General features: G+C 54.3%; 107 protein-coding genes (2 of these 107 only partly in view). 58 read left to right on the forward strand and 49 right to left on the reverse strand.

The window, feature by feature from the left end:
• The 7 genes from ACCW76_RS08730 to ACCW76_RS08760 all read right to left on the reverse strand — a co-directional run.
• Window positions 1-844, reverse strand: the 5' portion of a protein-coding gene (locus ACCW76_RS08730; protein WP_038646453.1) for a hypothetical protein. Its footprint begins 107 nt before the window's first position; only the first 844 of its 951 coding nucleotides appear in the window; it begins with the start codon at window positions 842-844; its stop codon lies off the left edge, out of view.
• Between the two features lie 14 nt (window positions 845-858).
• A complete protein-coding gene (locus ACCW76_RS08735) occupies window positions 859-1,635 on the reverse strand; it encodes a PP2C family protein-serine/threonine phosphatase (protein WP_045832936.1) in 777 nt (258 codons plus the stop codon).
• Window positions 1,632-2,747: a type VI secretion system-associated FHA domain protein TagH gene (tagH, locus tag ACCW76_RS08740; protein WP_436338343.1), complete on the reverse strand. Its 1,116-nt coding sequence runs from the start codon at window positions 2,745-2,747 to the stop codon at window positions 1,632-1,634. Before tagH ends, ACCW76_RS08735 begins: the two co-directional genes overlap by 4 nt.
• 33 nt (window positions 2,748-2,780) lie before the next feature.
• Entirely contained in the window at window positions 2,781-3,479 is a 699-nt protein-coding gene (gene tagF / locus ACCW76_RS08745; RefSeq protein WP_034828605.1) for a type VI secretion system-associated protein TagF, read from the reverse strand.
• Between the two features lie 13 nt (window positions 3,480-3,492).
• Window positions 3,493-5,607 carry a type VI secretion system membrane subunit TssM gene (tssM, locus tag ACCW76_RS08750; protein ID WP_436338344.1) on the reverse strand — a complete coding sequence of 705 codons (2,115 nt, stop codon included), beginning with the start codon at window positions 5,605-5,607 and terminating at the stop codon, window positions 3,493-3,495.
• Window positions 5,607-6,821: a type IVB secretion system protein IcmH/DotU gene (icmH, locus tag ACCW76_RS08755; protein WP_436338345.1), complete on the reverse strand. Its 1,215-nt coding sequence runs from the start codon at window positions 6,819-6,821 to the stop codon at window positions 5,607-5,609. Before icmH ends, tssM begins: the two co-directional genes overlap by 1 nt.
• Before the next feature lie 85 nt (window positions 6,822-6,906).
• Complete coding sequence (locus tag ACCW76_RS08760; RefSeq protein ID WP_197080211.1) at window positions 6,907-7,398, reverse strand: SH3 domain-containing protein; 492 nt, start codon at window positions 7,396-7,398, stop codon at window positions 6,907-6,909.
• A gap of 480 nt (window positions 7,399-7,878) precedes the next feature.
• On the opposite strand from ACCW76_RS08760, the gene ACCW76_RS08765 reads away from it, so the two are divergent.
• From ACCW76_RS08765 to flhE, 10 genes are all read left to right on the forward strand, one after another.
• Complete coding sequence (locus ACCW76_RS08765; protein ID WP_436338346.1) at window positions 7,879-9,099, forward strand: nitrate- and nitrite sensing domain-containing protein; 1,221 nt, start codon at window positions 7,879-7,881, stop codon at window positions 9,097-9,099.
• Window positions 9,100-9,362: 263 nt separating this feature from the next.
• Window positions 9,363-10,619 (forward strand): CmpA/NrtA family ABC transporter substrate-binding protein, encoded by a 1,257-nt coding sequence (locus ACCW76_RS08770; RefSeq protein ID WP_436338347.1) that lies wholly within the window; start codon window positions 9,363-9,365, stop codon window positions 10,617-10,619.
• Between the two features lie 11 nt (window positions 10,620-10,630).
• Window positions 10,631-11,506 carry a nitrate ABC transporter permease gene (gene ntrB, locus ACCW76_RS08775; RefSeq protein WP_038646472.1) on the forward strand — a complete coding sequence of 292 codons (876 nt, stop codon included), beginning with the start codon at window positions 10,631-10,633 and terminating at the stop codon, window positions 11,504-11,506.
• A 10-nt stretch (window positions 11,507-11,516) separates the two neighbouring features.
• Window positions 11,517-12,305, forward strand: coding sequence for an ABC transporter ATP-binding protein (locus ACCW76_RS08780; RefSeq protein ID WP_436338390.1), 789 nt, complete (start codon window positions 11,517-11,519; stop codon window positions 12,303-12,305).
• 10 nt (window positions 12,306-12,315) lie between these two features.
• Complete coding sequence (gene nirB, locus ACCW76_RS08785; protein ID WP_436338348.1) at window positions 12,316-16,383, forward strand: nitrite reductase large subunit NirB; 4,068 nt, start codon at window positions 12,316-12,318, stop codon at window positions 16,381-16,383.
• Entirely contained in the window at window positions 16,380-18,983 is a 2,604-nt protein-coding gene (locus ACCW76_RS08790) for a nitrate reductase (RefSeq protein ID WP_436338349.1), read from the forward strand. The genes nirB and ACCW76_RS08790 overlap by 4 nt, the downstream gene beginning before the upstream one ends.
• Before the next feature lie 11 nt (window positions 18,984-18,994).
• On the forward strand, window positions 18,995-19,816 hold the full coding sequence (gene cobA / locus ACCW76_RS08795) for a uroporphyrinogen-III C-methyltransferase (RefSeq protein ID WP_436338350.1): 822 nt from the start codon (window positions 18,995-18,997) through the stop codon (window positions 19,814-19,816).
• A gap of 87 nt (window positions 19,817-19,903) precedes the next feature.
• Complete coding sequence (gene flhB, locus ACCW76_RS08800) at window positions 19,904-21,055, forward strand: flagellar biosynthesis protein FlhB (protein ID WP_034828621.1); 1,152 nt, start codon at window positions 19,904-19,906, stop codon at window positions 21,053-21,055.
• Window positions 21,048-23,135 (forward strand): flagellar biosynthesis protein FlhA, encoded by a 2,088-nt coding sequence (gene flhA, locus ACCW76_RS08805; RefSeq protein WP_045816039.1) that lies wholly within the window; start codon window positions 21,048-21,050, stop codon window positions 23,133-23,135. Before flhB ends, flhA begins: the two co-directional genes overlap by 8 nt.
• 2 nt (window positions 23,136-23,137) lie before the next feature.
• A complete protein-coding gene (gene flhE / locus ACCW76_RS08810; RefSeq protein ID WP_045816040.1) occupies window positions 23,138-23,542 on the forward strand; it encodes a flagellar protein FlhE in 405 nt (134 codons plus the stop codon).
• Window positions 23,543-23,577: 35 nt separating this feature from the next.
• On the opposite strand, the gene argS is transcribed toward flhE, so the two are convergent.
• Both argS and ACCW76_RS08820 read right to left on the reverse strand, forming a co-directional pair.
• Entirely contained in the window at window positions 23,578-25,308 is a 1,731-nt protein-coding gene (argS, locus tag ACCW76_RS08815) for an arginine--tRNA ligase (RefSeq protein WP_436338351.1), read from the reverse strand.
• A 168-nt stretch (window positions 25,309-25,476) separates the two neighbouring features.
• Window positions 25,477-25,599, reverse strand: coding sequence for a hypothetical protein (locus ACCW76_RS08820; protein WP_007889544.1), 123 nt, complete (start codon window positions 25,597-25,599; stop codon window positions 25,477-25,479).
• 319 nt (window positions 25,600-25,918) lie between these two features.
• On the opposite strand from ACCW76_RS08820, the gene ACCW76_RS08825 reads away from it, so the two are divergent.
• The gene (locus ACCW76_RS08825; protein ID WP_045832924.1) at window positions 25,919-26,473 is read left to right on the forward strand and encodes a VOC family protein; all 555 of its coding nucleotides are present in this window, start codon (window positions 25,919-25,921) and stop codon (window positions 26,471-26,473) included.
• On the opposite strand, the gene ACCW76_RS08830 is transcribed toward ACCW76_RS08825, so the two are convergent.
• Window positions 26,470-27,609 (reverse strand): MalY/PatB family protein, encoded by a 1,140-nt coding sequence (locus tag ACCW76_RS08830; protein ID WP_436338352.1) that lies wholly within the window; start codon window positions 27,607-27,609, stop codon window positions 26,470-26,472. The two genes, ACCW76_RS08825 and ACCW76_RS08830, sit on opposite strands and share 4 nt — an antisense overlap.
• 85 nt (window positions 27,610-27,694) lie before the next feature.
• Here ACCW76_RS08830 and cutC point away from each other — a divergent pair, with 85 nt between their 5' ends.
• A complete protein-coding gene (cutC, locus tag ACCW76_RS08835; protein WP_038646489.1) occupies window positions 27,695-28,447 on the forward strand; it encodes a copper homeostasis protein CutC in 753 nt (250 codons plus the stop codon).
• A 168-nt stretch (window positions 28,448-28,615) separates the two neighbouring features.
• Window positions 28,616-29,476 (forward strand): hypothetical protein, encoded by an 861-nt coding sequence (locus ACCW76_RS08840; RefSeq protein WP_038646491.1) that lies wholly within the window; start codon window positions 28,616-28,618, stop codon window positions 29,474-29,476.
• A gap of 41 nt (window positions 29,477-29,517) precedes the next feature.
• Here the strand turns inward: ACCW76_RS08840 and ACCW76_RS08845 are convergent, their stop codons facing one another.
• Window positions 29,518-30,615, reverse strand: a complete 1,098-nt coding sequence (locus ACCW76_RS08845; protein WP_436338353.1) for a glycerol dehydrogenase — start codon at window positions 30,613-30,615, stop codon at window positions 29,518-29,520.
• A 175-nt stretch (window positions 30,616-30,790) separates the two neighbouring features.
• On the opposite strand from ACCW76_RS08845, the gene ACCW76_RS08850 reads away from it, so the two are divergent.
• Entirely contained in the window at window positions 30,791-31,411 is a 621-nt protein-coding gene (locus tag ACCW76_RS08850; protein ID WP_034828637.1) for a LysE family translocator, read from the forward strand.
• A gap of 3 nt (window positions 31,412-31,414) precedes the next feature.
• On the opposite strand, the gene cmoB is transcribed toward ACCW76_RS08850, so the two are convergent.
• From cmoB to ACCW76_RS08865, 3 genes are all read right to left on the reverse strand, one after another.
• Window positions 31,415-32,383, reverse strand: coding sequence for a tRNA 5-methoxyuridine(34)/uridine 5-oxyacetic acid(34) synthase CmoB (gene cmoB, locus ACCW76_RS08855; RefSeq protein ID WP_038646493.1), 969 nt, complete (start codon window positions 32,381-32,383; stop codon window positions 31,415-31,417).
• On the reverse strand, window positions 32,380-33,108 hold the full coding sequence (gene cmoA / locus ACCW76_RS08860; protein ID WP_038646496.1) for a carboxy-S-adenosyl-L-methionine synthase CmoA: 729 nt from the start codon (window positions 33,106-33,108) through the stop codon (window positions 32,380-32,382). Before cmoA ends, cmoB begins: the two co-directional genes overlap by 4 nt.
• A gap of 77 nt (window positions 33,109-33,185) precedes the next feature.
• The gene (locus ACCW76_RS08865) at window positions 33,186-34,007 is read right to left on the reverse strand and encodes a DUF72 domain-containing protein (protein WP_436338354.1); all 822 of its coding nucleotides are present in this window, start codon (window positions 34,005-34,007) and stop codon (window positions 33,186-33,188) included.
• Between the two features lie 233 nt (window positions 34,008-34,240).
• On the opposite strand from ACCW76_RS08865, the gene aspS reads away from it, so the two are divergent.
• The 6 genes from aspS to ruvB all read left to right on the forward strand — a co-directional run bounded on the left by aspS (window position 34,241) and on the right by ruvB (window position 39,922).
• Window positions 34,241-36,022 carry an aspartate--tRNA ligase gene (gene aspS, locus ACCW76_RS08870; protein ID WP_045832918.1) on the forward strand — a complete coding sequence of 594 codons (1,782 nt, stop codon included), beginning with the start codon at window positions 34,241-34,243 and terminating at the stop codon, window positions 36,020-36,022.
• On the forward strand, window positions 36,022-36,453 hold the full coding sequence (nudB, locus tag ACCW76_RS08875) for a dihydroneopterin triphosphate diphosphatase (protein ID WP_045816048.1): 432 nt from the start codon (window positions 36,022-36,024) through the stop codon (window positions 36,451-36,453). The genes aspS and nudB overlap by 1 nt, the downstream gene beginning before the upstream one ends.
• A gap of 325 nt (window positions 36,454-36,778) precedes the next feature.
• Window positions 36,779-37,522 carry a YebC/PmpR family DNA-binding transcriptional regulator gene (locus ACCW76_RS08880; protein WP_038646507.1) on the forward strand — a complete coding sequence of 248 codons (744 nt, stop codon included), beginning with the start codon at window positions 36,779-36,781 and terminating at the stop codon, window positions 37,520-37,522.
• Between the two features lie 37 nt (window positions 37,523-37,559).
• Window positions 37,560-38,087, forward strand: a complete 528-nt coding sequence (gene ruvC / locus ACCW76_RS08885; protein ID WP_436338355.1) for a crossover junction endodeoxyribonuclease RuvC — start codon at window positions 37,560-37,562, stop codon at window positions 38,085-38,087.
• A 207-nt stretch (window positions 38,088-38,294) separates the two neighbouring features.
• On the forward strand, window positions 38,295-38,909 hold the full coding sequence (ruvA, locus tag ACCW76_RS08890) for a Holliday junction branch migration protein RuvA (protein WP_034828652.1): 615 nt from the start codon (window positions 38,295-38,297) through the stop codon (window positions 38,907-38,909).
• Window positions 38,910-38,917: 8 nt separating this feature from the next.
• A complete protein-coding gene (gene ruvB, locus ACCW76_RS08895) occupies window positions 38,918-39,922 on the forward strand; it encodes a Holliday junction branch migration DNA helicase RuvB (RefSeq protein ID WP_436338356.1) in 1,005 nt (334 codons plus the stop codon).
• A 70-nt stretch (window positions 39,923-39,992) separates the two neighbouring features.
• On the opposite strand, the gene znuB is transcribed toward ruvB, so the two are convergent.
• Window positions 39,993-40,778, reverse strand: coding sequence for a zinc ABC transporter permease subunit ZnuB (znuB, locus tag ACCW76_RS08900; RefSeq protein WP_038646513.1), 786 nt, complete (start codon window positions 40,776-40,778; stop codon window positions 39,993-39,995).
• On the reverse strand, window positions 40,775-41,530 hold the full coding sequence (znuC, locus tag ACCW76_RS08905; protein WP_038650045.1) for a zinc ABC transporter ATP-binding protein ZnuC: 756 nt from the start codon (window positions 41,528-41,530) through the stop codon (window positions 40,775-40,777). Before znuC ends, znuB begins: the two co-directional genes overlap by 4 nt.
• Window positions 41,531-41,607: 77 nt before the next feature.
• Here znuC and znuA point away from each other — a divergent pair, with 77 nt between their 5' ends.
• The 3 genes from znuA to lpxM all read left to right on the forward strand — a co-directional run bounded on the left by znuA (window position 41,608) and on the right by lpxM (window position 45,027).
• Entirely contained in the window at window positions 41,608-42,579 is a 972-nt protein-coding gene (gene znuA / locus ACCW76_RS08910; RefSeq protein WP_200680801.1) for a zinc ABC transporter substrate-binding protein ZnuA, read from the forward strand.
• Window positions 42,580-42,593: 14 nt separating this feature from the next.
• Window positions 42,594-43,922 (forward strand): murein DD-endopeptidase MepM, encoded by a 1,329-nt coding sequence (mepM, locus tag ACCW76_RS08915; RefSeq protein WP_045816051.1) that lies wholly within the window; start codon window positions 42,594-42,596, stop codon window positions 43,920-43,922.
• A 127-nt stretch (window positions 43,923-44,049) separates the two neighbouring features.
• On the forward strand, window positions 44,050-45,027 hold the full coding sequence (gene lpxM / locus ACCW76_RS08920) for a lauroyl-Kdo(2)-lipid IV(A) myristoyltransferase (RefSeq protein WP_038646521.1): 978 nt from the start codon (window positions 44,050-44,052) through the stop codon (window positions 45,025-45,027).
• A gap of 25 nt (window positions 45,028-45,052) precedes the next feature.
• Here lpxM and ACCW76_RS08925 read toward each other — a convergent pair whose 3' ends face one another.
• The 3 genes from ACCW76_RS08925 to ACCW76_RS08935 all read right to left on the reverse strand — a co-directional run bounded on the left by ACCW76_RS08925 (window position 45,053) and on the right by ACCW76_RS08935 (window position 48,786).
• A complete protein-coding gene (locus ACCW76_RS08925; RefSeq protein ID WP_436338357.1) occupies window positions 45,053-46,288 on the reverse strand; it encodes an MFS transporter in 1,236 nt (411 codons plus the stop codon).
• Window positions 46,289-46,380: 92 nt separating this feature from the next.
• Window positions 46,381-47,823, reverse strand: a complete 1,443-nt coding sequence (gene pyk / locus ACCW76_RS08930; RefSeq protein ID WP_038646525.1) for a pyruvate kinase — start codon at window positions 47,821-47,823, stop codon at window positions 46,381-46,383.
• A gap of 117 nt (window positions 47,824-47,940) precedes the next feature.
• Window positions 47,941-48,786: a MurR/RpiR family transcriptional regulator gene (locus ACCW76_RS08935; protein WP_436338391.1), complete on the reverse strand. Its 846-nt coding sequence runs from the start codon at window positions 48,784-48,786 to the stop codon at window positions 47,941-47,943.
• 373 nt (window positions 48,787-49,159) lie between these two features.
• Between ACCW76_RS08935 and zwf the strand changes: the two genes are divergently transcribed.
• From zwf to ACCW76_RS08950, 3 genes are all read left to right on the forward strand, one after another.
• The gene (gene zwf / locus ACCW76_RS08940) at window positions 49,160-50,635 is read left to right on the forward strand and encodes a glucose-6-phosphate dehydrogenase (RefSeq protein WP_034828667.1); all 1,476 of its coding nucleotides are present in this window, start codon (window positions 49,160-49,162) and stop codon (window positions 50,633-50,635) included.
• 182 nt (window positions 50,636-50,817) lie between these two features.
• On the forward strand, window positions 50,818-51,261 hold the full coding sequence (locus ACCW76_RS08945) for a hypothetical protein (RefSeq protein WP_436338358.1): 444 nt from the start codon (window positions 50,818-50,820) through the stop codon (window positions 51,259-51,261).
• A 196-nt stretch (window positions 51,262-51,457) separates the two neighbouring features.
• The gene (locus tag ACCW76_RS08950; protein WP_034828669.1) at window positions 51,458-52,096 is read left to right on the forward strand and encodes a bifunctional 4-hydroxy-2-oxoglutarate aldolase/2-dehydro-3-deoxy-phosphogluconate aldolase; all 639 of its coding nucleotides are present in this window, start codon (window positions 51,458-51,460) and stop codon (window positions 52,094-52,096) included.
• 102 nt (window positions 52,097-52,198) lie between these two features.
• Here ACCW76_RS08950 and purT read toward each other — a convergent pair whose 3' ends face one another.
• Complete coding sequence (purT, locus tag ACCW76_RS08955) at window positions 52,199-53,377, reverse strand: formate-dependent phosphoribosylglycinamide formyltransferase (RefSeq protein ID WP_436338359.1); 1,179 nt, start codon at window positions 53,375-53,377, stop codon at window positions 52,199-52,201.
• Window positions 53,378-53,538: 161 nt separating this feature from the next.
• Here purT and ACCW76_RS08960 point away from each other — a divergent pair, with 161 nt between their 5' ends.
• Window positions 53,539-54,180 carry a tellurite resistance TerB family protein gene (locus ACCW76_RS08960; protein WP_436338360.1) on the forward strand — a complete coding sequence of 214 codons (642 nt, stop codon included), beginning with the start codon at window positions 53,539-53,541 and terminating at the stop codon, window positions 54,178-54,180.
• 118 nt (window positions 54,181-54,298) lie between these two features.
• The gene (locus ACCW76_RS08965) at window positions 54,299-56,362 is read left to right on the forward strand and encodes a prolyl oligopeptidase family serine peptidase (protein ID WP_038646531.1); all 2,064 of its coding nucleotides are present in this window, start codon (window positions 54,299-54,301) and stop codon (window positions 56,360-56,362) included.
• On the opposite strand, the gene exoX is transcribed toward ACCW76_RS08965, so the two are convergent.
• The gene (gene exoX / locus ACCW76_RS08970) at window positions 56,356-57,024 is read right to left on the reverse strand and encodes an exodeoxyribonuclease X (protein WP_436338361.1); all 669 of its coding nucleotides are present in this window, start codon (window positions 57,022-57,024) and stop codon (window positions 56,356-56,358) included. The two genes, ACCW76_RS08965 and exoX, sit on opposite strands and share 7 nt — an antisense overlap.
• A 7-nt stretch (window positions 57,025-57,031) precedes the next feature.
• Entirely contained in the window at window positions 57,032-57,262 is a 231-nt protein-coding gene (locus ACCW76_RS08975) for a DNA polymerase III subunit theta (protein WP_038646535.1), read from the reverse strand.
• 153 nt (window positions 57,263-57,415) lie between these two features.
• Here ACCW76_RS08975 and copC point away from each other — a divergent pair, with 153 nt between their 5' ends.
• From copC to ACCW76_RS09000, 5 genes are all read left to right on the forward strand, one after another.
• On the forward strand, window positions 57,416-57,793 hold the full coding sequence (copC, locus tag ACCW76_RS08980; protein WP_038646537.1) for a copper homeostasis periplasmic binding protein CopC: 378 nt from the start codon (window positions 57,416-57,418) through the stop codon (window positions 57,791-57,793).
• Window positions 57,794-57,796: 3 nt separating this feature from the next.
• Window positions 57,797-58,678 carry a copper homeostasis membrane protein CopD gene (gene copD / locus ACCW76_RS08985; RefSeq protein ID WP_436338362.1) on the forward strand — a complete coding sequence of 294 codons (882 nt, stop codon included), beginning with the start codon at window positions 57,797-57,799 and terminating at the stop codon, window positions 58,676-58,678.
• Window positions 58,679-58,706: 28 nt separating this feature from the next.
• Window positions 58,707-59,054 carry a YebY family protein gene (locus ACCW76_RS08990; RefSeq protein WP_045833103.1) on the forward strand — a complete coding sequence of 116 codons (348 nt, stop codon included), beginning with the start codon at window positions 58,707-58,709 and terminating at the stop codon, window positions 59,052-59,054.
• A gap of 467 nt (window positions 59,055-59,521) precedes the next feature.
• The gene (locus ACCW76_RS08995) at window positions 59,522-59,848 is read left to right on the forward strand and encodes a hypothetical protein (RefSeq protein ID WP_436338363.1); all 327 of its coding nucleotides are present in this window, start codon (window positions 59,522-59,524) and stop codon (window positions 59,846-59,848) included.
• 108 nt (window positions 59,849-59,956) lie between these two features.
• Window positions 59,957-60,124, forward strand: coding sequence for a hypothetical protein (locus ACCW76_RS09000; protein WP_167540447.1), 168 nt, complete (start codon window positions 59,957-59,959; stop codon window positions 60,122-60,124).
• Between the two features lie 42 nt (window positions 60,125-60,166).
• On the opposite strand, the gene ACCW76_RS09005 is transcribed toward ACCW76_RS09000, so the two are convergent.
• Both ACCW76_RS09005 and ACCW76_RS09010 read right to left on the reverse strand, forming a co-directional pair.
• Window positions 60,167-60,445 (reverse strand): hypothetical protein, encoded by a 279-nt coding sequence (locus ACCW76_RS09005; RefSeq protein WP_436338364.1) that lies wholly within the window; start codon window positions 60,443-60,445, stop codon window positions 60,167-60,169.
• A 62-nt stretch (window positions 60,446-60,507) separates the two neighbouring features.
• Complete coding sequence (locus tag ACCW76_RS09010; RefSeq protein ID WP_052696604.1) at window positions 60,508-60,768, reverse strand: DUF3761 domain-containing protein; 261 nt, start codon at window positions 60,766-60,768, stop codon at window positions 60,508-60,510.
• A 465-nt stretch (window positions 60,769-61,233) separates the two neighbouring features.
• On the opposite strand from ACCW76_RS09010, the gene ACCW76_RS09015 reads away from it, so the two are divergent.
• On the forward strand, window positions 61,234-61,881 hold the full coding sequence (locus tag ACCW76_RS09015) for a metallophosphoesterase (protein ID WP_034828689.1): 648 nt from the start codon (window positions 61,234-61,236) through the stop codon (window positions 61,879-61,881).
• A 2-nt stretch (window positions 61,882-61,883) separates the two neighbouring features.
• Here ACCW76_RS09015 and rsmF read toward each other — a convergent pair whose 3' ends face one another.
• The 3 genes from rsmF to yebS all read right to left on the reverse strand — a co-directional run bounded on the left by rsmF (window position 61,884) and on the right by yebS (window position 67,230).
• Entirely contained in the window at window positions 61,884-63,308 is a 1,425-nt protein-coding gene (gene rsmF, locus ACCW76_RS09020; protein WP_436338365.1) for a 16S rRNA (cytosine(1407)-C(5))-methyltransferase RsmF, read from the reverse strand.
• Window positions 63,309-63,383: 75 nt separating this feature from the next.
• Window positions 63,384-66,017, reverse strand: a complete 2,634-nt coding sequence (locus ACCW76_RS09025; protein WP_436338366.1) for an MlaD family protein — start codon at window positions 66,015-66,017, stop codon at window positions 63,384-63,386.
• Entirely contained in the window at window positions 65,986-67,230 is a 1,245-nt protein-coding gene (gene yebS / locus ACCW76_RS09030; RefSeq protein ID WP_436338367.1) for a membrane integrity lipid transport subunit YebS, read from the reverse strand. Before yebS ends, ACCW76_RS09025 begins: the two co-directional genes overlap by 32 nt.
• Window positions 67,231-67,447: 217 nt before the next feature.
• Between yebS and ACCW76_RS09035 the strand changes: the two genes are divergently transcribed.
• From ACCW76_RS09035 to htpX, 4 genes are all read left to right on the forward strand, one after another.
• Entirely contained in the window at window positions 67,448-67,948 is a 501-nt protein-coding gene (locus ACCW76_RS09035) for a GAF domain-containing protein (RefSeq protein ID WP_436338368.1), read from the forward strand.
• A gap of 96 nt (window positions 67,949-68,044) precedes the next feature.
• On the forward strand, window positions 68,045-68,725 hold the full coding sequence (gene proQ / locus ACCW76_RS09040) for an RNA chaperone ProQ (protein WP_038646559.1): 681 nt from the start codon (window positions 68,045-68,047) through the stop codon (window positions 68,723-68,725).
• Window positions 68,726-68,744: 19 nt separating this feature from the next.
• Window positions 68,745-70,784: a carboxy terminal-processing peptidase gene (gene prc, locus ACCW76_RS09045; RefSeq protein ID WP_034828701.1), complete on the forward strand. Its 2,040-nt coding sequence runs from the start codon at window positions 68,745-68,747 to the stop codon at window positions 70,782-70,784.
• A 218-nt stretch (window positions 70,785-71,002) separates the two neighbouring features.
• A complete protein-coding gene (gene htpX, locus ACCW76_RS09050) occupies window positions 71,003-71,884 on the forward strand; it encodes a protease HtpX (protein ID WP_038646563.1) in 882 nt (293 codons plus the stop codon).
• Window positions 71,885-71,936: 52 nt separating this feature from the next.
• On the opposite strand, the gene ACCW76_RS09055 is transcribed toward htpX, so the two are convergent.
• Window positions 71,937-73,319 carry an MFS transporter gene (locus ACCW76_RS09055; RefSeq protein WP_045833089.1) on the reverse strand — a complete coding sequence of 461 codons (1,383 nt, stop codon included), beginning with the start codon at window positions 73,317-73,319 and terminating at the stop codon, window positions 71,937-71,939.
• A gap of 193 nt (window positions 73,320-73,512) precedes the next feature.
• Between ACCW76_RS09055 and kdgR the strand changes: the two genes are divergently transcribed.
• Window positions 73,513-74,304, forward strand: coding sequence for a DNA-binding transcriptional regulator KdgR (gene kdgR / locus ACCW76_RS09060; RefSeq protein WP_045816061.1), 792 nt, complete (start codon window positions 73,513-73,515; stop codon window positions 74,302-74,304).
• A gap of 36 nt (window positions 74,305-74,340) precedes the next feature.
• Here the strand turns inward: kdgR and ACCW76_RS09065 are convergent, their stop codons facing one another.
• On the reverse strand, window positions 74,341-74,577 hold the full coding sequence (locus ACCW76_RS09065; protein ID WP_034828706.1) for a YobH family protein: 237 nt from the start codon (window positions 74,575-74,577) through the stop codon (window positions 74,341-74,343).
• A 218-nt stretch (window positions 74,578-74,795) separates the two neighbouring features.
• On the opposite strand from ACCW76_RS09065, the gene ACCW76_RS09070 reads away from it, so the two are divergent.
• The 5 genes from ACCW76_RS09070 to rlmA all read left to right on the forward strand — a co-directional run bounded on the left by ACCW76_RS09070 (window position 74,796) and on the right by rlmA (window position 77,941).
• Window positions 74,796-75,071 (forward strand): YebO family protein, encoded by a 276-nt coding sequence (locus ACCW76_RS09070; protein ID WP_034828707.1) that lies wholly within the window; start codon window positions 74,796-74,798, stop codon window positions 75,069-75,071.
• 18 nt (window positions 75,072-75,089) lie between these two features.
• The gene (locus tag ACCW76_RS09075; RefSeq protein WP_436338369.1) at window positions 75,090-76,100 is read left to right on the forward strand and encodes an MBL fold metallo-hydrolase; all 1,011 of its coding nucleotides are present in this window, start codon (window positions 75,090-75,092) and stop codon (window positions 76,098-76,100) included.
• 527 nt (window positions 76,101-76,627) lie between these two features.
• Window positions 76,628-76,702, forward strand: coding sequence for a DUF2627 domain-containing protein (locus ACCW76_RS09080; protein ID WP_128599124.1), 75 nt, complete (start codon window positions 76,628-76,630; stop codon window positions 76,700-76,702).
• Window positions 76,703-76,785: 83 nt separating this feature from the next.
• A complete protein-coding gene (gene cspE / locus ACCW76_RS09085) occupies window positions 76,786-76,995 on the forward strand; it encodes a transcription antiterminator/RNA stability regulator CspE (protein WP_034828712.1) in 210 nt (69 codons plus the stop codon).
• Window positions 76,996-77,134: 139 nt separating this feature from the next.
• A complete protein-coding gene (gene rlmA, locus ACCW76_RS09090) occupies window positions 77,135-77,941 on the forward strand; it encodes a 23S rRNA (guanine(745)-N(1))-methyltransferase (protein WP_436338370.1) in 807 nt (268 codons plus the stop codon).
• Here rlmA and ACCW76_RS09095 read toward each other — a convergent pair.
• The 4 genes from ACCW76_RS09095 to manX form a co-directional block, all read right to left on the reverse strand.
• Complete coding sequence (locus tag ACCW76_RS09095) at window positions 77,938-78,396, reverse strand: DUF986 family protein (RefSeq protein WP_045816065.1); 459 nt, start codon at window positions 78,394-78,396, stop codon at window positions 77,938-77,940. The two genes, rlmA and ACCW76_RS09095, sit on opposite strands and share 4 nt — an antisense overlap.
• Window positions 78,397-78,488: 92 nt before the next feature.
• Complete coding sequence (locus ACCW76_RS09100) at window positions 78,489-79,334, reverse strand: PTS mannose transporter subunit IID (RefSeq protein ID WP_038646579.1); 846 nt, start codon at window positions 79,332-79,334, stop codon at window positions 78,489-78,491.
• A 14-nt stretch (window positions 79,335-79,348) separates the two neighbouring features.
• On the reverse strand, window positions 79,349-80,149 hold the full coding sequence (locus ACCW76_RS09105; protein ID WP_436338371.1) for a PTS mannose/fructose/sorbose transporter subunit IIC: 801 nt from the start codon (window positions 80,147-80,149) through the stop codon (window positions 79,349-79,351).
• Between the two features lie 57 nt (window positions 80,150-80,206).
• Window positions 80,207-81,172 (reverse strand): PTS mannose transporter subunit IIAB, encoded by a 966-nt coding sequence (gene manX / locus ACCW76_RS09110; protein ID WP_436338372.1) that lies wholly within the window; start codon window positions 81,170-81,172, stop codon window positions 80,207-80,209.
• A 511-nt stretch (window positions 81,173-81,683) separates the two neighbouring features.
• Between manX and ACCW76_RS09115 the strand changes: the two genes are divergently transcribed.
• The gene (locus tag ACCW76_RS09115; protein ID WP_034828721.1) at window positions 81,684-83,249 is read left to right on the forward strand and encodes a TerC family protein; all 1,566 of its coding nucleotides are present in this window, start codon (window positions 81,684-81,686) and stop codon (window positions 83,247-83,249) included.
• 389 nt (window positions 83,250-83,638) lie between these two features.
• On the opposite strand, the gene ACCW76_RS09120 is transcribed toward ACCW76_RS09115, so the two are convergent.
• The 4 genes from ACCW76_RS09120 to pabB form a co-directional block, all read right to left on the reverse strand.
• Entirely contained in the window at window positions 83,639-85,201 is a 1,563-nt protein-coding gene (locus ACCW76_RS09120) for an EAL domain-containing protein (RefSeq protein WP_160833634.1), read from the reverse strand.
• 219 nt (window positions 85,202-85,420) lie between these two features.
• Window positions 85,421-86,785, reverse strand: coding sequence for an L-serine ammonia-lyase (locus tag ACCW76_RS09125; RefSeq protein ID WP_045816068.1), 1,365 nt, complete (start codon window positions 86,783-86,785; stop codon window positions 85,421-85,423).
• A 191-nt stretch (window positions 86,786-86,976) separates the two neighbouring features.
• Window positions 86,977-87,546 (reverse strand): CoA pyrophosphatase, encoded by a 570-nt coding sequence (locus ACCW76_RS09130; protein WP_200536809.1) that lies wholly within the window; start codon window positions 87,544-87,546, stop codon window positions 86,977-86,979.
• A complete protein-coding gene (gene pabB, locus ACCW76_RS09135) occupies window positions 87,547-88,905 on the reverse strand; it encodes an aminodeoxychorismate synthase component 1 (protein WP_436338373.1) in 1,359 nt (452 codons plus the stop codon).
• A gap of 110 nt (window positions 88,906-89,015) precedes the next feature.
• Here pabB and ACCW76_RS09140 point away from each other — a divergent pair, with 110 nt between their 5' ends.
• Window positions 89,016-89,201 (forward strand): YoaH family protein, encoded by a 186-nt coding sequence (locus ACCW76_RS09140; protein ID WP_034828730.1) that lies wholly within the window; start codon window positions 89,016-89,018, stop codon window positions 89,199-89,201.
• Between the two features lie 12 nt (window positions 89,202-89,213).
• On the opposite strand, the gene ACCW76_RS09145 is transcribed toward ACCW76_RS09140, so the two are convergent.
• A complete protein-coding gene (locus ACCW76_RS09145) occupies window positions 89,214-89,558 on the reverse strand; it encodes a RidA family protein (protein WP_045816070.1) in 345 nt (114 codons plus the stop codon).
• 123 nt (window positions 89,559-89,681) lie between these two features.
• On the opposite strand from ACCW76_RS09145, the gene ACCW76_RS09150 reads away from it, so the two are divergent.
• The 5 genes from ACCW76_RS09150 (at window position 89,682) to rnd (ending at window position 96,103) form a co-directional block, all read left to right on the forward strand.
• Window positions 89,682-91,592, forward strand: coding sequence for an ATP-dependent DNA helicase (locus ACCW76_RS09150; protein WP_436338374.1), 1,911 nt, complete (start codon window positions 89,682-89,684; stop codon window positions 91,590-91,592).
• A 52-nt stretch (window positions 91,593-91,644) separates the two neighbouring features.
• On the forward strand, window positions 91,645-92,343 hold the full coding sequence (tsaB, locus tag ACCW76_RS09155) for a tRNA (adenosine(37)-N6)-threonylcarbamoyltransferase complex dimerization subunit type 1 TsaB (protein ID WP_200536812.1): 699 nt from the start codon (window positions 91,645-91,647) through the stop codon (window positions 92,341-92,343).
• Window positions 92,344-92,402: 59 nt separating this feature from the next.
• On the forward strand, window positions 92,403-92,999 hold the full coding sequence (locus ACCW76_RS09160; RefSeq protein ID WP_038646597.1) for a Slp family lipoprotein: 597 nt from the start codon (window positions 92,403-92,405) through the stop codon (window positions 92,997-92,999).
• Between the two features lie 207 nt (window positions 93,000-93,206).
• Window positions 93,207-94,883, forward strand: a complete 1,677-nt coding sequence (fadD, locus tag ACCW76_RS09165) for a long-chain-fatty-acid--CoA ligase FadD (protein ID WP_436338375.1) — start codon at window positions 93,207-93,209, stop codon at window positions 94,881-94,883.
• Window positions 94,884-94,981: 98 nt separating this feature from the next.
• Window positions 94,982-96,103 (forward strand): ribonuclease D, encoded by a 1,122-nt coding sequence (gene rnd / locus ACCW76_RS09170; RefSeq protein WP_038650065.1) that lies wholly within the window; start codon window positions 94,982-94,984, stop codon window positions 96,101-96,103.
• Between the two features lie 54 nt (window positions 96,104-96,157).
• Here the strand turns inward: rnd and minE are convergent, their stop codons facing one another.
• The 3 genes from minE to minC are packed head-to-tail and all read right to left on the reverse strand — an operon-like array spanning window position 96,158 to window position 97,993.
• Entirely contained in the window at window positions 96,158-96,433 is a 276-nt protein-coding gene (gene minE, locus ACCW76_RS09175; protein WP_034828741.1) for a cell division topological specificity factor MinE, read from the reverse strand.
• Window positions 96,434-96,436: 3 nt separating this feature from the next.
• Window positions 96,437-97,249, reverse strand: coding sequence for a septum site-determining protein MinD (minD, locus tag ACCW76_RS09180; RefSeq protein ID WP_034828743.1), 813 nt, complete (start codon window positions 97,247-97,249; stop codon window positions 96,437-96,439).
• A 33-nt stretch (window positions 97,250-97,282) separates the two neighbouring features.
• Complete coding sequence (gene minC / locus ACCW76_RS09185) at window positions 97,283-97,993, reverse strand: septum site-determining protein MinC (RefSeq protein WP_436338376.1); 711 nt, start codon at window positions 97,991-97,993, stop codon at window positions 97,283-97,285.
• A 153-nt stretch (window positions 97,994-98,146) separates the two neighbouring features.
• On the opposite strand from minC, the gene ACCW76_RS09190 reads away from it, so the two are divergent.
• The 3 genes from ACCW76_RS09190 to ACCW76_RS09200 all read left to right on the forward strand — a co-directional run bounded on the left by ACCW76_RS09190 (window position 98,147) and on the right by ACCW76_RS09200 (window position 99,861).
• Window positions 98,147-98,422, forward strand: coding sequence for a YcgL domain-containing protein (locus ACCW76_RS09190; RefSeq protein WP_058959843.1), 276 nt, complete (start codon window positions 98,147-98,149; stop codon window positions 98,420-98,422).
• A 267-nt stretch (window positions 98,423-98,689) separates the two neighbouring features.
• Window positions 98,690-99,349 carry a fumarylacetoacetate hydrolase family protein gene (locus ACCW76_RS09195; protein WP_038646607.1) on the forward strand — a complete coding sequence of 220 codons (660 nt, stop codon included), beginning with the start codon at window positions 98,690-98,692 and terminating at the stop codon, window positions 99,347-99,349.
• 65 nt (window positions 99,350-99,414) lie between these two features.
• The gene (locus tag ACCW76_RS09200; protein WP_038646609.1) at window positions 99,415-99,861 is read left to right on the forward strand and encodes a YcgN family cysteine cluster protein; all 447 of its coding nucleotides are present in this window, start codon (window positions 99,415-99,417) and stop codon (window positions 99,859-99,861) included.
• A gap of 39 nt (window positions 99,862-99,900) precedes the next feature.
• On the opposite strand, the gene dsbB is transcribed toward ACCW76_RS09200, so the two are convergent.
• Window positions 99,901-100,434: a disulfide bond formation protein DsbB gene (gene dsbB, locus ACCW76_RS09205; RefSeq protein ID WP_436338377.1), complete on the reverse strand. Its 534-nt coding sequence runs from the start codon at window positions 100,432-100,434 to the stop codon at window positions 99,901-99,903.
• A gap of 316 nt (window positions 100,435-100,750) precedes the next feature.
• Here dsbB and fadR point away from each other — a divergent pair, with 316 nt between their 5' ends.
• The gene (gene fadR, locus ACCW76_RS09210) at window positions 100,751-101,470 is read left to right on the forward strand and encodes a fatty acid metabolism transcriptional regulator FadR (protein WP_034828755.1); all 720 of its coding nucleotides are present in this window, start codon (window positions 100,751-100,753) and stop codon (window positions 101,468-101,470) included.
• A 37-nt stretch (window positions 101,471-101,507) separates the two neighbouring features.
• Here fadR and ACCW76_RS09215 read toward each other — a convergent pair whose 3' ends face one another.
• Entirely contained in the window at window positions 101,508-103,043 is a 1,536-nt protein-coding gene (locus tag ACCW76_RS09215) for a SpoVR family protein (RefSeq protein ID WP_034828757.1), read from the reverse strand.
• A gap of 501 nt (window positions 103,044-103,544) precedes the next feature.
• Between ACCW76_RS09215 and ACCW76_RS09220 the strand changes: the two genes are divergently transcribed.
• A complete protein-coding gene (locus tag ACCW76_RS09220; RefSeq protein ID WP_045816078.1) occupies window positions 103,545-104,846 on the forward strand; it encodes a D-amino acid dehydrogenase in 1,302 nt (433 codons plus the stop codon).
• Between the two features lie 21 nt (window positions 104,847-104,867).
• On the forward strand, window positions 104,868-105,938 hold the full coding sequence (dadX, locus tag ACCW76_RS09225; protein ID WP_034828760.1) for a catabolic alanine racemase DadX: 1,071 nt from the start codon (window positions 104,868-104,870) through the stop codon (window positions 105,936-105,938).
• On the opposite strand, the gene ACCW76_RS09230 is transcribed toward dadX, so the two are convergent.
• From ACCW76_RS09230 to yeaG, 6 genes are all read right to left on the reverse strand, one after another.
• Window positions 105,931-107,124: a multidrug effflux MFS transporter gene (locus ACCW76_RS09230; RefSeq protein WP_436338378.1), complete on the reverse strand. Its 1,194-nt coding sequence runs from the start codon at window positions 107,122-107,124 to the stop codon at window positions 105,931-105,933. The two genes, dadX and ACCW76_RS09230, sit on opposite strands and share 8 nt — an antisense overlap.
• A 118-nt stretch (window positions 107,125-107,242) precedes the next feature.
• Complete coding sequence (gene wbaP / locus ACCW76_RS09235) at window positions 107,243-108,709, reverse strand: undecaprenyl-phosphate galactose phosphotransferase WbaP (protein WP_045832177.1); 1,467 nt, start codon at window positions 108,707-108,709, stop codon at window positions 107,243-107,245.
• A gap of 377 nt (window positions 108,710-109,086) precedes the next feature.
• Entirely contained in the window at window positions 109,087-109,320 is a 234-nt protein-coding gene (locus ACCW76_RS09240) for a DUF1480 family protein (protein ID WP_034828766.1), read from the reverse strand.
• 77 nt (window positions 109,321-109,397) lie between these two features.
• Complete coding sequence (locus ACCW76_RS09245) at window positions 109,398-111,125, reverse strand: potassium/proton antiporter (RefSeq protein WP_038646621.1); 1,728 nt, start codon at window positions 111,123-111,125, stop codon at window positions 109,398-109,400.
• 230 nt (window positions 111,126-111,355) lie between these two features.
• Window positions 111,356-112,633, reverse strand: coding sequence for a YeaH/YhbH family protein (locus ACCW76_RS09250; RefSeq protein ID WP_034828771.1), 1,278 nt, complete (start codon window positions 112,631-112,633; stop codon window positions 111,356-111,358).
• 91 nt (window positions 112,634-112,724) lie between these two features.
• The gene (yeaG, locus tag ACCW76_RS09255) at window positions 112,725-114,659 is read right to left on the reverse strand and encodes a protein kinase YeaG (protein ID WP_034828773.1); all 1,935 of its coding nucleotides are present in this window, start codon (window positions 114,657-114,659) and stop codon (window positions 112,725-112,727) included.
• A gap of 407 nt (window positions 114,660-115,066) precedes the next feature.
• On the opposite strand from yeaG, the gene ACCW76_RS09260 reads away from it, so the two are divergent.
• A protein-coding gene (locus ACCW76_RS09260) for a MipA/OmpV family protein (RefSeq protein ID WP_045816082.1) crosses the window boundary here: on the forward strand, window positions 115,067-115,343 show its 5' end (the start). It continues 473 nt past the right edge of the window; only the first 277 of its 750 coding nucleotides appear in the window; its start codon is at window positions 115,067-115,069; its stop codon lies off the right edge, out of view.

Consider the following 115,343-nt stretch of genomic DNA (forward strand, 5'->3'; position numbering starts at 1 on the left):
AGGCGCCGCGTAAAGTTTCAACCCGACTCTTCACCGCATCACTGTCCTGTCCTGCTGTCTTATCCATTTTAATCAGCAGGTTGCCAGTGAATCGCCATACATGTTGCTGGCTGTCGAACGGCAGCACCAGCCAGCTGTCTTCGGCATCCGGACGCGCCACAATCATGCGCTGTTTGTTCACTGCCACCACTTCCAGTGCCGGGCCGCTGAGTTTCAGATTGGCAATGGGATAGCCCTGATAGAAATTCACCGCCAGCGAGCGCGTTTTGTCTCCGCTCATCAGTGTTAACTCACTGGGGCCTTCCAGCCAGCCTTCCGTGGAGCAGTGCTGTTGTGGGTTATCCGGAATAAATAGTGAGTCGCCGTTTTCGTCCCAGGAGGTGCGGAAATGGCAACCTGCGGGTAAAGCGAAGTGTTGCAAAGGGCTGTTATCTGCCGGTCGCGAGAGATCCAGCGGGGCGGCATTGCTGGCACTGGCGCTGGCGGTGGCATCGTTGATCACGATTGGCCGCCAGTTCTGCAGTTTTGCTGCGCTGCCGTTGGCCAGTACGCTGCCGTCTTTGTTCGTCATCTGCCATGGGATTTCGTCCAGCGTGCCGCATTGATTCGCCAGCAGTGTGCCAACGCGTGGCAGGAAGCTGGTCAGAATGCTGGAATCGGTGCTTTTGCCGGAAACAATACGCAACGGCAAGGTCTCTTTGCACCAGTCGTTGGGTGAATTGCTGGCCACATTATCGATATAGACTTCAAGCGACAGACTCGGCGAATAGACCACGCGATAATCATCAGCTTGTGCATTTAGAGCCAGCAACAGGGTCGCTAAGCCCGGCAACCACACTTTCATAAGGGTCCTTGGGATCAATAACGTGTCGGCAGAAAACGTGCCGCATCAGCCTGAGAATAAAGCAGCGTCGCTTCCTGCGGTTCGCCAATCCAGATGGCCAGAGCGCTGAGATTGTCGCTTTTTACACTGCGGTTAACGGCTTGTTCCATCAAAGTCAGCCACTCTTCGCAGGCATTGACCATGCGCAGGGCTTGTTCCATCTCGTGAGTGGTCAGATTGAGCCAGAACCCGTCCGTGCAGACGAGAAACGCATCACCATCCGTTAAGGGAATCACTTCACTAAAGGTGGCGGGACGTGCAGGCTCAACGCCGAGCGCATTATAGAGTAAATTACTGTTAATTCCGGTATTTTCATAGCCTGCTTCGCGCAGCTGCTGGGCCAGACTATGGTCACGTGTCACCTGACTCAACACCCCATGACGGAAGTGATAAACCCGGCTGTCACCTGCATGCGCCCACCATGCGCGCTGTGTCTCGCGGTCAATAAACAGCGCGGCCAGCGTGGTGCTCATGCGTGCATATTTCGGATTTTTTCCCTGCGCCTCAAGCAACACCTGCTGACAGTGCTCAATCGCTGCGCGTGTGCTTTCGGGCGTGAACGTCGGGCTGTTGTGTAACTGTGTCAGCAGCGTATCGCGCACGATTTGCGCCGCTTTATCACCGCCAGGCAAACCGGCCACGCCATCGCAAACCAGAAAGCAGGCTTTGTGCTCATCCAGCTCGGCCCCGGTGCGATCCTGATTTTCATCGCGCATTCCCTGCTGGCAACGGCTGGCAAACATCATTTTCATGCGTCTTCGGTCCGAGTCTGGGAATCTTTATATTGATTCACTTCCATGTCATACGCGTGCAGGAAGGCTTCACCAAACAGGGTATGGAAGTCATCTTCAATTTCACCGGCAGTGCGTTGGTAGTGGCGTGAAAAGTAATCCCACAAGGCCGCTTTACGCCCGCCGTTAAACGGTAGCTTAGGCAACACGCCATCTTTACGTGCTTCCTCTTCCAGCCGTTGCGGACTGAAGGATTGCAGCATCGCCGCGATGATCGCGCGAATGCCAGCGATCATACCCAGTTGATGCGCCTGCAAATCCACCAGTGCATCACGCACCGCCGCTTCTGGCGGCATAAAACCGGGCATTTGACTCTGATAAATCTGCATCAATACCGTTTTGCCTGAAGGCAAAATTTTAAACGGATTGTTGGCTTCATTGAGGATCATCGTCATATCGGCTTTCACGCCGCGTTTGAGGATCGAACGGGAAGAGAGCAGGGCAACAGTGCCTTGCGAGAACAGGCTCAGCATGCGGCCCGTTACGCGCATCTGCTCTTCGGTGATCGTCGTGAGATGGCCATTATTCAACCCCATGCCTTCCAGCAGCGCGGCCATCAGCTTGTCCTGATCCGCATGCGGCAACGTGGCGGGAGCCGAAGGAGCATCACTTTGCGGATCAATACCCAGGCGTGGGTCATTACGGCGCTCCGGACGCGCCGCAGTGGGTTCCGGCACCACGTCGAATGCCTGCTGCATACCGAGTGGATCGGCCGCACTGTCTGCGAAGAACGTGAGCGGGTCATCCTGCTGGGGGCTCTGGCAGGCAGGATCGCGCACTTCAAGGCCATAATCGCCGATTTGCAGTGCATCACCATGCTGTAATTGCACTTGTGAACCGCGCTGTAGCGCCACGCCGTTCAATACCACCGAGGTCACACTGCCCTGATTGGTCAGGCGGCACTCACCTTCCGGGGAGATATGCACCAACGCCTGCAAGCGTGAAATGGCGCGCGATTCGTCAGGCAGTACCAGATCGTTATCCTGACTGCGGCCAATGGTTCCCCCAGGCGGTTTAAAAGCAACCGTCTTTGCTGGCACATCCGTATTGCACTGCACAATGGTAAATTGCATGAGTCATCCTGTTAACAAGGCAAACGCTGCGGCTCATTCAAACATGGGTGGATAGAGGCCGTTGCGTCCCGGCTGTGCACCTGCCGCCGGGTTAAACAGTAACGCAAAAAGTTGCGCGGTGAGCGGCCCACTGTGTTTATGTGTGGCGTGGGCAAAACCGTCACTGCGATTACTCCACCAGTAGCTAATGTGCTGCTGGGGATCAAATTTATCCGCCACTTCACGCCAGCTCAGCGTACAGGGCAGATCATCAAAACCAATCACATCCATAATATCGCTGCGCTGATTATCCGGGACCATCAGCGGCGTCACGCGTTGCATCTGCTGCTCCAGCGCATCGGGGTTCAGCCGGTCACGCACGCCGCGCAGTAGCAGCGTGCCCAGCTCCTGAAACCAGTCGCCTGACATGGCCAGCTGAGCGCTGTGCCAGTGGCTGAGCGGAAAACTTCGCAAAGCCAGCAGCGGCCAGCTGCGCCCTACGCGATCGCACGAGGGCAGCAGGCAGCCCATCTGTACCTGCTGACGCAGCGGCGACAGCGGCAGAACAAAATTCCAGACAGGTGCGCGCAGAAACAGCTGAGTGGAGGCATCGGGTTGCTGATGCCAGTGCATGAGCCCCTGTTGAAACCAATGGCTCCAGGGCGTCACGGTATTCTCACTCAGGCGCTGGCGCAGGAAATCGCCGGTGGCCGGCAATTTGCCGTACCAACCCGGCGCGGTGTGCGTCGCCATGGTTACCTCACCATTACTCACTGTGTCCGGTCAATCGCTGCGAAGCCCGCTGTGGTGCAATCGCCAGCGAACTGCCATTCGCACCAGCAATTTTCAGATTTTCTGCAAGCTTGCGCATCATTAGTGCGTTATCCCGCGCATAAGGTGACGACTGAATCTGCTGATCCAGAAGCTGGCTAAGATGCCAGTCAAGCTGCTGCAAATCCCGGGCGCTGACATCATCTGGCAGATTGCGTTGAAGATTCTGCATCAGCCAGGCACGCAGGAATTCGCCGTCATAATTGCGCGGCTGATACAACATCTGATAGGCACGCAGCGCATTGCGGCTGTATTCATTGTCGTTACCGGGATCATCACGCAGCAAATTGGTGATTTGCTGGGCCACGCGCGGTAACAGCAGAGACTTAAGCGCATTTTGATAAAGCACCCATGCCGCATCGCTTACCTGGTTGCCACGATACAGACCCACACGCATGCTAAGCGGTGGATTGTCGAGGGAAAAGCGCTCCGACAAAGGCAACTTCACCAGGTTATTTAAGAAGGGTAGCAGATCAAAGATATTATCGGCTGGCTGATGAATCACCTGCTGACTCTGACGAGTCATCGGCTCAATACGCGCGGCGACCTGGTTAAGATATTGCTGGTTCTGGAAATAGCTGGCCAGCCATAAACCGGAGAGCAAGAGCAGTGCACCGGTCAGCGCACCGTAGCCAATCCAGTGAAACAGGCGGTTGCGATATTCCCAGTGGCGGTTGCTGCCCGCCAGGCCACTTTCTCGGAACACCAGATCGCTTAGCAGGTCACGGATAAAGAAGCTCTGGCCTTTGTTGCCAGGGATGGGATTATTACGAGTCACGCTATCCCAGGTTGCGAAGCTACTCTCACCGGTGTGCGGCAACTGCAGCTTACGGTTGAGTTCGCCCATGATGCGGTCAAACGGTAAGCCTTCCTGCGTGCCGCTGGTAAAGAATAAGCCGCGCGCTGACCAGGCAATCTCATCCTCATGGCGCGAGAACACCACATCAAGGTACTCATTCAGCAGCGGGCGCAGGGAGCTGAACTCCTGGGGAAACAGGAAACAGTCTGCACGCAGGGTGAGATCGCGTTCGTTTGCCATCACCATCGGCAGTTGCTGCTTCAGGCGCTGTTCTAAACGCTGATATTGCAGGCTAAAGCTGTTATGCCAGTCATCTTTGTGCGGTTTGCCGGGTTCCCATGGGAAAGTGAATCCCCATATGGCGTCGCGCTGTGGTTTGCTCAAGCCTTCGTTGAAGCTTAAAAAACCTTTCAGCAGATCGGTCTTGGTCACCATCACATACACCGGGAAATGAATACCGGTTTGCTGATACAACTCCTGCATGCGGCTACGTAACGCGCTGGCCTGCGCATGACGCGCTTCCGCGGAATCGGTGAGCAGATCAGCCACGCTGATAGTCATGATCACGCCGTTGATTGGCTGGCGTGTGCGATAGCGTTTCAGCAGGTTAATGAAACTCTGCCACTCGGCGCCGTCGCGCGCACGCTGGCTCTCCTGCAGGGCATATCGCCCTGCGGTATCGATCATCACTGCGCTGTCGGTAAACCACCAGTCGCAATGACGCGTGCCGCCGACGCCGCGAATCGCCGCTTTGCCAAGGCTATCGGTCAGCGGAAACTCCAGTCCGGCATTGAGCAGGGCGGTAGTTTTGCCCGCGCCGGGCGCCCCAATCATGACATACCAGGGCAGCTGGTAGAGATAGTGGCTCTGAAAGCGTGCCAGCCAGTTTTTTTGATGACGGCGACCAAACTGTGTGCGTTTCAGGCGCAGCGCTGCTTCGCTGAAGCGCTGAGCCAGCAGCGTATCAGTGGCCTGACGATCGGACAGCTCTTCGTGACTCATCTCCTGCAGGCGGTTGAGGAGTTTACTGTTAAACCAGCCACGCCAGATCGCCGGGATAAACTGGAACAGCACCCAGCAAAAGAACAGCAAACCGACCAGCAGTTGACGAGGAAACACCGGCTCAAGCGGACGGGTGTCTCCCCAACTCCACAGCGGGCCTAGCATCCACAGCACACAGCTTAAGGCGGTGACACCAATCAGGCTCCACAGCAGGCGGTGGGTTAACAGATGTTGCAGCGATGCGCGCATCACTCACCTCCTGGATGATTGCCGAGAGTTTCCGGTGCGGCAAACAGGGTGATCTCCACACGCCGGTTGCGGGCGCGGTTTTCATTGCTGTCATTGGGCAGCAACGGATTACTGTCGCCGCGGCCTTCCGCTTTCACACTGTGCCCTTCAGCCAGTTGCGGATTCAGCAATTGGGTCACCGCGCGTGCGCGCGCAAAGGAAAATTCATAGCTTGAGGCAAAACGCCCATCCACCGGGCTGTTATCGGTATACACCGACACCAGTACCGTGCCTTTAACGGTTTTCATGGCGCTGGCAACGTGCGCCAGCAACGCGCGACCGACCTGATTGACTACGGTACCGTCCGGGGAGAAGAGTTTATCGGCAGGTATGATCACTTTACTGCCAAATGCGCCATCGCTGACTTCCAGTTGACCGGCGGCGATCACATCATTCAAACGCTGATGCAAATCCAGCAAAGCCTGCGGTGAGGTAGGTCGACGGCCAGGCATAATTTGTGGCAGCGGGGTTTGATAGATGGCGCGCAGCAGCGGCTCGGCCGCATTGCCCAGCCGCCAGTTCAGGCCGCTGTAAATCAGGCAGGCAATCAGGGCCGCTAGCATCGCGCAGGCCCATAGCGGTACCATCGGACGGGTTAAGCGACTAACCAGAGGATGCACCTCCACCAGTGGCGCGGCCGGGTTAGCGGTCGACGGGCGTGTTTCCTGGATCAGTTGAGCGAGACGTTTACGAATCCCTTCACACTGTGAACGGCCAGCATCGCTGCCGCGATAACGGCCTTCATAACCCAGCAGCAGACAGTAATGAATCAGCTCCAGCAACCACAGGTGTTGCTGCGGGCTTTGCGAGACGCGGGAAAGCAGCTGAAATACTTTTTCGCCGCCCCAGCTTTCATTATGGAAAGTGACCAGCATGCCGTTCCCTGACCACACACCACGCGTACCCCATGGGGTTTGCGCGGCGGCTTCATCCAGTACGCTGCATAAGCAGTAGCGTGCACCAATAATCATCTCAAACGGCAAACCGGCTTGCTTGCAGCGATGTTCGAATTGGCGGATCTCTTCAATCAGTAACTGACGTAAACCGGCGGGATCGTCATGCGTAGCAGCCTGCCGTATACGGACAACGGCATTCAATATCGGTGCTGCGGCATTAAGCAAAAGGTTATCGTTGCCCGCGACAATGCCATCGCGGACAACAGAATCCTGGGTCATTAAATATCTTTTTTCCTGGCAATGGCGCTAGGGAGCGTCCACAGAGTGCGACCTTGCTGTGGACAATCTGCGCCATATTGCATTATCAGTCTAGGATCCAGGTCGCGGTATCGTTGGTGCGGCAAGCCTTGCTGGCACCGCCAACGGCCACGCAGACCTGTTTAGTACGGCGGGGACGTGGACGGTCGCTACGCACGGTGGCGTCATAACGGCTACTTTCAACCCCGGCTTTCGGCGGGATGTAACCAATCAGCTGTCCATTGGGTTCATCGGCAACGGCTAACCAACTGTGGTCGACACGTCCTAGTACTTCAAACGGTTTCGCGTTATCGAGATAACGAACAACCTTGCCGCCATAATCAGGCGTGGTCATCACCGACGCCGCATAGAGTGCGCGGAAACTCTCATTAACCGGCGTGAATTCGCCTGGCGCTGCCACCGCATGACGGTGGACCAGCTTGACGCCATTGACCTCACTGGTGACCAGGGTGTCATCAGTCATCGGCGGTGGTGGCGCTTTACAACCCGCCAACGTCAATACTGCCAGCAGAGTGAGCAACAGACTCTTATTCACCATGAACCTCAAATTTCATCAGATTAGCTGCAGATTAATATGTGGCACACGCATCTAAGGCGGGCAGAGTATGCAGCGGGAAAGCCATCAAAAAACAGTCAGATTACAGAAAGATAGTGCTGTACTCAGTCTACCTAAGACTTTTGAGAATTCAATCCATTGCATAGCGAGAAAACCCGTGCTAACGGGCGAAAATAGCGCGTATCAGGGTGATAAAAAACCTGTGCCTTTAGTGATAGATAAGCTGAGTTTACTTATTTAGTCGTGTAAGCGTGTGACGCAGGCGATAAAGCCGAAGAGCCGCAGAAAGATGTCTCATCATTGGTAAGTAATCTTAATCTTTCCTTAAGGTTAAAAAAAGATTGCGCAGGTAAACAATTTTCTTACTTTCGGAATTTCCGCGCGTATTTCCGCCAGTGCTAAAGCCAGTCCGGCACGGCTTTTGCTTAAAATCGTTATGTCTATTTTGCGCGAGAAAACGTGATGAGCCGGGCCCTAGAGTATTTGCATGCCAGCCGCGCCAGCGAAATTGCCAGCTTGCGACGGCTAATGCGCACAGGCGAACAGATTCTCGCCATCAGTGAGTTAATTCACGTGCTGCAACGTGAACGCGGTGCCAGCAACATCTGGATCTGTTCAGCCGGCCGGCTGTTTGGTGATGAGCTGGACGCGCGCGCGCGTGAGGTAGAGCAGCGGCAGAAAATTGCCTTAAAAGTCCTGCCGGAAGCGGTGGCACAGCCGGGTTACAGCCGTTTCTGTATGCTGATTGCGGCAGCACTGCAGTCGTTAGAGAGCCTGCCATCACTACGTCAGCATATTCGGGAGGGGCAATACAGCCATGCAGAGGCGATGGAGGGCTTTAATCACATTATTCGTACCTTACTGAATCTGGTCTTCGAGGCCACGGATACCGCCAGTGAGCCCGCAATTTCCCGTGCGCTGATTGCGCTCTTTAGCTTTATGCAGGGAAAGGAGCTGGCGGGGCAGGAGCGCGCCACGGGGTCTGCCGGTTTTGCTGCCGGGCAGTTTACTCCCGAACAGCGTCAGCGGATTCAAATGTTGATCGCCGCTCAGGAGCAAAGCTTCGCAACCTTTAGTCAGTTCGCGGATGCGCAAAATCAGCAGCAATGGCTGTTGATGGCGGATGCGGACAGCCAGATTGAGCGTCTGCGTCGCATTGCCTGCACCGGCGCGCAGTGCGGTGAAAATGGTGTGTTGCAATGGTTCACGCTGCTGAGCCAACGTCTCGATCAAATGAAACAGATCGAGGATGGGTTATGCAGCACATTAATGGCGTGTTGCCAGCGTGCCATTGCCAACAGCGAACAAGCTGAACCGCAACACCTGGCGACCAATCAGGACGCGAGCTTCTCCTTGTATGTCGCAGGCGCCAGCTGGCTGGGTGAGCAGGAAGCAACGCTGGACAGTAACGGCCTTGCCCCCCAACTCGGCCGCTCGGTGTTGTCACTGATCCGTGAGCAGGCGCAACGTTTACAGGCGCAGGCGGATGAACTTGCCACCATGCGTGCTTCTCTGGATGAACGCAAAATCATCGATCAGGCCAAAGCATGGCTTATGCAGCAGCACGGTTTTAGCGAGCAAGATGCCTGGCAAGCGCTGCGTAAAAGCGCCATGAATCAGAACAAACGCATGCTGGATATTGCGCAGGCGATCCTCGCTGTGGCGGCGACGCTGAAGCCATAACCCAAAGGAGGTGGCTGCACAAACCTTGTGCGTATTGTGCGTCAGGGTAGTGCAAAGCGTGGTCAGATTCCTGCGTCATACCCGCGGTAATATTGATTTTTCAGTGAAAAATTTTCTGGCACAGGCTTTGCAATATTTCATAGACATTGCGCATTTGTTTCGCCAACGGCGGTGAAGCGAGTGCTTTGGATAAAGGCGTCCGGCCCCATGTTTTAACGACATGCGGGAGGACGCCTTTTTTTATTTCTTTTTTCAGGAAGCGCATGATGAGTAAAACGCGGTTTGCAGTCTCACGTCGTCAGTTCCTGCTGGGTAGCGCGGTGGTGGGGAGCAGTTATTTACTGCCAGGTTTACGTAATGCGGTGTGGGCCGCCGGTTCAGATGCGCCCGAAAAGAGCAGCGTTCGCGTCGGCTTTATTCCACTCACTGACTGTGCTCCGGTGGTGATGGCGTCGGTAAAAGGTTTCGACAAAAAATACGGGCTGACGCTACAACCGAGTAAAGAAGCCAGCTGGGCGGCGGTGCGTGACAAACTCACGGCCGGTGAACTGGATGCCGCGCACGCGCTTTACGGCATGATCTACGGCTTACAGTTGGGTGTGGCAGGGCCACAACACGACATGGCCAACCTGATGACGCTGAATAACAACGGTCAGGCCATCACGCTCGCTAATCAATTGAAAGAGCAGAAGGTCACAGATGCTGCCAGCTTGCAAAAGCTGATCGCCAGCCAGGCCAAAGGCACTTACACCTTTGCGCACACTTTCCCCACCAGCACCCACGCGATGTGGCTCTATTACTGGCTGGCAAATGCCGGCATCGATCCGTTTGAAGATGTGCGCACCGTTGTGGTGCCACCGCCGCAGATGGTGATGAACATGAAGATGGGCAACATGAGCGGATTCTGCGTGGGCGAGCCATGGAATCAGCGTGCCATCAGCGACAACATCGGTTTTACCGCCGCCACCACCCAGCAAATCTGGCCCGATCATCCGGAAAAAATCCTCGCCACCCGTGCGCAATGGGTCAAAGAAAACCCCAATACCGCGCGTGCGATGACGGCAGCGGTACTGGAAGCGGCGCGCTGGATCGATGCTTCTGATGAAAACCGTAAAGAGACCGCTGCTGTGTTAGCCGGGCGGGCATGGATCAACACCAAAGTAGAAACCTTAGAAGGGCGCATGCTCGGCCAGTACGAAAACGGACTGGGCCAGCAATGGCAGGATGCTCATGCCATGCGTTTCTTCCACGATGGCGAAGTGAGCTACCCGTGGCTGTCCGACGGCATGTGGTTCCTGACGCAAATGAAGCGCTGGGGCATGGTGAAAACCGCACCGGACTACGCTGCTGTTGCCCGTCAAATCAACCGTATCGATATCTATAAGCAGGCTGCCACGGCAGTTGGCGGTATTTCTATTCCCGCCAGCGAAATGCGCAGCAGCACGCTTATCGACGGCAAAGTGTGGGATGGCAGCAACCCTGCCGCCTATGCCGACAGTTTCACCATCAAACGTAGTTAAGTGAGGTCAGCATGAAATCTGAAGCCCGAACGCTGAACGCCGCGACGCCCGTCGTCGCTCAACCGGCGCAGGTGATTGCGCTTAACGTGCCACAGAAACCGCGCGCACGTCAGCGCTGGCTGCGGCCGCTGCTACAGCGACTGATCCCGGCGAGTTGCGGCGTCATTCTGCTGCTGTTTGTCTGGCAACTGGCATCAATGTCGAGCAAAGGCTTCCCAACGCCTTTTGCCACCTGGCAGGCGGCCGTGACGTTGTTCGCCGATCCCTTCTATAACAACGGCCCTAACGATCAGGGTATTGGCTGGAACGTGGTGGCCTCACTACAACGCGTGGCGGTGGGCTTTGGTTTGGCAGCGCTGGTGGGCATCCCAGCCGGTTTCCTGATTGGCCGCTTCACCTTTGTGGCGCGCATGTTTAATCCAATCATCGCGCTGCTGCGTCCGGTCAGCCCGCTTGCGTGGTTGCCGATTGGTCTGCTGCTGTTCCAGCGTGCGGAACCCGCTTCCAGCTGGACCATTTTCATCTGCTCGATCTGGCCGATGGTGATCAACACCGCCGAGGGCGTGCAGCGTATTCCGCAGGATTACCTCAACGTCGCCCGCGTGCTGCAACTCAACGAATGGACGGTGATGCGGCGCATCCTGTTCCCGGCGGTATTGCCCGCCGTGCTCACCGGCATGCGCCTGTCGATGGGCATCGCCTGGCTGGTGATCGTCGCCGCCGAGATGCTGACCGGTGGGCTCGGCATTGGTTTCTGGATCTGGAACGAGTGGAACAACCTCAATGTGGAAAACATCCTGATCGCCATTGTGGTGATTGGCGTGATCGGGCTGTTGCTGGAGCAGGCACTGATGCTGCTGGCACGTCGTTTTAGCTGGGATAAATAGGGAGCCGATGATGAATCCGATTATTCGCGTACAACAGGTGAGTCAGCGTTTTAACACCGCCAGCGGTGAATTTCTGGCTCTCGATAACGTGAGCTTTGATATCCACGCGGGCGAAACATTGAGCCTGATTGGTCACTCCGGCTGCGGTAAATCCACCTTGCTCAACCTGATTGCTGGCTTAACCCAACCCAGCAGCGGTGTGCTGCTGTGTGAAAACCGTGAAATCAGCGGCCCCGGCCCCGAGCGTGCGGTGGTGTTCCAGAACCATTCACTGCTGCCATGGCTGACCGCTTATCAAAACGTCGAGCTGGCGGTGCAGCAGGTGTTTAAAGGGCAAATGAGCAAGGGCGAGATGAATGAGTGGATCGAACACAACCTCAATCGTGTGCAGATGGGCCATGCCATGCACAAGCGCCCCTCGGAAATCTCCGGCGGCATGAAACAGCGCGTGGGTATTGCACGTGCGCTGGCGATGAAACCGCGCGTGCTGCTTTTAGATGAACCCTTTGGGGCTCTCGACGCCTTAACGCGCGCCCACCTGCAAGACAGCGTGATGCGCATCCAGCAGGAGCTGAAAACCACCATTGTGCTGATCACCCATGACGTGGATGAAGCGGTGTTGCTGTCGGATCGCGTGCTGATGATGACCAACGGCCCGGCGGCGCAGGTTGGCGAGATCCTCACGATTGATCTGCCGCGCCCACGTTCCCGTGTGGCGCTGGCGGATGAGCCGCGCTACCACCAGCTACGCCAGCAGGTTCTGCATTTCCTTTACGAAAAACAGACGGCAGTGGCGTAAGGAGCGGGCGATGTTACAGCAGCTGGTGGTGATTGGTAACGGGATGGCGGCGATGCGCATGGTGGAAACCTTGTTGCAACGGGCGCCAGGCTGCTATGCCATCACGGTGATTGGCCGTGAAGCACAGGGTAATTACAACCGTGTGCTGCTGTCACCGGTGCTGTCTGGGGAAAAAGACTTCGCTGACACGCTGATCCACACGCCGGAATGGTATGTCGCACACGACGTGCAACTGCTGATGGGTGAAGAAGCGCTGCAGGTGGATCTCATTGCACGGACGGTGTTTACCGACCAACGCACGCTGCACTGGGACAAGCTGGTGTTCGCCTGTGGTTCACAACCCCGAATGCCGGATCTGCCGGGTGTTGAGCGCCCGCAGGTGTTGGGATTTCGCACCTTGCGCGATGTCGACACCATGCTGGCGCAGGATGGACCTGTGGTGGTGCTGGGTGGCGGATTGATTGGCGTGGAAGCCGCAGCGGCGCTGCGCCTGCGCGGGCGCGACGTCACGCTGCTGCATCACCGTCTATGGCTGCTAGATCGCCAACTGGATCAACAGGCAGGCGTGCTGTTGACCCAGCATCTCACCCAACGCGGGATCCACTGCCGCCTTGGCGTGTCGCTGCAATCGATCCATCGCGATCACGTTACGCTCACCGATGGCACGTCACTGCCTGCTCAGCAGGTGGTGATGGCGATTGGCGTCGTGCCTGAAATCGCACTGGCACAGCAGGCTGGCGTAGCGTGCCAGCGTGGGATTCTGGTCAACCGCCAGCTGCAAACCTCGGTCGCTAACGTCTATGCACTGGGCGAATGCTGTGAAATCGACGGTGAAACTTTTGGTCTGGTGGCACCTTGCCTCGCTCAGGCTGAGGTGCTGGCGGCACAGCTGGCCGGCGAGCCAGTGGCGGATTTTTACCATCAGGAGAGCGGGACGCGGCTCAAAGTCACTGGCATTGAGATGTTCAGTGCGGGCGACATCCGCGAAGGTGAATCCATCATCAGTTTTGATCCTTTCGACGGCCACTATCGCCGTCTGTTCTTACGCGATGGCGCACTGCGCGGCGTTCTGCTGTTTGGTGACAGTCAGGGCGCCAGCATGCTGCTAACCCAATTACAACAGGCGGAACACGTAGGTATTCACGCGCTGTTCGGTCTGGATAATCCCTTAACGCAGCCTGGTGCTGCAGGAAGCAATGTGATGAGCAAACCTCTTCTCGCCGTGGTGGGCCACGGCATGGTCAGCCACCATTTTCTTGAGCAGCTGGTGAGTCGCGAACTGCATCACCACTACCATGTCGTGGTGTATGGCGACGAACCTCAAATGGCGTATGACCGTGTGCACCTGACGGAATACTTCACCGGAAAAAGCGCCGACGATCTGTCACTGGTCAGCGAGAACTTCTTCGCGCAACACGGAATAGAACTGCGCACGGGGTGCGAAGTGCTGGCGATTGATACCGACAAGCGCAGTCTGCGTGATGCCAGCGGAGCAGAACTGGCGTGGGACAAACTGGTGCTGGCCACGGGTTCCGTACCCTTTGTGCCACCGGTGCCGGGACGAGAGAGTCCACGCTGTTTTGTTTATCGCACGTTGGCCGATCTGGATGCCATCGCGGCCTGCGCCAACCAGGCCACGCGCGGTGTGGTGATCGGCGGTGGTTTACTCGGGCTGGAAGCGGCTAACGCGCTCAAGCAACTGGGACTGGAAACCCACGTGGTGGAGTTCGCTCCGCGTCTGATGGCGGTGCAGCTGGATGACGGTGGCGCGCAGATGCTGCGCGGCAAAATTAGCGCACTGGGCGTGCAGATCCACACCAGCAAACAGACCGAAGCGATTGAAAGCCAGCCGGACGGCAGCGTGCAGCTGCGCTTTGCCGATGGCAGTGTGTTAGAAACCGATCTGATTGTGTTCTCAGCGGGTATCCGACCCCGTGATGCACTGGCACGGGCGGCGGGTATTCAGCTCGGCGAACGGGGCGGCATTGCCATTAATGACGGCTGTGAAACCAGCGTCGCAGGCGTCTATGCGATAGGCGAGTGTGCGCTGTGGCAAGGACAGATTTTTGGGCTGGTCGCGCCGGGCTATCAGATGGCGCGGGTGCTGGCAGCACAGCTGGCGCAGGAGGAGCTGGCGTTCAACGGCGCGGACATGAGCACCAAACTCAAACTGCTTGGTGTAGAAGTGGCATCGTTCGGTGATGCGCATGGCCGAACTGCAGACAGCCAGAGCTATCACTGGACCGACAATCCCAAAGGTATCTACAAAAAGCTGGTGGTGTGCAAAGACAGCAAAACATTGCTCGGCGGGGTACTGGTCGGTGACAGCGGTGATTACAGCAACCTGTTACAGATGATGCTCAACAAGATGCCACTGCCGAGTGAACCAGAAAGCCTGATTCTGCCGCAGCTGGCAGGCGCGCCCTCTAGAGCACTGGGCGTGGCCGCGTTACCGGAAACCGCACAAATCTGCTCCTGTCATAACGTCAGCAAAGGCGATATTTGTGCAGCGGTGCAGGGTGGTTACGGCGATATGGCCGCGATCAAAAGCTGCACCAAAGCCGCTACCGGCTGTGGCGGCTGCAGCGCACTGGTGAAACAGGTTATGGAACTGGAGCTGGCGAATCAGGGCGTGGTGGTCAAAAAGGATATCTGCGAGCACTTTGCCTACTCAAGGCAGGAGTTGTATCACCTGATTCGCGTCGGCAAAATCACCACCTTTGATCATCTGATTCAGCAACATGGTCGTGGCCATGGCTGTGAAGTGTGCAAGCCGCTGGTAGGCTCGCTGCTGGCTTCGTGCTGGAACGAGTATCTGCTTAAGCCGCAGCATTTGCCGTTGCAGGACACCAATGACCGCTACTTTGCCAACATCCAGAAAGATGGCACTTACTCGGTGGTACCACGTGTGCCTGCCGGGGAAATTACACCCAAGGGGCTGATTGCGATTGGTGAAGTGGCGGCACGCTACGATCTCTATACCAAGATTACTGGCGGACAGCGCATCGATCTGTTTGGTGCGCGACTCGAACAGTTGCCGGACATTTGGGAAACCCTTATTGCCGCGGGCTTTGAAACCGGCCATGCCTATGGCAAATCATTGCGCACCGTGAAGTCCTGTGTGGGGTCGACCTGGTGCCGTTATGGCGTACAGGACTCCACCGCGTTCGCTATCGCGCTGGAGAACCGCTACAAAGGGCTGCGTGCCCCGCACAAGATTAAAATGGCGGTGTCGGGCTGCACGCGTGAGTGTGCGGAGGCACAGAGCAAGGACATTGGGGTGATCGCCACTGACAAAGGCTGGAACCTTTATGTCTGTGGTAATGGCGGCATGAAACCGCGCCATGCCGATCTGTTCGCCAGCGACCTGGACGATGCGACACTGCTACGTTATGTCGACCGCATTCTGATGTTTTATGTGCGCACCGCCGACCGTTTACAGCGCACCAGCGTGTGGATGGACAACATGGAGGGTGGACTCGATTACCTGCGCAGCGTCATTATCGAGGATGCCCTCGGCATTGGCGACATGCTGGAGCAGGAGATGCAACTGGTGGTGGATCGCTACCAGTGCGAATGGCAGAGCACGCTACAGGATCCCTCCCGTCGCGCACTGTTTCATACCACGATCAACAGTCAACAAATGGATGAGACCCTCAACTATGTGCGTGTGCGCGAACAACGGCAACCTGCCGCCATGGACATCATTCCGGTCACCAATGTACCTGCTGAACCCTGGAGTGAAATCTGCGATGTGACCGCCATTCCTGAGGCTGCGGGCATGGGCGCACGACTGGGAAGCCAACGCGTGGCGCTGTTCCGTTTTGGCGAAGCCTTTTACGCCCTGGAGGATATCGAACCGGGCACGCAAGCCAGCGTGCTGTCTCGCGGCATTCTGGGTGATGTTGCGGGTGAGCCGGTGGTGATCTCCCCGCTGTACAAGCAGCGCATACGTTTACGTGATGGGCAAAGTTTAGATAACGCCGAGCATCAACTACGCTGCTGGCCAGTGCGCGTGGAGGGCAGCAAAGTGTGGCTGGGCCATCAACCCATTCTTGCGCTCGCGGCGGCATCATGAAAACCACCTGCCCATACTGTGGCGTCGGCTGTGGCGTGGAGGTTAAGGCGGCGGATCAGCTGGTAAGCGGTGATCTGCAGCATCCGGCGAACTTTGGTCGCCTGTGTGTCAAAGGATCTGCGTTGGGTGAAACGCTGTCTCATGAGGGGCGTTTGCTTTGGCCGCAGATCCATGGCGAACGCGTCAGCATGGATCAAGCGCTGGATCATGTCGCACAGGGCTTGCGCGATATTATTGACAAACATGGCCCGCAGGCCGTGGCGTTTTACGGTTCCGGCCAACTGCTTACTGAGGATTACTATACCGCCAACAAGCTGATGAAGGGCTTTATCGGCGCCGCCAATATCGATACCAACTCACGGTTATGTATGGCATCGGCGGTGGTGGGCTACAAACGTGCATTCGGTGCCGATGCCGTGTCCTGCTGTTATGAAGACATCGAGCAGGCGGATATGGTGGTGCTGGTGGGTTCAAACGCGGCGTGGGCGCATCCGGTGGCGTGGCAGCGCCTGGTGCAGGCGAAAACCGAGCGCCCCGAGATGCAGTTGGTGGTGATTGATCCACGCCGCACCGCCAGCTGTGATATCGCCGATCTGCATCTGGCCCTCCAGCCGGGATCGGACAGTGCGCTCTTCGCCGGGCTGCTTAACTGGCTTAACGAGAATGAGGCGGTGGATGAAACGATGCTGCCGCATCTGGCGAACGTCGAAACCACGCTGGAGGCCTGCAAAGCGTGGGATCTGGCCACGGTGGCCGTCGCCTGTCAACTCAGTGAGCACGCTATTCTCAGCTTCTGGCAGCGGTTTGCTGCACAACCACGGGTACTCACGCTGTGGTGTATGGGCATTAATCAGTCACAAACCGGCAGTGACAATAACAATGCGATTATCAATGCGCATCTGCTGAGTGGAAAAATCGGCTATGCAGGCGCGGGTCCCTTTTCATTAACCGGACAGCCGAATGCCATGGGCGGGCGTGAGGTCGGTGGCTTAGCGAATCAGTTGGCGGCGCACATGGGGTTCAGCGCAGAGGAAGTGGATCGCGTCAGTCGCTTCTGGAACAGCCCTCATGTGGCGCGTCAGCCCGGTTTAACCGCGGTTAATCTGTTCAATGCGATTGATCGTGGCGAAGTCAAAGCGGTGTGGATCATGGGCACCAATCCGGCGGTGTCGATGCCGGAAGGCAATCGTGTCGCTCAGGCATTGGCCCGGTGCGAATTGGTGGTGGTATCGGAAGTGAGCGCGCGCAGTGATACCGCTGATTTAGCTGACGTATTGCTGCCCGCGCAAGGGTGGGGCGAAAAGAACGGCACGGTGACCAATTCTGAACGCCGTATCTCACGTCAGCGCAGTTTTATCGCCCCAGCCGGCGAAGCGAAACCTGACTGGTGGTTACTGGCGCAAGTCGCTCAGCGTCTGGGATATACCGAAGCCTTTGCCTGGCAGCACCCCAGCGAAATTTTCGCCGAGCATGCCGCACTGTCTGGCTTCGAAAACCATGGCCGCCGCGCCTTCGATATCAGCGCACTGGCACATATTACGCGAGAACAATATGACCAGCTCGCACCCGTACAGTGGCCGCTGAATGACCGCGCGCCGACGGGCACCGCACGGCTGTTTGCCGATCGTCGTTTCTTTCACGCGGATGGCAAAGCACGTTTGCTGCCGCCCGCCATTCCGGTTAAGACGCTGACCAGCGCGTATTATCCCTTATTGATGAACACCGGGCGCATTCGTGATCAGTGGCACACCATGACGCGCACCGGCAACGTGCCGCGCCTGATGCAGCATTACGATGAGCCTTTTGTCACGCTGCATCCGCATGATGCTGCGGCGCACGGCTTGAGCCAGGGCGACCTGACACGCGTACAGTCTGCGCTCGGCTGGTGGAGCGGCCGCGTAGTGATCGACAGCGGGTTAGTGCGTGGTCAGCTGTTTATCCCGATGCACTGGACACGTCAGTTTAGTGCACAGGCAAATGTAGACGGCTTAGTGGCGGCTCACTGCTGTCCTGACTCTGGGCAACCTGCGTTGAAGCAGACCGCCGTGCGTTTGCAACCGCTGCGTCCGGCATGGCAGGGATGGCTGTTCCTGCCTGAGGTGATAACGCCGCAGCCAGTGCTGTATTGGTCGCGTGCGCCGCAGCAGGGGGCACAGCGTTATGTGCTGGCGGGCGAGGCGCAGGCAGCGGATTGGTTAATGCAGCTCCCCGCGATGCAGGAACTGCAGTGGCAACAGGCGCGGGCGGGACAGCAGCTGCACATGCTGGGCTGGCGCAACGGTCGATTAATGTGTGCGTTTTATGCAGCTCCCTGGCTGCCAGAGATCGATCATGGCTTTGTGGCGCGAGCCTTTACGGAAACACCCTCTTCTCCACAGCAGCGCCATGTGCTATTGGGCGGACGTCCCGCATTGGGTGAAAGCCAGGGGCGGACGATTTGCAGTTGTTTCGGCGTGGGTGAAGTGGCAATCCGTCGGGCGATTGAGCAGGGCTGCGATTCTCCAGCGGCACTCGGTGCAGCGCTGAAGTGCGGCACCAACTGTGGCTCCTGTATTCCGGAGCTAAAAACCTTACTGGCAACCCTGCGCGTGGCGCAGTAGCGGAGAGCATCATGACTCAGGCCATTGGGCGTCTCGATAAACTGTTCAACCCCCAGAATGGAGAGGCGACGCCAGGGGGTGTCTGGCTGGTGGGGGCCGGGCCGGGCGATGTCGAACTGCTGACGGTAAAAGCGTTGCGTTTGATCAAAAGCGCGGACGTGGTGGTGTATGACCGCCTGGTGAGTGACGCGATCATGGCAGAAGTCCCGTCCGGTACGCTGGCGATTGATGTCGGTAAAAAGCCCGGTAGCCATGGCCTGAAGCAGGCGCAGATTAATCAGCTGCTGGCGGATCTGGCGGCCAGTGGTCGATTGGTGGTGCGTTTGAAGGGCGGCGATCCCTTTATTTTCGGCCGCGGCGGGGAAGAGATGCTGTTTCTGCAGCAGGCGGGCATTGCCTGCCATGTTGTGCCCGGTATCACCGCAGCGGCAGGTTGTGCGGCGGCAAGTGGCATCCCGTTGACGCATCGTGACTGTGCGCAGTCTTTGCGGTTAATCACCGGACATGGCAAAAGCGGCGAGCCGCAGCTTGGCGACGCCAGCCTGGCCGCCCCCAATCAGACGCTGGTGTTCTATATGGGGCTGAAATGGAGCGAGAGTATCAGCGCCCAGTTACAAGCCCATGGACGCGCTGCCACTACGCCAGTGGCGATCATTGAAAATGGTACACGGCCTGACCAGCGCGTGATGGTGACGACGCTGTCGGACCTGAGCGCCACTATTGCGCGTGAGCAGGCGCAATCCCCCGCATTGTTGCTGGTGGGAGAGGTGGTGCGCTTTTATCGCCAGCACCATACTGCTGATCTCAGCGCAATTTCACTTATGGCTAAATAAACTCGTATTTTCCCCCCTTAATCCACGCTTTAGCCTTGGCGGGTTTTGGCATCCTATGCTCAGAATTCCTGCCAGCTGAGGTATGTCGTGGCTGAAGAGAGCGACGAGGACAAAACAGAATCGCCCACGGCGCACCGACTAGAGAAGGCGCGAGAAGAGGGGCAGATTCCGCGATCGCGCGAGCTGACATCGGTACTGATGCTGCTGGCGGGCTTGCTGATCCTGTGGCTCGGCGGCGAACTGATGGCTGAACAACTGGCCAGCATGTTGGCCACTGGCTTTCGTTTCGATCATGCCATGGTGACCGATGACAAAATGATCATCGCCCACATCAGCAACCTGATCGGCCAGGCAGTGATGGCGCTGCTGCCATTGATGGCAGGTCTGGTGATCGTGGCGATTGCTGCACCGATGCTGCTGGGTGGGATCAATATCAGCGGTAAATCAATCAAGCTGGATTTCAACAAGCTGAACCCGTTGAGTGGTCTTAAACGCATGGTTTCCTCCCAGACCTGGGCGGAACTGCTAAAAGCCATTTTGAAGGCGGTGCTGGTGGGGCTGGTGGGTGGCTGGTACATCTGGTCACACTGGCAGGAGATGCTGCGGTTAATCAGTGAATCCCCTATCAACGCGCTTCATCACGGTTTAACCATGATTGCTATTAGCTGTGCGTTGATCATGCTGGGCCTGGTACCCATGGTCGGTTTTGACGTTTTCTGGCAGCTCTACAGCCATTTCAAAAAGCTGAAAATGTCCCGCCAGGAAATCCGCGACGAACACAAACAAAACGAAGGTGACCCGCACGTCAAAGGGCGCATTCGTCAGGCGATGCGTGCGGCGGCCCGTCGTCGCATGATGGCAGATGTACCGAAAGCCGATGTTATCGTCACCAACCCAACGCACTACTCGGTGGCGTTGCAGTATCAGGAAGGCAAGATGAGCGCGCCAAAGGTGATTGCGAAAGGGGCCGGAGATATTGCGCTAAAAATTCGTGAGCTGGCAAAAGAACATCGCATTCCGATTTTAGAAGCACCGCCGCTGGCGCGTGCGCTGTATCGACACACGGAAATTGGTCAGTTCATCCCCGGCGCGCTTTACGGTGCCGTGGCGGAAGTGCTGGCCTGGGTATGGCAACTGCGTCGCTGGAAACGCGAAGGTGGCCTGATCCCAACCAAACCAAAACAGCTGCCGGTTCCGGCAGACATGGACTTTGCAGGAGAGAACAGAAACGATGGCTAATCTGGCCGAAAAGCTGCGTTTACCGGGCAACTTTAAAGACACGCAGTGGAAGGTGCTGGCTGGACCGATACTGATCATGTTGATCCTGTCGATGATGGTGCTGCCGTTACCTGCCTTCATTCTCGACCTGCTGTTCACCTTCAATATTGCCCTATCGATCATGGTGTTGTTGGTGGCAATGTTTACCCAGCGTACGCTGGAATTCGCTGCATTTCCGACCATTTTGCTGTTCTCAACGTTGCTGCGCCTGGCGCTGAACGTCGCCTCAACCCGTATTATCCTGCTCGAGGGCCATACGGGTGCTGATGCCGCCGGACGCGTGGTTGAAGCTTTCGGCCACTTCCTCGTGGGCGGTAACTTTGCCATCGGTATCGTGGTGTTCATCATCCTCGTTATCATCAACTTTATGGTTATCACCAAAGGTGCCGGACGTATCGCCGAAGTGGGCGCGCGTTTTGTGTTGGATGGGATGCCCGGTAAGCAGATGGCGATCGATGCTGACCTTAACGCCGGTTTAATCGGTGAAGAGGAAGCCAAACGTCGACGTAGCGAAGTGACCCAGGAAGCCGATTTCTACGGCTCAATGGACGGTGCGAGTAAGTTCGTACGTGGTGACGCCATCGCCGGTATTTTAATTATGGTGATTAACGTCATCGGCGGTCTGCTGGTGGGCGTGGTGCAGCACGGCATGGATCTGGGGCACGCAGGTGAAACCTATACACTGCTGACCATCGGTGACGGCTTGGTGGCACAGATCCCGGCGCTGGTCATCTCTACCGCTGCGGGTGTTATCGTGACGCGCGTCAGCACCGATCAGGATGTGGGCGATCAGATGGTCTCCCAGCTGTTCAGCAATCCGCGCGTGTTGATGCTGAGTGGTGGTGTTATCGGTCTGCTTGGCCTGGTGCCGGGTATGCCCAACTTTGTCTTCCTGCTGTTTACCGCCGCGTTGCTCGGTCTGGCCTGGTGGTTGCGCGGTCGGGAGATGAAACCGAAGACTTCCTCGGAACCTACTAGTCTGGTCAAAACGCAGGAGACACCCGCCACGGTGGAAGCTTCCTGGAAAGACGTACAGCTGGAAGATTCGCTGGGTCTCGAAGTGGGTTATCGCCTGATTCCCATGGTTGATCATCTGCAAAACGGTGAGCTGCTGGGCCGCATCCGCAGTATCCGTAAAAAAGTCGCACAGGAGGTGGGCTTCCTGCCGCCGGTGGTGCACATCCGTGACAACATGGAGTTGCCGCCTGCGCGTTACCGCATCCTGATGAAAGGCGTGGAAATTGGCAGCGGTGATGCCTATCCGGGGCGCTGGATGGCGATCAACCCTGGTACCGCAGCCGGCTCTTTGCCGGGTGAACCGACAGTCGATCCTGCCTTCGGTTTAGCGGCAATCTGGATTGATAGTGCGTTGAAAGAGCAGGCGCAGATTCAGGGCTTTACCGTGGTAGAAGCCAGTACCGTGGTGGCAACGCATCTGAACCACCTGATTGGTCAATACGCCAGCGAGCTGTTTGGCCGTCAGGAAGCGCAGCAGCTGCTGGATCGCGTGACCCAGGAGATGCCGAAGCTGACGGAAGATCTGGTGCCCGGCGTCATCACCCTGACCACCCTGCACAAAGTGCTGCAGAACCTGTTGATTGAGCGCGTTTCGATCCGCGATATGCGCACCATCATCGAAACCCTGGCGGAACATGCGCCGGTCCAGACCGATCCGCAAGAGCTGACCAGCGTGGTGCGTGTGGCGCTGGGTCGTGCGATTACTCAGCAGTGGTTCCCGGGTAACGGTGAAGTGCAGGTGATTGGACTGGATGCCACCTTAGAACGCCTGCTGCTGCAAGCCTTGCAGGGCGGCGGCGGGCTGGAGCCTGGTCTGGCCGATCGTCTGTTAGTGCAGACGCAGGGCGCATTGCAACAGCAAGAGATGACAGGAGCACCGCCGGTGCTGCTGGTGAATCACCCGCTGCGTGCCTTACTGGCGCGATTCCTGCGCCGCAATCTGCCACAGTTGGTGGTGCTGTCAAATATGGAACTGACCGACAATCGCCAGATCCGTATGACTGCCACCATCGGAGGTAAATAACCATGCGTCGTTGGTGCTGGGCATTGATGATGTTACCGATGATGGCGTTGCCGCTCTATGTGGATGCAGCAGGATCCTGGAATGACAGTGCCAGTGGCCCGAGCCTCGGCGTGCGCGGCAACTGGCACACGACGCCGGCTTTAAAAGCACCTTCGCCTGCTGTGGGCACCATCACGGTGGTGAACTGGCGTTACCAGTTGAGCCGTCCAGCCCCTTCGGGGTTGATCGTGCGTTTGTGTGCGACTCAGCGTTGCGTAGAGATTGAGGGCGGCAGTGGTTCAACGCGTAGCCTGGCGAATATTCCGGCTAACGAGACGCTGCATCTGGCGTTCGGTTTTCAGGGGAAGGGCGCGTTACCGCCGGGATTACGAGTGGTGAGCAGTGAAGTGACGGTGAATTACCAATAGCCAATAAAAAACCCGCCGAGGCGGGTTTCTTGTTATTACATACGCTCGACGGTTTTGATACCCAGCGTATCCAGACCTTGTTTCAGCGTTTTAGCGGTCAATGCCGCCAGTTGCAGACGGCTGTTACGCACTTGCTCATCCTCGGCGGAGAGGATTGGGCAGTGCTCGTAGAAGCCAGAGAACAGGCCAGCCAGATCGTACAGGTAAGCACACATCACATGCGGTGTGCCATCACGCGCAACCTGGGTGATCACTTCTTCAAACTGCAACAGACGAGTTGCCAGTTGCGCTTCACGCTCTTCGGTCAGCACGATGTCGCCGCTCAGGCTGTCTGCTTCAATGCCGGCTTTACGGAACACAGAAAGCACGCGCGTGTAGGCATACTGCATGTAAGGCGCAGTGTTGCCTTCAAACGCCAGCATGTTATCCCAGTCGAAGATATAATCGGTGGTGCGGCTTTTCGACAGATCGGCATATTTCACCGCGCCGATACCCACCACTTCCGCCAGATCCTTCAGCTCTTGCGCTGACATTTCCGGGTTTTTCTCGCTGACCAGCGCATGCGCACGTTCAACGGCTTCATCCAGCAGATCGGCCAGCTTAATGGTGCCACCGCTGCGGGTTTTAAATGGACGACCATCTTTGCCCAGCATCATGCCAAACGCATGGTGCTCTAACGGCACAGACGCGGGCACGTATCCGGCTTTACGCACAATGGTCCACGCCTGTTGCAGATGTTGATGCTGGCGCGAATCGATGTAGTAAAGCACGCGGTCGGCATGCAAGGTTTCATAGCGGTATTTGGCGCAGGCGATATCGGTGGTGGTGTAGAGGTAGCCGCCATCCTTTTTCTGGATGATCACGCCCATCGCTTCGCCTTCCTTGTTTTTAAACTCATCAAGGAACACCACGGTTGCGCCTTCGCTGGTCACGGCCAGCCCCTTTTCACGCAGGTCGCTTACGATGCCAGGCAACATATCGTTGTACAGGCTTTCACCCATCACATCTTTACGCGTCAGCGTCACATTCAGGCGGTCATAGACTTCCTGATTCTGGCTCATGGTGATATCAACCAGTTTTTTCCACATTGCACGGCAATATTCGTCGCCGCCTTGCAGTTTCACCACATAACCACGGGCGCGTTCGGCGAAGGCTTCGTCCGCATCATAGGTGACCTTGGCTTCGCGGTAAAACTCTTCCAGGTCCGCCAGCGCGATATCTTCGTGATGCTCATTCTGCTGCTTTTCCAGATAGGCAATCAGCATACCGAACTGGGTGCCCCAATCGCCGACGTGGTTGGCGCGGATCACGTTGTGGCCGAGAAATTCCAGCGTACGTACCGCAGCGTCACCGATGATGGTGGAACGGACGTGACCGACGTGCATCTGCTTGGCGACGTTCGGTGCCGAGTAGTCAATGACAACGGTTTGTGGCTTGAGGCTGCTGACGCCAAGGCGCGGCAATTGCAGAGCCTGCGCGGCCTGGGTAGCCAACCAGTTGCGATCGAGGAAGATATTGATGAAGCCGGGGCCGGCGATTTCGACTTTGCTGGCGATGCCGGCGAGATCCAGATGCTGAATCACCTGTTCAGCCAGCTGGCGCGGAGCCTGACCGAGCTTTTTCGCCACAGCCATGATACCGTTCGCCTGATAATCACCGAACTGCACTTTAGCCGACTGACGAACCTGAGGTTCACAATCCGCTGGCGCACCCGCCGCTACCATTGCCTGACCGACTTTATCGGATAGAAGAGCCTGAATATTCACCGCGTTACCTTCATATGCTGAAAAGGCCCACCAGTGGCGGCGAGCCGATGCCTTCATCCCGCAACAGCGCGGCGGGACGGAAAAATAAGAGGGGAAGTATACGTGAAATGTTAAAGTGCGTCAGCTTTTAGCATGCGCAATGGCGGGTAACAGCAACCCGCGCGCCGATTAACGGCGACGCGGGTGACGACGAGGATTTTTAACGCTTTTGTCTTCACGCACCTTCCAGTGGCGGGAAATTGCAAATCCCATCAATGCAATCAGGACCGCGACAACAATGAGCATAGACATAGAGCCATTCCTTGTAGTTGTGAAACACAAATTTATAAGAAAGGGTATCAAGCTGCAATTGTTTGCAACTGAAATAAGACTTATCTCATTGTATTAATTATCGTTAATATTAACAGTGATTTAAGGTGTTTTCATAAAGTAACTGCTGGACCTGTTTAGGCGAATAATCCTAAAGAGAGGGCCTGTTTATGCGGTTTCAGGTCTTTTCCATGATGAAATCGGAGGAATCCGACGACTTTGTCAAGGGGATTCTGAAGCGCTGCTGTTTTTAAATTGATTAAAATAATTGAACTGATATTGATGTATCTGGAGTGTTGAGATGAATTTTCCTGCGGAACTGAGTGATTTAGAACAAGACCTGGCTCGATTTGAGCACGCCTTGCAGCAATTTGCTGAAAGATTAGGGCTGCGGTTATCCGAACATGAGGCCGATCATCTGGCGGTGCGTTGCCATCAGTTCGCAACGGCGGAGCGCTGGAAGGCGGGATTGCTGCAGATGGGCAGTCAGTTTTCTGAAGCGATGATCAACGGGCGTCCGATCTGCTTGTTCAAATTGCATCAGCCGTTAACGCTCGCTGGATGGCTGGTCGATGTGATTGAGTTACCCTGGCCGGGTGAGAAATTGTATCGCCATGAAGGCTGGGAACATGTGGAAATCGTGTTGCGCGGTGAGCCAGAAACATTGGGCATGCGCGCGATGGCATTGCTCTCCGATCATGCACTGACACAACCCGGCATTTCATTCAAAACCAGCGCGCCAAAAGGTGAGCATGAGCGTTTGCCCAACCCGACACTGGCGGTGACGGACGGGCAAACCACCATCAAGTTTCATCCCTGGCGATTAGAAGAAATTGTCGCCAGTGAACAAGGCTAACGCCGTGCCATGACTGCGCTGTGCAATCGGCTCACCGCTTGCTCCAGTAAAGCGCGCGTGCAGCCGAAGTTAAAGCGCACGAAGTTATCATCCCCAAAATCGCGGCCGGGTGAAAAACCGAGGCCGTGTTTTTCGAAATAGAGAGCGGGACTGGCCACATCCAGCTGGCTGGCATCAATCCAGCCGAGATAGGTCGCTTCGGGCGAATTCATGTGCAGTTCGGGGAGTGCATTCACCTGCGCCACCAGCCAGTCGCGATTCGCTCGCAAGTACTGGATTTGCGCCTCCAGCCATGCATCACCTTCACGCCAGGCTGCTTCTGCTGCCACCAGTGCGAGAATATCGACCCCAGGCACAATACCTTCGCGTACCTGTTTAAACCGTTTGCGTAATTCAGGATTGGGGATAATCGCCATTGATGCGCCCAGACCGGCGATGTTGAAGGTTTTCGACGGCGAGATCAGCGTAATGCTGCGCTGTGCGGCATCATCACTCAATGCCGCGAAAGGCGTGTGGCGGGCATCAGGCGACAAAATCAAATCACAGTGAATTTCATCAGAACAAACGATTAAATCGTGTTGCTGAGCAAACGCCAGTTGCGCCTCCAGTTCCTCGCGACGATACACCGTGCCGCCGGGGTTTTGCGGATTGCACAGCATCAGCAGGCGTTCATTGCCCTGCATCGCAGCCGTATCGAGATCGACGACCCAGCGATCGTGCTGTAAATGTAGCGGCAAATTGATCTGTTCACGCTCGGCGAGTTTTGAGGCAGCGCGGAACGGTGGGTAAATCGGTGTTGGCGCGACTGTGCGTTGCCCAGCCTCGGTAAACGCGCGGACCGAAAGGTTGAGGCCACTGACGACACCAGGCAGCATAACGATCCATTCCGGCTGAATATGCCAGTTGTAGCGCTGCGCCAGGCGGGAAACAGTGATATCAATCAATCCCGTGGGCGTACCGCCATAGCCAAAAACACCGTGATCGGCGCGTTTTTTAATGGCCTCAATAATGCAGGGTGGCGAGCGAAAATCCGTGTCTGCAACCCATAAAGGCAGCACATCACGACCGCCATATTTGTGCCACTTCAAACTATCGCTGTGACGACGGTCTATCCATTGATCAAAATCGAATGCCATAGTGAGGTTTCCACGTAAACTGTCCAATTAAGCAGACTAACTTAAGCCATCCTCTCGAGCCAGAAGTCATGAAAAGGAGCAAGCTATGACGAAACTGGAAATTTGTTGCTACGGCATCGACTGTGCAATGACTGCACAGCAGTCCGGTGCCGATCGCGTGGAACTGTGCAGTGCCCCACGCGAAGGCGGGCTGACGCCGTCAGCTGGCGTGCTGGAAGCCGCACAACGTGAACTGTCCATACCGGTTCACCCGATTGTTCGCCCGCGTGGCGGCGATTTTTGTTACACCGCACAGGAATTTGAGGTGATGAAATCCGACGTGGCGCTGATGCGTGAGCTCGGTTTCCCTGGCGTGGTGATCGGCATGCTAGATGAAGATGCCCATGTTGATATTGTGCGCATGCGGCAGATCATGGCGCTCAGTGATGGCATGGCGGTGACCTTTCACCGCGCTTTTGATTTGTGCCACAGCCCCAAACGTTCGCTGGACGTACTGGCGGATTTAGGCGTTGCGCGTATTTTGACTTCCGGCCAGCAGCAGAGCGCGGAAACGGGAATTGCATTGTTGCGGGAACTAAATGAACTGAGCACGGGTCCAATTATTATGGCCGGTGCCGGAGTCCGTTTGAGCAATTTGCAGAAATTTATTGATAGTGGGCTGCAGGAAGTCCACAGCTCCGCAAGCCGATTAGTTGCTTCTCCGATGCGCTACCGTAAAGCCGGTGTTTCTATGTGCTCCGAAGCAGAAGTCGACGAATTCAGCCGAACTTGTGTCGATGGCGATGTGGTCGAAGCGATGAAAAGTATGCTGGAAATGACCGCGGTTCGTGTCGCCTGAGTTCGCACCCGTTTTGCCGCGCAGCACGCCAAAACTCTGACGTGATGTTTGCAAGTACCAAACCCCAGCGCATTTGCTGGGGTTCTTTTTATCTGCTGTATAGCCGTTGATAGCGCATTGTTAAAAAAGATGCTTTGATTACTCTATGGCTTAGCGCGGATAACATTCATGAAATCCTACTCTTGTGCTGTTTTAGTGCTGCTGTTCCCCCTGTCTGGCACGGCGCTGGCGGTGAGCACTGCCTGTCCGCCTCTGAGCAAAAACATTACCAGCAGCAACAATTGGATTATGCTGGGGGGTGATGCCAAAGGCGCGGTACGTCAGGTGGTGGCAGGGGAATTTGGTAAAGATGTCGATTCGCAGAAACGCGTACTGGGGCAGTTCGATCAGTGCGGGGATTTGATGGTTGCCGACATTACGTATGACAAGAACGAAGGCAACGTGGTGCTGACCATGGAACAGCACATCGCCCGCGTGCAGCGAGGTTGGGTGGCGGAGTATGCCTACCTGGTCAAAGTGGTAAAAGCGGGCAAAGAAGAAGTGGTGGATAACCGCCAGGGCACCATCAGTTGGCAAATGGGCCAGCATGGCAACATCATCAGTTCGTCCGACAAATTCACCAGTATGGGCAAAGATGGCTTCACCGATACCACCTACCGCTACGATAAACATTTTCGCCTGGAAAAGAGCGTCGCGCGCGGCAGTGATGTGATGACCAACGGAGAGAGCACCTGGCGCTGGAATCCACAAGGGCTGGTCACCTCATCGTCCAGTGCACGCGGTAAAGACACCTACAGTTATGATAAGCAGTGGCGAGAGCTGCGGCTTAATGGCTTCGCTACCACGCCTGTCAGTACCTTAAGTTCAGTTGATGAGTGTCAGTTATGGGATGAGGTGGGCAACTGTACGCTAAGTTATCTGCATGAAACCGAGGTGTTTGCCAAAGGCACCATCGAGCGTCACCTGAGCTCTGCCTATAAATATCAGTATTGGGATCGCCCGCCAGCCGTGGCGGATGAGGGGGAATAAAGGCGTTTTATCCGGGCGCACCGCGGTGCGCCCAACTTCTTTTACTGCACGGTTTTACTGAAGGCATCTACCGCCACAATCGCGTTGGCGATATCTTCTGGTGACAGGTTTGGATTGAGGTTCTTCAATGTATCCCCCTCGCTGTTTGCAAGCGCCCCGACGCGCAGCAGATTCTCCCAGGATTCATTCTCCAGATGCAGCTCTTTCAACGTGGTCGGCATGTTAATTGAGCGGTAGAAACGGATGTAGCGCGCAATCTCGTCATCCGGGCGCTGCTCCAGCACCATCTGCGTCAACGTGCCGTAAGCGACTTTTTCGCCATGCGTCAGATGATGGATATCGCCATCAATCGCTGTAAAGCCATTATGAATGGCGTGTGCACCCGCCAATCCGGCATTCTCGAAACCGAGTCCTGAAAGCAGGGTATTGGCTTCCACCACGGCTTCTACGGCTGGTGTCACGCGTTTTTCACTCACGGCGGTGTAAGCACTGTAGCCCCATGTCAGGAGCGTCTCTTCACATGCACGCGCAATGGCGGTGCCTGCAATGGTGGGATCGCCGTTGACCATTGATTTGGCATGCGAGCGCAGCACGGCCTGCGCCTCCACCCAGGTGGCCAGCCCATCGGCAATGCCTGAGGCGAACAAGCGAGCAGGCGCACCCGCGCAAACAGCGGTGTCCACCAACACCAGATCCGGGTTTTTGCTGTAGAAGCGGTAGCTCTCAAAGACGCCGCTGTCGGAATAGATCACGGATAACGCGCTGCAGGGCGCATCCGTCGAGGCCACGGTCGGCACAATGGCGACGGGCTGTTTAAGCTCATCGGCAATCGCTTTCACCGTATCCAGCGTTTTACCGCCCCCCAGACCCACCACCACATTGCTGCCTTGCGCTTTAGCCAGTTGCGTTAAACGATTGATCTCGTTGCTGGAGGCTTCTCCGTTAAATTGCTGCCAGCTGAACTCAATGCCCGCCGACTTTAACGTTTTCTGTGTGCGTTCACCGATTAGCTTCCAGACGATGTCATCAGCGACCAGAAACGCATGCTGGCCCAGCTCGGCCACATAGGTTCCCAGTTCATCCAGCACACCTGCACCCTGGACATACTTACGCGGAGAAGAAAAAATGAATTTACTCATAGCGACAACTCCTTGATGTGAGAAAAGCGGTTGCCGATAAAGTGACACAGATAAATGACGGAGATTTAACCATTGCTGGCAAGTTGAGAATTATTATCAATTGCTGACGGAAGGTAACTATCGTCAAGATGTTGCGGCAAGGTTAAGATAGCGGCCAACTGACAGGGAGCTCGCCATGACACTGATATTCTCATTTCTTTTTGCCATTACTATTCTGACGTTAACGCCAGGCTTTGATACCGCGCTGGTGCTGCGATCCGCAGCCGCACAAGGCTGGAAACGGGCATCAGCCACCGCTTTGGGCGTCACTATGGGTTGTCTGGTGTGGGGCGTAGCGGTGGGGCTGGGTCTCGGCGCGCTGCTGCTGGCTTCCGAAATGGCGTATAACCTGCTGAAGTGGGTCGGCGCCGCCTATCTGCTCTATCTCGGCGTTAAGCTGCTGCTGAATCCCCGCACCCAGGCGGAAGAGAGCCAGAGTGTGCAGGGCAAAGAGCAAAGCTATTTCGCCTGCTTCTCGCGAGGATTATTCGGCAATCTGTTAAATCCGAAAGTCGGTGTGTTTTATGTCACTTTCCTGCCACAGTTTATTCCGGCCGGTGCGTCAGTGGCGCTATGGTGCACCCTGATGGCGTTAACGCATATGATGATTGGCCTGGTATGGAATGCGGTATTGATCGGCGGCAGTCAGTATTTTGCTGCGCATCTGCGTCGTCCAACCGTGCTGAAAGTGATGGATCGTTTGACGGGCTGTGTGTTTATCGGTTTCGCCGCGAAGCTGGCGCTGTCGCGGCGTTAGGCATTACGGCTTGCGTGCCACCAGTACCGCGCGTAGCGGTGCTGGATAACCTTCAATGGTTTTGCTGCTGTCGTTAGGATCAAGGAACTCGGCCAGTGATTCGCTGGTCATCCAGCTGGTGCGACGTTGCTCTTCCGTTGATGTCACCGCGTAATCCGCGATGCGCACATCGACAAATCCACACTTCTCCAGCCAGCCTTTTAACGCGGCGGCAGACGGAATAAAGTAGACGTTACGCATTTGCGCATAACGTTCACCCGGTACCAGAACGGTGTTTTCATCGCCCTCAACCACCAGCGTTTCCAGCACCAGCTCTCCCTCACTGACCAGCTGATTTTTCAACTGCAGTAAATGATCGAGCGGCGAGCGGCGGTGATACAGCACGCCCATGGAAAACACGGTGTCGAAAGCCTGCAAGGCAGGCAGTTGTTCGATGCCAAGTGGCAGCAGATGGGCGCGACGATCGTCACCCAGCAGCTTGCGCACCGCTTCGAACTGACACAGGAACAGCTGCATCGGATCGATGCCGACCACCAGCTTCGCGCCTGCGCCAATCATGCGCCACATGTGATAACCGCTGCCGCAGCCGACATCCAGCACCGTGCGATGTGTCAACGGCGAGATATGCGGCAGCACGCGATCCCATTTCCAGTCCGAGCGCCATTCGGTATCAATCTCGGTGCCGTAAAGGGAATAAGGACCTTTGCGCCAGGGCATCAGGTTGCGCAACAGGTTTTCAATACCAAGACGTTGGCGATCGGTGAGATCGTCAGCCGTGGCCGTGACGCTGTTGACCAGATCCAACGTTTGCGGGTTTAGCAGCGGCAGGTAATCCACTGACTTTTCCCAGTCGCGGAATTTACCGTGCAGATTTTCACGCTGCCAGGCCGCTACTTGTGCGGGTAAGACTTCCAGCCAGCTCGCCAATGGGCCGGTGGCGATTTGCTGATAAAAACGGCCAAAATCAATCATTTCAACGCTACCAAAGAACCAAAGTTAAAGCACTGGAACCACAACTCAGCGTGGGCAAAACCGGCGGTTTTCAGACGCGCTTTGTGCGCCTCTACGCTGTCGGTGAGCATGACGTTTTCCAGCATGCTGCGTTTCTGGCTGATCTCGAGTTCGCTATAGCCGTTAGCACGTTTAAAGTCGTGGTGCATGTTGAACAGCAGATCGCCCACTTCGCTATCTTCAAAGCTGAACTTCTCAGACAGCACCAGCGCGCCACCAGGGTTCAAGCCGTTGGCGATTTTTTTCAGCAGTTCCAGACGTGCAGGAGGCTCAAGGAATTGCAGGGTAAAGTTCAGCACCACCATTGAAGCATTTTCAATATGGATATCCTGAATATCCGCTTCAATCACCTGCACCGGCGTGTCCGCACGGAAGGCATCAATGTGACGGCGGCAACGCTCCACCATCGCCGGAGAGTTATCCACGGCAATAATCTGGCAGCCCGGCACGTGAATGTTGCGGCGGACAGAGAGCGTGGCGGCACCCAGCGAGCAGCCGAGATCGTAAACCTGGCTATCAGGCTTCACGAAGCGTTCTGCCAGCATGCCAATCATCGAAATGATGTTGGAATAACCCGGCACCGAGCGCTGAATCATATCGGGAAAGACTTCAGCCACGCGCTCGTCAAAGGTCCAGTCACCCAGCTTATCGATGGGCGCAGAGAATAGCGTATCGCGGTCAGACATAATGAAAAGTCCGGAGAGAGGAATCGGAAAGGGCGCTATTCTGTCAGAAAGTCCCGCAGGCTGCACCCGCTTTGAGTTTAGAACAAGCTGCTTTGTTGCGGCCAGTCGGGCAGATTGCGCAGCGAAGGCTCAAGCTGCAACAGTTGAGGCCACAGCGCCTGCAGCAAGGGAAACACCTCGCCCATATCCGGCGTATGGATAAACAGCATCGGATCGCTTTCTGTCTGCCACTCCGCCAGTTTATGTTGCCACGGCTGGAACAGCGGCACGCTCTCTTCCACGCTATCGCTGCCGATAAAGCGCACCATCGGTTGCGAACCGCTGCGCACGGCATGCGGTGGCACGCGCGGTTTTTTCGCCCGGGCATCCACGGCGGCGGCGGTTTGCGAGGTGGACGCGTGCACCGGACGGCTATCGAGGATCACGCGATTCACGCCGCGTTCAAGCAGGCCACGGTTGAGCGCGCGCTCAGCCTCGCCTTTGGCAAAAAACTGCTCGTGGCGCACTTCCACGCCATAACTAAATCCGCGCGGCAGGCTATCGAGGAACAGCCACAAGTCTTTCAATTGCGCAGGTGAAAAGGTTGCCGGCAGTTGCAGCCAATACTGCCCGATGCGCTGGCTTAACGGATCGAGCAAGCGGAAGAATTCGTTCAGCAGTTCATCGCAGTTCCGAAGCGCGGCTTTATGGCTGATGCTGTTGGGAAATTTAAAGCAGAAGCGAAAGTCATCGTGTGTCATATCGCGCCAGCGCATCACTGCCTCCGGCGAGGGCAGCGCATACAGCGTGGTGTTGCCTTCGACGCAGTCAAACAACTGTGCGTAATCCGCCAGGGTTTCCAGGCCATACTGCTTCCAGCGGGGATGCTGCCATTGCGGTAATCCAATGCGAAGTGTCAAACGTGGCTCCTGAATCCTTTTGCGGGCGGGAATAGGCCAGGTAATGTACCCTGTTTTGGTGTTGGCAGGAAAATCCGTGCGATAAACCGCAATGTTTTGTCCGCTTTGATCTGGCTCTACTTATCCTGCCTGGGTTTTTCCATTATAATAGCCGCCTTTTTTGCGACAGCATCTCATAAGGTTACGCGGCCTGATGCTGTCTGGCAGCAGCGGCGAAGTTAAAAGGATACGTTATGCGTACAGAATATTGCGGACAGCTCAATCTGTCTCACGTGGGTCAGCAAGTCACTCTCTGCGGTTGGGTTAACCGCCGTCGCGATCTGGGCAGCCTGATTTTTATCGATATGCGCGACCGTGAAGGTATCGCTCAGGTATTCTTCGACGCCGATCATCAGGACGCTTTCCAGCTGGCCTCTGAGCTGCGTAACGAATTCTGTATCCAGATCACCGGCACCGTGCGTGCGCGTGAAGAGAAAAACCGCAACAGCGATATGGCCACTGGCGATGTCGAAGTGTTTGCTCATGCGCTGAACATCATCAACCGCGCTGAACCGCTGCCGCTGGACTCTAACCAGACCAACAGCGAAGAAGCGCGTCTGACCTATCGCTATCTGGACCTGCGTCGTCCGGAAATGGCGCAGCGTCTGAAAACCCGTGCGAAAATCACCAGCTTCGTGCGTCGCTTTATGGATAACGAGGGCTTCCTCGATATCGAAACCCCAATGCTGACCAAAGCCACGCCAGAAGGTGCGCGTGACTATCTGGTGCCAAGCCGCGTGCATAAAGGCAAATTCTATGCGCTGCCGCAGTCCCCACAGCTGTTCAAACAGCTGCTGATGATGTCCGGTTTCGACCGCTACTATCAGATCGTTAAATGCTTCCGTGATGAAGACTTGCGTGCTGACCGTCAGCCAGAATTCACCCAGATCGACGTGGAAACCTCTTTCATGACCGCCGAGCAGGTGCGTGAAAAGATGGAGCGTCTGATTCGTGAGCTGTGGATCGACGTGAAAGGCGTGGATCTCGGTGACTTCCCGCAAATGACCTTTGCCGAAGCCATGAACCGTTACGGTTCTGACAAACCCGATCTGCGTAACCCAATGGAGCTGGTGGACGTGGCTGACCTGCTGAAAAGCGTGGAATTCCAGGTGTTCGCTGGCCCGGCTAACGATCCGAAAGGTCGTGTTGCCGCGTTGCGTGTGCCGGGTGGCGCAGCGCTGACGCGTAAGCAGATTGATGAGTACACCAAGTTTGTTGAGATTTATGGCGCCAAAGGTTTGGCGTGGATGAAGATCAACGAGCGAGCAAAAGGCTTCGAGGGTGTACAGAGCCCGGTCGCGAAGTTCCTGACGCCAGAAATCGTGGAAGCGATTCTGAACCGCACCACTGCGCAAGATGGCGATCTGATCTTCTTCGGCGCTGACCGTGCCAAAATTGTCACAGATGCTCTGGGTGCACTGCGTCTGAAAGTGGGCCGCGACCTGAAGATCACTGACGAAAGCATGTGGGCACCGCTATGGGTCATCGACTTCCCAATGTTTGAAGCGGATGAAGAGGGCGGTCTGGCTGCGATGCACCACCCGTTCACCTCGCCGAAAGAACTGACGGCTGAACAGCTGGCGGTCGACCCGACGCAGGCCGTGGCGAACGCTTACGATATGGTGATCAATGGCTACGAAGTGGGCGGCGGTTCCGTGCGTATCCACAACGGCAAAATGCAGCAGACCGTGTTCAGCATTCTCGGTATTACCGAAGAAGAGCAGCGCGAGAAGTTTGGCTTCCTGCTGGATGCACTGAAATACGGCACACCACCGCATGCAGGCCTGGCCTTTGGTCTGGACCGTCTGACCATGCTGCTGACCGGCACCGACAACATCCGTGATGTTATCGCGTTCCCGAAAACCACTGCAGCGGCGTGCCTGATGACCGAAGCGCCAAGCGAAGCCAACCCGGCAGCGCTGTTGGACCTCGGCATTCTTGTGGCTCCGAAGAAAGAAAAGTCAGAGAACAAGTAATGGGCTATAAACATCCGGTTTCAGTGCTGGTGGTGATTTTTGCGCGAGATACTGGCCGGGTGTTAATGCTGCAGCGACAGGATGATGAAAGTTTCTGGCAATCCGTGACGGGCAGCCTGGAAGCGGGTGAAAGCCCGCGCCAGGCGGCAGAACGTGAAGTGTCGGAAGAGCTGGGTATCGATGTCGCGGGCGAACAGCTGGTGCTGGATGATTGCCACAAACACATTGAGTTTGAAATCTTCCCGCACTATCGCCATCGCTACGCGCCTGGTATCACGCACAACCGTGAGCACTGGTTCCGGCTGGCACTTCCGCAAGAGCGCGATCTCCTTCTTACGGAGCATCTCGCCGCGCGCTGGCTCGATCCTGCCGCAGCCGCAGCCCTGACCAAGTCCTGGAGTAACCGCCAGGCAATCGAAGAATTTACCTGAATGCCCGCCGCCGCGCGTTTTTCCGGCGACGATTAAGGTAGATTCCACGAATTCGACGAAGCGTATTCCCTTCGTACTTAAATCCGGTGCCAGGCATTCATCTTGCACCGCTAAAATTGAACAGATGGGCGTAATCGGCACAAAGTGTCAGTTACAGGTTGCCCAATAATGAACAGTCAGGCGTTATCGGCGCAGCAAGGTTGTTCACCGCCAGCGCACAGCAACCGGAGCGTACTTTTGTACGTGAGGATTGCGAGCACTGCCGGGGGACAAGATTGCAAGTGAGATAGCCTGCACCCTGTTAAAGATCGGAGAAACAGTAAAGATGGCTGGACATAGTAAATGGGCGAATACCAAGCACCGCAAGGCGGCGCAGGACGCTAAGCGCGGTAAAATCTTCACCAAAATCATTCGTGAGCTGGTGACCGCAGCGAAACTGGGCGGCGGCGATGCCGGATCGAACCCGCGTCTGCGAGCAGCAATGGACAAAGCCCTGTCCAATAACATGACCCGTGACACCATGAACCGTGCGATTGCACGCGGCGTCGGCGGCGAAGATGATTCCAACATGGAAACCATCATCTATGAAGGTTACGGTCCTGGCGGCTCAGCGGTGATGATCGAGTGTCTGAGTGACAACCGTAACCGTACCGTGGGCGAAGTGCGTCACGCCTTTACCAAAACCGGTGGCAACCTCGGTACCGACGGTTCTGTTTCTTACCTGTTCAGCAAAAAGGGTGTGATCTCCTTTGCGCCAGGCCAGGATGAAGATGCGGTCATGGAAGCGGCGCTGGAAGCCGGTGCGGAAGACGTGGTGAGCTACGACGACGGTGCGATTGATGTGTTTACCGCGTGGGAAGAACTGGGTGCAGTGCGTGATGCGCTGGAAGCCGGTGGCCTGAAAGCGGATACCGCTGAAGTCTCAATGATCCCTTCCACCAAAGCGGAAATGGATGCGGAAACAGCACCGAAACTGCTGCGTCTGATCGACATGCTGGAAGATTGCGACGATGTGCAGGAAGTTTATCACAATGGTGAAATTTCTGATGAGATCGCGGAAACGCTGTAATGGCGTTTTCCATTAACCGAACAGCCGGAGGCGCGTAGTGGCGATCATTCTCGGGATTGACCCCGGCTCGCGCGTCACCGGTTACGGTGTGATTCGTCAGGTTGGCCGCCAGCTCAGCTATCTGGGCAGCGGCTGTATCCGCACCAACGTTACCGATCTACCTTCTCGCCTCAAATTGATTTACGCCGGGGTGACGGAAATCATCACCCAATTCTCGCCAGACTATTTTGCTATCGAGCAGGTATTTATGGCGAAGAATGCAGACTCAGCGCTAAAGCTGGGCCAGGCGCGTGGCGCAGCGATTGTGGCGGCGGTGAATCTCGATTTGCCGGTGTTCGAATATGCAGCGCGTCAGGTCAAACAAACGGTAACCGGCACCGGTGGGGCAGAAAAAAGTCAGGTTCAGCACATGGTGCGCACCTTGCTGAAACTACCTGCTAACCCGCAAGCCGATGCCGCCGATGCGCTGGCCATCGCCATTACCCACTGTCATTTGAGCCAGAACACGGTGCGACTGAGTGACGCTAAGCTGGTGATGACGCGTGGGCGATTGCGGTCCGGCTGACGAAAACCCAAACATTGAAGGCTGGATATTGATCCAGCCTTTTTTATGATATAAATACCCGTCATATTTCCACTGTCTGATGCGCGGGCTGCCCTTGTTCACCTGAATCACTGACCTCAGTGCGTTCATCGTGATGCGCTCGCTTGCCGCTTTAATGTCAGAGGAAATCAATCAGGTATTTTTAGGATTACATAAGGAACTGCTCAGGTGATTGGTCGCTTACGAGGCAATATTCTGGAAAAACAGCCGCCGCTGGTGTTAATTGAGGCGCACGGTGTGGGTTATGAAGTGCACATGCCAATGACCTGCTTCTACGAGCTGCCGGAGATCAATCAGGAAGCGATTATCTTCACCCAGTTTGTGGTGCGTGAAGATGCGCAGCTGCTGTTCGGCTTCAATAACAAACAAGAGCGTGCGCTGTTCCGTGAACTGGTAAAAGTGAATGGCGTGGGGCCAAAGCTGGCACTGGCGATCCTTTCTGGCATGTCAGCACAACAGTTTGTGACCGCCGTTGAGCGTGAAGAGATCGCGTCATTGATCAAGTTGCCTGGCGTCGGCAAGAAAACTGCCGAGCGTCTGGTGGTGGAGATGAAAGACCGCTTTAAAGGCATGCACGGCGATCTGTTTGGCAGTGACTCGACCTTCACATTGACCACGCCGTCTGAAGCGCCAGCAGCGAATGACGCTGAGGCCGAAGCGGTGGCTGCACTGGTGGCGCTTGGCTATAAACCGCAAGAAGCCAGCCGCATGATCAGTAAAGTCGGCAAACCTGATGCGGATTGCGAAACGCTGATCCGTGAAGCTCTGCGCGCAGCTATTTGAGGTAATGCATGATTGAAGCCGATCGCCTGGTCTCGGGCGGCTCTATAAATGAAGAAGAGAGCCTCGACCGTGCCATTCGCCCTAAGCTCCTGGCGGAATACGTGGGGCAACCGCAGGTGCGCGAGCAGATGGAGATCTTCATCAAAGCAGCGCAACTACGTAGCGATGCGCTGGACCATCTGCTGATTTTCGGCCCGCCGGGATTAGGTAAAACCACGCTGGCTAACATTGTGGCGAATGAGATGGGCGTGAACTTACGTACCACCTCCGGTCCGGTGCTGGAAAAGGCGGGCGATCTGGCTGCGATGCTGACCAACCTCGAACCTCATGACGTGCTGTTTATCGATGAGATCCACCGCTTATCACCGGTGGTGGAAGAGGTGCTCTATCCGGCGATGGAAGACTATCAGCTGGATATTATGATTGGCGAAGGCCCAGCGGCGCGCTCAATTAAACTCGATTTGCCCCCCTTTACCCTGATTGGCGCCACCACGCGCGCGGGCTCGCTGACATCACCGCTGCGCGATCGCTTTGGCATCGTGCAACGTCTTGAGTTTTACAACGTACCGGACCTGCAACACATCGTCAGCCGCAGTGCAGCGTGCTTAGGATTGGCGTTGAGTGAAGAGGGCGCGTTAGAAGTGGCGCGCCGTGCCCGAGGTACACCGCGAATCGCCAACCGTTTATTGCGTCGTGTACGCGATTACGCCGAAGTTCGTGCCAACGGTGTGATGAGTGGGGAAGTCTCTGCCAGCGCACTCGATATGCTCAACGTCGATAATCAGGGTTTCGATTACATGGACCGCAAGCTGTTGCTGGCGATCATCGACAAGTTCTCGGGTGGTCCGGTGGGGCTGGATAACCTGGCGGCGGCGATTGGTGAAGAACGGGAAACCATTGAAGATGTGATTGAACCCTTCCTGATTCAACAAGGATTCATTCAACGCACGCCTCGCGGCCGTCTGGCCACGCAGCATGCCTATAAGCATTTCGGCATCAGCCGCGAAGAGTAAAGCCGGCTCTCGTGCGGCGGCGCGATTTCACGATCGGACATTCGCTTAGGGGCCATTAATGGCCCCTTTATTACGATGCCGGCTTTTTCGCCATGCTGATGATGAACAGCACAGCGGCGCAGAGTACCACGGAAGGGCCAGCGGGCGTGTCGTAAGTGGCGGAGAACGTTAGTCCGCCAGTGACCGCCAGAATGCCAATTATCACCGCAAACCCGGCCATCTGTTCTGGTGAACGGGAAAAACGACGCGCTGTGGCGGCGGGAATAATCAGCAGTGAGGTGATAATCAGTGCACCGACAAACTTCATTGCCACACCAATGGTCAAGGCGGTGACGAGCATCAGCATCAGGCGCGTGCGTTGAATGTTGACGCCATCCACTTGAGCCAACTCCGGGCTGATGGTCATCGACAGCAGTGAGCGCCACTGCCATGCCATCACCGCCAGTACAATGGCCACGCCAGCGCCCATCATCCACAAATCATCCGGTGTTACTGCCAGCAAATCGCCAAACAGATACGCCATTAAATCGACGCGTACACCCTGCATCAGGCTGACCACCACCAAACCCAGCGACAGCGCGCTGTGCGCCATAATGCCGAGTAACGTATCAATGGCCAGATGCGGACGACGCTCCAGCCACACTAAGCCCAGAGCCAGAAATACGGTCACCAGAATCACCGCGTAATAGGGATTCACATTGAGCAGCAGGCCAAAGGCCACGCCGAGCAGCGAAGCGTGCGCAAGGGTATCGCCGAAATAAGACATGCGACGCCAGACCACAAACGAGCCAAGCGGACCCGCCGCCAGCGCCAGCAGCACGCCACCGAGCCAGCCGGGTAATAACAGTTCAATCATGACGGACCATTTCCTTTACGCAGCACAATTCGTCCCTGTAAATCGTGACGGTGATTGTGATGATGGCGATAGATTGCCAGTTGCTGCGCGCCACGTGGGCCGAACATGGCGATAAATTCTGGATGCTGAGACACCGCTTCTGGCGTGCCGGAACAGCAGATGTGGTGGTTGAGACACAGCACTTCGTCAGTTTTTGCCATCACCAAATGCAGATCGTGCGAAACCATCAGCACGCCACAGTTGAGTTCCTGGCGAAGCTGATCGATTAAATCGTAGAGCGCCACTTGCCCATTCACGTCAACGCCTTGCGTAGGTTCATCTAACACCAGTAACTGGGGTTGATTGAGCAGGGCACGCGCCAGCAGCACACGCTGGGTTTCACCACCCGAAAGTTTTTGCAGAGGCGCATTGAGCAGATGTCCGGCCTGCACGCGTTTCAAAGCCGGGAGAATAGCATCACGCTTGCTGCCACGCGTCAGACGCATAAACCGCTCAACGGTGATCGGCAACGTCGGGTCAATGTGCAATTTCTGTGGCACGTAGCCGATGCGTAAACCGGGGGTGCGTTTGACGCTACCGCTTGTTGGCGTAAGAAGGCCGAGCACCGTCCGGACCAGCGTCGATTTGCCCGCGCCGTTCGGCCCAAGCAGCGTCAGTATTTTCCCCGGCTCCAGTGTCAGGCTGATACCTGCTAGCACAGGGCGCTGGGAAAACTTCACGGAGATGTTTTCAAGTGTAACAAGTGACGACATATTATTTACGGGTTGCATTGAATTTCGAATGTTATAATATCACATTCCATCAACAGGTCACGATGGAATGACGCATTATGTTACACATTAAGCAGCGCTTCGCTTTCACTCTTCCTGCTGCGGCACTCGCCGCCGCCTGCGCGATGCCCGCGCACTCAGCCGTAGTGGCTTCAATCAAACCGATCGGATTTATCGCAGCGGCCATTGCCGATGGCGTGACGCCAGTGGAAGTGCTGTTGCCAGATGGCGCTTCAGAGCATGATTATGCTTTACGTCCTTCTGATGTAAAACGTATTAAAAACGCGGACTTAGTGGTATGGGTTGGACCAGAAATGGAGGCGTTTCTGACCAAGTCTGCGGCAGAGTTGCCTGAGGCTAAAAATCTCGAAATAGCGGCGATGCCAGGGGTGAAACCGCTGCTGATTCGTGGTGGTGAAGACGAGGACGAACATGAGCACGGTCACGATCATGACCATGACTCAGATAAGTCTGAAGACCAGGAGCCGTCTCATACACACCACCACCATGGTGAGTTTAATATGCACCTGTGGATGTCACCTGAGATTGCGCGACAATCTGCGGTTGCAATCCACGGAAAATTATTGGAACTTATGCCGCAAAGCAGAGCCAAACTTGACGCGAACCTGCAGCAGTTTGAAGCAGAATTAGCAGATGCGGATAAGCATATTGGCGCGCAGCTTGCCCCCGTTAAGAGTAAGGGTTATTTCGTTTTTCACGATGCGTACAGCTACTTTGAAAAACACTACGGTTTGTCCCCTGCTGGACATTTCACCGTCAACCCTGAGATCCAACCGGGCGCCCAGCGTTTACATCAAATACGAACACAGTTGGTTGAGCAGAAAGCCGTATGCGTTTTTGCTGAACCACAATTCAGGCCGGCCGTCATCGATGCCGTGTCTCGCGGAACCAACGTGCGCAAAGGCACACTTGATCCGCTGGGCATGGGAATCAGCTTAACCAAAGACAGCTATGTGAAATTCCTCTCACAGTTGTCGAGCCAGTATGCGAGCTGCCTGAATGGAGCATAGAGGAATAAGTAAAAGTGCAGCAGATAGCCCGCTCTGTCGCCCTCGCATTTAATAATTTGCCGCGTCCCCACCGCGTTATGCTGGGTTCATTAACTGTTATCACGTTGGCCGTCGCTGTTTGGCGGCCTTACGTTTACCATCCCCATGATGTTGCCCCCATCGTGAAAGACATCACGCTGGACAAAAACGAACTGCGCACGCTGTTACCCGAAGCCAGTGAGCCGATCGATCAGACCACGGTTGAACCGGAAGAAGAGATTCCGGCCGATGACATCGATAAAGATGTGCAGGACAACCCGAATCAACACGATTACACCGTTTCCTCTGGCGATACCCTGAGCAGCGCACTGAATCAGTACGGTATTGATCTCAGTGATATCAATGCGTTAGTCAGTAGCGATAAAGACTTCCGTAACCTGCGCGTCGGCCAGCAACTCAGCTGGACGCTGGATGCGGATGGTCAACTGCAAAACTTTACCTGGGAAGTGGATCGCCGCGAAACCCGCACTTACGAGCGTCAGCCGAATGGCAGCTTTAAGATGCAGCAGGAGATGCAAAAGGGTGAGTGGCAGAATAGTGTACTGAAAGGTGAAGTGCGTGGCAGCTTTGGCGCCAGCGCCCAGCGTGCAGGCTTGACCAGTGCTGAAACCAGCAACGTCATTAAAGCCATGCAGTGGCAGATGGATTTCCGCAAACTGCGCGCCGGGGATGATTTCAGCGTGCTGATGTCTCGCGAGATGCTGGATGGCAAAAGTGCGCAGAGCCAGCTGCTCGGCGTGCGGCTGCGTACCGGTGGCAAAGATTACTACGCGTTCCGCGCTGAAGATGGCAAATTCTACGATCGCAACGGCTCAGGCCTTGCCCGTGGTTTTATGCGCTTCCCGACGGTGAAACAATATCGCGTTTCCTCCAACTTTAATCCGCGCCGTCTTAACCCGGTAACGGGCCGCATCGCACCGCATAAGGGTGTCGATTTCGCGCTGCCGATCGGTACACCGGTATTGGCCGTGGGTGATGGTGAAGTGGTGATGGTCAAAAATGGCGGGGCGGCGGGTAACTACGTGGCCATTCGTCACGGTCGTCAGTATATGACCCGCTATATGCACCTGAGTAAGGCGCTGGTGAAACCAGGACAGAAAGTGAAGCGCGGTGACCGTATTGCACTGTCAGGCAACACCGGGCGTTCTACGGGGCCACATCTGCATTACGAAGTGTGGATCAACAATCAGGCCGTCAATCCACTCACGGCAAAACTGCCGCGTATGGAAGGGCTGACGGGTAAAGACCGCAGCAACTATTTGGCGGACGTGAAGAGTTATCTGCCACAGCTGGCACTGAAATAACCCATTTCTGTAGCCAATATTGAAAAAACCGACGAATTATTCGTCGGTTTTTTGCTATCTGACGCATGATGATTGCAAAATTAACCACCGTCACTATCATTGTCCCGTCATTGTCAGAGGCGAGTGCATGGAAACCCGAAAGAAAAATAACAGTGAATTTATTCCCGTTTTTCAACGTTCTTTTTTAAAACCGAAATACTGGGGCAACTGGCTGGCGATTGGTGCGCTGGCGGGCATGGCAATGCTGCCAGCCAAAGTGCGCGACCCGATTTTGGGTGGATTGGGGCGATTTGCCGGTAAGCTGGCAAAAAGTGCGCGTCGTCGTGCGTTGATCAATCTCTATTATTGCCTGCCGGAGTTAAGCGAAGCACAGCGCGAAGAGATTGCTGATCGTATGTTTGCCACCGCGCCACAGGCGATGGTGATGATGGCTGAGTTGGGGATGCGCGATCCGGCTCGTGTGCGCCAACGCGTTGACTGGCACGGCCGTGAAATTATCGAAGCCTTGCAGGCCAACAAAGAGAACGTGATTTTTCTGGTGCCGCACGGTTGGGCCGTGGATATCCCGGCGATGCTGCTGGCGTCAGAGGGCCAGATGATGGCGGCCATGTTCCATAATCAGAGCGATCCGCTGCTGGATTATGTGTGGAACACCGTACGCCGTCGCTTTGGTGGCCGCATGCATGCACGTAATGACGGCATTAAGCCATTTATCGCCTCGGTGCGTCAGGGCTATTACGGTTACTATCTGCCGGACCAGGATCACGGCCCGGAGCACAGTGAGTTCGTGGATTTCTTTGCCACCTATAAAGCAACACTGCCCGCGGTCGGCCGTTTGATGAAAGTGTGTCGAGCGCGCGTGGTGCCACTGTTTCCGGTGTACAACAGCGAGACACATCGTCTGGAAATCTATGTGCGACCACCGATGGACGATTTGCTGGATGCCGACGATAACACCCTGGCGCGGCGAATGAATGAGGAAGTTGAGATATTTGTGCGGCCGCATCCAGAGCAATACACCTGGATTTTAAAGCTGCTGAAAACGCGCAAAGAAGGGGATATTGAACCTTATGCGCGCAAGGAGCTTTATCCTCGCAAGAAATAACGAAGGGGCCGATTGGCCCCTTTGATTATTCTACCGATTCAACGTGGCTGCGTCGGATACGTTCACGCAGGAACAGCGTGACCAGGCCAAACCACAGCACACCCGCCGCAAAATTGATGCCGCTGAACCATGGCGTACCGCCACTGAAGTAGCCGGCTTTCGCCAGTTCAATCCCGATAGCCAGCGTCAGAATACTGATCATACCCAGCATGGCTGCCACGCTGCCTTTACCTTCGCTGCTGGAATACAGCGTCAGACGATACAGACCGGCGTTGACCATGCCCGCACCAAAGGCATACAGGCTCAATCCTGCGGTCAGCAGCAGGTAGGTATGGATGTCGAGCAGGTTTGCCAGCAACGAGATGCTCAAGCCTATCAAAATCGGCCAGGCGGCGAATTTGACTGGCTGCTCGATGGGAACGCGACCCGCCAGTTTGCCCAGCGTCAGGTTGCCAGCGATCATGGCGAGGAACACCGGCAGTTGCAGCAGCGCATACCCCATGCGCGATAAGCCCTCGTCGTGCATCAGAATCACGGGCGACAGGGCAACCCAGGTCAGAATCGGAATAAACACCAGGCCAATAGCGAAAGATCCATACATCACCTGACGATCGCGTGCCAGACGGCCATAGGCGCGCGCCAGATTGGGCAGGGCAATGGAGTGACTGCGATCGCCAGCGGTTTCCGGCATGATGCGCCACAGCACCACAAAAGCCACCACGCTACAAATCGCAAACAGCCAGAACATGCTACGCCATTCACCCACGGTCAACCAGGCGGCACCCGCCAGCGGACCGGCCAGCGGGGCTAAGAGGGCCACGTTAGCCATTAACGCCATCATGCGCACCGCTAAAGCCTCATCAAACGCTTCCTGCACTGCGGCATAACTGACTGCACCGATAAAGCACAGGCTGATGCCCTGGATAAAGCGTAGGGTGACAAACTGTTCGATGTTCGTGATCCAGGTGGTCAGAATGCAGGCCGCAGCAAAGAACAGAATGCCGAACAGCAGGACTGGACGGCGACCATATTTGTCCGAGAGCGGGCCGAGCAGCCACTGCAGCACCACGCCGCCCATCAGATAAGCCGTAAGAGAAGTCGACACCCATTCCGGGCCGACGTTGAATTCAGAAGTGACCAACAGCATGCCGGGCTGAATCATGTCATGGGCGATGTAAGTCGCGAACTCAAACAACACCAGCGCGAGCGGGAACAGCAGCACCCGTCCGGTGAGTTGGGTAATCGGTTGATAGCGGGCCATCTGGCCTCCTTGTCAGAAAAAATAAAAACGCGACTGCCAGGCAGTCGCGTTTATCCATGTTGTTACAGCCGCTGTTGGTGGAGCGTGCGCGTTTAGTCTACGCGCAGAACACGGCTGGTGTTGGTGGTGCCGGTGGTTGCCATCACGTCGCCCTGGGTGACAATCACCAGGTCGCCCGAGACGAGGAAACCTTTGTCGCGGAGCAGGTTCACTGCATCATGCGCGGCGGCTACACCATCATTGTTGCTGTCGAAATAAACTGGCGTCACGCCGCGATACAGCGCAGTCAGGTTCAATGTACGTTCGTGACGTGACATGGCGAAGATCGGCAGGCCAGAAGTGATACGTGAGGTCATCAGCGCGGTACGGCCCGATTCGGTCATGGTGATGATGGCAGAAACACCCTGCAGGTGGTTGGCTGCATACATCGCGGACATCGCAATCGCTTCTTCCACGTTGTCGAACTGCACTTCAAGACGGTGCTTAGACACGTTGACGCTTGGGATTTTTTCCGCACCGAGGCACACTTTCGCCATCGCAGACACGGTTTCCGCTGGATACTGGCCAGCAGCCGTTTCAGCTGACAACATCACAGCATCGGTACCATCCAGCACGGCGTTCGCCACGTCCATCACTTCAGCGCGGGTTGGCATCGGGTTGGTGATCATCGACTCCATCATCTGCGTGGCGGTGATGATGGTACGGTTCAGCTGACGCGCACGACGAATCAGCGCCTTCTGGATACCCACCAGTTCTGGATCACCAATCTCAACGCCGAGGTCGCCACGCGCCACCATCACTACGTCAGAAGCGAGGATGATATCATCCATCGCTTCTTGTGACGCAACGGCTTCAGCACGTTCGACTTTGGCCACCAGTTTGGCATCACAACCTGCATCGCGTGCCAGGCGGCGAGCGTAGTTCATGTCTTCCCCATTACGTGGGAAGGACACGGCAAGATAATCCACGCCGATTTTCGCGGCGGTAATGATATCGACTTTATCTTTCTCCGTCAGCGCTTCTGCAGACAGACCGCCACCGAGTTTATTGATGCCTTTATTGTTGGAAAGCGGGCCGCCGACAGTGACTTCGGTGAAGACTTTCACACCCTGAACTTCCAGCACCTTCAACTGCACGCGACCATCATCCAGCAGCAGGATGTCGCCAGGCACCACGTCTTCTGGCAGGCCTTTGTAGTCGATACCGACTTTCTCTTTATCGCCTTCGCCTTTGCCCATATCCGCATCCAGCAGGAAGCGATCGCCGACATTCAGGAAGACTTTGCCTTCTTTGAAGGTGGAAACACGAATTTTTGGACCTTGCAGGTCGCCCAGAATCGCCACGTGACGGCCAAGCTTAGCGGCAATCTCACGCACCTTGTTGGCGCGCATCTGGTGGTCTTCCGGGGTGCCGTGGGAGAAATTGAGTCGCACCACGTTCGCGCCCGCCGCGATGATTTTTTCGAGGTTATTGTCGCGATCGGTGGCTGGGCCGAGGGTAGTTACGATCTTGGTTCTTCTGAGACGTCTTGACATGAAGGACTCCGTTGACAAAGGTTCGTGTCACTCTCAAGGGGACACGGTGTAATCGCATATTCTATATGATCGATGGGCTGTGATTCGACTCACATTGTGAATGTGATGTTAATTATTTTACTGCACCCGCTTTTCCAGGCGCGAATCTTTGAGCGCTTCTTTCACCCGTTTCAGATTTTCGCGGAAAGCCGCGCCACGCTCAAGGGTAAAACCTGTCGCCAAAACATCAACCACGGTTAATTGCGCAAGGCGGGAAACCATCGGCAGGTAGATATCCGTATCTTCAGGTACATCGAGCGTCAGTGCGAGGGTTGCTTCTGCCGCAAGGGGTGAACCCGGAGAGGTGATAGCCAGTACTGTGGAAGCGTTTACACGCGCCAGGCGAGCCAGTTCTATCATATTTTTGGTTCGACCAGTATGTGATATGAGAACAAAAACGTCATTTGGCCCACTATTTATGCAACTCATGCGCTGGATCACAATATCCTCTGACCAGATGACCGGCAGATTAAAGCGCAGGAATTTATTGGTCGCGTCGTGCGCCACAACCGCTGAGGCGCCAAGACCAAAGAAGGCGATTTTTCGGGCCTGAGTCATAGCCAAAACGGCTTGATCAATGACCTGTAGATCCAACTGTTGGCGCACATGGCTTAAGCCGGCGAGGGCGGAATCAAAAATCTTGTGGCTGTAACTTTCAACGCAGTCATTTTCTTCCACATCGCGACTGACCCAGTTCGGTCCTTTCGCCAGACTCTGCGCCAGCCGTAACTTGAAGTCGGGGAAGCCGCGCGTGCCCATACGATGACAAAAGCGATTAACGGTCGGTTCGCTGACATCGGCGGCACGGGCCAGGGTGGCGATGCTGGAGTGCATTGCCTGCTGCGGAGCGGCAAGAATCTGTTCTGCCACTTTCCGTTCTGATTTGCTCAGCGCGTGAAGTTTCGCCTGAATATGTTCCAGCATGTCGTTAACCCGATGCGTCTCAATCACTTTCGTCGCGTTCATCACATGATAAAACGCTGCCAATTCACAACAATATACCGTGTAATACACCCTCGCACGCAGCAGCGGACAAATGTAAGCGTGTTTTTTTTGTCATACTTTGATCGTTGCCGGGTTTTATCCCGACAAACATCGAAACAGAAAAAGCGGCAAAAGCGCACACCACAACACACCTTTGTTCGCCATCATGTTCAAAGTAATGGCTAATGCCACACCGCGTCTGGGTTGTTCCGATGCGGGGAAAAAAGTACATTGTGCTGTAAGAAAATTACAATAAGGACCTGGGATGATGAGGACGCTCAAACCGGGTATATCCTGCAACGAGGAGAGGAAAATGGCGGTAACACAAACAGCCCAGGCATGCGATCTGGTTATTTTCGGTGCCAAAGGCGATCTTGCTCGCCGGAAACTGTTGCCTTCACTGTATCAGCTGGAGAAAGCCGGTCAGATTCACGACACCACACGCATCATCGGCGTGGGGCGCGCGGAGTGGGACAAAGACGCGTACACCAAAGTGGTCCGTGAAGCGCTGGAAACCTTCATGAAGGAGAAAATCGACGAAGCGCTGTGGGATAAACTCAGCAGCCGTCTCGATTTCTGCAACCTCGACGTTAACGACACCTCGCATTTCACCAAACTGGGCAAGATGCTTGACCAGAAAGATCGTGTCACCATCAACTACTTCGCCATGCCGCCGAGCACCTTTGGCGCCATTTGCGACGGTCTGGGCGCCGCCAAGCTGAATGCTAAACCGGCGCGCGTGGTGATGGAGAAGCCGCTCGGCACCTCGCTCGAGACCTCGCAAGAGATCAATGACAGCGTTGGTAAGTACTTCGAAGAGAGTCAGGTGTTCCGTATTGACCACTATCTCGGTAAAGAGACGGTACTGAACCTGCTGGCACTGCGCTTCGCCAACTCCATCTTCGTCAATAACTGGGATAACCGCACCATCGATCACGTGCAGATTACCGTGGCGGAAGAGGTGGGTATCGAAGGCCGTTGGGGTTACTTCGATAAAGCTGGCCAGATGCGCGACATGATCCAGAACCACCTGTTGCAGATTCTCACCATGATCGCCATGTCACCGCCATCCGATCTCAGTGCGGATGCCATCCGTGATGAGAAAGTGAAGGTGCTGCGTTCGCTGCGTCGTATCGACCAAACTAACGTGCGTGAAAAAACCGTGCGTGGCCAGTACACCGCCGGCTTCGTGCAGGGCAAAAAAGTGCCAGGCTACCTGGAAGAAGAGGGCGCGAACAAGCAGAGCGCTACCGAGAGCTTCGTGGCGATCCGTGTTGATATCGACAACTGGCGCTGGGCGGGCGTGCCGTTCTACCTGCGTACCGGTAAGCGCTTGCCGACCAAATGCTCTGAGGTTGTGGTGTACTTCAAGAACCCAGAGATGAACCTGTTCAAAGACTCCTACGCTGAACTGCCGCAGAACAAGCTGACTATTCGTCTGCAGCCAGATGAAGGTGTGGATATCGAGATCCTGAACAAAGTGCCGGGTCTGGATCACAAGCACAAACTGCAGACCACCAAGCTGGATCTGAGCTACTCCGAGACCTTCAACCAGTCGCATCTGGCGGATGCCTATGAGCGTCTGCTGCTGGAAACCATGCGCGGTATTCAGGCGCTGTTTGTACGCCGTGACGAAGTGGAAGCGGCGTGGGGCTGGGTGGATTCCATCATTGATGCCTGGAACGCCGATGCTGAAGCGCCTAAGCCATACCAGGCCGGCACCTGGGGCCCGGTGGCTTCCGTCGCGATGATTACGCGTGATGGCCGTTCGTGGAATGAGTTTGAATAATTTGTGATGGCACAGCCAGTGATTTAGCGACTGGTTAGGCATGAGATACAACCGACAAACGCTTTCGATGATGTTCATCGAAAGCGTTTTTTTATTTCCAGAAAATGTAAGCGTTGACGGGCCAGAGAGGGTGTAACAGTATTTGCTGCACGCAGCAGGTTGTTCAAACAAAGGATCATTGTGTGAATACGTTAGTGAAGAACGCATGGAGCTCAGCCGGTATGATTTTTGGCGCGTTAGCACTGATTATCAGCCTTATTCATTTCTCAACTGGGCCTTACTCGGCATCGCCTTCGCTCGAAAGTGTCGTCGCCAGACACGTCAGCGAGATTAAAAAAGGTGTTATCGACGGATTGAAAGGTAAAGCTCCTTCCTCAGGTGAATCCGCAAGAAAAATAAACATCGATCAAATACTGACTACTGTTGTGCTTAGCTTCGCTACGGCGGCCTTACTCCTGGCCTTTGTTGGCGGGATGCGTAAAGAGAACAAATGGAGTGTGAGGGGCGCGTTGATTTTTGGCTGCGCTACGCTCGCATTCCATGCGATTTTGCTGGGCATGGCATTGGCTTCCGCGATAATCCTGCTACTTATCCTGTTGTCATTGATATCTGGTTTTTTCGGATGAAGAAGTGTGTCGGGCATCAGGGAATAACGCTGCAGGAATAAAACCTGCTCGATAGGAAATTCATTTTTCTTAAAACTGAACCAGAGTTTCAAAAAATTTTGATATCCGATAGACGCCGCTCCAGCCAATCTTGTATGGTAGAGCCCAAACATTGACAGCCGGATGTGAGTCGGGCTGATGCAACTAAGGAAACGTGATGAAGAACTGGAAAACCACTGCTGAACAGATCATGACGACGGGCCCGGTTGTGCCGGTGATCGTGGTGAATAAATTGGAACACGCCGTGCCGATGGCCAAAGCGCTGGTGGCTGGTGGTGTGCGCGTACTGGAAGTGACGCTGCGTACGCCGGTCGCGATGGATGCGCTGCGTGCGATGATCAAAGAAGTGCCAGAAGCGATTGTCGGCGCGGGCACAGTGATCAACACCCAGCAGCTGAAAGAGGTGACTGACGCCGGTGCGCAGTTCGTGATCAGCCCAGGTTTGACCGAGCCGTTGCTGAAAGCCGCAGTTGAAGGTCCGGTGCCACTGATTCCGGGCATCAGTACCGTTTCTGAACTGATGCTGGGTATGGATTATGGCCTGCGTGAGTTTAAGTTCTTCCCGGCTGAGGCGAATGGGGGTGTTAAAGCGCTGTCAGCGATTGGTGGTCCGTTCCCGCAGGTGCGTTTCTGCCCAACCGGCGGTATTTCACCCGCCAACTATCGTGACTACCTGGCGCTGAAAAGCGTGCTCTGTATTGGTGGTTCGTGGTTGGTGCCGAATGATGCGCTGGAAAGCGGGGATTGGGATCGCATTACGCGTCTGGCTCGCGAAGCCGTTGAAGGCGCGAAATAACGCATTTGCAGATTTAATCGAGCACGCAACATTGGAACTGAAAGGGCGGCCTGTTGGCCGCCCTTTTACGCTGTCTCAATAGACGAATAGCAGCCGAGGGGATTAGCCCTCAACTTTCACGGCTGCGGCGCTTGCTACGGCACGCGCAATCGCCTCGTCGGTATTGTCACCGGTTGCCAGTGCTACGCCGAGGCGACGCTGACCGGCAATTTCCGGCTTGCCGAACAGGCGCAGTTGCAGACCGGCACCCAATGCCGCTTCGATGTTCACGAACTGCACATTGTTGCTGTCCAGCTGTGGCAGAATCACCGCCGAAGCCGCCGGGCCATACTGGCGAATGCCGCCGATTGGCAAGCCGAGGAACGCACGCACATGCAGAGCAAACTCGGACAGATCCTGAGAAATCAGCGTTACCATGCCGGTATCGTGTGGGCGTGGCGAGACTTCGCTAAACACCACCTCATCACCGCAGACAAACAGCTCAACGCCAAACAGACCGTATCCACCTAATGCTTTCACCACTTTTGCGGCGATATCCTGAGCGCGTTGCAGCGCCAGGTCGGTCATCTGTTGTGGCTGCCAGGATTCACGGTAATCGCCATCTTCCTGACGATGGCCAATCGGTGCGCAGAAATGGATGCCATCCACTGCGCTGATGGTCAGCAGGGTGATTTCAAAATCAAATTTCACCACGCCTTCGACGATCACGCGACCGGCACCGGCACGACCGCCTTGCTGTGCGTAATCCCAGGCTTTATCCAACTGGCTCGCTTCGCGGATGAAGCTCTGACCTTTGCCCGATGAACTCATCACCGGTTTAACGATGCACGGGAAGCCAATTTCATTGGCGGCCGCTACGAAATTCTCTTTGCTGTCAGCGAACTGATAGGTTGAAGTCGGTAACGACAGCTCTTCTGCCGCCAGACGGCGAATACCTTCGCGGTTCATGGTCAGGCGCGCAGCACGCGCGGTAGGCACCACTTTCTGGCCTTGTGCTTCCAGTTCCAGCAGTTTTTCAGTGGCAATAGCTTCAATTTCTGGCACCACAAAGTGCGGCTTTTCCTGCGCGATTAACGCAGCCAGCGCATCACCGTCCAGCATATTGATCACATGGCTACGGTGTGCAACGTGCATCGCAGGGGCATCGGCATAACGATCCACGGCAATCACTTCCACACCCAGACGCTGACACTCCAGCGCCACTTCTTTGCCCAATTCGCCTGAACCTAACAGCATCACACGCGTTGCGGCAGGGCGCAGCGCGGTTCCGAGAGTCGTCATAATTTCACCTTAGCAGTCAAAATGCGCGCGCAGTATATACGAAAACGTTTGCGTACTCACGCATTCGCCTTCATCAGGTTTGCCATACTTTTCCCGCTCTGACGTTACCTGACACTCGCTACGGCAGCATGGAACGCGGAAACTTAAACAGGAGTTAAACGATGAGCAATTGGTTGCAGCAAATCCAGTCGGTGCTGACGAAGAAGGGCAGCGACGGCAAAGCCGGTGGTTTGAGCGATATGCTGGCACCCGGCGCGCTGGGTGGGTTAGCGGGATTGCTGGTGGCCAGCAAGTCTACACGAAGCCTGTTGACCAAATATGGCGGCAAAGCCTTGCTGGTCGGCGGCGGTGCGGCAGCGGGTGCCGTGCTGTGGAATAAATACAAACAGCGTGTGCGTGAAACGCATCAGGATGAGCCGGGATTTGGTCAATTGCAGACGCCTGTGGATCAGCGCGCTGAACGTCTGGTGACGGCGTTAGTATTCGCCGCCAAAAGCGATGGTCATATTGACGATCGTGAACGCGCCGCCATTGAGCAGAATATCCATCAGGCGGGTTATGGTTCACAGGCGGAAACGCTGATACAGCAAGCGATGAACCGTCCGCTCGATCCACAGTGGCTGGCAGCAGATGTGAAAAACGAAGAAGAGGCGCTAGAGCTCTATTTCCTGAGTTGCGCCGCTATCGATGTGGATCACTTTATGGAGCGCAGCTATCTCTCTGCACTGGGCGATGCCCTGAAGATCCCACAGGATGTGCGCGACGGTATTCAGCGCGATATTCAGGCGGAGAAAGCCGCATAATTGAACGGAGGGCCTGGTCATGGGGCCCTTCACTGTACTTACTGTGCGCTGCTGCTTGGCTTCCCGCGTGATAAGTGCCACGCTTGCTGAATGTTGTCTTTCAGGGAAAGGAGCCAGAATGAACCAGCCGCAAGCGAAGAAAATCCCCCACGTCATGAACCTGCACGGTGAATCGCGTACCGATAACTATTATTGGCTGCGCGATGACGAGCGTGAAAACCCAGAGATTCTGGCACATCTGCACGCCGAGAATGCTTACGGTAAAGCGATGATGGCGTCACAGGACCCACTGCAGGAGCGGGTATTAAAAGAGATTGTCGACCGCATCCCGCCACAGGACCACTCCGTCCCCTATGTAAAAAACGGCTATCGCTATCAAAGCCGCTACGAGGTGGGCAACGAATATCCGCTCTATTTTCGTCAGTCGGTGAACGCACCAGCGGATGAACCCTGGCAACTGCTGATCGACGGTAACCAGCGTGCCTCCCACAGCGATTTCTACACCATGGGCGCACTGGCCATTTCTCCTGATAACCAGGTGATGGCGCTGGCGGAAGATTTTCTGTCGCGTCGTCAATATGGCATCCGTTTCCGTAACCTCGAGAGTGGTAGCTGGTATCCGGAAGTGCTGAGCAATGCCTCTTCCAGCGTGGCGTGGGCCAATGATTCGCGCACGCTGTACTACGTGCGCAAGCACCCGAAAACGCTACTCGCGTACCAGGTGTGGCGTCATGAGTTGGGCCATCCGCAATCAGACGATCAGCTGGTGTATGAAGAGCAGGATGAAAGCTTCCATCTCAGTGTGCATAAAACCACCTCCGAGCACTTCATCCTGATTGCGATGTACAGCACCACCACCAGCGAGATCCAGCTGATTGATGCCGAGTACCCGGATGCGCAGCCGCAGGTGTTCTGCCCGCGTCGCCGCGATCATGAATACAGCATCGATCACTACAATCATCAGTTCTATATTCGCTCAAATCGCGACGGCAAAAACTTTGGCTTGTATCGCAGCGCGTGGCTGGCCGAGAACCGCTGGCAGGCGTTGATTCCGGCCCGCGATAACGTGGTGCTGGAGGATTTCCAGCTGTTCCGGCATTGGCTGGTGGTGGAAGAGCGCCAGCGCGGCGTTAACACGCTGCGGCAGATCAACTGGGAAAGCGGAGAAAGCATCGGGATCGCCTTTGACGATCCGGCTTATGTCACCTGGCTGGCCTACAATCCCACCCCGGAAAGTGACACGCTGCGTTATGGCTACTCATCCATGACCACGCCGACCACGCTGTTTGAACTCAATATGGAGACGGGCGATCGCCGTGTGTTGAAACAGACGCCCGTGCCGGGCTTCCACTCAGAGGACTACAAAAGCGAACATCACTGGATCACGGTGCGTGATGGCACCGAAGTGCCGGTATCGCTGGTCTATCACCGCAAGCATTTCAAACCGGGCAGTAATCCCCTGCTGGCATACGGCTATGGCGCTTACGGCAGTAGTATGGATGCCAGTTTTGGCACCAGCCGCATCAGCCTGCTGGAGCGCGGCTTTGTCTACGCGATTATCCATGTGCGCGGCGGTGGCGAGCTGGGGCAGCAGTGGTATGACGATGGTCGCCTGAAGAATAAGATGAACAGCTTTACCGACTTCATTGATGTGACGCAGGCGCTGGTGGCGAAAGGCTACGGCAATCCGCAGCAGCTGTATGCGATGGGCGGCAGTGCGGGCGGCTTATTGATGGGCGGTGTGATTAACCTAGCCCCCGAACTGTTCCATGGTGTCGTGGCGCAAGTGCCGTTTGTCGATGTGGTAACGACGATGCTGGACCCATCGATCCCGCTGACCACCGGCGAATATGACGAGTGGGGCAACCCGGAGCAAGAAGAGTTTTACCACATCATTCGTCAGTACAGCCCGTATGACAACATCGAAGCGAAAGCCTATCCGCATCTGTTAGTGACGACAGGATTGCACGATTCCCAGGTGCAGTATTGGGAACCGGCGAAGTGGGTAGCAAAACTGCGTGAGCTGAAAACCAACGATACGTTGCTGCTGCTGTGTACCGAGATGGATTCCGGTCACGGCGGTAAATCGGGGCGTTTTAAAGCGTATGAAGGCGTCGCGCAGGAGTTTACCTTCCTGATCGGTCTGGCGCAGGGCAGCTTGCCAGACCGCGTCGATTATTGATCGACCTTCACGTACTTGCGCAGCGCCTGCCGTAACGGTGGGCGCAAATCGCGCACATTTTCCAGCACCCAGCGCAAGTACCCGGGATCTTTACGCGCAATGCTGCCAATGCTTTGCCCACGATATTTACCAAACGGGAATACATCACCGCTAACTTCTGCGGGCTGACAGCGGGCGACCATATCACTGACGCTCCAGCCGGAGGTCTCCATGATGCGGATCAGCAGCGCAGCGGTGACATAGCAGTCATACAACGCACGGTGCGCATGCAGTTCAGCAGGTGGCGTGACGTCCAGCTTCAGGCTGTGACGCAGTGCCTGATTGCCGTATTTAATGCCCGGCCACAGCTGGCGTGCCAGCGTCATGGTGCAAATCCATTCACCGGGCATAATGGGCAGCATACGACGATCGAAACTGGCATTGTGCGCGACATAATGTGGGCTGCCATGATAGCGACCAATCGCTTCTTCAATGGTCGGCTTATCGGCGACCATTGCTTCCGTAATACGATGCACCGCCATGGCCTGACGGCTGATAGGGCGGTCCGGGCAAATCAAATCGCTCATCGGATTGACGATCTGTCCGTCGATCACATCCACCGACGCGACTTCGACCACGCCGCCTTGCAAGCCACAGGTTTCGGTATCGATAACGCGTAACATAGGTTAATTACTTCTGTTTGGGTTCGTAGGGCAGGCGAGAGAGGCTGAGCGATGTCTGGCGATAGCTCATCAAACGCTGGCGGAACCACTCGCGCAGGGCTTCCGGTTGCTCGCGCTCAACCATTTCCGCGATCACGGGCATGTTGTAGCGCTCTTTAAAGGCCACACCTGCGGCGGCCAGATCGACATTCACTTTGTCTTTCTCTTCCTGCGACAACAGGGCAAGGTTTTGGCTCATGCATTTCTCCTGATAAACAGGGGCAAAAGTAATGGTTTCCCCTTTACGGATCAAGGAAATTGGATCGCACCGCAAGTCTCGACACGTCTTTGCCAGCGGCGTATCCTGCTGCCACGTTTGCGGCAGAGCGCCGCATGGCAAAGGGAAGAAGTGATGAAGAAAACTGCGTTAAACCCGATTATGGCGCTGTTGCTGGCGTCATCCACGTTGGTCTTCAGTCAATTTGCACTGGCACATGCTCACCTGAAAACGCCGGTTCCCGCCGATAAAGCGGTGATCGACAGCTCGCCACAAAATCTTACGCTGACCTTCACTGAAGATGTTGAGCCTGCCTTCAGTGGTGTTGAGGTGCTCAATGCCCAGAATCAGCCGATGGCCGTGGAAAAAGCCAAACTCAACGACAAGCAGCATGATCAGTTGATCGTACCGATCAGCAAACCACTGCCGTCAGGTCACTATCAGGTGAACTGGCATGTGTTGTCCGTTGATGGTCACAAAACCAAGGGAAGTTACGCGTTCAGCGTGAAGTAATCGATGAGCCTGAGCACGTTGTGGATTGGTCTGCGCGTCCTGCATTTTATTGCGGTGTTATTGCTGGCTGGCAGCGCGTTCTATACGGCTCTGCTGGCGCCACGGCGTTATCGCCCGGTGCTGGCGCAACGTCTGCACTCAATTTTAGTGACGACAGCGCTAGCGAGTTTGCTCAGCGCGGTATTCATGCTGGCCACGCAAACCGGTCTGATGAGCGGCGACTGGCGCAATGTTGCTGACGTGGAAACCTGGCAAGCGGTATTAGCCACGCGCTTCGGCGCGGTGTGGCGTTGGGAGCTGGGGTTCGCACTGCTCAGCACGCTGGCCTTGCTGCTGCGTGGCACACTGCGCCAGCAGCTCTTGCTGATCAGTGGCCTGTTGCAGTTGGTGGCGCTGGCAGGCGTCGGGCACGCTGCGATGCGCGATGGTTTACCCGGCTTATTGCAGCAGAGCAATCACGCGCTGCATTTGATTGCTGCTGCGTTCTGGACCGGCGGCTTACTGCCTTTGTTATTGCTGATGCGTGAAGCCCGTCAGATTACGTATCGCACCGATGCGATTCGCTGCATGATGCGCTTTTCGCGTTATGGGCATCTGGCTGTCGCACTGGCGTTGCTCACCGGGATGATCAACAGCCTGATGATTGGCGGCACGCCGCTCAATTGGGGTGCCACGCTGTGGGGTGCGATGCTGGTGGTTAAAGTGATGCTGGTGATGATGATGGTGGGCATTGCGCTGATCAATCGCTATATTCTGGTGCCACGTTTTCGCGTCGCGGGCAGCCACGCGCCGCAGCAGTTTATTCGCCTGACGCAGCTTGAGCTGCTGCTGGCCATTGTTGTTGTCGGATTGGTTAGCGTGTTTGCCACGCTGTCACCGGCCTGAATTGTAATGAATGAAAAATGAGGTCGATATTTTGCTGAAGAAATTGATTCCAGCCTGCATTCTGATGGCGCTGTGCAGCCAGGCGATGGCGGCACAGATTATTACCGTCAGCCGCTTTGAAATTGGCAAGGACAAATGGCCCTTCACCCGCGAAGAGGTGATGCTGACCTGTGAGAAAGATGGCGCGCTGTTTGCCATCAATCCGAGCACCTTGCTGCAATATCCGCTGAATGATAAAGCCCATGCACGCGCTGACGCGGGTAAAGGCACTCAGCAATCCATCGATACCATCGTGGCGGAAGACAAAGCGCATCCAGGCCAGAAAATGAGCCTGCAACCGATCGTTGATCGTGCGCAACAGCTGTGCGGTAAGTAATCCCTGCAAAATTCGGGCGTAGCGCACAGTTTTGCCGCTACGCTTGCTTTTCCGATGTGCCAGCACGATCACAGAGTTGGCAGCTTCCTGCCCGCATCGTGACGGTTGGCTGGAAAATAACCACCCTTGGACTACCTTTAAATGGCAAGGCGAACTCGCCTTCAAAAATGCCAACTTTTAGCGCACGGCTCTCAAAGAGCCATTTCCCTGGACCCGATACAGGAATCGTATTGGGTCTTTTTTTGTTCTATTGAGTTTTATGATTAAAATTTATTTTCACCCAGATTTCCCGAAATTTGTCCGAAATCTTTATATCCGAATCAAATTCCTACCCCGCAATCCTTACCCAGCCTTTGCACAAAATAACCGCAATTCCCCCAGCTAATCCGCCAATCGCGCCACGCTTCACGTGCTACATTTCCTCTCAGCCACACGCCAACCCTGCCAGCCAAAACGAGAGTCATGCGATGTTTAAACCTGCTGTCCTGTTCACCACCCTACTGCTGCTCAGTGGCTGCGCGCTGAAGCAATACCCGCAATCACCCAAAGTCAGTGATGAAGAAGCGCAAACCTACAACTGCGCAGCACTGGATCAAGAGATCGCGAAATCCCACAGCGTCCAGCAGCAAATCGACAAAACCGGCGAGTTCGATGCGCTCACGGTGATTGGTTTTATCGGCGATTTCGGTATTGGCAACGGTATCGCCAAGGCCAGCGCTAACAAGCATGCGACTGCGCGGTTGAATCAGCTGGAACAATTAAAAACGGTGCGTTGCGGGCATCCAACGGCGTAATAGATCCATGCCAGCACGAAAGATGCGGACATTTAACAGCAGCCAGATAGCGTGAAAAATGGTATAAGAGTGCGCACTGTTTGTATTGCCGATTAATAAGGATCCTTCATGGCAAATGCGCAATATCTTCTCTGGGTAATGATTGGCACCTTAACGCTGCTGAGTCTCTTTATTGGTGTTGTCGTCGGGCGGACGAAAACCCCGCGTGTAGGCTTTGCGACCTTCGCCGGATTGTGGGTATTCTTCTTGCTGGCGATATTCTTCCTCTCGCGCTAGAGAACACCGTTTGCCACACGGCTTGTGTGGCAAATCAGTTGGTTAAGCAGTGTGGTGTAAAGCGGAACGATGCTGAGCAATTAGCGTGTCAGCCAGGTGACGATCTTCTTCATGTTGCGACACGTAATATTCATAAGGGTCGCGCACGCCAAGGCTATCAATATAATCCAGGTGAGCTTGTTTAACTTCCCGATTAATATATTGCACCACCTCTAATCCCAATTCATCCGCATATACTGGCGCTTTGCTTTTAATGTCGCGAATCAATTCCGCATTATTTTGCATGAAAAGCTCCAGATCGATTTTGTAATAGTCTTTCATTGCTCACTCCTTAAGAAAATACTGTCCTTTAAGTCTGGCACACGCTGTTAATTGCGTGTGGCTTAAGATGCCAGCCATGCCGCAACGCCGCCATGACGCGAGCAGGTGCCGCGATGATGGGTGCTAAAACTGTATGAACCATCGCGGCAACGGGCCGTTGCGCCTTCGGGGACGTCATTATTTTGCGTATGCGCGGGACGATGGATCGACTGTCCTTCGCTGTTGATGTAACTGCCTTGCTCGATCAGTTCAACGTGCCTTTTGGCGTGTGTGGGCATGCTGACCAGTAACAGCATCAGTGTGATTGCAGAAAGCCTCTTCATGATCTCTTTGCTGTGGAAAGGGGGTAGGAGGTTATCGGCAGCAAGGATAAAAGCTTAAATCACCATCACTAATGTAAGCGAAGCGTAAAAATCAATGATGAGAATGATAGTTAATATCATTTAACTTGTTCGGAATTGTCTGGATTGATAAAGTAGCCGCCGTCCCGCACAGAGCTAAAGCCTTAAATGAGCGCCGGAGATAAGCGCCGGACGGGACTTTCATCAGGGCTGCAGGACGCAGCCGCTGTTGAAACTTCTGAGATGACCAAATCCTTCAGCCCACAAACAGCAGATGCACCAATCGCGCCAGCGATTCCAGCAGCAACAGGCTGCCGAGAAATATAAACACCAGTACACCGATAAATTGTTTACGGCTGCTCACGCTGCTCCCTCCCCTGGCTTCATCTCACCGGACTATACTTTATGCCGGGTTCACTAAACTTCCAGTCAACCGGGGAAGATTACATGTTTTACCAGACGGTGAGTGCCAAAACGTGGCGTAACATTTGGGTGGTGGGTGATTTGCATGGTTGCCGCGCTCAACTGGATTCGCAACTGATTCTGCATGACTTCGATAAAGAGCGAGACCTGTTGCTGTCAGTGGGGGATTTAATCGATCGCGGGCCCGACAGCCCCGGCTGCTTGCAACTGTTGCAGGAGCCATGGTTTCGCTGCGTGCGTGGTAATCACGAACAGATGGCATTGTCGGCACTGGAAGGGCAGGATCCGATGCTGTGGATGATGAACGGCGGTGACTGGTTCTGGCAGTTAAAAGGCGCGGATTTAATTGCGGCACGTCATGCGCTTAAACGCTGTGCCGATCTCCCGCTGATTTTGCATCTGGAGTTAGCTGATCGCGTGGTGGTGATCGCCCATGCCGACTATCCAGCCAGCCATTATGAGTTGGGTCAGGACGTGGACTGGCATCAGGTGGTGTGGAGCCGCGATCGTCTCGGCCGCCATCATCGTGGCGCTTCAGCCAGTATTGACGGTGCGAGCGATTTCTATTTCGGCCACACGCCGCTGGAACAGCCGCTCAATGTAGCGAACCAGCATTACATCGACACCGGCGCAGTGTTCGGTAATCGCTTAACGCTGGTTCAGCTTCAATAGAGTTAACGGAACAAACGCCCGTCGCGCACCAGTTCGCGTGGGTAGCTGTTTTTGATGCGGTTACTGACTTTCTTGGCTAATCCCAATGGCTGTTGCTGATAGGTGACGATCACTTCATCGCGAGCCGGTGCGGTTTCAGGGTGAATATCCTGGCCGCGATACCAGCTTTCTGCTTCCGTTTCCGTCAATTCGAAATCCAGTGCGCTGCCAGGTTTTGTCAGGGCAACCACGGCTTCATGCTGCCAGCGATAGCCTTTCGGGAAAGTCTCTGCCAGCTTGAGGCCAATGCGTGAGAACCGCACTCTGCCGAGCCAGTTTTCCAGCGCAGCCGGGAATAGCCACAGTTCTTTATCACGCTGCCACAGCGAGTGATGCTCATCCCACTCGATACCCACCTTAGCTGCCGCCTGTTGCACTTCAGCAACCAGCTTGCGGCTGGCCGGCGAGAAGGGCAATTTACCCACTTTATAGGTGGGCGCGGGCAGCGCCGGGATGCTGGCCGTTTTCCGCAGGCGTGCGACAAAGAAGCCTTCACTGTCGAAAATCTGTGGGAAGACATGCAGGAAGCCTTCCGGCGTCAATGCACGCTCGGCACCGTCAAACAGGTCGCCCAATGGCACGATTTCAACTGCATCGGGATAGCGCTGCTGCAACCAGGCGATGACCTGTTGGTTCTCAATCTGGTTCAGCGTGCAGGTGGAGTAGATCAACGTGCCGCCAGGTTGTAATGCATGGAATGCACTGTCGATCAGGTCACGCTGGGTTGCGGCAATCTCTTCAGTGCTGGCCAGCGTCCAGTTACGCAGGGCGTCGGCATCTTTGCGCACCACGCCTTCGCCGGAGCAGGGTGCATCCAGCAGGATGGCATCAAACTGTTCAGGAAGGGCGGCGCCAAACACGCGGCCATCAAAGTGCGTTAATGCCACGTTACTGACGCCACAACGGCTGATATTGGCATGCAGCACTTTTACTCGACTGGCAGAATATTCATTGGCGAGGATCGCACCTTCGTTGCGCATCAACGCTGCCATTTGCGTGGTTTTGGAACCGGGTGCCGCAGCGACATCCATCACCTTACGTGCTTCCGGCGCGGCATCAAATAACGCGGTCACCGGCAGCATTGAACTGGCTTCCTGAATGTAAAACAAACCACTCAGGTGCTCAGCCACACTGCCCAGCGGCAATGTCTCATCTTCCCGCTCGATCCAGAATCCTTCGGCGCACCAGGGAACCGGAGTTAAGCGCCAGCCATAGTGCGCGGTGCGTGCTAAAAACGCCTCCACGCTGATTTTCAACATATTGACGCGCAGGCTACGGCGCAGCGGCTGTTGGCTAATCGCCAGGAAACGCTGCAGTTCATTTTCGTCAGCCAGGCTGGTGCGCATCAGCGCAAGGAAATCTTCAGGAAAGCGATCGGACACGGACATTTACCGGGGTATCAAATTTAGCGCGAAGTGTAACACGTGCAAATAAAACGGGCAGCCCGCAGGCTGCCCGATTGCTTAATTGGGATCCGGAATCGCCGTTCCCCAACTGCGCCACTCTTTCGGCGCTTCATCCTGCAGCAGGAAGTGTTTATCAGCACCGGCCTGTGGCGCCAGCGGCACCGTCGGCGGTGTGGCAAATTGAATGCCGCCACGAATGAACTGCTGGAAGGTGCCGGTTTTCACTACCCCGCCAATCAGACCGAAGTCGAGGTTATAGCCAGACGCCAGCCAGAACACGGAGTTATTACGCACCAGATGCTGATACTTCTTGCTGATGCGCAGCGCGATCTGTACGCGATCCGCCATGTTGCCCAGCGAGGTACCGGTTACCGTACCCACTTCCACCCCACGGAACAGCACCGGGGTGCCCAACGACAGCGAACCGGCTTCGGTAGCATCAACATAAATGTTGAGTCCGTTGAGGTAACGCGAATCGGTGATGGTACTCTCCTGCAACTCAAAGGTACGTGCCTGAGCCCCTTTGCCGGGATCGACATTGAGGTAAGGCTGCAGCAAGGTCTCCAGATGATTAACACCCGCTGGCGAGATTTCCGGTGAGACCACCGAGAAGCGACTGCCGATACGCGCAAAGTCCTGCACATACTCGGGATAAAGCACCGCTTTCGCCACCACCTGATTGTTGTCTTTACTCAATGCCAGTGATTCGACCTGGCCGATATTAATGCCGAGGTAACGAATCGGCATGCCCGCGGCCAGTTTGCTGGCATCAAAGGTATGCAAGGTGATCTGGCTGCCGACTGCACGCGCAGCCGTTTCAGAGGCATACAGTACGCGTTTCACGCCTTTCGCTGCTTGCGCGCCAGTGAGGTTATCGAAGCTGATCGCGCCTTTCAGCGCACGGTTAAGCGGCGAAGCCTGCACGGTTAAACCGCTGCCGTTGAGTTGTACTTTCGCACCACCTTCGGCCCAGAATACGCTCTCGCTGGTCAGCAGCTTGCGGTATTGCGGCTCAATGTGGATGGAAATCTCAAAGGCATCGGCGCGCGGCACCACGTCCACCACTTCGCCCACCTGGAATTTACGATACAGCACCACTGAACCGGCCTGCACATCTGGCAAGCTGTTGGCGGTCAGTTTCAGTGTGGTTGGCGGCTGGTCACCTACAATCCCTTCCTGCGCACGCTCAGCATCGGCATATAAAGGATAACGGGCGGAAGGATTGCCTTTCGCACCTGGCACCAGACGAATGCCACCGTCTACCCATTCACGGGCACTGGCACCCAGCACCTGCATCCCGTCTAGACCAAACTTCACGTCGAGACGGCTATTCACGATGAATTTGCTGTCCGCGTGCACCAGATGGCGATATTCCGGATTAATGGCTACCGCAAAGCTAATGCCATTCTCATCCAGTTGACGCGAAATGACCTGCCCAATCTTCATGCCGTACAGCATCACCGGCTGACCGCCATCAATGCCGTAGGTTTCCGGCGCGCTGAGTTTTACCGTCAGGACATCCGGTTTTTGCAGCAGGGTTTCGCTGGCAGGCAGCACGGTAAAGTGATCCTGCGCGGGACCTTCGCCTGGCACCAGTTCGAAGGTGTTACCGGTCAGCAAGCTGCTGAGATTGGTGTCGGTCAGGCTCAGCTTTGGCGCACGCATTTCAATGCGGGTACCGCTGCGCATCAGGCTGGTTACCGAAGGATCCACGGTGAGTTCGCCAGTGACTTTGCCGCCCGGCAACAGATTGAGTTTGGTTAAGGTGCCGACTTCCAGACCCTGGTACATCAGTGGCGTGCTATTCGCTTTGAGGTTATCGCCGCTCGGTAAATCCAGACTGATCTGCACACCACGCTGGCTGCGTGCCAGATCAGGGTAGAGCTGATAGTTTTCGTCGCTGTTGGCCTGCTGGCCTTCTTCTGGAGAATCAAAGGCAATCGCGCCATTTACCAGCGCGGCCAGGCTCTCCAGCTTCACTTTGGCGCCGCTCAGACTGACGTCAGCGTCTACTCCGGACACGTTCCAGAAGCGGCTCTGCTTTTTCACCAGATTGACGAAACGACGCTCAATCAGTACGTCGACCGTGACGCCATCAGTATTACCGTTGATGCTGTAGTCATAGACGCGTCCCACCGGGATTTTGCGGTAGTAGACTAACGAACCGGTGTTCAGCGAACCCAAATCGGGAGAGTGCAGATGGATCAGCAACTCGCCGGTGTTGACGCGATACTTGGGTTGCGTGTCCAGCGCGGTAAAGTGTTCACGCGGATTGCCGCCGCCAGGCATCATGCCAATATAGTTACCGCCCACCAGCGCATCCAATCCTGAAACGCCCGCCAGCGAGGCTTTCGGCGTCACCAGCCAGAACTGTGTATTGTCCTTCAGCGCATCGCGCATATCGCTCTTGATACTGGCCTTGATCTGGATGCTGTGATAATCATCGCTCAGCACAATACCTTGCACGGTACCCACTTCCACGCCCTGATAGCGAATCGGCGTACGGCCCGGCACGATGCCATCCGCGGTCTGGAAGTTGATGGTGATAGTGGTACCGCGTTCCTGATAGTTGGTCCATAGCAGCCAGCCAGCAATCAGCAGGGCGATAATGGGCAATAACCAGAACGGCGAAACCTTGCGTTTGTTACGCAGGTTGGCGCTAGTCGGTGTAGTCGGCGTTTCCTGTTGCATGTGCATCCCAGATCAGGCGGCTATCAAGCCACTCTACAGCCATAATGGTCAGGATGACTGCCGCACCGAAATAGAAAGCGGCAGGTCCCATGGTAAAAGCCAGCAGTTGATCGCGATTCACCAATGACATGGTGACCGCAATCACGAACAGATCCAGCATTGACCAGCGTCCCACCCAGGTGATGGCACGCAGCAGTCGAATACGGGTTTTTAAGCCCTGTTCACACTTAAAATGGATGCTGAGCAGCAACGTCAGCATCACTAACACTTTGGTAAACGGCACCAGAATACTGGCGATAAACACTACCGCCGCTACCGGGATGTTACCGGAAGCCAGGCCCAGAATACCGGAGAAGATCGTATCTTCACGGCGCGCGCCATTGACGTAAACCACTGAAATCGGCAGCAGGTTAGCGGGGATCAACAGCACAATCGAAGCGATCAGCGCGGCCCAGGATTTCTGCAAACTGTGGCGACGACGGAAGTCCAGCGGGGTGTGACAACGTGTACAACGCCCGCGATCGTCCGGCACACCGGTTTGATGGCAGTTCAGACACACCTGCCACTGTTCAGGAGGGGACGTCGGCAAAGCCTGCGGATAATAGTGTTCCCACAGCTCTTCCACGTTAAGGTGAATCAGCGTCAGCAGGCTCAGCACCGTCAGCGCGATATAGGCCACCAGACCGTAGCCCACTTCCAGCGCGGCATAATCCTGCACCTTAATAGAGGCGACCGCCACACCGACCAGATAGATATCCAGCATCACCCACTCTTTGAGCTTCTCCAGCATCAGCAACACCGGACGCAGGTTCATCCCGATGGCGTTGCCAATCCATAAATAGCAGATGCCAGCGACTAAGGTTACCGGTGCACCAATGGTGCAAAACGCCACCATTGAGGCCGTCAGCACGTTGCCCTGCTGTGCCATCTGGATAACGCCTTCCACCAGGCTGGCGTTGATGCGCATGCCAAGCAAGCGAATATCCACCAAAGGCAGGCTGAAGGCGAAGGGCATCAACACGAGCATGGTCACGGCCATCACGGTGAGTCGCGTCATCGACCAATCGCGGCCGCTTTGAATTTTTGCATGACAGCGCGGGCAATGCGCCGACTGATGCGATTTCACATCCGGTAAGGAAAAAAGGGTATCGCATTGCGGACAACGCTGATAACGTGCGTGGGGCAACGTCTGGCTGATAGCGTGAATTTTCATAGGTGACGCAAGTGGCCCATCGTTCGTTACGTTTACCGGCATGCTGTTCAGAGCATTCTGACTGCAATAGGGAGTGGTACAAGAATAGTCTTAACCACCGACTGCTAAGGGTATAGTAACTAACACAATGATTCACCTGATGGGGCTGGATTATTAGTGCTTATTTTAACAACTGAGTGACAACAAGCTCACGACAGTGACGAGTTATGGTTAAACAATGAACAAAAAAGCCTTTTATGAGGATTTAAATCGCGATGTCCGTGCACTGTTAGCGGGCGAAACCTCTTTCCTGGCAGCACTGGGTAATTGCAGTGCGCTGTTGTTTGAACGCCTGGAAGGCGTGAACTGGGCAGGATTCTACTTGCTTACCGAGCCGAATACGCTGGTGCTGGGCCCGTTCCAGGGCAAAATTGCCTGCGTACGCATTCCGGTGGGCAAAGGGGTTTGTGGCACAGCGATTGCAGAGGATAAAGTACAGCTCGTTGAGGATGTGCATGCGTTCCCTGGCCATATCGCGTGTGATGCGGCCAGCAACGCTGAAATCGTGATTCCTCTGAAAGTGAATGGCACCATTGTCGGTGTGCTAGACATTGATAGTACGGTTTATTCTCGCTTTGATAGTGAGGATGAAGCGGGGCTGGTGGCCCTTACCGACGGGCTTTGTGAAGTGCTGGCGGGCAGTGACATCGAAAAATTTATTCAACTGTCACGCAGCTAATCGACTGGATCACATAGCATTTGGCGATGTTGTCATTATAATGTCGCCTGTTCATGCCTGCTCTGGTCGGCAAACCCGTAGTAATCAGGAAATTTCATGGAAAATCAACCTAAGTTGAATAGCAGTAAAGAAGTGATCGCCTTTTTGGCGGAACGTTTTCCGCAATGTTTTAGCGCCGAAGGTGAAGCGCGTCCGCTTAAAATCGGTATCTTCCAGGATCTGGTTGAGCGCGTTCAGGGTGAAAACAGCCTGAGCAAGACGCAACTGCGTTCAGCCTTGCGCCTTTATACCTCAAGCTGGCGTTACCTGTACGGCATTAAAGCGGGTGCAATCCGTGTTGATCTCGATGGCAACGCCTGTGGCGTGCTGGACGAACAACACGTTGAACATGCGCGCAAGCAGCTGGAAGAAGCCAAAGCGCGCGTTCAGGCGCAGCGCGATCAGCAAAAAGCGAAGAAACGCGAAGCCGGTGAAGAGACCGCTGAACGTCGTCCTCGTAAACCTGCTCCTCGCAAAGCGGCTGAAGGCGAAGCACCACGCAAGCCTCGTCCACAGGCACCGCGTGCCGCATCAGCAGAACGTACTGCTGCACCGCGCCCACCGCGAGCTAAACCTGTCACTGATACCTCAACTTTGCAACCCGGCCAGAACATCAAAGTTAAAGCAGGCAAAAGTGCAATGGACGCCACCATTCTTGAAATCACCAAGGATGGCGTTCGGGTGCAGCTCGCTTCCGGCATGGCAATGATTGTGCGCGCAGAACACTTGCAGTTCTGAAACGGAGGCTGACCTCGGCATGAACAACATTTTAAAGATCGGTATGATCGCGGGCCTGCTGTTAGCAGGCCCCACCTTTGGCGCAGATAACATTACCCGCGCCGACCAGATTCCACAGTTACATGAAGACCCGCAGCATCCTACCGTCAGTGAACGCGTCACTTCGCGTTTCACCCGTTCTCACTATCGCCAGTTCGATCTGAATCAGGATTTCTCTGCGAAAATTTTTGATCGCTACCTGAATCTGCTCGACTACAACCATAACGTGTTGTTGGCTTCAGACATCGCGCAATACGCTGATAAGAAAACCACGTTGGGTGATGAACTGCGCAGCGGTAAGCTGGATGTGTTCTACGATCTCTACAATCTGGCGCAGAAACGCCGCTTCGAGCGCTATCAATATGCGCTGAGCGTGCTGAATCGCCCGATGAATTTCACCGGCAATGACACCATCGACATTGACCGTGCAAAATCACCCTGGCCGAAAAACAGCGATGAGCTGAACGCGCTGTGGGATGCCAAAGTCAAATATGACGAGCTGAGCCTGAAACTGGCCGGCAAAGATGACAAAGAGATTCGTGAAACGCTGACTAAGCGTTACAACTTTGCCATTCGTCGCCTGGCGCAGAGCAACAGTGAAGATGTGTTCCAGCTGGCGATGACCGCCTTCGCGCATGAAATCGACCCGCACACTAACTATCTGTCGCCACGCAATACCGAACAGTTCAATACCGAAATGAGCCTGTCTCTTGAAGGTATTGGTGCCGTGCTGCAGATGGACGATGATTACACGGTCATCAACTCCATGGTGGCCGGTGGACCGGCTGCGAAGAGTAAATCCATCAGCGTGGGCGACCGTATTGTCGGTGTTGCTCAGCCAGGCAAGCCAATGGAAGATGTGATTGGCTGGCGTCTGGATGATGTGGTGTCCAAAATCAAAGGACCGAAAGGCAGTAAAGTACGCCTGGAAATCCTGCCTGCTGGTAAAGGCACCAAAACCCGCACCGTGACACTGACGCGTGAAAAGATCCGTCTGGAAGATCGCGCAGTGAAAGGCACCGTACATAACGTCGGTAAAGAGAAAGTCGGCGTACTGGATATTCCAGGCTTCTACGTTGGTCTGACTGACGATGTAAAAGTGCAGCTGCAAAAACTGCAGAAGCAGAACGTCGACAGTATTGTGATCGACCTGCGTACCAACGGCGGCGGTGCTCTCACCGAAGCGGTATCACTGTCTGGTCTGTTTATTCCAAGTGGCCCAGTGGTGCAGGTACGTGACAATAATGGTCGCGTGCGCCAGGACAGTGATAACGACGGTATCGTTTATTACAAAGGTCCGCTGGTGGTGCTGGTCGATCGTTTCAGTGCTTCTGCATCCGAAATCTTTGCCGCTGCGATGCAGGATTACGGCCGTGCGCTGATTGTTGGTGAACCGACCTTTGGTAAAGGCACCGTCCAGCAGTATCGTTCGCTGAACCGCATCTATGATCAGATGCTGCGTCCTGAATGGCCGGCGCTGGGTTCAGTGCAATACACCATCCAGAAGTTCTATCGCATTAACGGTGGCAGTACACAGCGTAAAGGCGTCACGCCGGACCTGCTGATGCCAACTGGCGTAGAAGCGGCGGAAACGGGTGAGAAGTTTGAGGACAACGCGCTGCCATGGGATAGCGTGAATGCCGCGACTTACACCAAAACCGGTGATATCACCGCGCTGGTACCGCAGCTGACCAAAGAGCACGCCGATCGTATCGCTAAAGATCGCGAGTTCCAGTACATCATGAAAGATATTGCGCGCTTTGACGCGATGAAAGACAAACGCAATATCGTGTCGCTCAATCTTGCTCAACGTGAGAAAGAGAACCACGAAGATGATGCACTGCGTCTGGAACGCATTAACGCGCGCTATCAGGCGGAAGGCAAAGCCCCGCTGAAGAGCATTGAAGATTTGCCGAAAGACTACAAAGAGCCAGACCCGTATCTGGACGAAACCGTGAAAATTGCCAATGACATGGCGCAGCTGGAGAAAACCCAGCCTGCTGCAGAAGGCGCGAAATAAATTTTCGCTGAATAAAAGCACCGCTCCGGCGGTGTTTTTTTTTGCACCAAAGGTATTGTTCATTGTGGCTAATGGGCCGATTTGCGCACATCATTACCAAATGTAAAGTTATGTCTTTTTAGACACTTAAAGATTAAGGTTGCTTGAAAACCTGCGCAATGGACATAGGATGTATATCCGCGCATGAGCGCGAGCACAACTGAGGAAGATTAACGTTTATGATGCGTATTGCGCTTTTCCTGGTCACCAACCTGGCGGTGATGTTGGTATTCGGACTGATTCTGAGTCTGACAGGAATTCAGTCAAGCAGTGTTCAGGGTCTGATGATTATGGCAGGTCTGTTTGGCTTTGGCGGTGCGTTTGTTTCACTGCTGATGTCTAAATGGATGGCGTTGCGCTCCGTCGGCGGTGAAGTGATTCAACAACCCCGTAACGAGACAGAACGCTGGCTGATGGATACCGTCAGTCGCCAGGCTCAACAGTCCGGCATTGCGATGCCGCAAGTGGCGATCTATCACGCGCCAGACATTAACGCCTTTGCGACCGGTGCACGTCGTGATGCCTCACTGGTTGCGGTCTCAACCGGCTTGCTGCAGAACATGAGCCGTGATGAAGCGGAAGCGGTACTGGCGCACGAAATCGCCCACATCGCTAACGGTGACATGATCACCATGACGCTGATTCAGGGTGTGGTGAACACCTTCGTGATCTTCATTTCGCGTATTATCGCGCAGGTGGCGTCGGGCTTCCTGTCGGGTAACCGTGACGGTGAAGAGAGCAGCAACGGTAACCCGCTGGTCTATTTTGCGGTCGCGACCGTGCTGGAACTGGTGTTCGGCATTCTCGCCAGCATCATCACCATGTGGTTCTCACGTCACCGTGAATTCCACGCGGATGCGGGTTCAGCCAAACTGGTGGGCCGCGAGAAGATGATTGCCGCTCTGCAGCGTTTGAAAACCAGCTACGAGCCGCAGGAGCCAAGCAGCATGATGGCATTCTGCATTAACGGCAAAAGCAAATCGTTGAGCGAATTGTTTATGTCGCATCCGCCGCTCGATAAGCGTATCGAAGCGCTGCGTAACGGTGACTATCTGAAATAATGGTTTAGCTGTTGCAATAAACAAAGGTGCCCAATTGGGCACCTTTGTTGTTTTATGACTTCACCGTCTGACTCGATTGCGTCATCCGCGACATACTGACGACGGCTGCCACCGTGGCGAAGCTACCCGCTAAAACCAGTGATGCATGTGTTCCGCTGTCGTTAAACAGATTGAACATCAAGGCAACCAGTGCGGCACCACTGCTCTGACCGACCAAACGCGCCGTCCCTAACATACCGCTGGCGCCACCGCTGCGATGGCGCGGGGCAGAGGAGATAATCGTGTGATTATTCGGCGACTGGAACAGGCCAAAGCCCGCACCGCAAAGCATCATTCGCCAGATAATATCAATATCAGTGGGTTGTGTAGGCAGCAGTGCCAGTAAGAACAGACCCGCCGCAAACATCGCCAGCCCCAGGCCACCCAATAATCCCGCATGGACTTTCTCAATCAACCGGCCAGCAATCGGTGCTAGCACCATGGTGGCCAGCGGCCAGGGGGTGAGCAGCAAACCGGTCGCTACTTCATCCCGTCCCAGCACGTTTTGCAGGAAGAACGGCAATGAAACCATTGCCAGCATCTGCGCGCAGAACGAGCAAATAGAAGTGCACATCGACAACGAAAAAATGGGGATGCGCAGCAAATCCACCGGCAGCAGCGGAACAGGCATCGCCAACTGACGACGAACAAACACCACGCCCACCAACACCAGTGCTACGACTTCCGCCAGAATGAGCCAGTGATCCTGCCCCTGTGAGAATCCGCTCAGGGCCGATATGAGCAGGCCAAAGAACAGTGCGTTCATGATGGCGCTGGGAATATCAAACTTCTGCTGTTTGGCTTTCTGCGTGTTATCCGGCAGAAAACGCAGCGCTAGCCACAATGCCACAATGCCCAGCGGCACGTTGATCAGGAATAACCATTTCCAGCTGGCGATGGAGAGAATCGCGGCAGCCACCGTTGGGCCCGCAGCGCTCGATACCGCGACGATCAGCGAGTTAATCGCCATACCGCGGCCGAGAAAACGCTGCGGATAGATAATACGAATCAGCGCTGTGTTCACACTCATCAGTGCCGCGCCGCCAAAACCCTGCAGGATACGCGCCACGGTAAGCATATTGAGTGAAGAGGAGAGGGCGCAGAACAATGAAGTGGCGATAAACAACGCCAGCCCTACCTGATAAACACGGCGATAACCCAGCATATCGCCGAGAAAGGAGAGCGACAGTAACGAGATAACAATGGCGATTTGGTAGGCGTTAACAATCCAGATTGATTCCGCCGGACTGGCATTCAGTTCGCGCGCAATGGTGGGTAACGCGACGTTAGCAATGGCACCATCCAGCACTGCCATCATGATGCCTAACGCAATAGTGATAATCGCGCCGTACCGCTGCGGAACAGGTAATCCATCCTGAGAGACTGTAGGGGACATAAATGAAATAAATGAAGGAAGTGAATATCATCATGCTAATCAATTTTGTGACGGAAAGCACCGCATTCATTGACAAAAAATTACGAAGGAATGTGTCGCTGAGTGCCAGTCGTTGCCGCCGTTGGGCTGAAACGCATATAATGGCGCTTCTGTTCCGTTTTTTTTGAAACACCGTCAAAAAAGGATACGCGCAATGGCGAGCAGTGATAACGATAAACAGCCAGACTCCGTCTCTTCGGTAATGAAAGTGTTCGGCATTTTGCAGGCGTTAGGCGAAGATCGTGATCATGGTATCACCGAACTGTCGCAACGCGTGATGATGTCAAAAAGCACGGTTTACCGCTTTCTGCAAACCATGAAATCATTGGGTTACGTGGCGCAGGAAGGGGAAAGTGAGAAATATTCGCTGACGCTCAAGCTGTTTGAATTGGGTGCCAAGGCACTACAAAACGTCGACCTGATTCGTAGTGCTGATGTCGAAATGCGAGAACTGTCGCGTTTGACCAAAGAAACTATCCATCTGGGTGCGCTGGAAGAAGACAGCATTGTCTATATCCATAAAATCGATTCACTGTATAACCTGCGCATGTACTCGCGCATCGGGCGTCGTAACCCGCTGCACACCACCGCCATCGGTAAAGTATTGCTGGCGTGGCGCGATCGCACTGAAGTTCAGGAGCTCCTGAGCGAAGTTGAATTTCGTCGCAGCACCGCAAACACCATCGTCAGTGCAGAAGCGTTGCTTGAGGTATTAGATCAGGTAAAAGTGCAGGGCTTCGGTGAAGATAACGAAGAGCAGGAAGAGGGCTTACGCTGTATTGCCGTGCCGGTTTTCGACCGCTTCGGCGTGGTGATTGCTGGATTGAGCATCTCGTTCCCGACAATCCGATTCTCTGAAGAAGCAAAAAACGAATATGTGGCGATGCTGCATCGTGCTGCGCGCAATATTTCTGATCAGTTGGGTTACCACAACTACCCATTCTGAATAGCAGAACGGGCTGTCGCCAGCCCGTTTGAATGACTAATTATCTACCACTTCGCCACTTTTCTTCAGCAGTGGGCAATCGGTAACACCCACGATACCGCTGTCGGTATGCAGATACTGCGCGGTGATCATGCCGCGTGCAGTGAGATAGCTACACTGTAAGCCCAGTCCTGCGGCGTTTTTGTTGCTTCCGGTGAGAACGCCATAGCCGGTGAACAGCATCCCTAACCAGACCACTGCCACCACGATTATCGCCCGAATGAATAGTTTCATTTTATCTCCTTGTGATACACAACGCAGCTATCCTGAAGTCGCTGCGATTTCTATAGTAGCAGCATGACGCGTCCTGCTCATGAAATCGATCAGAGATAACTGAAAGCCATCAAGATGCGGGATAATCTGCTTTCCACCGGCAACCATTATCTTTTCCGCACACAACGAGTAGAATCAGCGGCGGTGTAAGTGTTTTATGTTTGACAATAGAGGCAGTTATGAACGAGTTAGCCGCAAATACCAGTCCGCTGTTCAGTTATGGTGTACTGGCCATCATTATTGTTGTGGCCTTGATAGCCTGGTTCTTCGTTAACCGGGCCAGCATGCGCGCCAGTGAACAGATTCGTTTGCTGGAAGCACTGCTGGAAGAGCAGAAAAAACAGAATGCATTGTTGCGCCGCCTGGCGGATGCTCAACCTGCCACAGCAAAACAGCAGGAGGAAGAAGACGCCGTAGAACAGCGCGACTTCATCCGTATGATTCCAGAACGTTAAAAACATGATGGAGCAGTAATGGCCTGGCAAAATCCCTGGTACGACGCAGCGCTGGCGCATCACACGCCAGAAGGTTTCCGCAACCCGGAACCGGAATTGCGCCAGCCAGGGGATTTGCAGCGCTGGCGGCGGGAGCGCAAAGCGGGCCATTTGCCGCTGCCGCCTCAGGCTGGTTATCCGGCATTTATTGCCCGCTGGTGTCAGGAAAGCGATCTGGGTGGTGATGACGATCGCATCTGGTGGTTAGGTCATGCCGCCGTGTTGATGCGGCTCAATCGCCGCTATATTCTCATCGACCCGGCACTCTCTGCGCGTGCTTCACCGCTGCCGTTTGCTGGACCACAGCGTAAAACGCCCGCTCCTCTCCATGTTGCACAGTTGCCACATCTCGACGTGGTACTGATTTCGCACAATCACTACGACCATCTCGATCGGCCTACGGTAAAGCGCATCGCACGTCATTTCCCGGAAGCGCAATTTGTTGTGCCGCTGGGGATGGGAACCTGGTGCCGCAAACGTGGCGTACGTCATGTCACCGAACGCGACTGGTGGCAATCCATTGATATCGCAGGAGTGACGTTGACTGCCGTACCCGCGCGACACTGGAGCATGCGAACTTTCTGGGATCGCAATCGCTCACTGTGGTGCGGCTGGGTGGTGCGAAACCAGAGTGTGAATTTTTGGTTTTCAGGTGACAGTGGCTATAGCGAAAACCTGTTAGAAATTGCTGAACGTCTCGGGCCCTTTAATCTTGCCGCGTTGCCCATTGGCGCTTATGCACCAAAATGGTTCATGCGCGGTCAACATATGGATCCCGATCAGGCGGTGCGTTTATGGCAGGCGATAGGGCGTCCGTTAACGCTGCCGATCCACTGGGGTGTGTTTGAGCTGGCGGATGATCCTTTAGATGAACCCCCTGCCGCTTTGGCGCAAGCAATGCAATCCGTGGGAGAACTGGACTCCCGCTTTATGCCTTGGAGAATAGGCACCAGCCGAAGCCTGCAGAATAGCGATTCAGATGTGTCCTAAGCCCGATTTGTTAAATCAAGTGTCGCAGTGCGTTTTTTTAACATTTAATTGTAGAGTCGTTAGTTAAAAATAAGATAACCGCCAAAACGAGCGTGCATATATTTGGGGCAAGAGCGCTTATATTTTCCTGATTTTGGTGCAAAACAATTAATGACTTGTACTTAATAAATCTGGCTGTACAAGTTTTGCACAGTGCACGAATGTTGCATTCCACGTTAATTTTTTGGCGAAATATTTTATCAATGCCATATTAATGCAATACTTTTTGCGTAGTCTTGACCGCTTTAATTGTGCTGGTTTAAGTTGCGTCGCTACGCTTGACTAATGTAAGTACTGGCGCTAACTACTCTGACATATAACAATTTTTTGTGCAGTTATTCCGTCATCTGTCAATATGCTAATGGCAGAAGAGTGCAGAGCAACGGCCAATTATGTGCGTCATGTCGATCACCGTTTAAAAATGGCTTGCCATTAATTTGCGGATATGTGATAACGACTCTTGGGTCAAACGAGGTACAGTTCTGTTTATGTATGGCATCTTCAGTAAAGAAGTTACGAGTAAAGACGTTGACGTTGAATTCCGCTTCCTTGCCGAACCTTAAATTAGTGCCTCATTCAGTAACGTCTCTGGTTTATCTGTAAGACTGCCTTCGGGCAATATAAACAATCAAAGGAATTTGCAAAAATGGCAAAGATTAAAGGTCAGGTTAAGTGGTTCAACGAGTCTAAAGGTTTTGGTTTCATTACTCCTGCTGACGGCAGCAAAGATGTGTTCGTACACTTCTCTGCAATCCAGGGTAACGGCTTCAAAACTCTGGCTGAAGGCCAGGCTGTTGAGTTCGAAATTCAGGACGGCCAGAAAGGTCCAGCTGCAGTAAACGTAACTGCTATCTGATTTCGTTTTCAGACTCGGTGCCATGCGCCGCTGACACGAATTGTAAAGCCCTGGTCTCTGACCGGGGCTTTTCTTTTATCCTTTCTGTTGCCAGACGATCAGGGTAAACTGCGCGCGAATCGTGAACCCGGAGTTGTCTATGTCTTTGATTTGCCCACTTTGCCAGCAACATTTGCACCAGCAAGCTAACAGCTTCCGCTGCGATGCCGGTCACCAATTCGATCAGGCGAAAGAAGGGTACGTCAATTTGTTGCCGGTGCAGCATAAAGGCTCAAAGGAACCGGGTGACAGTGCGGAAATGCTGCTGGCACGCCGTGTATTTCTTGATGCCGGACACTATCAACCCTTGCGCGATTCGGTGGCGCAACATCTGGCGCAGCGTCTGAATGGCAAGGCTGCTCAGGTATTGGATATTGGCTGTGGTGAAGGTTATTACACTGCAACAATGGCGCAAGCGCTTCCGCAAGCACAGTTATTTGGCCTTGATGTGGCGAAAGCGGCGATTCGCATGGCGGCTAAACGCTATCGTGCGGTGAAATTCTGTGTCGCCTCCAGTCAACGTTTACCTTTTGCTGACGCCTCGCTGGATAGCATTGTGCGCATTTACGCTCCTTGCAACGAAGCGGAATTGAGTCGCGTCGTCAAAGCGGGCGGCTATCTACTGACGGTGACACCTGGCCCACATCATCTGCAGCAGTTCAAAGCGCTGATTTATCGTGAAGTGCAGCTGCACGCGGCAGAAGAAAAGGCTTACGAAGGTTTCAGGCAGGTCGAGCAACACAACCTGCGTTATGAGATGACGTTAAATGGGGCCGAAGCGGTGAGCTTGCTGCAGATGACGCCTTTTGCCTGGCGTGCGCGCGAAGAAGTCTGGCAGACACTGGCGGCAGCCGATACCTTTAGCTGCGACGCCGACTTCATGCTGACGCTATGGCAGCGCGCTTAACGCGCTTCCACCAGCGTATTGTAGATACGTTCCAGATCGTCGAGCTGTTGCACTGCAATCAGCAGGCGACGCTGTTCCAGCTGCATGACTAAAATGCCATCCTCAGACAAGTTCATACTTTGAATGCGACGATAGTCGATCCACACGCTGCCGAAGAACAGTCCCTCGGTCTTCATCAACAATTTCGGCGTGCGTAGCCAGAATAGCCAGATGGCCATAAAGCACAACACCATCAGCAGCGTGGTGGTGAGTTGGGGGCCATGGTTGCTGACGTTATTCCACAGCAGAATCAGCAGTAACACGATAAAAATGCCGCTGTCGATTTTATGGCGACGACGCAGCGCGACACGCAGTTTGGTCGGCCCCTTGCGCCGCGGCAGGATAGCGTCATCGTAAATCGCGAACAGGGCGAAGGCGAAGATCAGCAGGGCAATCAGAGCGTCAGTCAGTGACATTACATTTTCTTCCTCAACCGAATTTACCTCAACGTTGGCGCTCAGGTAACCTCGCTTAAAACGGCCGGGAGCCAAAGCCCCCGGCGAGATGATTACAGACCGAGCAGGCCGATCCAGTAACCAAAGATACCCAGGGCAAAGAAGCCCACGATAATCCACAGTGCGTTAACTTTACGGCGCAGCAGCCACATACAGCCGAAGGTCAGCAGCAGCGGGATTAAGCCCGGCATCAGCTGATCGAGGATCGATTGAACGGTCGTCACGGTGGTTTTGCCGGTGTGATCGGTAATGCGCGACACCACAAGCGGCACGTTCACGTGTGTCCACTTGTTGACCAGCGCCCCCATGACAAACAGGCCGAGAATCGACGCCCCCTCCGTAAGCTTTTGCAGGAAGCCGCCACCCATATCGCTGACGATATCCACGCCTTTGCGATAACCATACGCCACACCGTAATAACGCGTCAGCATACGCACGGCGTTAAACAGAATGAAGAACAGCAGGGGGCCGAGCAGGCTGCCGCTCATCGCGATACCGGCACCGAGTGCAGCAAACACCGGGCGAACGGTACCCCAGAAGATTGGGTCACCAACCCCCGCCAGCGGTCCCATCAGGCCGACTTTAATACCGTTAATTGCGGCATCATCAATCGCCGCGCCGTTAGCACGCTGCTCTTCCATCGCCATGGTAACGCCCAGCACAGGTGCAGCCACGTATGGATGGGTGTTGAAGAACTCCAGGTGACGCTTAATGGCCTGTTTACGATCGTCGTTGTTCTCAGGATAGAGGCGACGAATCACCGGTACCATCGAGAAGCAGAAGCCCAGCGCCTGCATACGTTCAAAGTTCCATGAACCCTGAAACAGGTTAGAGCGGATGAACACACCACGGACGTCGCTCGGGGTGAGTTTCTTTTGCGTGTTAGTTGTATCAACCATGATTTCACCTGTTCCTAGTCGAGTTCGTTGTCGAGGTCATTGTGTGCAGGACCGGCAGCGGCCGCGCCTGCTGTACGGTTATATTTCGGCGCCAGCTGGATATACAGCACCGCCATGACCACACCAATCACGCCCAGAGCAACCAGGTTGAAGTTGGTGAAGGCCGCCGTCACAAAGCCCAGATAGAAGAACGGCATCAGGTAGCCTGCGCGCATCATGTTGATGACCATCGCGTAACCCACGACGACGATCATGCCACCGGCGATGTTCAGACCGTTGGTGACCACTTCTGGAATGGAGTTCAACAGTTCCTGTACCACGCTGGTACCCACTGAAATCGCCACGATCAGGGCTGGAATGGCAATACGCATCGCCTGCAATACCAGTGCAGAGACGTGAATCCAGCTGATGGCGCTCAGATTGCCTTTCTCGGCGGCCTTATCGGCAGCGTGCTGGAAGGCAACAGTGATGGTACGGACGATGATGGTCAGCACCTGACCGGCTGCCGCCAGTGGAATCGCCAGTGCGATACCCGCACCAACGCTTTGGCCACCTGCGATAACCAGAATGGTCGAAATGATGGAGGCCAGTGCCGCATCAGGTGCAACCGCCGCACCGATGTTCATCCAGCCCAGCGCGATCATTTCCAGGGTACCACCGATGATGATACCGGTTTTCATGTCACCCAGAACCGCACCAATCAAGGTACAGGCCACCAGTGGACGGTGGAACTGGAACTCATCAAGTATCGATCCCATCCCGGCAATACAAGCCACAATAAATATCAGGATGATTTGTAGCGTGGTTATTTCCATTGCTTTTCTCCTCAGCAAGGTCTCAAGTATTCGCCCGCCAGCGCAGGCAAAAGCGAACTACTGATTGACCTTGGCAATCAGGTCCATCATTTTCAGTCTTGGGTCGTTTGAAACTTTACGAACTTCCAGTTCGATACCGCGTTCATTCAGTTTACGGAAGGCTTCAATGTCCTTCTGATCGACCGAAACGGCGTTGTTGACCTGGGTTTTACCCTGTTTGAATGCCATGCCGCCGATGTTGACCGATTTGATATCGACGCCTTGTTCAACAATCCGTTCCACATCGGTAGGATTGGTAAACAGCAGCATCACGCGGTCACGACCGTATTTCGGGTTGTTCCACACCCGGATCATTTTGGCGATGTCGACCACGTGGGCGGTTACGCCCGGCGGTGCCACCTGGGTCAGCAGCGTTTTACGCACGTGATCGTTGGCGACTTCATCGCTAACGACAATGATGCGCGTGACGTTGGTCTCTTTGGTCCAGCGGGTTGCCACCTGGCCGTGAATTAAACGGTCATCGATACGGGCCAGACCGATCTTCATGTGCTCGCCTGGCGCCAAAGGCTTTTGCGGTTGCGCCGGGGCTTTTGCGGCAACCGGTGCTACAGCTTCCGGGGTAGGGGTTTCGGTCTTCAGGGCTTTAACGCCTTCGCGACCGGCTTCCACGGCAATGTGAATCAATTCCTCAAAGGATGGGTTGTCATCGCGCCCCATCAGGGTTTCCACCAGCATCGGGATATTCACCCCGGCGATGACATCATAATCCGGCTTATCCACCACAATGCGGCTGGCCGCGTTAAATGGACTGCCGCCCCAGGTATCCACCAGGAACAGCACGCCTTTCGACGTGTCGAGTTCTGCCAGTCTCGCCTGATACTTTTCGATTAGCGTTTCTGCATTTTCGCCGGGCACGAAATCAATCCATCCGACATTTTCCTGCTCACCCAACAACATTTCTGCTGTTTTAAGCAACTGTTCTGCCGCCCAGCCATGTGTACCAATTACAATAGCAATGGTCACTTGCTACCTCCGTTCGCATGAGAGATTCTCTGGCATTGCCGGGAATCATTGAGAATTACCGTTGTTGATTCAGGTGGATCGTTTGGGTCTAAGATGAAGAGTCGCATCAATAAATATTCCGAAACTGTCCGCTGCACAGCAGTAAGGTCGCGATTTATTTTAGTGTGCGAAAAAATAATTTATGTGATGTTTGTCAGCTATTTCGAGCGTAACGCTGCAAAATTGCATTTATGTTCACTATTCCTGCGTTTGTGCAGTTGTTTGTAAATGTAATAAATTTTTTTGACGTTGTTGATGTAACTGATACATTAGCGTTCTGTTTAATATTCAGGAGTATCGGGCTTCAGCTCACCTATATGGACCGTCACCGACGTCGCTCAACATGTTCTCAGCGCTTTCTGGCGCACACTACAACGCTCTTCAGCGTGACCTCATTTGCTAACGATCTCTCGTCTCGCTTCACAGCGCAGGCTCAATCTCGTTCGCCCCTCTGTGTTGTAAGGAGTCATTGATGGAATTTCTCTTCGACCCCTCAATTTGGGCGGGTTTGCTAACGCTGATCGTGCTGGAGATCGTTCTCGGCATCGACAACCTGGTGTTCATCGCTATCCTTGCCGACAAGTTGCCACCGAAACAGCGTGATAAAGCGCGTCTGATTGGTTTATCCCTTGCCCTGGTGATGCGATTAGGCCTGCTGTCGCTGATTTCCTGGATCGTGACATTGACGCGACCCCTATTCAGCGTAGGCGATTTCAGTTTTTCCGGGCGAGATTTAATTCTGTTGTTCGGTGGTTTGTTCCTGTTATTCAAAGGAACCATGGAACTGCATGAGCGGCTGGAAAACCGCGGCATGGAACATCAGGGCAACAAAGGTTATGCCAGCTTCTGGGCCGTGGTGATCCAGATTGTGGTGCTGGACGCGGTATTCTCGCTCGATGCGGTGATTACTGCGGTGGGCATGGTGAACCATCTGCCGGTAATGATGACGGCCGTAGTGATCGCCATGGGTGTGATGCTATTGGCTTCGAAGCCGTTGACCAATTTCGTCAATGCCCATCCGACGGTCGTGGTGCTTTGCTTAAGCTTCCTGCTGATGATTGGTTTGTCATTGGTGGCGGAAGGCTTTGGTTTCCACATTCCGAAAGGCTATCTGTACGCCGCAATTGGCTTCTCGATTGTTATTGAGCTGTTCAACCAAATTGCGCGCCGTAACTTTATTCGCCACCAGGAACATCGGCCGATGCGTGAACGCACCGCCGAAGCGATTTTGCGCCTGATGGGGGGGCGCCAGCGTCATCAGCCGGTGACCACAGAAGAAGCTTCGCTGACGCAGGCGATGCCACAGGAAGCATTTAAAGACGAAGAGCGTTATATGATCAACGGCGTGTTGACGCTGTCACAGCGCTCAATTCGCAGCATCATGACGCCACGCGGAAACATTTCATGGGTGGATGCCGAACGTCCAGTGGATGAAATTCGTATTCAGCTGCTCGACACGCCGCACAGTTTGTTCCCGGTGTGCCGAGGTGAGTTGGATGAGATCATCGGTGTGGTACGTGCCAAAGAACTGCTGGTGGCGCTGGAGCATGGTATGGACGTGGCGACGTTTGCTGCTACCACTCCGGCGATAGTGGTGCCTGAAACGTTGGATCCGATCAACCTGCTGGGCGTGCTGCGCCGTGCTAAAGGCAGCTTTGTCATCGTCACCAACGAATTTGGTGTGGTGCAAGGTTTGATTACCCCGCTGGACGTGCTGGAAGCGATTGCCGGTGAGTTCCCGGATGAAGATGAAACGCCCGATATTATCGCGGATGGTGATGGCTGGTTAGTGAAGGGCGGTACCGATCTGCATTCACTGCAGCAGTTGCTTGACCACCATGAGCTGGTAGACAGGGAAGAGGATCATGCCTCGCTGGCGGGGCTGTTGATTGCCCAGAAAGGCCAACTGCCGCAGCCTGGTGAGATCATCGACCTGCCGCCGCTGCACTTCCAAATCATCGAGGCTACCGATTATCGTATCGACCTGGTGCGCGTAACCAAAGATAAGCCGCATGAAGACGAAGAGCATGAGGCGTAAGCGCTAAGTTAATTGTCATCGAAAAGGCCGACATCCATGATGTCGGCCTTTTTTTATTTAGTGACCCGTCCTGGATGGCGCGACCCATTGCACTTGCTCACCGGCGAAGATGTGATGAACCAGTATGTTAAACGCGCAAAAGCGAATAACCCGTCCTCAATATAGCGTTATGCAGACCGCAAAAATGCCAAATGAAGCCGGTAAAGGGGGATGAGGAGTAAAGCGTACGCCGCAGGGATGCGGCGTCCGAGGCTACAGGGATGTATTCACGCCGTCTTTACGGAACATCCCCCTTTACCGGCTGGAACGCACCCTCAGGCACAGCCATCGAACGCACCCTCAGACACAGTCATCGAACGCACCCTCAGACACAGCAGTCCAACCCAACATCAGGCCCTAAGATGCGCCTGATGCTGTTCCAGCCACACAGGGAAATCTTCGATTGGCATTGGACGGGCGTAATAATAGCCCTGTAAATGATCCACGCCGCGCTCACGCAGATAGTGTGCCTGCTCAGCGGTTTCCACGCCCTCAGCCACTAACGCAATGTTCAAACGCTGCGCCAGCGAAATCACCATATCGGTTACCGTGGCGTTAATCGCATCGGTGCCGATGGCCGCAGTGAAAATCTTGTCAATTTTCAGCACGTCTGGCTTCAGGTCTTTCAGGTAGGCGAGGGAACTGTGACCAGTGCCGAAATCGTCGATCGCCAGACGTACGCCGATCTCATGAAGCTGCGATACCACAGATTGATCGATCACCGGCAAGGCATCACGCTCAGTCAACTCGACCACCAGCTTTGGCAGCGGGTTAGCGGGCCACCAGATGCTTTGCAGATCCTCGACAATCGCACGATCGCGGAAATGGCTGGCGGCAACGTTAATCGCAATATGGAAAGAGGAACACTGCGGCAGGTTGGGCAACTCATCCACCACTTTTGCTAACACAAAGCGCGTCAGTGGCGCTATCAGGTTCTGACGCTCAGCTAGCGGGATAAACACATCCGGCGCAACCCAACCCTGACGCGCATTATGCCAACGCAGCAGCAACTCCATGCCATCGCACTCACCACTTTTGGCATTGATCAGCGGCTGACAGTACACCATAAATTCATTCGCGGTAATGCCATAACTGATTTGCCAACTGAGGCTCATGCGGTTCGCGGTGGCTAACCAAACGATATAACCCATCAGCAAGCTCAGCAACACCGCGAGCGGCAATTGGGAAGGCAGCGTATGCAACGCCAGACGTGCCGGAGAAGGGCCATACAAGGTAATGCTGTAGGGGTAACGCAGTGAAGCCTGATCGAAAGCCACTTCATCTTCCGATGGCTCTGTCTCTTCAATCAGCGGATTACCATATTCCAGACTCTGTCCGCCGACATTAAAAATGGCCCGTTCGACCCAGGGTAACTGCGGCTCCAGCAAATAATTCGTCATCAATTCCACATTGATAACCTGCAGCAGCCCATCGCGATTATCCAGCGATTTGGGCGTCCACAGCAGCAATACCGGTGAACCCTTCAGCAGGTAGTTATCCGTGGTCAGCATCATGCGCTGATTGTTAATTGCTAATTCCGGGTAGGTCTGACTAAAAGAAATATTGCGCGGACCGTAAATGCTGGAGCAGTAAATACTGTCGTCCTGCACCAGCAGAATGGTGCGCACGGTCTGCAATGAAGAAATCTTTTCGATCAACGGATAGCGAACTTGTGCGCAAGGTACGCCAACCAGCCCAAGCGTGTTGTTGGCGGACACATCCAGCGGGGAGAACATACGGTCAAAGCGCTCAATGGCGCGGCTGGCAAAATTCAGTGACTGCTGCTCAATACGCGATTTCTCTTCGATATAACGAAAAGTCAGCGTGAGAATCAGAACCAGCGCCGCGATCACCAACGCAATAAGCAAACGCTTACGGCGAAATTGACCAACAAATTGCTGGGGAATGAGCATCAGTAACCACCTTGCAAAACAAAAATTGAAGCCAAATTAACGTGTAGGTTATCGGCATGGAGGCGGCCAGGTTTAGCGCAGCGCAGAGAAAAAAAGCGGCACTAAAAAACAGCGCGGCCACTAAGGGCCGCGCGCAAATTAATGTATCTGGTTTACTCACCAGGAGGTAGCGTGAGATGCAGAAAATAATTCAATTGATTATTTTTTCGACATACCTCGTTAATCACATTGAACTTTGATCGCCAGACCACCGCGGGAGGTTTCACGGTATTTGGCATTCATATCTTTACCGGTTTCGTACATGGTTTCGATCACCTTATCCAGCGAAACTCGCGGCTCACTGGTACGGCGCAACGCCATGCGCGCGGCATTGATGGCTTTGACTGAGGCGATGGCATTACGTTCGATGCACGGCACCTGCACCTGGCCTGCCACCGGATCACAGGTCAATCCCAGATTATGTTCCATGCCGATTTCAGCAGCGACACACACCTGCTCCGGGCTGGCGCCAAGCAATTCCGCCAGGCCAGCGGCAGCCATCGAACAAGCCACACCGACTTCGCCCTGGCAGCCCACTTCGGCACCGGAAATCGAGGCGTTCATTTTATACAGCACGCCAATGGCACCTGAAGCCAGGAAGTAACGGATGAAGATATCTGGCGTCACGGTCTCAATAAAGTGATCGTAGTAAGCCAGCACTGCAGGCACGATACCGCAGGCGCCGTTGGTTGGCGCGGTCACCACACGTCCACCGGCGGCATTTTCTTCATTCACCGCCAGTGCAAACATGTTAATCCAATCAATCACGTTCATCGGATCGTTGGAGTGTTTGGAGGAGGACACCAGCAAACGACGCAACGAGGCTGCACGGCGCGGCACCCGCAGTGGGCCAGGCAATACGCCTTCCGTATTTAAGCCGCGATCGATACAGGCCTGCATGGTTTGCCACACGTTGCCGAAATAGGCATAAATGTCTTCACGACTGTGCAACGCCAGTTCATTCTTCATCACCAAACCGGAAAGTGACAAACCGCTTTCATGGCAGTGGCTCAACAACTCTTTGGCAGAGTTGAACGCATACGGCACGGATACCTCATCCAACACGGATTGGCCGAAATGCTCTTCATCAACGATAAAACCGCCGCCGATGGAGTAGTAAGTTTTGGTCAGGATTAACAGATCGCCAGCAAAGGCGAAAACCGTCATGCCGTTTTCATGCAACGACAGATTTTCACTGCGGAACACCATGCCGCCTTCGCGTGGGAAATCGACTTCACGCGCACCATTAGCCAGCAGCAGGCGCTCGCGCTGTTCTACATCTTTAATAAAGGCGGGAATGCTATCGATATCTACCGTGGCAGGTTCAAACCCAGCCAGCCCCATAATGATGGCAATATCGGTATGGTGACCTTTACCTGTGAGCGACAGCGAGCCATAAACGTCGACGGCAATACGCGTCACGTCCTGCAGCTTGCCCTGTTCGGCCAGCAGATCAACAAACTGCTTGCCCGCTTTCATCGGACCTACGGTATGTGAACTGGATGGGCCAATGCCCACTTTGAACATGTCAAAAACACTAATCACCGGTGACACTCCTCACAAATCTTATTCTGCACGGCTGAGGCCGTTTATGCGGCTAATAGTAATCGCCCGCGTGACTGAGCGAGCAGCTTTTCGCATGAAATAAACTAATTATAATCCACAGAAATAGTTATCCCATTCAGCTGTTGTGAAGTGGATCGAGTTTATGGCGGAAGTAACACGCAGTGTGGAACTCAGGGAAGGGCGATTTGCTGACTGAGTGCGCGAATAATACCGGCGGTCATGCCCCAGATAAAATAATCCTCATACCACGACAACCACACCTGATGCTGACGATGACCTCGGCGCAAGGTGAGTCCACTGTAGCGGCTGAGACGCAGGGCTTCTGCCAGCGGCATCGCAAAGGTGCTCTCCACTTCGTCAGGATTAATATCAAGGGACAGGCCAGCGGGAATGATGCCGACCACCGGCGTGACGGCAAAACCGGTGCTGCTGGTGACCGGCGGTAACACACCCACAACGTTGACCATGGCGGGTTGAATGCCGACTTCTTCTTCGGCTTCACGCAATGCGGTATGAATGAGCGAATTATCCGTTGCATCCTGCATCCCGCCCGGGAACGCTACCTGACCGGCATGCTTGCGTAAATGTGATGAGCGACGCGTCAACAGTAACCCGGGTTCAGCACCGTCTATTACGGGCACCAGCACGGCCGCCCGTCTTCCGCTGATAACGCTTTTGGGCGCACTCACAGGGGGTTGCATGACAAAGCGGTTCAGGAACTGGTCAAGCGTCAGGCTCATTTACACCTCGCCGCTCAGGCTGGGCAAGATACGATTGACCTTGTGGAAGGTCTCCTGATATTCCAGCTCCACATCACTATCCGCCACCAGGCCACCGCCTGCCGCACAATAAAGATGCTGATTTTCAGCGATTAACGTGCGGATGGTGATGCTGGTATCCATGCGACCACACAGGCTGATGTAACCGATGCTGCCGCACCAGGCGTTGCGGCGTTGCGGTTCCAGTTCCTCAATAATCTCCATCGCGCGAATTTTTGGTGCACCGGTAATGGAGCCGCCGGGGAAACAGGCGCGCAGGAGATCGGTTGCACCGAGATGCTGAGGTAGTCGCGCTCGCACGGTGCTCACCAGATGATGCACCGCCGGGAACGGTTCCACCACAAACAACTCAGGGACGCTAACGCTGCCGGGTTCTGCCACGCGGCCAATGTCATTACGCAGCAAATCGACAATCATCAGGTTCTCGGCGCGATCTTTTTCCGCATGGGCCAGTTTCTCTGCTTGTGCGCGATCGGCTTCTGGATCGGCTAAGCGCGGCAAAGTGCCTTTGATCGGGCGTGTCTCAATCTCCTGCTGCTGTAGCGAGAGAAAACGTTCCGGCGACAGGCTAAGAATGACGCTCTTAGGCAAGCGAATAAACGCACTGAAGGGCGCGCGGTTGTCGCTGTTGAGTCGTAAAAAGGCCAGCCACTCGTCGCCGTGATAGCGAGCCTGAAAGCGTTGAGCCAGGTTCACCTGATAACAATCACCGGCTTGAATGTAGTGCTGAACCTGTGCAAAACGCGCGGCGTACTCATCAAAACTGAGGTTTGACTGCCAGTCGCTGGTCAGTGAAAACCCTTTAGGCTGCGGAATCGCCTGCGCCTGCAGCCACTGCCAGCGTTGCCCGGCATCGGTGAGTGAAATCAGGGTGAGTTTTTGCTGATGATGATCCGCGATCAAAGCCCAATCGTAGATGCCGACTGCCATATCCGGCGTCGCCAAATCCTGCTCCGCGCGCTGCGGTAAGATTTCAAAGCGGCGTCCCAGATCGTAGCCAAACAAACCCAGCGCGCCGCCCTGGAAAGGCAGGTCAGCATCAAACAGGGGAGTCGCGCCCAGCATCTCGCACTGTTGCTGTACCAGGTGCAGTGGATCCTCGGCGGAGAGTATCACCTTGCCATCACAGTCGATTTCCGTCATCTCACCGCGCGTGGTGAGCGTGGCACGGGGATCCGCCGTTAAAATGTCAAAACGATTATCGGCATGGTCGGCATGGCCAGAGGTGAGCAACATCGCCCAGGGACGATGAGCAAGCGCAGAAAAACGGTGCAACAGCGCATCCGGCGTATACTTCAGGTTAAGGGTTTTTACGATCATCGGGCTAATTAATCCAACAAGCAGGCGCGTAGCCTGGCACATTTTTTTGTTGCTGGCACCTGTTTGTTCCGCGTGGAATAATGCGTTCCCTTTTGCACCAGGAGCAAATAATGTTTACAGGTCTTCCCGCTTTATCTCATGAACAGCAGCAGCAAGCTGTGGAACGTATCCAGGAATTGATGGCAGGTGGCATGGCGAGTGGTCAGGCGATTGCGCAGGTGGCGCACGAGATCCGTCAGAGCTATCAGGGTGAATCGATTCGGGCGATGTTCGAAGACGACGAAGAAGACGAATAACGCCCGAAAGGGTTACAGCGCAGCGATGATTTTGATTTCCACTTTGTATTTTGGATTCATCAAGTCGGCTTGCACGGTGCAACGTACCGGTGCGTTGTCAGGTGAAACCCACGCATCCCATGCACGATTCATGGCCGGGAAATCGGCTTTATCGACCAGGAAAATTGTGGCATCAAGAATCTTACTTTTGTCTGATCCGACACGAGTCAGAATCGCGTCAATCACCGCCAGCGCGTTGGCGGTTTGCGCTTCGGCATCGGCATCCAGATTTTCGGGCACGCTGGTGTAATAGACGGTCTGGTTATGTACAACGGCTTCTGACATGCGGGGTGCGGGATCAATACGCGTAATGGTCATGGTGTTCTCCTGTAATTTCGCTGCGCTAGCCTGCCATATCCAGTAGGGCGCTGTCATCTGTTGTGGTCGCCTCACGGGAATCCTGACATAATTACAGTGTTTTTGACCAATCGGTGAGGATGTGTGGCAGACGATTTTGCAGCTGATGGCGCGCTGGCGCAGGCTATTCCAGGTTTCAAACCGCGTGCCGCGCAGCGTGAAATGGCGCAAGCGGTCATGGAAGCGGTGAAGAAAGGCGGTGAGCTGGTGGTCGAAGCCGGCACCGGGACCGGTAAAACCTACGCCTATCTGGCGCCCGCACTGCGTGCGAAAAAAAAGGTCATTATCTCAACCGGCTCTAAAGCTTTGCAGGATCAGCTGTATAACCGCGATTTGCCCACCATCGCTCGTGCCCTGAAGTTCAGCGGTAAAACCGCTCTGCTGAAGGGACGTTCCAACTATTTATGCCTCGAACGTCTGGAGCAGCAAAATCAAACGGGTGGCGATCTGACAGTACAGGCGCTCGGGGATTTGATTAACGTGCGCAGCTGGTCAAATCAAACTTCGGATGGTGACGTCAGCAACTGTTCCGGCGTCGCGGAAGACAGTCCCATCTGGCCGTATGTCACCAGCACCAACGATAATTGCCTGGGCAGCGACTGCCCGCTCTATAAAGATTGCTTTGTGGTGAAAGCGCGTAAGAAAGCCATGGATGCCGATGTGGTGGTGGTGAACCATCATCTGTTCCTTGCTGATCTGGTGGTCAAAGAGGGCGGTTTTGGCGAACTGATCCCAGAGGCGGATGTGATGATCTTCGATGAAGCGCATCAGTTACCCGATATCGCCAGTCAATACTTTGGTCAGCAACTGTCGAGCCGCCAACTGCAGGATCTCGCCAAAGACATCATTATTGCCTATCGCACTGAAGTGCGCGACGTGCAGCAGTTGCAGAAATCAGCCGACCGTTTGGCACAGTGCGCGCAGGATTTCCGCTTAATACTGGGCGAGCCGGGTTTTCGCGGCAATCTGCGTGACCTGCTGAGCGACAACAACATCATGCGTATGCTGACCTTGCTGGATGATGCGCTGGAACTTTGCTACGACGTCATCAAATTGTCGCTGGGACGTTCGGCGTTACTGGATGCGGCATTCGAGCGCGCGGCACTGTATCGCACCCGTCTGAAACGCCTGCGCGCCATTGATGAACCGGGCTTCAGCTACTGGTATGAGTGCACCAGCCGCCACTTTACACTGGCGTTAACGCCGCTATCGGTGGCAGAGCGTTTTCGTGAAGTGATGGACAACCGTAAAGCCGCCTGGGTATTCACCTCCGCGACCCTTGCAGTGAATGAGCAGATGAGTCATTTTTCCAGTCGTTTAGGGGTGGATAAAGCCACCACTATGATTCTCGACAGTCCCTTCGATTACACGCAGCAGGCGCTGTTGTGTGTGCCACGCAATATGCCGGAGCCGAATCAACCCGGCGGTGCCCGTCAGCTGGCGCGGATGATGAAACCGCTGATCGATGCCAATAAAGGACGCTGCTTCTTCCTCTGTACTTCCCACAAGATGATGCGCGAACTGGCCGCCGAATTTCGTGCCTCGATGACCTTACCCGTGTTGTTGCAGGGAGAAACCAGCAAAGGCCAGTTGCTGAAGCAGTTCCTTGAAGCCGGTAACGCCTTACTGGTGGCGACCAGCAGTTTCTGGGAAGGCGTCGATGTGCGCGGGGATGCACTGTCGCTGGTGATTATCGATAAGCTGCCGTTTACTTCGCCGGAAGATCCGCTGCTCAAAGCGCGCATGGAAGACTGCCGGCTGCGCGGCGGCGACCCCTTCAATGATGTGCAACTGCCGGATGCCGTGATCACCCTGAAGCAGGGTGTCGGCCGTTTAATCCGCGACACGGAAGACCGGGGTGTGCTGGTGATTTGCGATCAGCGTCTGGTATCGCGTCCGTACGGCGGGTTGTTCCTTAATAGTCTGCCACCCACGCCGCGCACCCGCGATTTACAGCGCGCCATCGCCTTCGTCCGCCAGCCAGAGAAGCACTAATTTGTGCCAGGCTGTGTTAAGATGCGCGCCATTTTGACTTTCAGAGGTTGTTATGTCCGCCCGAATTTTAGCTCTGGACACGGCGACAGAAGCCTGTTCTGCCGCGCTGCTCAATCAGCAGCAGATCGATGCCCGCTTTGAAATCGCCCCGCGCGATCACACCCAACGTATCTTACCGCTGGTACAAGAGCTGTTGCAGGCGCAGCAGCTGGCGCTGACGGCACTCGATGCGCTGGCGTTCGGCCGTGGGCCAGGCAGTTTTACTGGCGTGCGCATTGGCATTGGTATCGCGCAAGGGCTGGCGCTGGGTGCGAACTTGCCGATGATCGGCGTATCTTCTCTCGCAACCATGGCTCAGGGCGCATGGCGCTTAACCGGCGCTGAACGCGTGCTGGCCGCCATTGACGCGCGCATGGGCGAAGTTTACTGGGCCGAATATCAGCGTGATGCTAACGGTGAATGGCAAGGTGCGGACTCGGAAGCCGTACTGAAACCCGAAGATGCACAGGCGCGCATCGCCCAGTTAAGCGGCGAATGGGCAACGGTGGGCACCGGCTGGGCAGCTTATCCGCATCTGTTAAGCTCGACCGGCGCAACCTTAGTGACCACGGAGGTGACGCTGCCGGCAGCCGAGGATATGCTGCCGCTGGCACTGAGTGCCTGGCAGCGCGATGAGGTTGTAGCAGTGGAAAATGCTGAGCCAGTGTACCTGCGTAACGAAGTGGCATGGAAAAAGTTGCCGGGCCGATAAGTGTGACGCAACTATTCCGTAAGCGCCCAGTCTAACTGAGAAATAACAGGAGAAGTGCTATGCCAATAAGTCGTAAAGGGATGTCTGGCGCTTTGTTAGCTTGCGCGCTGTTGCTCAGCGGCTGCGTTTCGGTACCAGATTCCATTAAAGGGAGTTCCCAACTTCCACAGCAAGATTTATTACGCGTGATGAATGCGCCGCAGCTGTATGTCGGCCAGGAGTCACGTTTTGGCGGTAAAGTGGTGAAAGTCACTAACCTGACCGGTCTCACACGCCTGGAAATTGCCACCCAACCGCTGGATGACAGTGCGCGGCCACGTTTAGGTTCTGCATCAGTAGGACGCATTTTTGCCGATATTCGCGGGTTCGTCGATCCGGTGGATCTGAACAATCAATACATCACTGTGTTGGGCAACATTAAAGGCACCGAAAAAGGTGAGATTGGTAAAGCGAGCTACAACTTCGTGGTGGTGGATGTGCGCGGCTATCAGCGCTGGCACCTGACTCAGCAGGTGATGACGCCACCGCAGCCTATCGATCCCTGGATCTGGTATGGGCCAACGCGTCGTCATCCGGGTTATTGGGGGCCAAATCCTTATTGGGGGATGAACATGAATACCGGTCCCGCGCAGGTGGAAACTATCCTGACCGAATAATTCATCTTCATTATTTGACGGCCCGGTCGCGGTGCTCGCGACCGGGCTTTTTTATTGGGCGCGCAACCGATGCGCGAAATTTAGTGATGCGCTTCGCAACCTGAAAATGCCGAAACAGGCAAACTGGTACAATCAGTTAAAATATTGTTAACAACACTGATTGCAGAGGCGGCGATGGCTACGCAACAAGAATATCGGGGTGATTCTTTGAATAAGGTTTGGCTTAAACGCTATCCGGCAGATGTTCCTGCGGAGATTAATGCGGACCGTTATACCTCTTTGGTCGAACTTTTCGAGCACGCAGCATTGCAGTACGCCGATCAAACGGCGTTTATTAATATGGGTCAGCCGATGACCTATCGTCAGCTGGATAAGCAAAGTCGTGACTTTGCGGCCTGGCTGCAACAAGGGTTGGGCCTGAAGCAGGGTGACCGCGTGGCGCTGATGATGCCAAACTTGCTGCAGTATCCAGTAGCGCTGTTTGGCGTATTGCGTGCGGGTATGGTGGTGGTCAACGTTAACCCGCTGTACACGCCGCGTGAGCTCAAACATCAGCTGAATGACAGCGGTGCCAGTGCGATTGTTATTGTGTCTAACTTTGCCCACACGCTGGAAAAAGTCGTCGCGGAAACGCCGATCAAGCACGTGATGCTGACGCGCATGGGTGACCAACTGACCCCGATCAAAGCCACGCTGGTTAATTTCGTGGTTAAGTATGTTAAGAAGCTGGTGCCGAAATACCATCTGCCAGGTGCGGTGCCATTCCGCAGCGCATTGCAGCAGGGTGCGCAGATGACTTACCAGCGTCCGACACTGACGAACAGCGACCTGGCATTCCTGCAATACACCGGCGGCACCACCGGCGTCGCCAAGGGCGCGATGCTGACCCACGGCAACATGCAGGCTAACCTGGAGCAGACCAAAGCCACCTATGGCAAACTGCTGCGTGCAGGCAAAGAGCAGGTGGTCACGGCTCTGCCGCTCTACCATATTTTTGCGTTAACGGTAAACGGCCTGCTGTTTCTCGATCTCGGCGGTACCAACCTGCTGATCACCAATCCGCGTGATATCCCCGGTTTTGTCAAAGAGCTGAGCAAATTCCCGTTCACCGCCATTACCGGCGTCAATACGCTGTTTAACGCGCTGCTAAACGACGAAAACTTTAATAAGCTCGATTTCTCTACGCTGCGTCTCTCTGCTGGCGGCGGCATGGCCGTGCAAAAGGCCGTGGCTGAGCGCTGGGAAAAACTCACCGGGCATTATCTGCTCGAAGGCTATGGTTTGACTGAATGTTCACCGCTGGTATCGGTCAATCCGTATGACATCACTTGCCACACCGGCAGCATCGGTCTTCCTGTACCCTCCACGGATGTACGTATCGTCGATGACGAAGATAACGATGTGGCGCCAGGCGAACCGGGCGAACTCTGTATTCGTGGTCCACAGGTGATGGTGGGTTACTGGCAGCGACCGGATGCCACCGAAGAAGTGTTGAAAAATGGCTGGCTGCACACCGGTGATGTTGTTACCGTTGATGGCGAAGGTTTTATTCGCATCGTCGATCGGAAGAAAGACATGATTCTGGTGTCAGGCTTTAACGTGTATCCTAACGAAATCGAAGATGTGCTGATGCAACATCCGAAAGTGCGCGAAGCCGCCGCAATCGGTGTGCCCAGCGACCTTTCCGGCGAAGCGGTGAAAGTGTGCATCGTTAAAAAGGATCCGTCACTGACGAAAGAAGAAGTGCTGGATCATTGCCGCCGTCAGCTCACCGGCTACAAAGTGCCGAAGATTATCGAGTTTAGAGATGAGCTGCCGAAGACCAACGTGGGCAAAATTTTGCGCCGCGAATTGCGTGACGAGGCGAAGCGAGAAGGGCAGTAAGCTGCCTTTCTCTCCAGGTTAACGCCGGCTCAGTCCGGCGTTTTTATTGCTTTTAACATGGAGCGCTGCGCGAAGTGTGCCGCAGCGAGAATGAATACGTGAATTACACTTTGATCGACCAAAACAGCCAGCTGGCTGCCGTGTGCGAACAAGCGCGCCAGCATGATGCCGTTGCGCTGGATACTGAATTCGTGCGCACGCGCACTTACTATCCGCAGTTGGGTCTGATCCAGCTGTTCGATGGTGAACAACTGGTTCTGATCGATCCGCTCAACATCAGTGACTGGACGCCGTTCATCGCACTGCTGCAAGACAAGCAGGTGACGAAATTCCTGCACGCCGGTGGCGAAGATCTTGAAGTTTTCTTGCATCGTTTTAAATGCCTGCCCGATCCGATGATCGATACTCAAATCCTGGCGGCCTTCGCTGGGCAGCCCCTGTCATGGGGCTTCGCTTCGATGGTTAATCACTTTAACCAAATCGAACTGGATAAGAGCGAATCCCGTACTGACTGGCTGGCGCGCCCGCTGACTGAGCGTCAATGCGACTATGCCGCAGCAGATGTCGCGTATCTTCTGCCGATTGCCCATCAGTTAGTTGAGCAGACGCAAGCCGCAGGCAACATGGCTGCAGCGCTGAGCGAATGCGATAATCTTTGCCAGCGTCGTCTTGACGTTTTGCAGCCAGAGGATGCATGGCGCGACATCACCAACGCATGGCAGTTGCGTCCGCGCCAGTTGGCAGCGCTGCAACGCCTGGCGGCATGGCGCTTGAACATCGCCCGCCAGAAAGACATGGCCGTGAATTTTGTGGTACGTGAAGAGAATCTGTGGAAAGTGGCGCGCTTTATGCCGGGTAGCCTGGGGGAACTCGATCATCTGGGCCTGAACGGTCATGAAATCCGCTTCCACGGGAAAGCGATGGTGGCGCTGGTGGCGGAAGCTCAGGCTCAGGATGAAGCGACCTTGCCACAACCGTTGCCCAATCTGATTGACCATCCACATTACAAACAGGCATTTAAAGCCATCAAAGCGCTGGTGTTACAGGTAAGCGAAGAGACGGGTTTCAGTCAGGAGCTATTGGCTTCACGTCGCCAAATCAATCAGGTGTTAAGCGTTTACTGGGGCTTGAAAAGCGGATGCCGTACACCAGAATTACTGACTGGCTGGCGTGGTGAATTGCTGCAAAAACGAATCGACGAGATCCTGCAGGCGCTATAAGCGGAATGTTTTCCCCTGCGCACAACGCAGGGGAAAATCAGGAACCCGCTACAATCATTTAGGAACGTCTTCCGTCTCCGTCTCCGGCAGTGTGACGTTGAGTTCCAGGATGGAGATATCGTCCCCTTTCTGATCCAGCTGAACGGTCACCATATCCGGGTCAATTTTCACGTACTTACAGATCACTTCCAAAATATCGCGCTTCAGTTGCGGCAGATAATGGGGCTCACTGTCGCCCCTTCTGCGCTCGGCTACGATAATTTGCAGCCTTTCCTTGGCTATGTTGGCTGTGTTCTTCTTACGGGATAAAAAGAAATCTAATAATGCCATTGGTTATCCCCCGAACAGGCGTTTCAGGAAACCCTTCTTCTCTTCTTCAATAAAGCGGAAGGGGCGTTCTTCGCCAAGCAGGCGATCTACGGTATCAGCGTAAGCTTTACCGGCGTCAGAGTTAGCGTCGAGAATGACCGGCTCACCCTGGTTAGAAGCACGAAGTACCGACTGATCTTCCGGGATCACACCCACCAGTGGTATACGCAGAATCTCCAGCACGTCTTCCATGCTCAGCATGTCGCCACGCGTCACGCGGCCTGGGTTATAACGTGTCAGTAGCAGATGTTCTTTCACCGGGTCCTGGCTGTTTTCAGCACGACGCGATTTAGAAGAGATAATGCCGAGGATGCGGTCGGAGTCACGCACGGAAGAGACTTCCGGGTTGGTGGTGATAATCGCTTCATCCGCAAAGTACAGTGCCATCAACGCACCGGTTTCGATACCCGCAGGGGAATCACATACGATGAAGTCGAACTCCATCGCGGCCAGGTCGTTTAATACTTTTTCCACGCCTTCGCGGGTCAGCGCATCTTTATCACGTGTTTGAGAAGCAGGCAGAATATAGAGTTGCTCCGTGCGCTTGTCACGAATCAGTGCCTGGTTCAGTGTTGCATCGCCCTGGATGACGTTGACGAAGTCATAAACCACACGGCGTTCACAGCCCATGATCAGGTCGAGGTTACGCAGACCGATATCAAAATCGATCACGACAGTTTTCTTGCCTTTCTGCGCTAAACCGGTTGCGATGGCCGCGCTTGACGTGGTCTTGCCAACGCCCCCTTTACCCGATGTAACTACAATGATGCGTGCCATAAATGTTGATTTCCTTAACGAAAGAAAAGGGGCCTAATAAAGTGTCTGAATGGTGAGCGCGCCCTCTTTAAGGCACAGGCGCGCGGCTTTACCAAAGAATTCCGCCGGAATCTGATCCATGATCCAATATTCCCCGGCAATAGAGACCAACTCGGCTGCGAGGTTGGTACAAAAAATCTGGCTGTCACGTTCGCCACTGGCACCCGCCAGCGCACGACCACGCATCATGCCGTAAATATGAATATTGCCGTCTGCCACCAGTTCGGCACCGGCGCTGACGCTGTTGGTGACGATAAGGTCGGCATTCCGTGCGTAAATTTGTTGGCCTGAGCGCACTGGCGTATTGATGATGCGGGTTTTACTGGTGGTTTCAGCCACCGGTGCCACGATCGGCGGCGCATCTTCTACCACTGGCGCTTCTGCACGCTTGCGATTCTCTTTGCCTTCTGACAACACCGGCAAGCCTGCTCGGGCAATCATCTTTTTCAGGGCTTCATCTTTACAACCGCTGACACCAACAATCCGTAAACCAGTGGCGATGACCGCCTGCTGCATCTGCTTCCAGTTGATGTCACCGTTCAGCGCTGACACATTGAGCACCACCGGCGCATTCTGCAAAAACGCAGGTGCCTGGTCGATTTTGTCCTGCAGCGCCTGACGAATCACCTCGGGTTGTGAATGGTGCAGATGAACCACTGACAGGGTAAAACTGCTTCCCTTGAATTCGATTGGCGTTTGCGACATCTGTCCTGACTCAGTCCTGTTTTACGACCCTAAGATGTACGTCGATAAAATCGTCATTAACATCAAACGGTCAATATTCGAAGTTCTGCAAGCATGTTATAGTTACTGCTATATTCAGGCAAGTGACGCCACAGGTTAATTCGAGTAAAAAATATGTTTTGTGTGATCTACAGAAGCCCGCAACGTGAACAAACTTATCTTTATGTTGAAAAAAAAGACGATTTTTCGCGCGTTCCTGAAGAACTGCTGCGTGGCTTTGGTAAACCCCAGCTAGCAATGGTGCTATCACTGGACAAACGCGACAAACTGGCTAATGCAGATATCAATAAAGTTAAGCAAGGTTTGAGCGATCAAGGCTATTATTTACAGATCCCACCACCGGTTGAAAGTCTGCTCAACATTCATCTTGATCAGAGTAAAAAAGTTTAATTAGGATTCATCTGTAAATATGCCCTGTAAATATCCTCAGTGTTATTTGCATTAATTATTCGCCCGCTTTAAAGCAATATTGCGGGCAATAATCTCCGGCGGCGATCCTGTTTGTTGAGCATGATTAACGACTTTTGACAATTTCCGCCACGTCTGCCGCTATAAAACCGCTAATATAATCTTCCTCAGCTTGCCGCGTTCCGGCGCTGAACCTGACCTATCCGCCAGTCAGACTGGCATCAAACACAACTAATGCAGGGGAACAGCATGTATCAGCATCGTAACTGGCAGGGCGCTTTGTTGGATTATCCCGTCAGCAAAGTGGTTTGCGTAGGCAGCAACTATGCGAAGCACATCAAGGAAATGGGCAGCGCCACGCCGACAGAACCGGTGGTGTTTATCAAACCGGAAACGGCGGTGTGCGATCTGCGTCAGCCGCTCTCGATTCCCGCTAACTTCGGCGAAGTGCATCACGAAGTGGAACTGGCAGTGTTGATTGGATCAACACTGAAGCAAGCCAGTGAAGAGCATGTGGTGAAGGCCATTGCCGGATATGGCGTGGCACTGGATCTGACGCTGCGCGATGTGCAGGCGGGCTTAAAAAAAGCCGGGCAGCCGTGGGAAAAATCCAAAGGGTTTGATAACTCCTGCCCGCTGTCAGGTTTTATTCCGGTTTCTGAATTCAGCGGCGACCCGCAAGACACCGAACTGAAACTGGTGGTGAATGGTGAAGTGCGCCAGCATGGCAGCACGGCGGATATGATTCACAAAATCCTGCCGCTGATTGCCTATATGAGTCAGTACTTTACGCTGCGCGCTGGCGACGTGATCCTGACGGGCACCCCGGAAGGTGTCGGGCCAATGCGATCTGGCGATAAACTCGAAATCTCGCTGGCCGGTCACGGAATTACCACCCGCGTACTGTAAAACTTGCATCACCGCACCTAACCCTTTATAAGGTGCGGTCTTATTGCACAACCCGGACCGCGATCATGACTGAACAACCTTTCTGGCAGACAAAACGCCTTGACCAAATGGACGATGCAGAGTGGGAATCACTGTGCGACGGCTGCGGCCAGTGCTGCCTGAATAAGTTGCAGGATGCGGACACCGACGAAATATATTTCACCAATGTGGCCTGCAATCAGCTGAACATCAAAACCTGCCAGTGCCGTAACTACGAGCGCCGGTTTGAATTTGAAGAGGACTGTATCAAGCTGACGCGTGAAAACCTCACCACCTTTAACTGGTTGCCGCGCACCTGCGCCTATCGTCTGTTAGGCGAAGGCGGCACATTGCCTGCCTGGCATCCATTGGTGGCCGGTTCGAAAAAAGCGATGCATGCGCAGCGTATCTCGGTGCGGTATATCGCGGTGCGGGAGAGTGAAGTGCGCGACTGGGAAGATCACATTATCGATCGGCCCGATCGTAACGGTTGACGTGATAACAGGCAGCGAGAGCTGCCTGTTTTGTTTTGATTAGCGGCTAAACAGATCGCGGCGTTTTGGCTTAAACGGCTGGGCAATCAGCACCAGTGCCCCAACCAGCAGATACGCGGCAAAGATGACGATCATCCACTGCGGCATACTCCAGGTCAGGAATGTCCAGCTGCGTTCGGCACAATCACCGCTGGCTACAAATACCGATGGCAGCCATTTATCCAACGGCAGCCAGGTCGGGAAGCGCGCGGCAAAGTCACAAGTGACAAACGGATTCGGGTGCAGCTGAATATTCGTATGTTCAATCGAAAGCATTAAGCCCTTATAAGCGCTGTAGAGCCAAATCAGGATAGCGGCCCAGCGCAGTGGCAGGGACTTCGGGGTGAACGCGCCAACGATACCTGCACCCATGACGCCAAACAGCGCACAACGTTCGTAGATACACATCACGCAGGGTTTCAGTCCCATGACGTGTTGAAAGAAGAGTGCAGTCAGTTCAAAAGCCAGTGCTGTCAGAGCCAGCAATAACCATGCCCCGCGTCCTCGTGAGCATTGATTCAAATATCGCAACATATTGCTTATCCTGTAACCATTAATGCTTCGCAGTGTAAACCAAAAGCGTAACCGTGCCAGCCAGGTAAGGGGAAAAAATCATGTACAAAAATGACTTAAGCCTGATCCAGGCCATAAAAAGCGCATTTACTGATCAAGCGGAGGTGACAGAAGGTCCATACCACGCAAACGAGTGCGTTGCCGTCTGACCGGTTAAAAACACCGATGAATTTTGCGCCAGCGCGCGCTTTTAATCGATTGTCAGTCTATTTCCGCTATAGCCGCTCTGGTATGATGAGTGCCATTACGACAAAGAAAGCAATGAGAAATAAATGCTATGGTGATTAAGGCGCAAAGCCCCGCAGGATTTGCTGAAGAGTATATTATTGAAAGCATCTGGAACAGTCGCTTTCCGCCGGGGTCTATTCTGCCTGCTGAACGTGAGCTTTCTGAACTGATTGGCGTCACGCGCACTACGCTGCGTGAAGTTTTACAGCGTCTGGCACGCGATGGATGGTTAACCATTCAGCATGGTAAACCTACGCGCGTGAATGATTTCTGGGAAACCTCCGGTCTTAACATTCTCGAAACGCTTGCCCGCCTCGATCACGATAGCGTACCGCAGTTGATTGATAATCTGCTGTCGGTGCGTACCAATATCGCGTCGATTTTTATCAGCCGCGCACTGCGCCATCATCCGGATAAAGCGCGCGAGGTGCTGGAAACTGCACTGAGCGAAGAGGATAAAGCAGAAGCCTACACCGAACTGGATTATCGCGTGTTCCGTGGATTGGCCTTTGCCTCCGGTAACCCGATTTATGGATTGATCCTGAACGGTTTGAAAGGGCTGTATACCCGCGTGGGCCGCCACTACTTCTCTAATCCTGAGGCGCGTCAGCAGGCTCGTAGCTTCTATCGTCAACTGGCGGATTTGTGCAGTGCGAATCCCACGCAGGACCAGATTGTCGATACAGTACGTGAGTATGGTCGTCGCAGTGGAGAAATCTGGCATAGCATGCAAAAAAGCATGCCCGATGATTTAGCCAGCAAGCGCTAAAAGAAAACCGGACTTTAACAGTCCGGTTTTTTTATGCTTACAGTGCCGGGCCACGTGAAGGCGAACGGTCCAACAACTCAACGCTGCCATCTTCGTTCTGTTGTTCCAGAATCACATCGAAACCCCACAACCGATGCACATGCTTCAGCACTTCGCGGCGGCTTTTATCCAACGGCGCGCGTTGCTGTGGCACGTAGCGTAAGGTCAGCGAACGGTCGCCGCGCAGATCCACATTATAGACCTGAATGTTAGGCTCCAGATTGCTCAGGTTGTACTGTGCTGACAGTTGCTGGCGGATGGCGCGATAGCCTGCCTCATCGTGGATCGCGGCAATTTCCAGGAAGTTATTGCGATCGTCATCCATTACCGTAAACAGGCGGAAGTCTCGCATCACTTTGGGTGACAGGAATTGGCTGATGAAACTCTCATCTTTAAACTCGCGCATGGCAAAGTGCAGCGTTTTCAGCCAGTCGGAACCCGCAATATCCGGGAACCAGTAGCGATCTTCTTCCGTCGGTGACTGGCAGATACGCTTGATATCCTGGAACATAGCAAAACCCAATGCGTAAGGGTTGATCCCGTTATACCACTGACTGTTATACGGCGGCTGATACACCACATTGGTGTGGCTGTGCAGGAACTCCATCATAAAGCGTTCCGACACTTTCCCTTCGTCGTATAGATGGTTGAGGATGGTGTAATGCCAGAAGGTCGCCCATCCTTCGTTCATCACCTGCGTCTGTTTCTGCGGGTAAAAATACTGGCTGACCTTACGCACGATGCGCAGCACCTCACGTTGCCAGGACTCCAGCAGCGGGGCGTTTTTTTCCATAAAGTAGAGCAAGTTTTCCTGCGGTTCCGAAGGATAGCGCGCCGCTTCCACGTGCACAGACTCCTTCTCTTTACGCGGCAGGGTGCGCCATAACGTATTCACCTGGCTCTGCAGATACTCTTCACGACTTTTTTGTCGCGCTTTCTCTTCCTGCAGCGAAATTTTTTGCGGACGCTTGTAGCGATCAACGCCGTAGTTCATCAGAGCATGGCAGGAGTCGAGCAGCCGCTCCACTTCTTCCACGCCATATCGCTCTTCGCAATCAGTGATGTAGTTACGCGCGAATAACAGGTAATCGACGATGGAGCTGGCATCGGTCCAGCTGCGGAATAAATAGTTATTTTTAAAGAAAGAGTTGTGCCCATAGCACGCGTGCGCCATCACCAGCGCCTGCATGGTCATGGTGTTCTCTTCCATTAAATAAGCAATACAAGGATTGGAGTTGATGACGATCTCGTACGCTAAGCCCTGCTGACCATGTTTATAGCGTTGTTCGGTTTCAATGAATTTTTTACCGAACGACCAGTGGGCATAGTTAATCGGCATACCCACGCTGGAGTAAGCATCCATCATTTGTTCGGAGGTGATGACTTCGATTTGATGCGGATAGGTATCAAGCCCGTAGCTTTTCGCTACACGGTCAATTTCTGCCAGATAAACATCAAGCAGTTCAAAGGTCCAGTCGGGTCCATCACTGAGTCGTTTACTGCTCCGGGTTGGCTCGTCAAAGATTGTCGTCATAGCGCACCTCTGTTTTGCAAGCGGCAGGCAACGGAGTGTCACCTGTCACGATCGTTTAAGGCTTCATCCTGAGAAAGACGGCCCAATAAAACTGAGCGAACACTTCAATGATAGTCCACTGTCGCTTATCCGAAACCGGAACTCAATCGAATTCTTTTGGCAGAAAATCATTCAAAAATCGTCGCTTAAGTCATTACTGATGACAACTGTTGGTTTTTAGCTGACCTGCAGTATAAAACTCTGTTTATAAGCGCATTATATGACTGCGGCGCTTTCTCCTGAAAAAAGAGAAAAGCACTCCCTTGCGCATAATAAATTGCTGATTAATGGTTTTATGGCATAAAAAATCCTGATTTTTGCACTACCTCATGATTTCTGTGTGCAGGAAGGTGAAAAACATGTGAAATATGTCTGTCGAATGTAAGATAAGAAGTGCTGTCTGGTTATGCTGATACAGAAAGCATTCATAGTTGATTATGCTTTTGCCGCGGCGAGGGGCTTATGCGCGTAGTGATTCTTGGAAGTGGTGTCGTGGGAGTGGCGAGTGCCTGGTATCTGGCGCAGGCTGGACATGAGGTGACGGTCATCGATCGCCAGCCGGGGGCCGCGCTGGAAACCAGTGCCGGTAACGCTGGCCAGATCTCTCCAGGTTATGCGGCGCCCTGGGCGGCACCGGGTGTGCCATTGAAAGCGGTTAAATGGATGTTCCAGCGCCACGCGCCATTGGCCGTCCGTCTCGATGGCAGCAAGTTCCAGCTGGAATGGATGTGGAACATGCTGCGCAACTGTGACATGCGCCATTATCAGGAAAACAAAGGACGCATGGTACGTATCGCGGAATACAGTCGTGATTGCCTGAAAGCATTGCGCGCCTCGACCGGTATCGCCTATGAAGGCCGGCAGGGCGGCACCTTGCAGTTGTTCCGCACTCAGCAACAGTTTGAGAGCGCCAGCAAAGATATTGCCGTACTCAAAGAAGCCGGCGTGCCTTACGAACTCCTGGAAGCACACCAGTTACACAGCGTTGAACCGGCGCTGGCCACGACGGCACATAAACTGACCGGCGGGCTACGTTTACCGAATGATGAAACCGGAGACTGCCAGCTGTTTACGCAGCGCCTGGCCGAGATGGCAGCCGCTGCTGGTGTCACCTTCCGCTACGACACTCAGGTTGACCAACTGCTGCGTGAAGGCAATCGTATTTACGGCGTGAAGTGTGGCGAAGAGGTGATTAAGGCGGACGCCTATGTGGTGGCGTTCGGTTCCTACTCGACCGCGCTGCTGAAAGACATCGTGTCAATTCCGGTCTATCCGCTTAAAGGCTATTCCCTCACTATTCCGATTAAGAATCCAGACGCAGCCCCCGTCTCCACCATCCTTGATGAAACCTACAAAGTGGCGGTCACGCGCTTTGACGATCGCATCCGCGTGGGGGGCATGGCGGAAATTGTTGGTTTTAACACCAAACTGACGCCTGCACGACGTGAAACGCTGGAGATGGTGGTCAGCGATCTCTATCCTGAAGGCGGTTTTGTTGAACAGGCCACGTTCTGGACAGGATTGCGTCCGATGACGCCGGACGGCACGCCGATTGTCGGGCGTACACCGCTGTCCAATCTCTATCTCAACACCGGTCACGGAACGCTGGGATGGACCATGGCCTGTGGTTCCGGTCAGCTATTGGCCGATTTGATTTCCGGTCAGAAACCGGCGATTGCCGCAGACGATTTGTCAGTACTGCGCTACCTGCCGGGTTTCGAACCCCATTCGTCGCCGTTGCGTAACGCTAACGCGGCGCGTTGAGACCTCAGGGAGAGCACAAGCATGTCACGTCCTACTGGCGCCACCATTAACCAACAGGCGCTGCGCCACAATCTCGCGATTGTACGGCAGGCTGCACCGCAGTCGCGGGTTTGGTCAGTGGTCAAAGCCAATGCTTACGGGCACGGTATCGCGCGGGTCTGGCAAAGTCTGGCAGAGACCGATGGTTTCGCGCTATTGAATATGGAAGAAGCGATTCTGTTGCGTGAGCAGGGTTGGAAAAAACCGATTCTGTTGCTGGAAGGTTTCTTCCATGCCGAAGATTTAACCTTGATCGATCGTTATCGTTTGACCACCAGCGTGCACAGCAACTGGCAGATTCAGGCGCTGGCCAAAGCTTCACTTTCTGCACCGGTTGATATCTATGTGAAGATGAACAGCGGCATGAATCGGCTGGGTTTCCGTCCGGAACAGGTGCAGGCGGCGTGGCAGAAACTGCGTGCGCTCCCTAACGTCGGTGAGATGACGCTGATGGCACATTTTGCGGACGCGGAAAACCCGGAAGGACTTATCGAACCGATGAAGCGCGTTGAACTGGCCGCCGAAGGTTTGGATTGCCCGCGCTCGCTCTCCAACTCTGCCGCCACTTTGTGGCATCCAGAGGCGCACTTTGACTGGGTACGTCCGGGGATCATTCTCTATGGCGCATCGCCAAGTGGGAATTGGCAGGATATTGCCAGCAGCGGCTTGCAGCCTGTGATGACGCTGAACAGTGAAATCATTGGTGTGCAGCAGCTCAGTGCCGGTGACGGCGTGGGCTATGGCTATCGCTATCATGCATCGGGCGCACAGCGCATTGGTATTGTGGCTTGCGGCTATGCAGATGGCTATCCACGCCATGCGCCAACCGGCACGCCAGTCAGCGTCGATGGTATTCGTACCCAGACGCTGGGCGCAATCTCCATGGATATGATGATGATTGACCTCGAACCTTGCCCGCAGGCCGGGATTGGTTCCAAAGTGGAACTGTGGGGCAATCAGGTGAAAATCGATGAGGTGGCGAAAGCCGCTGGCACGGTGGGCTACGAGCTGATGTGTGCGCTCGCGCCCCGCGTACCGGTTGAGATTATTTAAGCGCGGTCACGCTGCCGTGCATCTTCTTACTGCAGCGCCAGGCAATCAGGGCCAGCGCTGCACCTAAAAGCATCATTAAAGCCAGTGCTGATTTTTCTGCGACCGGCAATGCCACAATCATCAGGCTGCCACCCGCGCCGCACGCCATCTGAATAAACCCCTGCAAGGCCGCGGCAACGCCTGCCTGCTGCTGATACGGCTCTAACGCGTAGCTGGTGGCGGGGCCAACGGTAAAGGCCAGTCCTGCAACCGATACCGCCACCGGAATCATATACAGCGCCCAGTGTGTCTGCCATGCGGCAGGCAACAGCGTCATTCCCGCCAGCAGCAGAATGGCACCCAGCAGCATGGTGACAAAGCCCATCGCCAGGCAGAACGGGCGTCCGGCTTTACGGATAGTCTTATTCACAAACGCACTGACCAGCATGATCCAAAAGCCGTTGGCACCAAAGGCAAAGGAGAATTGCAGAGGCGTCAGACCCCCTTCCGTCATTAGCACGTGGGGGGCAAGTGACACATAAGTTAGCACCATGCCGAGCGCACCCGCGTTGGCAAACGCGAAAGCAAGAAAACGCGGCTCACGTGCAATCGCCGCATATTGCGCTAACGGTAATCCTTTGACGCGTAGCGTATCGGCTGGACGGGTTTCCGGCAGGAAGAACACCACAATCAAACCAATGACTGCAGCATAGCCACACAGGAACCAGAAGGGCGCTCGCCAGCCGTAGGCTTCAGCAAGGATACCACCCAGTAGTGGCGCCAATGCCGGCACAATATTCAATGCACCATTGAGAAAACCATAGGCGCGCGCAGCTTCATCACCGCTTAAACGATCGCGCACGCCACTGAAGGCCACCACCGCACTGCAACAGACCGCGCAGCCCTGAATCAAACGGGCGAGGAAGAACACTGGCCATACAGTGGCCGTTGCCGCCACGGCGCTGCCAATGATGTAAAGCACCAGACCAATGATCGCAATCGGCTTACGGCCAAAATTATCCACCAAGGGTCCGGTCACCAGCTGGCCGATGCCCATCACCAGTAAGAACAACGGGATGGTGATCTGAATTAAACTGACCGGACTGTTAAGGCCTTCAGCGATTTGCGGCAGAGTAGGAAGGTATAGATCGATGCCGAGTGGTGCCAGCAGCACCAGGCTTAAAAGCAGCAGGGTAAATTTTTGCATCTGAAACCAGAAACGTCCTGTTAAACAAGCGGGAAGGGTAATGACTTAGCAGGGAAAAAGAAAGGAATAAAAAAGCGATGTCTGCTGAGACAACACAGACATCGCATCGTGGGTAGGATCAGTAGGCCCCGTCGCGGCGTAACACCACACCTGCGGTTTTGAACAGAATGGCGATGTCGGTCCACAACGCCCAGTTTTTCACATACCAGGAATCGAAATAGACGCGAGTGTCATAGTCGATATCGTTACGACCACTCACCTGCCACAGACCGGTCATGCCCGGTTTCGCCATCAGGTAATAATCAACATCCCCCGCATAGCGTTCCAGCTCAACTTCAATCACCGGACGTGGACCCACCAGACTCATTTCACCACGAATCACATTCCACAACTGCGGCAATTCGTCGAGGCTGGTTTTACGCAGGAAGCCGCCAATTTTGGTGATACGTGGATCGTTTTTCAGTTTGAAATCACGATCCCATTCTGCGCGCGCCTCTTCGCTGGTCGCCAGCAGGTTTTGCAACACTTCCTGAGAGTTAGTGACCATCGAACGGAATTTCAGGCATTTAAACTTCACGCCATCCTGCCCAACACGTTCATGCCCATAGATCGCATTGCCGCCATCACGTTTTACCATCGCACACAGCAGACCGAATACCGGGGCGAGGAACAGCAGCAACAGGGAGGCGACCACAATATCGAAGGTACGCTTGAGGAAGCGAGAAGAACGTTTTGCCAGGTTATTACTGACGCGTAGGATCATCACTTCGTGGCTGAAGATGAATGACATATCCGTACCGTAAAGCGGCACGCCGCGCAGGGTTGGGATCACGGAGATCGAGCGGCACTTCATTTTGGACAGGAACTTCAGCCATTTATCGCGCACCACCTGCTGTTCAAACTCAGTGGCGACGATAAATTGCGTGTTGTCGCGATCCATCGTTTGCCAGTTGATGTCTTTCCAGGTGATCACGGGTACACCATTAACGTTCTCAGGATGGTGCTCATCTTCCAGAGAGATGAAAGCCTGGACGTTGTAGCCGAGGATTTCCTCACTCTGCAGTGCTGCATAAGCTTCCATGGCATTCTTGCCTGAACCAATAATGATGGTCTCTTTCTGCCACTGACCTGCGCGGTTGATGGCTCGCTTGACCACCGCACGCATCAGCGGCAGCAGTAGCAGTGCGTAAGTCCAGCTAAACACCCAAACCATGCGCGAGAAGTCCCACTTGGAGAAGGCAATCAGCGCCAAATCCAGCAGCGAAAAAACGAACAGGGTTTTTACAATCTCTTTTAACTCGAACCAAAACGGTTTGCGGTAAGTGTAATGACGCATGCGCACCCAAAACCATGCGGTGCAAAGTACAGAAAGCCCTAATTGAGCGATAAAGCGGTATTCAATCTGCTGCGGCGGAATAAAGGTGTCCAGTTCTCCCCAAATACCCTGAACGGTTGCTGCAGATAAAAACAAAGCCAGATTCAGAGCAATTAAATCCGAAAAGCTTAAAGCGACTTTTGCGATGAGATTTTTACGCAATCCGCTCCACGAGCGGGTTGCATCGTTCATTACCAATGTACTTGCCATAAAACCTGCTCTCTTTTCTTAAGTAAAAGATGGCCTGACCAGAATCAAGTACGCGCTCAGGAGTTGTCCACCGAAAATAAAAAGAAATGATTTTTCAGTGCGATATAAGTCAATGCTGCCATAAGCGCTGCATGGAAAGGGCCGTTTGAGACGTGATGTACGTCACGAAAAGCTGCAGCAACGTTTAAGAGTATGCAGGAGTTATTTGACAGAGTTAATATGGAAATAGTCTTAAAAGGAAATAAATGCTGCGTGAAATAGTGAGTTAGCTAATTGAAATACAAGGTTAAAACCAAAAAAAACGCAGATAGAACGCTTCATTTTAAGACTGCTTTTAGGAATGACCGCCATACGAAGCGGATGGCGGCGGGGGTACATCAGGCGGGTTTTTTTAATACCCAGCGGTCTTGTTGCTTGTCATAGTGTCCGATCTGCAGATCGACGGGCTCGCCATCAATCCACGCCGGCACACTGGTTTCATGATCCCAGCCATCGAGTTGGTAACTCAGGCCGGGGTTGGTATTGCAGGGAATGCTGATGGTATCGAGCTTTTCAGCATTCAGTTCTGCATCAACGATCTCGTAACGACCAATCTTTACCACGTGTCCCATGCGCTTCTCCCGTTTGTGCTGGGTGGAATAGTGATCATAGTCGCTCACACGCAGTTTTGGCGTTTTCGCGGTTCGGATTACTCCTTGTCTTCCATGACACGTACGCCAATTTTAACGATTTGGTTGTCCTCTTTCTCCGCCACGGTCCAGGTCAATTGGTTCCACTCCACCTGATCGCCCACCACTGGTGTACTGCCCAGCAGGCCCATCACCAGTTGACCGAGGGATTGCTGATCGTTGGTGGTTTCATCAAGTTCCAGCCCATAAATTTGCGCCACATCGCGTAAACGTGCCTCTGCATCCAGAATGAAGTCACCAAAGAAGCGTTGATCGAGCGCGACGGGTGGCGACTGACTGAACATTTTACCTAAAGCGGGCAAATCGCGTTCACGTCCAATCACACATAGCACATCGCCCTCTTTAAGGCGCGTACTGCCATTAGGATGCATCAGCGCGTTATCGCGGAACAGGGCAGCGATGCGCGTTTCGCGTGGCATTTGCAAATCACGCAGCGCGGCACCGATACACCATTTGTCAGCACTGAGTTGGTAAACAAACTGCTCCCAGGGGTTTTCAGGGTGGATATCCAGTCCGACGCGGCTGATAGGTGAGGCAGTAGGGGGAACCACAACTTTGGCGCGTTTGGCCGCATAGCCCAGCGAGGTGCCCTGTAGCATTAGCGACACAAGAACCACGAAGAAGGCGATGTTGAAGTAGAGCTTGGCGTTTTCCAGCCCTGCCATCATCGGGAATACCGCGAGGATAATAGGTACTGCGCCACGCAGGCCAACCCAACTGATAAAGATGCGTTCGCGGCCGGTAAAACCTTTAAATGGCAACAGACCCACCAGAATTGAAAGCGGGCGCGCCACTAAAATCAGCCAGAGAGATAAAATCATGGCTGGAACGGCGATGTGCCACAGATCAGATGGCGTCACCAGTAAGCCGAGCACGATAAACATGCCGATCTGACTCAACCACGCCATACCATCGAAGGTTTGCAGAATACCGTGACGGTTGCGGATCGGGCTGTTACCCAGCAGATAACCACACAGGTAAACGGCCAGTATGCCGCTGCCTTCCATGACCGTGGTCAATGCAAACACAATGATGCCGCCGCTTAACGCCAGCAGGGGGTAGAGACCTTGCGCCAGATTGATACGATTTATCAGTTGCTGTAGTGCCCAGCCGCCGCCCAGCCCCAGTACAATACCGAGACCGAACTGTTGCACCAGATGCACCACAAACATCCAGCTTAAGCCTGACTGGCCTTGCTGGATCATGTCAATCAGCGTGATGGTCAGGAATACCGCCATAGGATCGTTACTGCCGGACTCAATTTCCAGCGTGGAGCTGACACGTTCGTTAAGCCCTTTATCCCCCAGCAGCGAGAAGACTGCGGCGGCATCGGTGGAACCGATAATCGCGCCAATCAGGAAACCTTGCATCAAATCGAGTTTAAAGAGCCAGGCCGCCGCCAAACCGGTTAAACCGGCGGTTATCATCACACCGACCGTGGCGAGCGATAATGCGGGCCCCAGCGCCACCTTGAATGAGCTGGCTTTGGTGCGCATGCCGCCATCCAGCAAAATAATGGCCAGCGCGAGGTTGGATACCAGATACGCCACGGGGTAGTTGTCAAAAGCGATGCCGCCAATTCCGTCAACGCCCGTCAACATGCCTAACGCAAGGAAAATCACCAGAATAGGGATGCCAAGCCGTGACGAGAATGAACTCAGAAGAATACTTGCTGCAACCAGCACGGAACCAATAATAAACAAACTGTAAATCATGCTGGCATTCAACGGCGTTCTCCTGCGGTACGAGCGAAAATGACAAACTGCGGGGGATTCACACAGACAAGGTGAAAAGATAATGCCTTATCAATAGCTTGTCAGCGCTTAATTGCATATTTTTTCAATCTGCGGAGCGCTATCCCATAGATCGTTAAAATTGTGTGAAAAATCAGCGGGGATTTCAGGCGAATGAGCGGTGGCGCGGGAAAGAAAAAGCCGGTCAATGACCGGCTTGATGTTCAGGCTTCTGCCACCTGTTTGTGGAAAAGTTCTCTAAATACCGGATAAATGTCTTCTGGCTCGCGGATGTGCTGAATCGCGAAGTTATCAAACATGGCCTGCAGATGTTCATACTCACGCCACAGTGTCTGGTGCGCACGGCGCGTGATTTCGATGTAGCTGTAATAACGTACAACCGGCAAAATATGTTTAGCCAGAATCTCATGACATAACGGAGAGTCATCCGCCCAGTTGTCGCCATCAGAGGCCTGTGCCGCATAAATATTCCACTGCGCCGGGTCATAGCGCTCTTTAACTACTTCATCCATTAGCTTCAATGCGCTAGACACAATGGTGCCGCCGGTTTCCTGCGAGTAGAAGAACTCCTGCTCATCGACTTCTTTCGCCTGCGTATGGTGACGGATATACACCACCTCCACATTTTTATAGGTACGGCTCAGGAACAGATAGAGCAGAATATAAAAACGCTTCGCCATGTCTTTCGTGGCCTGATCCATTGATCCGGAGACGTCCATCAGGCAGAACATCACCGCCTGACTTGAAGGCTCGGGGCGCTTCTCAAAGTTCTTGTAGCGCAAGTCGAAGGTATCAATAAAAGGCACACGTTCAATACGCGCCCGCAGTTCGGCAATTTCTTTGCGCAGCCGCTCCTCTTCCAGTAACTGAGCGGGTTCACTGTTTTCCACTTCCGTCAGCGTGGCTTCCAGTTCGTGTAGCATGCGGCGCTTGCCGGCGGTCATCGCAGTGCGACGTGCCAGTGAGTTTTGTAACGAACGCACTACGCTGATGTTGGCCGGGACCCCATTGGAGGTAAAGCCTGCGCGGTGAGTTTTATATTCATTCAGCTGCCGGTGCTGATTTTTACGCAGATTCGGTAAGGCAAGGTCTTCAAACAGCAGATCGAGATATTCATCTTTCGATATCTGGAAAACAAACTCATCCTGACCTTCACCGTCCTGACTGGCGTTGCCCTGACCGCTGCCACCGCCACCGCCGCCCCCTTGTGGGCGCTCAATGCGGTCGTTCTGGACGAAATGATCGTTCCCCGGATGCACGCGATGGCGACTGCCGCCGCGTCCCTGATGGAAAATGGGCTCATTGATGTCATCGATAGGAATCGAGACAGATTCGCCGCTCTCCACGTCGGTGACCGACCGCTTGTTGATGGCCTCGGAGATCGACTGCTTGATTTGCGACTTGTAACGGCGCAGGAAACGCTGCCGATTGACCGCGCTCTTGTTTTTACCGTTCAGACGCCGATCGATAAAATAGGCCATACATATCCCCCAAACTACAGTGCAAGCCAGGCCGGAATCACTCCGGCCTCCTGTTGCGGCGTCGCGGCGCCGCGTAGCTTACAGATAACGATTAAGACGATTTACGCACGCGCAGATACCATTCGCACAGCAGGCGTACCTGCTTGCGGGTATAGCCTTTCTCCATCATGCGATCGACAAAATCATCGTGTTTTTTCTGTTCGTCCGTTGAGGTCTTGGTATTAAACGAAATCACCGGCAGCAACTCTTCGGTATTGGAGAACATTTTCTTCTCAATAACCGTGCGCAGTTTTTCGTAGCTGGTCCAGTTGGGATTACGCCCACTATTTTGCGCCCGGGCACGCAGCACAAAGTTGACGATCTCGTTACGGAAATCTTTCGGGTTACTGATCCCGGCAGGTTTCTCGATTTTTTCCAGCTCGGCATTCAGTGATTCCCGATCAAACAACTGTCCGGTATCGGGATCGCGGTACTCCTGATCCTGAATCCAGAAGTCGGCGTAGGTTACGTAGCGGTCAAAGATGTTCTGGCCGTATTCTGAATAAGACTCCAGATAGGCGGTCTGAATCTCTTTGCCGATAAACTCCGCGTATTTCGGGATCAGATAACCTTTCAGGTGCTCAAGGTATTTCTCTGCCAGATCCTGCGGGAACTGCTCGCGTTCAATTTGTTGCTCCAGTACGTAGAACAGATGTACCGGGTTGGCCGCCACTTCGGCATGGTCAAAGTTGAACACGCGCGACAGAATCTTAAACGCGAAGCGGGTCGAAAGGCCGTTCATGCCCTCATCCACGCCGGCGTAGTCATGATACTCCTGCCAAGATTTCGCTTTTGGATCGGTATCTTTCAGGCTTTCACCATCGTAGACGCGCATTTTTGAATAGATGCTGGAGTTCTCCGGCTCTTTCAAACGCGACAGGATAGAGAAGCGCGCTAAGGTCTCCAGTGTGCCTGGGGCACATGGCGCCGTCGTCAGCTCACTGTGATTAAGCAGTTTGTCGTAGATTTTGATCTCTTCCGACACTCGCAGGCAGTAAGGCACTTTGACGATGTAAACACGGTCAAGGAACGCTTCGTTGTTCTTGTTATTACGGAAAGTCACCCATTCTGATTCGTTGGAGTGCGCCAGAATGATGCCGTTAAACGGCAGGGCAGAGATCCCTTCAGTACCGTTGTAATTCCCTTCCTGAGTGGCGGTCAGTAAGGGATGCAGCACTTTGATCGGTGCTTTGAACATCTCAACGAATTCCATAATGCCTTGGTTCGCGCGGCACAGTGCGCCCGAGTAACCATAAGCGTCAGGATCGTTTTGCGCGTGGTTTTCCAGTTTGCGGATATCCACCTTACCGACCAATGCAGAGATATCCTGGTTGTTCTCATCGCCCGGTTCCGTTTTGGCGATGGCCACTTGCTCCAGGATAGAAGGCCAGACTTTGACCACTTTAAAGCGGGTAATATCGCCGCCGAAGTCATGCAGGCGTTTTGCCGCCCACGGCGACATGATGGTGCCCAGGTAACGCCGCGGCACACCATACTCTTTCTCCAGAATATTGGCGTCTTCCTGCGGGTTGAACAGGCACAAAGGATGATCGTTTACCGGGCTGCGTTCGCCATCAGCGCTCAGCACGTAGATCGGTACGCGTTGCATCAGGGCTTTCAAACGCTCAGCAAGTGACGATTTACCGCCACCGACCGGCCCCAGCAAGTAGAGAATCTGTTTCTTCTCTTCCAGGCCTTGCGCAGCGTGTTTCAGGTAGGAGACGATCTGCTCAATCGCTTCCTCCATACCATAAAACTCTTCGAAGGCGGGATAGCGTCCCATGACGCGGTTAGAGAAGATTCTGGAAAGGCGTGGCTCCTGCGCCGTGTCAACCATCACCGGCTCACCGATAGCCATCAATAGTCGCTCTGCAGCGTTGGCGTATGCACTGCGATCCTGCTTACAGATAGCGAGAAATTCCTGCAGTGTGAACTCTTCGTCCTTGGCAGCTTCATAACGCTGACGATAGTGATCGAATATATTCATAGCGATGCCCGTCCTTTCGTTTTTAGCACAGGTAAAGGAGCGAAATTAGATACGTTTGCAGCTCCCGGAAGATATTCTTTATTGAGTACAGCAACCCTTATGCCAACCTGACGTTTTTTTATCGGGATACACAATTCTTATGGTTACTCTGCTCGTACAAAAAGTCTCGTCTTACTTTTAACTGTAGAAGGCATTCAGAAAATCTGCAGCCACTTTTCTCCTTATTTAGCGATATATCAATAACAAAGTCTCATAAGCACTAAGGCATTCAGTTTGCATGTCTACACTGACAACCAGCTTCAGACTATTCCGTGCGGGTGATAAACATCCCTGATTTAACGTTAACCCATCGCGAAAATTTAGTTAGACTCTGCGTGTGATTGTTATATTAATGGACTGATTAAATTGTGAACCAATTCAAACTTAAAGCGCTTGCTTGTGTTGTTCCTTGTTATTTTGCGGCGTTCAGCACTCATGCAGAACCCTTATCACTCGGGGCTTCGGTTATTTATGCCCAGTCACCTTATCGCGGTGGGCAGGACCGATACATCCCCATCCCGGTCATCAATTATGAAGGCGAAAACTTCTGGTTCCGTAGCCTGCAAGGCGGCTATTACCTGTGGAAAGATCAGCAGAATCAACTGTCGTTAACGCTGCTGGGTTCACCACAGCAGTACGATCCTA

Origin of the sequence: Pantoea sp. C8B4 (assembly GCF_051336905.1) — a bacterium.
In the GTDB taxonomy this organism is placed as follows: domain Bacteria; phylum Pseudomonadota; class Gammaproteobacteria; order Enterobacterales; family Enterobacteriaceae; genus Pantoea; species Pantoea rwandensis_B.

Coding starts and splice junctions, on each gene's coding strand:
- ACCW76_RS08735 (WP_045832936.1), bottom strand. CDS start 1,635: ATGAAAATGATGTTTGCCAGCCGTTGCCAGCAGGGAATGCGCGATGAA.
- tagH (WP_436338343.1), bottom strand. CDS start 2,747: ATGCAATTTACCATTGTGCAGTGCAATACGGATGTGCCAGCAAAGACG.
- tagF (WP_034828605.1), bottom strand. CDS start 3,479: ATGGCGACGCACACCGCGCCGGGTTGGTACGGCAAATTGCCGGCCACC.
- tssM (WP_436338344.1), bottom strand. CDS start 5,607: ATGCGCGCATCGCTGCAACATCTGTTAACCCACCGCCTGCTGTGGAGC.
- icmH (WP_436338345.1), bottom strand. CDS start 6,821: ATGACCCAGGATTCTGTTGTCCGCGATGGCATTGTCGCGGGCAACGAT.
- ACCW76_RS08760 (WP_197080211.1), bottom strand. CDS start 7,398: ATGGTGAATAAGAGTCTGTTGCTCACTCTGCTGGCAGTATTGACGTTG.
- ACCW76_RS08765 (WP_436338346.1), top strand. CDS start 7,879: ATGAGCCGGGCCCTAGAGTATTTGCATGCCAGCCGCGCCAGCGAAATT.
- ACCW76_RS08770 (WP_436338347.1), top strand. CDS start 9,363: ATGATGAGTAAAACGCGGTTTGCAGTCTCACGTCGTCAGTTCCTGCTG.
- ntrB (WP_038646472.1), top strand. CDS start 10,631: ATGAAATCTGAAGCCCGAACGCTGAACGCCGCGACGCCCGTCGTCGCT.
- ACCW76_RS08780 (WP_436338390.1), top strand. CDS start 11,517: ATGAATCCGATTATTCGCGTACAACAGGTGAGTCAGCGTTTTAACACC.
- nirB (WP_436338348.1), top strand. CDS start 12,316: ATGTTACAGCAGCTGGTGGTGATTGGTAACGGGATGGCGGCGATGCGC.
- ACCW76_RS08790 (WP_436338349.1), top strand. CDS start 16,380: ATGAAAACCACCTGCCCATACTGTGGCGTCGGCTGTGGCGTGGAGGTT.
- cobA (WP_436338350.1), top strand. CDS start 18,995: ATGACTCAGGCCATTGGGCGTCTCGATAAACTGTTCAACCCCCAGAAT.
- flhA (WP_045816039.1), top strand. CDS start 21,048: ATGGCTAATCTGGCCGAAAAGCTGCGTTTACCGGGCAACTTTAAAGAC.
- flhE (WP_045816040.1), top strand. CDS start 23,138: ATGCGTCGTTGGTGCTGGGCATTGATGATGTTACCGATGATGGCGTTG.
- ACCW76_RS08820 (WP_007889544.1), bottom strand. CDS start 25,599: ATGTCTATGCTCATTGTTGTCGCGGTCCTGATTGCATTGATGGGATTT.
- ACCW76_RS08825 (WP_045832924.1), top strand. CDS start 25,919: ATGAATTTTCCTGCGGAACTGAGTGATTTAGAACAAGACCTGGCTCGA.
- ACCW76_RS08830 (WP_436338352.1), bottom strand. CDS start 27,609: ATGGCATTCGATTTTGATCAATGGATAGACCGTCGTCACAGCGATAGT.
- cutC (WP_038646489.1), top strand. CDS start 27,695: ATGACGAAACTGGAAATTTGTTGCTACGGCATCGACTGTGCAATGACT.
- ACCW76_RS08840 (WP_038646491.1), top strand. CDS start 28,616: ATGAAATCCTACTCTTGTGCTGTTTTAGTGCTGCTGTTCCCCCTGTCT.
- ACCW76_RS08845 (WP_436338353.1), bottom strand. CDS start 30,615: ATGAGTAAATTCATTTTTTCTTCTCCGCGTAAGTATGTCCAGGGTGCA.
- ACCW76_RS08850 (WP_034828637.1), top strand. CDS start 30,791: ATGACACTGATATTCTCATTTCTTTTTGCCATTACTATTCTGACGTTA.
- cmoB (WP_038646493.1), bottom strand. CDS start 32,383: ATGATTGATTTTGGCCGTTTTTATCAGCAAATCGCCACCGGCCCATTG.
- cmoA (WP_038646496.1), bottom strand. CDS start 33,108: ATGTCTGACCGCGATACGCTATTCTCTGCGCCCATCGATAAGCTGGGT.
- aspS (WP_045832918.1), top strand. CDS start 34,241: ATGCGTACAGAATATTGCGGACAGCTCAATCTGTCTCACGTGGGTCAG.
- nudB (WP_045816048.1), top strand. CDS start 36,022: ATGGGCTATAAACATCCGGTTTCAGTGCTGGTGGTGATTTTTGCGCGA.
- ACCW76_RS08880 (WP_038646507.1), top strand. CDS start 36,779: ATGGCTGGACATAGTAAATGGGCGAATACCAAGCACCGCAAGGCGGCG.
- ruvB (WP_436338356.1), top strand. CDS start 38,918: ATGATTGAAGCCGATCGCCTGGTCTCGGGCGGCTCTATAAATGAAGAA.
- znuB (WP_038646513.1), bottom strand. CDS start 40,778: ATGATTGAACTGTTATTACCCGGCTGGCTCGGTGGCGTGCTGCTGGCG.
- znuC (WP_038650045.1), bottom strand. CDS start 41,530: ATGTCGTCACTTGTTACACTTGAAAACATCTCCGTGAAGTTTTCCCAG.
- znuA (WP_200680801.1), top strand. CDS start 41,608: ATGTTACACATTAAGCAGCGCTTCGCTTTCACTCTTCCTGCTGCGGCA.
- lpxM (WP_038646521.1), top strand. CDS start 44,050: ATGGAAACCCGAAAGAAAAATAACAGTGAATTTATTCCCGTTTTTCAA.
- ACCW76_RS08925 (WP_436338357.1), bottom strand. CDS start 46,288: ATGGCCCGCTATCAACCGATTACCCAACTCACCGGACGGGTGCTGCTG.
- pyk (WP_038646525.1), bottom strand. CDS start 47,823: ATGTCAAGACGTCTCAGAAGAACCAAGATCGTAACTACCCTCGGCCCA.
- ACCW76_RS08935 (WP_436338391.1), bottom strand. CDS start 48,786: ATGCTGGAACATATTCAGGCGAAACTTCACGCGCTGAGCAAATCAGAA.
- zwf (WP_034828667.1), top strand. CDS start 49,160: ATGGCGGTAACACAAACAGCCCAGGCATGCGATCTGGTTATTTTCGGT.
- ACCW76_RS08950 (WP_034828669.1), top strand. CDS start 51,458: ATGAAGAACTGGAAAACCACTGCTGAACAGATCATGACGACGGGCCCG.
- purT (WP_436338359.1), bottom strand. CDS start 53,377: ATGACGACTCTCGGAACCGCGCTGCGCCCTGCCGCAACGCGTGTGATG.
- ACCW76_RS08960 (WP_436338360.1), top strand. CDS start 53,539: ATGAGCAATTGGTTGCAGCAAATCCAGTCGGTGCTGACGAAGAAGGGC.
- ACCW76_RS08965 (WP_038646531.1), top strand. CDS start 54,299: ATGAACCAGCCGCAAGCGAAGAAAATCCCCCACGTCATGAACCTGCAC.
- exoX (WP_436338361.1), bottom strand. CDS start 57,024: ATGTTACGCGTTATCGATACCGAAACCTGTGGCTTGCAAGGCGGCGTG.
- ACCW76_RS08975 (WP_038646535.1), bottom strand. CDS start 57,262: ATGAGCCAAAACCTTGCCCTGTTGTCGCAGGAAGAGAAAGACAAAGTG.
- copC (WP_038646537.1), top strand. CDS start 57,416: ATGAAGAAAACTGCGTTAAACCCGATTATGGCGCTGTTGCTGGCGTCA.
- copD (WP_436338362.1), top strand. CDS start 57,797: ATGAGCCTGAGCACGTTGTGGATTGGTCTGCGCGTCCTGCATTTTATT.
- ACCW76_RS08995 (WP_436338363.1), top strand. CDS start 59,522: ATGTTTAAACCTGCTGTCCTGTTCACCACCCTACTGCTGCTCAGTGGC.
- ACCW76_RS09000 (WP_167540447.1), top strand. CDS start 59,957: ATGGCAAATGCGCAATATCTTCTCTGGGTAATGATTGGCACCTTAACG.
- ACCW76_RS09005 (WP_436338364.1), bottom strand. CDS start 60,445: ATGAAAGACTATTACAAAATCGATCTGGAGCTTTTCATGCAAAATAAT.
- ACCW76_RS09010 (WP_052696604.1), bottom strand. CDS start 60,768: ATGAAGAGGCTTTCTGCAATCACACTGATGCTGTTACTGGTCAGCATG.
- ACCW76_RS09015 (WP_034828689.1), top strand. CDS start 61,234: ATGTTTTACCAGACGGTGAGTGCCAAAACGTGGCGTAACATTTGGGTG.
- rsmF (WP_436338365.1), bottom strand. CDS start 63,308: ATGTCCGTGTCCGATCGCTTTCCTGAAGATTTCCTTGCGCTGATGCGC.
- ACCW76_RS09025 (WP_436338366.1), bottom strand. CDS start 66,017: ATGCAACAGGAAACGCCGACTACACCGACTAGCGCCAACCTGCGTAAC.
- yebS (WP_436338367.1), bottom strand. CDS start 67,230: ATGAAAATTCACGCTATCAGCCAGACGTTGCCCCACGCACGTTATCAG.
- ACCW76_RS09035 (WP_436338368.1), top strand. CDS start 67,448: ATGAACAAAAAAGCCTTTTATGAGGATTTAAATCGCGATGTCCGTGCA.
- proQ (WP_038646559.1), top strand. CDS start 68,045: ATGGAAAATCAACCTAAGTTGAATAGCAGTAAAGAAGTGATCGCCTTT.
- prc (WP_034828701.1), top strand. CDS start 68,745: ATGAACAACATTTTAAAGATCGGTATGATCGCGGGCCTGCTGTTAGCA.
- htpX (WP_038646563.1), top strand. CDS start 71,003: ATGATGCGTATTGCGCTTTTCCTGGTCACCAACCTGGCGGTGATGTTG.
- ACCW76_RS09055 (WP_045833089.1), bottom strand. CDS start 73,319: ATGTCCCCTACAGTCTCTCAGGATGGATTACCTGTTCCGCAGCGGTAC.
- kdgR (WP_045816061.1), top strand. CDS start 73,513: ATGGCGAGCAGTGATAACGATAAACAGCCAGACTCCGTCTCTTCGGTA.
- ACCW76_RS09065 (WP_034828706.1), bottom strand. CDS start 74,577: ATGAAACTATTCATTCGGGCGATAATCGTGGTGGCAGTGGTCTGGTTA.
- ACCW76_RS09070 (WP_034828707.1), top strand. CDS start 74,796: ATGAACGAGTTAGCCGCAAATACCAGTCCGCTGTTCAGTTATGGTGTA.
- ACCW76_RS09075 (WP_436338369.1), top strand. CDS start 75,090: ATGGCCTGGCAAAATCCCTGGTACGACGCAGCGCTGGCGCATCACACG.
- cspE (WP_034828712.1), top strand. CDS start 76,786: ATGGCAAAGATTAAAGGTCAGGTTAAGTGGTTCAACGAGTCTAAAGGT.
- rlmA (WP_436338370.1), top strand. CDS start 77,135: ATGTCTTTGATTTGCCCACTTTGCCAGCAACATTTGCACCAGCAAGCT.
- ACCW76_RS09095 (WP_045816065.1), bottom strand. CDS start 78,396: ATGTCACTGACTGACGCTCTGATTGCCCTGCTGATCTTCGCCTTCGCC.
- ACCW76_RS09100 (WP_038646579.1), bottom strand. CDS start 79,334: ATGGTTGATACAACTAACACGCAAAAGAAACTCACCCCGAGCGACGTC.
- ACCW76_RS09105 (WP_436338371.1), bottom strand. CDS start 80,149: ATGGAAATAACCACGCTACAAATCATCCTGATATTTATTGTGGCTTGT.
- ACCW76_RS09115 (WP_034828721.1), top strand. CDS start 81,684: ATGGAATTTCTCTTCGACCCCTCAATTTGGGCGGGTTTGCTAACGCTG.
- ACCW76_RS09120 (WP_160833634.1), bottom strand. CDS start 85,201: ATGCTCATTCCCCAGCAATTTGTTGGTCAATTTCGCCGTAAGCGTTTG.
- ACCW76_RS09130 (WP_200536809.1), bottom strand. CDS start 87,546: ATGAGCCTGACGCTTGACCAGTTCCTGAACCGCTTTGTCATGCAACCC.
- pabB (WP_436338373.1), bottom strand. CDS start 88,905: ATGATCGTAAAAACCCTTAACCTGAAGTATACGCCGGATGCGCTGTTG.
- ACCW76_RS09140 (WP_034828730.1), top strand. CDS start 89,016: ATGTTTACAGGTCTTCCCGCTTTATCTCATGAACAGCAGCAGCAAGCT.
- ACCW76_RS09145 (WP_045816070.1), bottom strand. CDS start 89,558: ATGACCATTACGCGTATTGATCCCGCACCCCGCATGTCAGAAGCCGTT.
- tsaB (WP_200536812.1), top strand. CDS start 91,645: ATGTCCGCCCGAATTTTAGCTCTGGACACGGCGACAGAAGCCTGTTCT.
- ACCW76_RS09160 (WP_038646597.1), top strand. CDS start 92,403: ATGCCAATAAGTCGTAAAGGGATGTCTGGCGCTTTGTTAGCTTGCGCG.
- minE (WP_034828741.1), bottom strand. CDS start 96,433: ATGGCATTATTAGATTTCTTTTTATCCCGTAAGAAGAACACAGCCAAC.
- minD (WP_034828743.1), bottom strand. CDS start 97,249: ATGGCACGCATCATTGTAGTTACATCGGGTAAAGGGGGCGTTGGCAAG.
- minC (WP_436338376.1), bottom strand. CDS start 97,993: ATGTCGCAAACGCCAATCGAATTCAAGGGAAGCAGTTTTACCCTGTCA.
- ACCW76_RS09190 (WP_058959843.1), top strand. CDS start 98,147: ATGTTTTGTGTGATCTACAGAAGCCCGCAACGTGAACAAACTTATCTT.
- ACCW76_RS09195 (WP_038646607.1), top strand. CDS start 98,690: ATGTATCAGCATCGTAACTGGCAGGGCGCTTTGTTGGATTATCCCGTC.
- ACCW76_RS09200 (WP_038646609.1), top strand. CDS start 99,415: ATGACTGAACAACCTTTCTGGCAGACAAAACGCCTTGACCAAATGGAC.
- dsbB (WP_436338377.1), bottom strand. CDS start 100,434: ATGTTGCGATATTTGAATCAATGCTCACGAGGACGCGGGGCATGGTTA.
- fadR (WP_034828755.1), top strand. CDS start 100,751: ATGGTGATTAAGGCGCAAAGCCCCGCAGGATTTGCTGAAGAGTATATT.
- ACCW76_RS09215 (WP_034828757.1), bottom strand. CDS start 103,043: ATGACGACAATCTTTGACGAGCCAACCCGGAGCAGTAAACGACTCAGT.
- ACCW76_RS09220 (WP_045816078.1), top strand. CDS start 103,545: ATGCGCGTAGTGATTCTTGGAAGTGGTGTCGTGGGAGTGGCGAGTGCC.
- dadX (WP_034828760.1), top strand. CDS start 104,868: ATGTCACGTCCTACTGGCGCCACCATTAACCAACAGGCGCTGCGCCAC.
- ACCW76_RS09230 (WP_436338378.1), bottom strand. CDS start 107,124: ATGCAAAAATTTACCCTGCTGCTTTTAAGCCTGGTGCTGCTGGCACCA.
- wbaP (WP_045832177.1), bottom strand. CDS start 108,709: ATGGCAAGTACATTGGTAATGAACGATGCAACCCGCTCGTGGAGCGGA.
- ACCW76_RS09240 (WP_034828766.1), bottom strand. CDS start 109,320: ATGGGACACGTGGTAAAGATTGGTCGTTACGAGATCGTTGATGCAGAA.
- ACCW76_RS09250 (WP_034828771.1), bottom strand. CDS start 112,633: ATGGCCTATTTTATCGATCGGCGTCTGAACGGTAAAAACAAGAGCGCG.
- yeaG (WP_034828773.1), bottom strand. CDS start 114,659: ATGAATATATTCGATCACTATCGTCAGCGTTATGAAGCTGCCAAGGAC.